The sequence below is a fragment of the Citromicrobium sp. JLT1363 genome, assembly GCF_000186705.1.
Classification (GTDB): Bacteria; Pseudomonadota; Alphaproteobacteria; order Sphingomonadales; family Sphingomonadaceae; genus Alteriqipengyuania.
The window spans coordinates 56,277-168,526 of sequence record NZ_AEUE01000004.1 but is presented as its reverse complement, the minus strand read 5'-3'; the positions used below and the strand labels follow the sequence as shown (position 1 = coordinate 168,526).

109 protein-coding genes and 3 tRNA genes (2 of these 112 cut by a window edge) are annotated in these 112,250 nt (G+C 65.6%); 41 read left to right on the top strand and 71 right to left on the bottom strand.

Annotation, left to right across the window (positions count from 1 at the left end):
- From pnp to ADAD_RS0107660, 4 genes are all read right to left on the bottom strand, one after another.
- Window positions 1-2,244: the 5' portion of a polyribonucleotide nucleotidyltransferase gene (pnp, locus tag ADAD_RS0107675; protein WP_010412040.1), read on the bottom strand. 81 nt of this gene lie to the left of the window's left edge; only the first 2,244 of its 2,325 coding nucleotides appear in the window; its start codon is at window positions 2,242-2,244; its stop codon lies off the left edge, out of view.
- Between the two features lie 178 nt (window positions 2,245-2,422).
- Window positions 2,423-2,692, bottom strand: coding sequence for a 30S ribosomal protein S15 (gene rpsO, locus ADAD_RS0107670; RefSeq protein WP_010412038.1), 270 nt, complete (start codon window positions 2,690-2,692; stop codon window positions 2,423-2,425).
- Between the two features lie 5 nt (window positions 2,693-2,697).
- On the bottom strand, window positions 2,698-3,777 hold the full coding sequence (truB, locus tag ADAD_RS0107665; protein WP_010412035.1) for a tRNA pseudouridine(55) synthase TruB: 1,080 nt from the start codon (window positions 3,775-3,777) through the stop codon (window positions 2,698-2,700).
- The gene (locus ADAD_RS0107660) at window positions 3,774-4,352 is read right to left on the bottom strand and encodes a thymidine kinase (RefSeq protein WP_010412030.1); all 579 of its coding nucleotides are present in this window, start codon (window positions 4,350-4,352) and stop codon (window positions 3,774-3,776) included. Before ADAD_RS0107660 ends, truB begins: the two co-directional genes overlap by 4 nt.
- A 112-nt stretch (window positions 4,353-4,464) precedes the next feature.
- On the opposite strand from ADAD_RS0107660, the gene ADAD_RS0107655 reads away from it, so the two are divergent.
- Window positions 4,465-6,114, top strand: coding sequence for an AbgT family transporter (locus ADAD_RS0107655; RefSeq protein WP_010412027.1), 1,650 nt, complete (start codon window positions 4,465-4,467; stop codon window positions 6,112-6,114).
- Between the two features lie 17 nt (window positions 6,115-6,131).
- On the opposite strand, the gene rbfA is transcribed toward ADAD_RS0107655, so the two are convergent.
- The 7 genes from rbfA to rmuC all read right to left on the bottom strand — a co-directional run bounded on the left by rbfA (window position 6,132) and on the right by rmuC (window position 14,584).
- Window positions 6,132-6,536 carry a 30S ribosome-binding factor RbfA gene (gene rbfA, locus ADAD_RS0107650; RefSeq protein WP_010412025.1) on the bottom strand — a complete coding sequence of 135 codons (405 nt, stop codon included), beginning with the start codon at window positions 6,534-6,536 and terminating at the stop codon, window positions 6,132-6,134.
- 70 nt (window positions 6,537-6,606) lie between these two features.
- Window positions 6,607-7,017 carry a PaaI family thioesterase gene (locus ADAD_RS0107645; protein ID WP_010412022.1) on the bottom strand — a complete coding sequence of 137 codons (411 nt, stop codon included), beginning with the start codon at window positions 7,015-7,017 and terminating at the stop codon, window positions 6,607-6,609.
- 196 nt (window positions 7,018-7,213) lie between these two features.
- Complete coding sequence (infB, locus tag ADAD_RS0107640) at window positions 7,214-9,784, bottom strand: translation initiation factor IF-2 (RefSeq protein ID WP_010412020.1); 2,571 nt, start codon at window positions 9,782-9,784, stop codon at window positions 7,214-7,216.
- Window positions 9,785-9,835: 51 nt separating this feature from the next.
- Window positions 9,836-10,546 carry a DUF448 domain-containing protein gene (locus ADAD_RS0107635; RefSeq protein WP_010412016.1) on the bottom strand — a complete coding sequence of 237 codons (711 nt, stop codon included), beginning with the start codon at window positions 10,544-10,546 and terminating at the stop codon, window positions 9,836-9,838.
- Complete coding sequence (gene nusA, locus ADAD_RS0107630) at window positions 10,527-12,194, bottom strand: transcription termination factor NusA (protein WP_010412013.1); 1,668 nt, start codon at window positions 12,192-12,194, stop codon at window positions 10,527-10,529. The genes ADAD_RS0107635 and nusA overlap by 20 nt, the downstream gene beginning before the upstream one ends.
- Window positions 12,194-12,772 carry a ribosome maturation protein RimP gene (rimP, locus tag ADAD_RS0107625; RefSeq protein WP_010412012.1) on the bottom strand — a complete coding sequence of 193 codons (579 nt, stop codon included), beginning with the start codon at window positions 12,770-12,772 and terminating at the stop codon, window positions 12,194-12,196. Before rimP ends, nusA begins: the two co-directional genes overlap by 1 nt.
- Window positions 12,773-13,117: 345 nt before the next feature.
- A complete protein-coding gene (gene rmuC, locus ADAD_RS0107620) occupies window positions 13,118-14,584 on the bottom strand; it encodes a DNA recombination protein RmuC (RefSeq protein ID WP_010412008.1) in 1,467 nt (488 codons plus the stop codon).
- Between the two features lie 94 nt (window positions 14,585-14,678).
- Here rmuC and ADAD_RS0107615 point away from each other — a divergent pair, with 94 nt between their 5' ends.
- Complete coding sequence (locus ADAD_RS0107615) at window positions 14,679-15,077, top strand: four-helix bundle copper-binding protein (protein WP_010412005.1); 399 nt, start codon at window positions 14,679-14,681, stop codon at window positions 15,075-15,077.
- 121 nt (window positions 15,078-15,198) lie between these two features.
- Here ADAD_RS0107615 and def read toward each other — a convergent pair whose 3' ends face one another.
- Both def and recR read right to left on the bottom strand, forming a co-directional pair.
- Entirely contained in the window at window positions 15,199-15,771 is a 573-nt protein-coding gene (def, locus tag ADAD_RS0107610) for a peptide deformylase (RefSeq protein WP_010412002.1), read from the bottom strand.
- Between the two features lie 332 nt (window positions 15,772-16,103).
- Window positions 16,104-16,700, bottom strand: a complete 597-nt coding sequence (gene recR, locus ADAD_RS0107600) for a recombination mediator RecR (protein WP_010411996.1) — start codon at window positions 16,698-16,700, stop codon at window positions 16,104-16,106.
- 127 nt (window positions 16,701-16,827) lie between these two features.
- Here recR and fmt point away from each other — a divergent pair, with 127 nt between their 5' ends.
- From fmt to ADAD_RS0107575, 5 genes are all read left to right on the top strand, one after another.
- Entirely contained in the window at window positions 16,828-17,733 is a 906-nt protein-coding gene (gene fmt / locus ADAD_RS0107595) for a methionyl-tRNA formyltransferase (RefSeq protein ID WP_010411993.1), read from the top strand.
- A 113-nt stretch (window positions 17,734-17,846) separates the two neighbouring features.
- A complete protein-coding gene (locus ADAD_RS0107590; RefSeq protein WP_139020388.1) occupies window positions 17,847-18,344 on the top strand; it encodes a hypothetical protein in 498 nt (165 codons plus the stop codon).
- Between the two features lie 55 nt (window positions 18,345-18,399).
- A complete protein-coding gene (gene truA / locus ADAD_RS0107585; RefSeq protein WP_010411987.1) occupies window positions 18,400-19,164 on the top strand; it encodes a tRNA pseudouridine(38-40) synthase TruA in 765 nt (254 codons plus the stop codon).
- Entirely contained in the window at window positions 19,164-19,595 is a 432-nt protein-coding gene (locus ADAD_RS0107580) for a hypothetical protein (protein ID WP_029139989.1), read from the top strand. The genes truA and ADAD_RS0107580 overlap by 1 nt, the downstream gene beginning before the upstream one ends.
- Window positions 19,592-20,704, top strand: a complete 1,113-nt coding sequence (locus tag ADAD_RS0107575) for a zinc-binding dehydrogenase (protein ID WP_010411981.1) — start codon at window positions 19,592-19,594, stop codon at window positions 20,702-20,704. The genes ADAD_RS0107580 and ADAD_RS0107575 overlap by 4 nt, the downstream gene beginning before the upstream one ends.
- A 40-nt stretch (window positions 20,705-20,744) precedes the next feature.
- Here the strand turns inward: ADAD_RS0107575 and ADAD_RS0107570 are convergent, their stop codons facing one another.
- Window positions 20,745-21,734 (bottom strand): asparaginase, encoded by a 990-nt coding sequence (locus ADAD_RS0107570; protein ID WP_010411977.1) that lies wholly within the window; start codon window positions 21,732-21,734, stop codon window positions 20,745-20,747.
- A gap of 99 nt (window positions 21,735-21,833) precedes the next feature.
- On the opposite strand from ADAD_RS0107570, the gene ADAD_RS0107565 reads away from it, so the two are divergent.
- Window positions 21,834-21,909, top strand: a tRNA-Val gene (locus tag ADAD_RS0107565).
- Between the two features lie 55 nt (window positions 21,910-21,964).
- Complete coding sequence (locus tag ADAD_RS0107560; protein ID WP_010411973.1) at window positions 21,965-23,191, top strand: FAD-dependent oxidoreductase; 1,227 nt, start codon at window positions 21,965-21,967, stop codon at window positions 23,189-23,191.
- Between the two features lies 1 nt (window position 23,192).
- Here the strand turns inward: ADAD_RS0107560 and ADAD_RS0107555 are convergent, their stop codons facing one another.
- Window positions 23,193-23,777 (bottom strand): TlpA family protein disulfide reductase, encoded by a 585-nt coding sequence (locus ADAD_RS0107555; protein WP_010411970.1) that lies wholly within the window; start codon window positions 23,775-23,777, stop codon window positions 23,193-23,195.
- Window positions 23,778-23,808: 31 nt separating this feature from the next.
- Here ADAD_RS0107555 and argH point away from each other — a divergent pair, with 31 nt between their 5' ends.
- From argH to ADAD_RS0107535, 4 genes are all read left to right on the top strand, one after another.
- Window positions 23,809-25,185: an argininosuccinate lyase gene (argH, locus tag ADAD_RS0107550; RefSeq protein WP_033193259.1), complete on the top strand. Its 1,377-nt coding sequence runs from the start codon at window positions 23,809-23,811 to the stop codon at window positions 25,183-25,185.
- Complete coding sequence (locus ADAD_RS0107545; protein WP_010411965.1) at window positions 25,185-25,454, top strand: hypothetical protein; 270 nt, start codon at window positions 25,185-25,187, stop codon at window positions 25,452-25,454. Before argH ends, ADAD_RS0107545 begins: the two co-directional genes overlap by 1 nt.
- 63 nt (window positions 25,455-25,517) lie before the next feature.
- A complete protein-coding gene (gene lysA, locus ADAD_RS0107540) occupies window positions 25,518-26,777 on the top strand; it encodes a diaminopimelate decarboxylase (protein ID WP_010411963.1) in 1,260 nt (419 codons plus the stop codon).
- Entirely contained in the window at window positions 26,746-27,564 is an 819-nt protein-coding gene (locus tag ADAD_RS0107535; protein ID WP_010411960.1) for a precorrin-2 dehydrogenase/sirohydrochlorin ferrochelatase family protein, read from the top strand. The genes lysA and ADAD_RS0107535 overlap by 32 nt, the downstream gene beginning before the upstream one ends.
- Here the strand turns inward: ADAD_RS0107535 and ADAD_RS15720 are convergent.
- On the bottom strand, window positions 27,561-28,547 hold the full coding sequence (locus tag ADAD_RS15720; RefSeq protein WP_010411955.1) for a winged helix DNA-binding protein: 987 nt from the start codon (window positions 28,545-28,547) through the stop codon (window positions 27,561-27,563). The genes ADAD_RS0107535 and ADAD_RS15720 overlap by 4 nt on opposite strands.
- Before the next feature lie 95 nt (window positions 28,548-28,642).
- Entirely contained in the window at window positions 28,643-29,932 is a 1,290-nt protein-coding gene (locus tag ADAD_RS0107525; protein ID WP_010411952.1) for an adenylosuccinate synthase, read from the bottom strand.
- A gap of 213 nt (window positions 29,933-30,145) precedes the next feature.
- Here ADAD_RS0107525 and ADAD_RS0107520 point away from each other — a divergent pair, with 213 nt between their 5' ends.
- Window positions 30,146-30,967, top strand: coding sequence for an aldo/keto reductase (locus ADAD_RS0107520; protein ID WP_010411949.1), 822 nt, complete (start codon window positions 30,146-30,148; stop codon window positions 30,965-30,967).
- 15 nt (window positions 30,968-30,982) lie between these two features.
- Here ADAD_RS0107520 and ADAD_RS0107515 read toward each other — a convergent pair whose 3' ends face one another.
- The 3 genes from ADAD_RS0107515 to ADAD_RS0107505 all read right to left on the bottom strand — a co-directional run bounded on the left by ADAD_RS0107515 (window position 30,983) and on the right by ADAD_RS0107505 (window position 35,030).
- The gene (locus ADAD_RS0107515) at window positions 30,983-32,083 is read right to left on the bottom strand and encodes an ATP phosphoribosyltransferase regulatory subunit (RefSeq protein ID WP_010411945.1); all 1,101 of its coding nucleotides are present in this window, start codon (window positions 32,081-32,083) and stop codon (window positions 30,983-30,985) included.
- A gap of 72 nt (window positions 32,084-32,155) precedes the next feature.
- On the bottom strand, window positions 32,156-33,742 hold the full coding sequence (gene serA, locus ADAD_RS0107510) for a phosphoglycerate dehydrogenase (protein ID WP_010411943.1): 1,587 nt from the start codon (window positions 33,740-33,742) through the stop codon (window positions 32,156-32,158).
- A gap of 133 nt (window positions 33,743-33,875) precedes the next feature.
- Window positions 33,876-35,030: a phosphoserine transaminase gene (locus ADAD_RS0107505; protein WP_010411940.1), complete on the bottom strand. Its 1,155-nt coding sequence runs from the start codon at window positions 35,028-35,030 to the stop codon at window positions 33,876-33,878.
- A 219-nt stretch (window positions 35,031-35,249) separates the two neighbouring features.
- On the opposite strand from ADAD_RS0107505, the gene ADAD_RS0107500 reads away from it, so the two are divergent.
- Window positions 35,250-36,404 (top strand): glycosyltransferase family 4 protein, encoded by a 1,155-nt coding sequence (locus ADAD_RS0107500; protein WP_029139985.1) that lies wholly within the window; start codon window positions 35,250-35,252, stop codon window positions 36,402-36,404.
- A 6-nt stretch (window positions 36,405-36,410) separates the two neighbouring features.
- Here ADAD_RS0107500 and ADAD_RS0107495 read toward each other — a convergent pair whose 3' ends face one another.
- Window positions 36,411-36,854 (bottom strand): hypothetical protein, encoded by a 444-nt coding sequence (locus tag ADAD_RS0107495; RefSeq protein WP_010411933.1) that lies wholly within the window; start codon window positions 36,852-36,854, stop codon window positions 36,411-36,413.
- Window positions 36,855-36,959: 105 nt separating this feature from the next.
- Between ADAD_RS0107495 and ADAD_RS0107490 the strand changes: the two genes are divergently transcribed.
- The gene (locus ADAD_RS0107490) at window positions 36,960-38,282 is read left to right on the top strand and encodes a replication-associated recombination protein A (RefSeq protein ID WP_010411931.1); all 1,323 of its coding nucleotides are present in this window, start codon (window positions 36,960-36,962) and stop codon (window positions 38,280-38,282) included.
- 114 nt (window positions 38,283-38,396) lie between these two features.
- Window positions 38,397-39,278 (top strand): hypothetical protein, encoded by an 882-nt coding sequence (locus tag ADAD_RS0107485; protein WP_010411928.1) that lies wholly within the window; start codon window positions 38,397-38,399, stop codon window positions 39,276-39,278.
- Between the two features lie 3 nt (window positions 39,279-39,281).
- Here the strand turns inward: ADAD_RS0107485 and ADAD_RS0107480 are convergent, their stop codons facing one another.
- Window positions 39,282-39,584, bottom strand: coding sequence for a TM2 domain-containing protein (locus tag ADAD_RS0107480; RefSeq protein WP_050803729.1), 303 nt, complete (start codon window positions 39,582-39,584; stop codon window positions 39,282-39,284).
- A gap of 150 nt (window positions 39,585-39,734) precedes the next feature.
- Here ADAD_RS0107480 and ADAD_RS0107475 point away from each other — a divergent pair.
- Window positions 39,735-39,810, top strand: a tRNA-Thr gene (locus ADAD_RS0107475).
- A 68-nt stretch (window positions 39,811-39,878) separates the two neighbouring features.
- Here ADAD_RS0107475 and ADAD_RS0107470 read toward each other — a convergent pair.
- Complete coding sequence (locus ADAD_RS0107470) at window positions 39,879-40,967, bottom strand: hypothetical protein (RefSeq protein WP_139020386.1); 1,089 nt, start codon at window positions 40,965-40,967, stop codon at window positions 39,879-39,881.
- A gap of 163 nt (window positions 40,968-41,130) precedes the next feature.
- On the bottom strand, window positions 41,131-41,610 hold the full coding sequence (gene queF, locus ADAD_RS0107465; RefSeq protein WP_010411920.1) for a preQ(1) synthase: 480 nt from the start codon (window positions 41,608-41,610) through the stop codon (window positions 41,131-41,133).
- Window positions 41,611-41,734: 124 nt separating this feature from the next.
- Here queF and ADAD_RS0107460 point away from each other — a divergent pair, with 124 nt between their 5' ends.
- The 10 genes from ADAD_RS0107460 (at window position 41,735) to ADAD_RS0107415 (ending at window position 51,241) form a co-directional block, all read left to right on the top strand.
- Window positions 41,735-43,024: a hypothetical protein gene (locus ADAD_RS0107460; RefSeq protein WP_010411917.1), complete on the top strand. Its 1,290-nt coding sequence runs from the start codon at window positions 41,735-41,737 to the stop codon at window positions 43,022-43,024.
- A 54-nt stretch (window positions 43,025-43,078) separates the two neighbouring features.
- Window positions 43,079-43,927: a sulfurtransferase gene (locus ADAD_RS0107455; RefSeq protein WP_010411914.1), complete on the top strand. Its 849-nt coding sequence runs from the start codon at window positions 43,079-43,081 to the stop codon at window positions 43,925-43,927.
- A complete protein-coding gene (gene metC, locus ADAD_RS0107450; RefSeq protein WP_083825581.1) occupies window positions 43,879-45,132 on the top strand; it encodes a cystathionine beta-lyase in 1,254 nt (417 codons plus the stop codon). Before ADAD_RS0107455 ends, metC begins: the two co-directional genes overlap by 49 nt.
- Complete coding sequence (locus tag ADAD_RS0107445; RefSeq protein ID WP_010411908.1) at window positions 45,132-46,301, top strand: mechanosensitive ion channel family protein; 1,170 nt, start codon at window positions 45,132-45,134, stop codon at window positions 46,299-46,301. The genes metC and ADAD_RS0107445 overlap by 1 nt, the downstream gene beginning before the upstream one ends.
- 93 nt (window positions 46,302-46,394) lie before the next feature.
- Window positions 46,395-47,270, top strand: a complete 876-nt coding sequence (locus ADAD_RS15715; RefSeq protein ID WP_139020385.1) for an RICIN domain-containing protein — start codon at window positions 46,395-46,397, stop codon at window positions 47,268-47,270.
- A 113-nt stretch (window positions 47,271-47,383) separates the two neighbouring features.
- Window positions 47,384-48,142, top strand: a complete 759-nt coding sequence (cobA, locus tag ADAD_RS0107435) for a uroporphyrinogen-III C-methyltransferase (RefSeq protein WP_010411902.1) — start codon at window positions 47,384-47,386, stop codon at window positions 48,140-48,142.
- Window positions 48,139-48,438, top strand: a complete 300-nt coding sequence (locus ADAD_RS0107430) for a DUF2849 domain-containing protein (protein WP_010411899.1) — start codon at window positions 48,139-48,141, stop codon at window positions 48,436-48,438. Before cobA ends, ADAD_RS0107430 begins: the two co-directional genes overlap by 4 nt.
- Window positions 48,438-50,066, top strand: a complete 1,629-nt coding sequence (locus ADAD_RS0107425) for a nitrite/sulfite reductase (RefSeq protein ID WP_010411896.1) — start codon at window positions 48,438-48,440, stop codon at window positions 50,064-50,066. The genes ADAD_RS0107430 and ADAD_RS0107425 overlap by 1 nt, the downstream gene beginning before the upstream one ends.
- Window positions 50,059-50,490: a DUF934 domain-containing protein gene (locus tag ADAD_RS0107420; RefSeq protein WP_010411894.1), complete on the top strand. Its 432-nt coding sequence runs from the start codon at window positions 50,059-50,061 to the stop codon at window positions 50,488-50,490. The genes ADAD_RS0107425 and ADAD_RS0107420 overlap by 8 nt, the downstream gene beginning before the upstream one ends.
- A gap of 1 nt (window position 50,491) precedes the next feature.
- Window positions 50,492-51,241 carry a phosphoadenylyl-sulfate reductase gene (locus ADAD_RS0107415; RefSeq protein WP_010411890.1) on the top strand — a complete coding sequence of 250 codons (750 nt, stop codon included), beginning with the start codon at window positions 50,492-50,494 and terminating at the stop codon, window positions 51,239-51,241.
- 27 nt (window positions 51,242-51,268) lie between these two features.
- On the opposite strand, the gene ADAD_RS0107410 is transcribed toward ADAD_RS0107415, so the two are convergent.
- The 28 genes from ADAD_RS0107410 to ADAD_RS0107275 all read right to left on the bottom strand — a co-directional run bounded on the left by ADAD_RS0107410 (window position 51,269) and on the right by ADAD_RS0107275 (window position 80,174).
- Window positions 51,269-52,183, bottom strand: coding sequence for an NAD-dependent epimerase/dehydratase family protein (locus ADAD_RS0107410; protein ID WP_010411885.1), 915 nt, complete (start codon window positions 52,181-52,183; stop codon window positions 51,269-51,271).
- A gap of 25 nt (window positions 52,184-52,208) precedes the next feature.
- Window positions 52,209-53,288: a GTPase ObgE gene (gene obgE, locus ADAD_RS0107405; protein WP_010411878.1), complete on the bottom strand. Its 1,080-nt coding sequence runs from the start codon at window positions 53,286-53,288 to the stop codon at window positions 52,209-52,211.
- A 130-nt stretch (window positions 53,289-53,418) separates the two neighbouring features.
- Window positions 53,419-53,494 (bottom strand) — tRNA-Ala (locus ADAD_RS0107400).
- A gap of 113 nt (window positions 53,495-53,607) precedes the next feature.
- A complete protein-coding gene (locus ADAD_RS0107395) occupies window positions 53,608-54,582 on the bottom strand; it encodes a hypothetical protein (protein ID WP_010411874.1) in 975 nt (324 codons plus the stop codon).
- A 166-nt stretch (window positions 54,583-54,748) separates the two neighbouring features.
- Window positions 54,749-55,489 (bottom strand): Bax inhibitor-1/YccA family protein, encoded by a 741-nt coding sequence (locus ADAD_RS0107390; RefSeq protein ID WP_029139982.1) that lies wholly within the window; start codon window positions 55,487-55,489, stop codon window positions 54,749-54,751.
- A gap of 145 nt (window positions 55,490-55,634) precedes the next feature.
- Window positions 55,635-56,141 carry a YbjN domain-containing protein gene (locus tag ADAD_RS0107385; RefSeq protein ID WP_010411869.1) on the bottom strand — a complete coding sequence of 169 codons (507 nt, stop codon included), beginning with the start codon at window positions 56,139-56,141 and terminating at the stop codon, window positions 55,635-55,637.
- 158 nt (window positions 56,142-56,299) lie between these two features.
- Window positions 56,300-57,901, bottom strand: a complete 1,602-nt coding sequence (locus ADAD_RS0107380) for an SPOR domain-containing protein (RefSeq protein ID WP_237700794.1) — start codon at window positions 57,899-57,901, stop codon at window positions 56,300-56,302.
- A gap of 140 nt (window positions 57,902-58,041) precedes the next feature.
- Window positions 58,042-59,766: a cell division protein FtsZ gene (gene ftsZ / locus ADAD_RS0107375; RefSeq protein ID WP_010411864.1), complete on the bottom strand. Its 1,725-nt coding sequence runs from the start codon at window positions 59,764-59,766 to the stop codon at window positions 58,042-58,044.
- A gap of 134 nt (window positions 59,767-59,900) precedes the next feature.
- Window positions 59,901-61,151, bottom strand: a complete 1,251-nt coding sequence (gene ftsA, locus ADAD_RS0107370; RefSeq protein ID WP_010411861.1) for a cell division protein FtsA — start codon at window positions 61,149-61,151, stop codon at window positions 59,901-59,903.
- On the bottom strand, window positions 61,151-62,062 hold the full coding sequence (locus ADAD_RS0107365; RefSeq protein ID WP_010411858.1) for a cell division protein FtsQ/DivIB: 912 nt from the start codon (window positions 62,060-62,062) through the stop codon (window positions 61,151-61,153). The genes ftsA and ADAD_RS0107365 overlap by 1 nt, the downstream gene beginning before the upstream one ends.
- The gene (locus tag ADAD_RS0107360; protein ID WP_010411854.1) at window positions 62,040-63,005 is read right to left on the bottom strand and encodes a D-alanine--D-alanine ligase; all 966 of its coding nucleotides are present in this window, start codon (window positions 63,003-63,005) and stop codon (window positions 62,040-62,042) included. Before ADAD_RS0107360 ends, ADAD_RS0107365 begins: the two co-directional genes overlap by 23 nt.
- Entirely contained in the window at window positions 63,002-63,496 is a 495-nt protein-coding gene (locus ADAD_RS0107355) for a DUF4262 domain-containing protein (protein ID WP_010411851.1), read from the bottom strand. The genes ADAD_RS0107360 and ADAD_RS0107355 overlap by 4 nt, the downstream gene beginning before the upstream one ends.
- Entirely contained in the window at window positions 63,493-64,404 is a 912-nt protein-coding gene (gene murB, locus ADAD_RS0107350; RefSeq protein ID WP_010411848.1) for a UDP-N-acetylmuramate dehydrogenase, read from the bottom strand. The genes ADAD_RS0107355 and murB overlap by 4 nt, the downstream gene beginning before the upstream one ends.
- Window positions 64,401-65,846: a UDP-N-acetylmuramate--L-alanine ligase gene (murC, locus tag ADAD_RS0107345; protein ID WP_010411845.1), complete on the bottom strand. Its 1,446-nt coding sequence runs from the start codon at window positions 65,844-65,846 to the stop codon at window positions 64,401-64,403. The genes murB and murC overlap by 4 nt, the downstream gene beginning before the upstream one ends.
- Complete coding sequence (murG, locus tag ADAD_RS0107340) at window positions 65,843-67,051, bottom strand: undecaprenyldiphospho-muramoylpentapeptide beta-N-acetylglucosaminyltransferase (protein ID WP_010411842.1); 1,209 nt, start codon at window positions 67,049-67,051, stop codon at window positions 65,843-65,845. Before murG ends, murC begins: the two co-directional genes overlap by 4 nt.
- Complete coding sequence (locus ADAD_RS0107335) at window positions 67,048-68,289, bottom strand: FtsW/RodA/SpoVE family cell cycle protein (protein WP_010411837.1); 1,242 nt, start codon at window positions 68,287-68,289, stop codon at window positions 67,048-67,050. Before ADAD_RS0107335 ends, murG begins: the two co-directional genes overlap by 4 nt.
- On the bottom strand, window positions 68,286-69,599 hold the full coding sequence (gene murD, locus ADAD_RS0107330) for a UDP-N-acetylmuramoyl-L-alanine--D-glutamate ligase (RefSeq protein WP_010411834.1): 1,314 nt from the start codon (window positions 69,597-69,599) through the stop codon (window positions 68,286-68,288). The genes ADAD_RS0107335 and murD overlap by 4 nt, the downstream gene beginning before the upstream one ends.
- A complete protein-coding gene (mraY, locus tag ADAD_RS0107325) occupies window positions 69,596-70,666 on the bottom strand; it encodes a phospho-N-acetylmuramoyl-pentapeptide-transferase (RefSeq protein ID WP_029139980.1) in 1,071 nt (356 codons plus the stop codon). The genes murD and mraY overlap by 4 nt, the downstream gene beginning before the upstream one ends.
- Window positions 70,667-70,690: 24 nt before the next feature.
- A complete protein-coding gene (locus ADAD_RS0107320) occupies window positions 70,691-72,160 on the bottom strand; it encodes a UDP-N-acetylmuramoyl-tripeptide--D-alanyl-D-alanine ligase (protein WP_029139979.1) in 1,470 nt (489 codons plus the stop codon).
- Between the two features lie 2 nt (window positions 72,161-72,162).
- A complete protein-coding gene (locus ADAD_RS0107315) occupies window positions 72,163-73,641 on the bottom strand; it encodes a UDP-N-acetylmuramoyl-L-alanyl-D-glutamate--2,6-diaminopimelate ligase (RefSeq protein ID WP_010411827.1) in 1,479 nt (492 codons plus the stop codon).
- Complete coding sequence (locus tag ADAD_RS0107310) at window positions 73,638-75,392, bottom strand: peptidoglycan D,D-transpeptidase FtsI family protein (protein ID WP_010411824.1); 1,755 nt, start codon at window positions 75,390-75,392, stop codon at window positions 73,638-73,640. The genes ADAD_RS0107315 and ADAD_RS0107310 overlap by 4 nt, the downstream gene beginning before the upstream one ends.
- Window positions 75,392-75,868 (bottom strand): hypothetical protein, encoded by a 477-nt coding sequence (locus tag ADAD_RS0107305; protein WP_010411820.1) that lies wholly within the window; start codon window positions 75,866-75,868, stop codon window positions 75,392-75,394. The genes ADAD_RS0107310 and ADAD_RS0107305 overlap by 1 nt, the downstream gene beginning before the upstream one ends.
- The gene (rsmH, locus tag ADAD_RS0107300; RefSeq protein ID WP_029139978.1) at window positions 75,861-76,820 is read right to left on the bottom strand and encodes a 16S rRNA (cytosine(1402)-N(4))-methyltransferase RsmH; all 960 of its coding nucleotides are present in this window, start codon (window positions 76,818-76,820) and stop codon (window positions 75,861-75,863) included. Before rsmH ends, ADAD_RS0107305 begins: the two co-directional genes overlap by 8 nt.
- Complete coding sequence (locus tag ADAD_RS0107295) at window positions 76,817-77,314, bottom strand: division/cell wall cluster transcriptional repressor MraZ (protein WP_010411817.1); 498 nt, start codon at window positions 77,312-77,314, stop codon at window positions 76,817-76,819. Before ADAD_RS0107295 ends, rsmH begins: the two co-directional genes overlap by 4 nt.
- A 318-nt stretch (window positions 77,315-77,632) precedes the next feature.
- Window positions 77,633-78,400, bottom strand: a complete 768-nt coding sequence (locus ADAD_RS15710; protein WP_010411812.1) for a DUF4350 domain-containing protein — start codon at window positions 78,398-78,400, stop codon at window positions 77,633-77,635.
- Between the two features lies 1 nt (window position 78,401).
- A complete protein-coding gene (locus tag ADAD_RS0107285; RefSeq protein ID WP_010411810.1) occupies window positions 78,402-78,743 on the bottom strand; it encodes a hypothetical protein in 342 nt (113 codons plus the stop codon).
- A 32-nt stretch (window positions 78,744-78,775) separates the two neighbouring features.
- A complete protein-coding gene (locus ADAD_RS0107280) occupies window positions 78,776-79,801 on the bottom strand; it encodes a cysteine synthase A (protein WP_010411807.1) in 1,026 nt (341 codons plus the stop codon).
- Between the two features lie 55 nt (window positions 79,802-79,856).
- Window positions 79,857-80,174 (bottom strand): 2Fe-2S iron-sulfur cluster-binding protein, encoded by a 318-nt coding sequence (locus ADAD_RS0107275; protein WP_010411806.1) that lies wholly within the window; start codon window positions 80,172-80,174, stop codon window positions 79,857-79,859.
- 97 nt (window positions 80,175-80,271) lie between these two features.
- Here ADAD_RS0107275 and ADAD_RS0107270 point away from each other — a divergent pair, with 97 nt between their 5' ends.
- The 3 genes from ADAD_RS0107270 (at window position 80,272) to ADAD_RS0107260 (ending at window position 83,871) form a co-directional block, all read left to right on the top strand.
- Entirely contained in the window at window positions 80,272-80,889 is a 618-nt protein-coding gene (locus ADAD_RS0107270; protein ID WP_010411804.1) for a DNA-3-methyladenine glycosylase family protein, read from the top strand.
- A gap of 94 nt (window positions 80,890-80,983) precedes the next feature.
- The gene (locus ADAD_RS0107265; RefSeq protein WP_010411802.1) at window positions 80,984-83,062 is read left to right on the top strand and encodes a S9 family peptidase; all 2,079 of its coding nucleotides are present in this window, start codon (window positions 80,984-80,986) and stop codon (window positions 83,060-83,062) included.
- A complete protein-coding gene (locus ADAD_RS0107260) occupies window positions 83,059-83,871 on the top strand; it encodes an SDR family oxidoreductase (RefSeq protein ID WP_010411800.1) in 813 nt (270 codons plus the stop codon). Before ADAD_RS0107265 ends, ADAD_RS0107260 begins: the two co-directional genes overlap by 4 nt.
- Window positions 83,872-83,881: 10 nt before the next feature.
- Here the strand turns inward: ADAD_RS0107260 and ADAD_RS0107255 are convergent, their stop codons facing one another.
- Window positions 83,882-84,169, bottom strand: coding sequence for a 4a-hydroxytetrahydrobiopterin dehydratase (locus ADAD_RS0107255; RefSeq protein ID WP_010411798.1), 288 nt, complete (start codon window positions 84,167-84,169; stop codon window positions 83,882-83,884).
- A 64-nt stretch (window positions 84,170-84,233) separates the two neighbouring features.
- On the opposite strand from ADAD_RS0107255, the gene ccmA reads away from it, so the two are divergent.
- Together ccmA and ADAD_RS0107245 are read left to right on the top strand one after the other, a co-directional pair.
- Window positions 84,234-84,812, top strand: a complete 579-nt coding sequence (ccmA, locus tag ADAD_RS0107250; protein ID WP_010411795.1) for a heme ABC exporter ATP-binding protein CcmA — start codon at window positions 84,234-84,236, stop codon at window positions 84,810-84,812.
- Window positions 84,809-85,465 carry a heme exporter protein CcmB gene (locus ADAD_RS0107245; RefSeq protein ID WP_010411791.1) on the top strand — a complete coding sequence of 219 codons (657 nt, stop codon included), beginning with the start codon at window positions 84,809-84,811 and terminating at the stop codon, window positions 85,463-85,465. Before ccmA ends, ADAD_RS0107245 begins: the two co-directional genes overlap by 4 nt.
- A 35-nt stretch (window positions 85,466-85,500) precedes the next feature.
- Here ADAD_RS0107245 and map read toward each other — a convergent pair whose 3' ends face one another.
- Both map and ADAD_RS0107235 read right to left on the bottom strand, forming a co-directional pair.
- Complete coding sequence (gene map, locus ADAD_RS0107240) at window positions 85,501-86,328, bottom strand: type I methionyl aminopeptidase (protein WP_010411788.1); 828 nt, start codon at window positions 86,326-86,328, stop codon at window positions 85,501-85,503.
- 38 nt (window positions 86,329-86,366) lie between these two features.
- On the bottom strand, window positions 86,367-87,173 hold the full coding sequence (locus ADAD_RS0107235; protein WP_237700793.1) for a DUF4163 domain-containing protein: 807 nt from the start codon (window positions 87,171-87,173) through the stop codon (window positions 86,367-86,369).
- A 95-nt stretch (window positions 87,174-87,268) separates the two neighbouring features.
- Here ADAD_RS0107235 and ADAD_RS0107230 point away from each other — a divergent pair, with 95 nt between their 5' ends.
- The 5 genes from ADAD_RS0107230 to glnA all read left to right on the top strand — a co-directional run bounded on the left by ADAD_RS0107230 (window position 87,269) and on the right by glnA (window position 91,988).
- The gene (locus tag ADAD_RS0107230; RefSeq protein ID WP_010411783.1) at window positions 87,269-88,678 is read left to right on the top strand and encodes a leucyl aminopeptidase family protein; all 1,410 of its coding nucleotides are present in this window, start codon (window positions 87,269-87,271) and stop codon (window positions 88,676-88,678) included.
- 98 nt (window positions 88,679-88,776) lie between these two features.
- Window positions 88,777-89,115, top strand: a complete 339-nt coding sequence (locus ADAD_RS0107225; protein ID WP_010411782.1) for a hypothetical protein — start codon at window positions 88,777-88,779, stop codon at window positions 89,113-89,115.
- Between the two features lie 13 nt (window positions 89,116-89,128).
- On the top strand, window positions 89,129-90,070 hold the full coding sequence (gene argC / locus ADAD_RS0107220) for an N-acetyl-gamma-glutamyl-phosphate reductase (RefSeq protein ID WP_010411780.1): 942 nt from the start codon (window positions 89,129-89,131) through the stop codon (window positions 90,068-90,070).
- 124 nt (window positions 90,071-90,194) lie between these two features.
- Window positions 90,195-90,533, top strand: coding sequence for a P-II family nitrogen regulator (locus ADAD_RS0107215; RefSeq protein WP_010411777.1), 339 nt, complete (start codon window positions 90,195-90,197; stop codon window positions 90,531-90,533).
- A gap of 45 nt (window positions 90,534-90,578) precedes the next feature.
- On the top strand, window positions 90,579-91,988 hold the full coding sequence (gene glnA, locus ADAD_RS0107210; RefSeq protein ID WP_010411774.1) for a type I glutamate--ammonia ligase: 1,410 nt from the start codon (window positions 90,579-90,581) through the stop codon (window positions 91,986-91,988).
- A 78-nt stretch (window positions 91,989-92,066) separates the two neighbouring features.
- Here the strand turns inward: glnA and ADAD_RS0107205 are convergent, their stop codons facing one another.
- The 8 genes from ADAD_RS0107205 to ADAD_RS0107170 all read right to left on the bottom strand — a co-directional run bounded on the left by ADAD_RS0107205 (window position 92,067) and on the right by ADAD_RS0107170 (window position 103,780).
- Window positions 92,067-92,726, bottom strand: a complete 660-nt coding sequence (locus ADAD_RS0107205; protein WP_010411771.1) for a hypothetical protein — start codon at window positions 92,724-92,726, stop codon at window positions 92,067-92,069.
- Window positions 92,723-92,929 carry a helix-turn-helix transcriptional regulator gene (locus ADAD_RS0107200; RefSeq protein WP_010411768.1) on the bottom strand — a complete coding sequence of 69 codons (207 nt, stop codon included), beginning with the start codon at window positions 92,927-92,929 and terminating at the stop codon, window positions 92,723-92,725. The genes ADAD_RS0107205 and ADAD_RS0107200 overlap by 4 nt, the downstream gene beginning before the upstream one ends.
- Before the next feature lie 93 nt (window positions 92,930-93,022).
- The gene (locus tag ADAD_RS16355) at window positions 93,023-93,787 is read right to left on the bottom strand and encodes a hypothetical protein (protein ID WP_050803721.1); all 765 of its coding nucleotides are present in this window, start codon (window positions 93,785-93,787) and stop codon (window positions 93,023-93,025) included.
- Window positions 93,788-93,798: 11 nt separating this feature from the next.
- Complete coding sequence (locus ADAD_RS0107190; protein WP_010411762.1) at window positions 93,799-95,052, bottom strand: glycosyltransferase; 1,254 nt, start codon at window positions 95,050-95,052, stop codon at window positions 93,799-93,801.
- A gap of 139 nt (window positions 95,053-95,191) precedes the next feature.
- Window positions 95,192-99,370, bottom strand: a complete 4,179-nt coding sequence (locus ADAD_RS0107185) for a translocation/assembly module TamB domain-containing protein (protein WP_010411759.1) — start codon at window positions 99,368-99,370, stop codon at window positions 95,192-95,194.
- Entirely contained in the window at window positions 99,370-101,604 is a 2,235-nt protein-coding gene (locus ADAD_RS0107180) for an autotransporter assembly complex protein TamA (protein WP_010411756.1), read from the bottom strand. Before ADAD_RS0107180 ends, ADAD_RS0107185 begins: the two co-directional genes overlap by 1 nt.
- Window positions 101,549-102,376 carry an arginyltransferase gene (locus ADAD_RS0107175; protein ID WP_029139976.1) on the bottom strand — a complete coding sequence of 276 codons (828 nt, stop codon included), beginning with the start codon at window positions 102,374-102,376 and terminating at the stop codon, window positions 101,549-101,551. Before ADAD_RS0107175 ends, ADAD_RS0107180 begins: the two co-directional genes overlap by 56 nt.
- Window positions 102,377-102,541: 165 nt before the next feature.
- Window positions 102,542-103,780, bottom strand: a complete 1,239-nt coding sequence (locus tag ADAD_RS0107170) for a threonine ammonia-lyase (protein ID WP_010411750.1) — start codon at window positions 103,778-103,780, stop codon at window positions 102,542-102,544.
- 148 nt (window positions 103,781-103,928) lie between these two features.
- Between ADAD_RS0107170 and ADAD_RS0107165 the strand changes: the two genes are divergently transcribed.
- The 3 genes from ADAD_RS0107165 to ADAD_RS0107155 all read left to right on the top strand — a co-directional run bounded on the left by ADAD_RS0107165 (window position 103,929) and on the right by ADAD_RS0107155 (window position 106,609).
- Window positions 103,929-105,596 carry an amidohydrolase gene (locus tag ADAD_RS0107165; protein ID WP_010411747.1) on the top strand — a complete coding sequence of 556 codons (1,668 nt, stop codon included), beginning with the start codon at window positions 103,929-103,931 and terminating at the stop codon, window positions 105,594-105,596.
- A 244-nt stretch (window positions 105,597-105,840) separates the two neighbouring features.
- Window positions 105,841-106,137, top strand: a complete 297-nt coding sequence (locus ADAD_RS0107160; RefSeq protein ID WP_237700792.1) for a hypothetical protein — start codon at window positions 105,841-105,843, stop codon at window positions 106,135-106,137.
- Window positions 106,138-106,393: 256 nt separating this feature from the next.
- Window positions 106,394-106,609 (top strand): hypothetical protein, encoded by a 216-nt coding sequence (locus ADAD_RS0107155; protein WP_029139975.1) that lies wholly within the window; start codon window positions 106,394-106,396, stop codon window positions 106,607-106,609.
- A 125-nt stretch (window positions 106,610-106,734) separates the two neighbouring features.
- Here ADAD_RS0107155 and tatC read toward each other — a convergent pair whose 3' ends face one another.
- The 8 genes from tatC to argS form a co-directional block, all read right to left on the bottom strand.
- Window positions 106,735-107,529 (bottom strand): twin-arginine translocase subunit TatC, encoded by a 795-nt coding sequence (tatC, locus tag ADAD_RS0107150; protein ID WP_033193257.1) that lies wholly within the window; start codon window positions 107,527-107,529, stop codon window positions 106,735-106,737.
- 2 nt (window positions 107,530-107,531) lie between these two features.
- Window positions 107,532-108,035 (bottom strand): Sec-independent protein translocase protein TatB, encoded by a 504-nt coding sequence (tatB, locus tag ADAD_RS16350; RefSeq protein ID WP_010411735.1) that lies wholly within the window; start codon window positions 108,033-108,035, stop codon window positions 107,532-107,534.
- A gap of 21 nt (window positions 108,036-108,056) precedes the next feature.
- Entirely contained in the window at window positions 108,057-108,317 is a 261-nt protein-coding gene (gene tatA, locus ADAD_RS0107140; RefSeq protein WP_010411733.1) for a twin-arginine translocase TatA/TatE family subunit, read from the bottom strand.
- Between the two features lie 98 nt (window positions 108,318-108,415).
- Window positions 108,416-109,015, bottom strand: a complete 600-nt coding sequence (scpB, locus tag ADAD_RS0107135; protein ID WP_029139973.1) for an SMC-Scp complex subunit ScpB — start codon at window positions 109,013-109,015, stop codon at window positions 108,416-108,418.
- Complete coding sequence (locus tag ADAD_RS0107130) at window positions 109,012-109,839, bottom strand: segregation/condensation protein A (protein ID WP_010411727.1); 828 nt, start codon at window positions 109,837-109,839, stop codon at window positions 109,012-109,014. The genes scpB and ADAD_RS0107130 overlap by 4 nt, the downstream gene beginning before the upstream one ends.
- The gene (gene nagZ / locus ADAD_RS0107125) at window positions 109,836-110,858 is read right to left on the bottom strand and encodes a beta-N-acetylhexosaminidase (RefSeq protein ID WP_010411725.1); all 1,023 of its coding nucleotides are present in this window, start codon (window positions 110,856-110,858) and stop codon (window positions 109,836-109,838) included. The genes ADAD_RS0107130 and nagZ overlap by 4 nt, the downstream gene beginning before the upstream one ends.
- A 127-nt stretch (window positions 110,859-110,985) precedes the next feature.
- Window positions 110,986-111,888 (bottom strand): SPOR domain-containing protein, encoded by a 903-nt coding sequence (locus ADAD_RS0107120; RefSeq protein WP_010411724.1) that lies wholly within the window; start codon window positions 111,886-111,888, stop codon window positions 110,986-110,988.
- A 2-nt stretch (window positions 111,889-111,890) separates the two neighbouring features.
- Window positions 111,891-112,250 carry the 3' portion of an arginine--tRNA ligase gene (argS, locus tag ADAD_RS0107115; protein WP_010411721.1) on the bottom strand. 1,401 nt of this gene lie beyond the right edge of the window, so the window shows 360 of its 1,761 coding nt (coding positions 1,402-1,761); the start codon falls outside the window, past its right edge; its stop codon occupies window positions 111,891-111,893.

Genomic DNA, 112,250 nt, shown 5'->3' with positions numbered 1-112,250 from the left:
GCCGCCACGGTCATCACCGCCACGGCCACGGCCGCCACCGCCACGCGGGCCACGACCGCCGCGACGATCGCCGCCGCCGCGCGGGCCACGGTCACCGCCGCCTTCGCGCTTTTCACGCGGCGGGCGGGTGTCTTCCAGCTCTTCGCCGGTTTCCTGATCCACGACGCGCATCGACAGGCGGACCTTGCCGCGCTGGTCGATCTCGAGGACCTTGACCTTAACTTCCTGGCCTTCGGAAACGACGTCGGTCGGCTTTTCGACCCGCTCGTTCTTCATTTCGGAGACGTGGACGAGGCCGTCCTTGCCACCCATGAAGTTCACGAACGCACCGAAGTCGACGATGTTGACGACCTTGCCGGTGTAGATCTTGCCGACTTCGGCTTCCTCGACGATGCCTTCGATCCACTTGCGCGCGGCCTCGATCTCGTCGGCATTGCTCGACGAAATCTTGATCACGCCTTCGTCGTCGATGTCGACCTTCGCGCCGGTTTCGGCAACGATCTCGCGGATCACCTTGCCGCCCGTGCCAATCACGTCGCGGATCTTCGACTTGTCGATCTGCATGGTCTCGATGCGCGGAGCGTGCTTGGAGACGCCCGAACGCGCCGAGCCCAGCGCCTTGGTCATTTCACCCAGGATGTGCGCACGGCCGGCCTTCGCCTGCTCCAGCGCGGTCTTCATGATTTCCTGCGTGATGCCGGCAACCTTGATGTCCATCTGCAGCGAGGTGATGCCGTTTTCCGAACCGGCGACCTTGAAGTCCATGTCGCCCAGGTGATCTTCGTCACCCAGAATATCGGACAGGACGGCGAACTCGTCGCCTTCCAGGATCAGGCCCATCGCGATGCCCGACACCGGGCGCTCGATCGGAACGCCGGCATCCATCATCGACAGACAGCCACCGCACACGGTCGCCATCGAGGACGAGCCGTTGGACTCGGTGATGTCCGACAGGATGCGGATGGTGTACGGGAAGTCCTCATGGCTCGGCAGCACGGGGTGCAGCGCGCGCCATGCCAGCTTGCCGTGGCCGGTTTCGCGACGGCTGGTGAAGCCGAAGCGGCCCACTTCGCCGACCGAATAGGGCGGGAAGTTATAGTGCAGCATGAAGTGGTTGTACGAAAGACCTTCCAGCCCGTCGATCATCTGCTCGGCATCCTTGGTGCCAAGCGTGGTGGTGCAGATCGCCTGCGTCTCACCGCGCGTGAACAGCGCCGAACCATGCGTGCGGGGCAGCAGGCCGACCATTGCTTCGATCGGGCGAACCTGGTCGAGCTTGCGGCCGTCGATGCGCTGGCCGTCCTTGAGGATGGCACCGCGCACGATCTCGCTCTCGATCTTCTTGACCAGCTTGATCGCGGTCATCTTCTGCTGACCGTCGAACTCTTCGCCCGAATAATGCTCCTTCACCCGCTCGCGCGCGGTGTTGAGCGCATCGGAACGCTGCGACTTGTCGGTCAGCTTGTAGGCCTTGGCGATATCCTCGCCGACCATGTCCTTGATGTAGGCCTTCATGTCCGCGTTGTCGTCGCTCGAAGCGAGTTCCCACGGCTCCTTGGCGGCCTGTTCGGCCAGGTCGATGATCGCACCGATGACCTTGCGGCTTTCCTCGTGCGCGAACATCACGGCGCCGAGCATTTCCTCTTCGGTCAGTTCCTTGGCTTCGGATTCGACCATCATCACCGCGTCCTGCGTCGCGGCGACGACCAGGTCGAGGCGACCTTCTTCGTCCAGCGCGGTCTGCAGGCTCGGATTGAGTTCGTATTCGCCATTGCGGAAGCCGACGCGCGCGGCGCCGATCGGACCCATGAAGGGCACGCCCGAAATGGTCAGCGCTGCCGAAGCGGCGATCATCGCGACGATATCGGGCTCGGTCTCGCCGTCATAGGACAGGACCTGGCAGATCACGTTGATTTCGTTGTAGAAACCTTCGGGAAACAGCGGCCGCACGGGGCGGTCGATCAGGCGCGAGGTCAGCGTTTCCTTCTCCGTCGCGCGGCCTTCGCGCTTGAAGAAGCCGCCCGGGATACGGCCCGCAGCGGAGAATTTTTCCTGATAGTGAACGGTCAGCGGGAAGAAGTCCTGCCCTTCCTTGACGCTCTTGGCGGCGGTCACGGCGCACAGCACCACGGTTTCGCCATAGGTGGCCAGCACGGCGCCGTCTGCCTGACGGGCGATCTGGCCTGTTTCGAGGGTGAGGGTCTTTCCGCCCCACTCGATCGATACGGTTTTCTTGTCGAACATGTATTATCCTAAATGACCCGCCACGCCTGATTGCGCTGGCGGGGCCTACTGCCGGGGATACCGTCCCGGTCCGGTGCGGGGCGTCTTTTCTGCCCCAATGCCCGCCCCCACGCCGAATTGCGTGAAAGCCGGATGGACGAAGGGGCGACCCTTGCGAGCCGCCCCTCCGAGAAAACTCTTACTTGCGAAGACCCAGCTTCTGGATCAGCGCGTTGTACCGCTCCACATCCTTCTTCTTCAGATAGGCGAGCAGATTGCGGCGCTTGTTGACCATCATCAGCAGGCCACGACGCGAGTGGTTATCCTTGTGATGATCCTTGAAGTGTTCGGTCAGGTTCTTGATGCGCTCGGTCAGGATGGCGACCTGCACTTCCGGACTGCCCGTGTCGTTATTGCCCTGGGCGTTGTCCTTGATGATTTCCTGCTTCTTATCGGCAGCAACCGACATATCATTCACTCCGCGACATCGGGAAAATTGAAGCCCCGCACGATTCGCATCGTGCCGCCTTCGATCTCCACCAGCGCCACCGGAACATTGCCCGACTTCGCAAAATAGAGCCCGTTAGCCTGGGGCAGATCCGACAATACCCGGCCCTGGCGGACCGCCTGCGCGCTGTCGGGATCGAGGGAAAGGGCCGGGATGTCGTCCAGCCCCGCCTCTAGCGGCAGGAGGAGGTTTCGAAGGCTCGCGCCCTTAGAGATTTCGCCCAGTTTGTCCAGCGAAATCGCCTGTTCTTCGGTGAACGGCCCAGCCTTCGTCCGTCTGAGATAGGTAACGTGCCCGCGCGTTCCAAGGGCCAGCGCGATATCGCGCGCAAGAGAGCGGATGTAGGTACCCTTGCTGACGATCGCTTCCAGCGTGACGCTTTCGGCGAGTTCCAGCGGCGCGGAAGGGTCGTAGGGGTCCGGGCGGCCGGTGGTGGTCTGGAAGGCGGATTCCAGTTCCTGATCGTCACCCCGAACTTGTTTCGGGGTCCAGACCTCATCCTGCTCTGCCGCATCGGTTGGCAGGCTGGATGCTGAAACGAGTTCAGCATGACGGTAGAGGCCAAGCGAGTGCACCGTCACCTTGCGCGCCTGCAGCTCCACATCCTCACCAGCCCGCGCGCGGTCGTAGGCGCGCTTGCCGTCCACCTTCAGCGCGGAATACGCTGGCGGGACCTGCTCGATCGGTCCGGTGAAGTGGTCGAGCACGCCTGCGATCGCAGCCAGCGGCGGGAAGCGGTCGCTGCGTGCCACCACCTCACCCTCGGTGTCGAGCGTGTCGGTCTCTTCGCCGAACTGGATCGTGAACACGTAGGTCTTGGTCGCATCGAGCATGCGGCCGGCCAGCTTGGTCGCCTCGCCCAGTGCGATGGGCAGAACGCCTTCCGCCAGCGGGTCGAGCGTGCCGCCATGACCGATCTTGGTCTTGGGATATCCGCCTTCCCGCAGCACGCGCTTTACCGCGGCGACGCCCTGGGTCGAACCCATGCCGCGCGGCTTGTCGAGCACGATCCAGCCGTTGGGCGCGCGCTTGTCTTCCACGCTCATTCGTCCGGCCTCACGAAATGGCGGCGGCACACGGCAACATAGCGCTCGTTGCCGCCGATCTCGGTCTGGGCGCCTTCGCTCACCGGCCTGCCCTGCGCATCGACGCGCTGATTCATGGTCGCCTTGCTGCCGCAATGGCAGACGGCCTTCATCTCGATCAGCTTGTCTGCCAGCCCCAGCAAGGCCGCCGATCCGGGAAAGAGGTCGCCGCGAAAATCGGTCCGCAGGCCATAGCAGATCACCGGGATATCATGCCGGTCGGTCAACCGGGCGAGCTGCCAGACCTGCTCTGGAGAGAGAAACTGGGCCTCATCCACCAGCACGCAGGCGAGCGGGCCGTCCTCCTGCTGCATGGCAAGGACCTGCCCCGCCATGTCGGTCTGCGCATCGAAGACGTGCGCTTCGCTGCGAAGCCCGATGCGGCTGTCGATCCCGCTTTGCATGCCGCGTTTGTCCACCTCGGCGGTCCACAAGGACACTTCCATGCCCCGCTCGCGGTAGTTGAACGCGCTCTGCAGCAGCAGCGCGCTCTTGCCCGCATTCATGCTCGCAAAATAGAAATAGAGCTTCGCCATCGGGGCGCCTTACCCATGCGGCCGTAGCGCTGTCCAAGAATTAAGGACCGCGACAGGTTGAAATCGCGATGCTAGCCATTCGACAAGGTTCAGTTTGTGAGGGGACAGAGCAATGGCAAGCGCCGCAGGAACAGCGCAGCAGAAGGGCTTTCTGGGTTGGGTCGAGAGGACCGGCAATCGCCTGCCCGATCCGGTCTTCATTTTCTTCTACCTGATCATCGCTCTGGTGATCGTTTCCATCGTCTGCGCGATGACGGGCGTGTCCGCCATTCACCCGACAGCGGTGGACGAGGCGACCGGCCAGTCCAGCATCATCCAGGCGGTCAGCCTGCTGAGTGCGGAGAACATCCAGCGCCTGTGGGTCGAAATGCCCGCGACGTTCACGCACTTCCATCCGCTCGGCTACGTGCTGGTGGTGATGCTGGGCGCGGGCGTGGCGGAGCGGTCAGGCTTTTTCGCCGCCGGCATGTCCAAGGCGGTAAAGGCCGCGCCCAAGGCGCTGCTGACGCCCGTGGTGGCGCTGGTCGCCATGCTGGGCAATCATGCGGCGGATGCGGGCTACGTGGTGCTGATCCCGCTCGCGGGCATCCTGTTTGCCGCGGCCGGGCGCCATCCGCTGGCGGGTATCGCCGCCGCATTCGCCGGGGTTTCGGGCGGTTTCTCCGCCAATATCTCACCCGGCCAGCTCGATGCGCTGCTTTTCGGGATTACCGAGGAAGCGGTCGGCGCGAGCATGCTCGACCCGGACTGGACCGCCAACATCGCGGGCAACTGGTACTTCATCAGCGCGATGACCTTCATCTTCCTGCCGATCATCTGGTTCGTCACCGACAAGATCATCGAGCCGCGCCTGGGTCCCTGGCGCGGCGGAGCGACCGCCGGTGCTGCGGATGATGACGGCACGAGCCCGGACCCGAGCGAGCACGAGGGCGCGCTGGCATCGAAGGGCCTTCGCCATGCCGGTATTGCCGCGCTGCTCGTCATCGGCCTGTGGATGCTGATGGTCTTCGCGCCGGGCACCCCCTTGATCAACGAAGCCGCCTGCGTCGCTGAGGATGGCACCCGAATTGCGGACTGCTCGATCCACACCGAGCTGGCGCCGCTCTACAGTTCGCTGGTCGCCGCGTTCTTCGTCCTATTCCTGGCAACCGGCTGGGCCTATGGCCGCGCGGCGGGGACGATCGAGAACCACCGCGATCTGGTGAACATGATGGCCGAATCCATGAAGGACATGGGCTATTATCTGGTCCTCGCCTTCGCCGCCGCCCATTTCGTCGCGATGTTCAACTGGTCCAATCTCGGGCTGATTTCCGCCGTGCACGGCGCGGGCGCGATCGAGTCCACCGGCCTGCCACTGCCTGCGGTGATCGGGCTGATGGTGCTGTTCACCGGCCTGCTGAACCTGTTCGTGGGCTCTGCCAGCGCCAAGTGGGCGCTGCTTGCGCCGATCCTGGTGCCGATGCTGATGCTGCTCGGGATCAGCCCGGAAGGCGCGACTGCAGCCTACCGCGTGGGCGACAGCGCGACCAACATCATCACGCCGCTGATGGTGTACTTCCCGCTGATCCTGGTGTTCGCCCAGCGCTGGCAGCCCGATTTCGGCCTCGGCAGCCTGACCGCGATGATGCTGCCCTATTCGATCTGGCTGCTGATCTTCGGCACCGCGCTGATCGTGGGCTGGTTCTACCTCGGCATCCCGCTAGGGCCCGATGCTCCGGTGACCTATGTCATGCCGGAGATGGCAGCGCCTGCGGGGAACTGACGAGCGGCTGACTCTCGTCAGCCCTCTTCGCCCTCCTCGAGGTCACGCGCGACCTTGGGGTCGTTGAGGAGGCGCTCGATCCGGTCCGCCTCGTCGAAGCTTTCGTCGGGGCGGAACTGCAGCTTGGGCGCGAATTTGAGGCCCAGCCGCTTGGCGACCTCGCGCTGGAAGAAGGCGGTGTTGGTGCGCAGCGCCTTGACCACCGCCTCTTCCTCGCTGCCCAGCAGGGGCTTCACGTAGACGCTGGCGTGCTTGAGATCGGGCGTCATCTTCACTTCGGTAACGCTGACCGAATGCGCGGACAGCGTTTCGTCATGCACCTCGCCCCGGGTGAGCAGTTCGGACAGGATGTGCCGCACCCGCTCGCCCACCTTGAGGACGCGGACCGAATGCTGTTCGGCGGAAAATTGCTGTTTGGCCATGGTTGCCCAGAGATAGGGGCGTGGTGCGGTCCGCTCAATCCCCCGGCGCGCGACAATACCGTTTGCGGTGCTAGCTGTCCGTCGGCGGCGGTGTCGGGATCGCGGTGGAGGTGGCTCGGGCGAGCAGGCGGCCTTCGGAATCGAACAGCTCGCCTTCGAGGAAGGCGACCTTGCGCCCCGCCTTCACCACGCGGCCCTTGGCGGTGATCGTTTCGAGCGGGACCATCCGCACGAAGCTGAGGTTCATATCGAGATTGAGCGGCAGCGCCTGGTCGTCGCTATGCGCGAGCAGCGCCGCGCCCATCACCTCGTCCAGAAACCCCGCGATCAGCCCGCCCTGCACCGCCCCTCTGGGAGAGGCGAAGCTGGGCGGCGGATCATAGGTGAAGGTGACTTCGCCCGTCTCCGCGTCCCACGACTGGAACTGAGACCCCATCAGCTCCGCCGAGGGCGAGCGCTGGGTTTTGAAGAGTTCGGTCATAGTAACACCGTCGCCAATGGGAGCGCGAAGGCTATTCCCACAAGAGGCAAGCAACCGTGAGTTACGCCGCTATCGACGTAACGCCAGTTGCGCCCCCACCAAGTTTCCTTCTTCGTACGCTTTTCAGGCTTACGCTTACGCACCCGGCTCTTTGGCATAAGACCTCCTCGTCGAAAGTATCACTTTCGACGAAACGCTACAGCGTCCGTTCACGCTCCTCGACTTCGAAGACTTCGAGCTGGTCGCCCGGCTTGATGTCGTTCGTGTCTTCCAGCACCACGCCGCATTCGAGGCCGGCGCGCACTTCGTCGACGTCGTCCTTGAAGCGCCGCAGCGAGGCGATGGTGGTCGAGGACACGATAACATCGTCGCGGGTGAGGCGGGCGTGGAGACCCTTGCGGATCGAGCCCTCCTCCACCAGCAGACCGGCCGCCTTGTCCTTCTTGCCGGACTTGAAGACTTCCTTGACTGCTGCGCGACCGACGACGTTCTCGATCCGCTCCGGACCCAGCTCGCCCGCCATCTCCTTCGCGATCTCCTCGGTCAGGTGATAGATGACATCGTAGTACATCAGGCGCACCTTCTCGCGCTCGATCTGCTGGCGCGCCTTGGCATTGGGGCGCACGTTGAAGCCGATGATCGGCGCATTGCCGGCAGCCGCCAGCGTCACGTCGTTCTCCGTGATAGCGCCGACGCCCGAGTGCAGGATGCGCACCTTGATGTCGTCGTTCGAAAGATTGGTGAGCGCGGTCTTGATCGCCTCGACCGAACCCTGAACGTCGGCACGAACCAGCAGCGGGAATTCGATCGCCTTGTTGGCAAGGCCGGCGAACATCGCGTCGAAATTGGTCGGAGCCAGCGCGGTGCGCTTCTCGTTCGCCTTGTCCCGGCGATATTCGGCGACCTCGCGGGCGCGCTGTTCGTTCTCGACAACCGTCAGCTGCTCGCCTGCGCCCGGAACACCGCCGAGGCCAAGGACCTCGACCGGCATCGAAGGCCCGGCTTCCTTGATCTGCTTGCCCTGGTCGTCGACGATCGCACGCACGCGGCCGCTTTCCGTCCCGGCGACGAAGCTGTCGCCCTTCTTCAGCGTACCGCGCGTGACCAGCACGGATGCGACCGGGCCGCGGCCCTTGTCCAGCTGCGCCTCGATCACGGTTGCCTCGGCAGCGCGATCGGGATTGGCCTTCAGTTCCATCAGTTCGGCCTGCAGCGCGATCTTGTCGAGCAGTTCGTCCAGCCCGGTGCCCTTGAGCGCCGAGATTTCGACGTCCTGCACGTCGCCCGACATTGCCTCGACGATGACTTCCTGTTCCAGCAGGCGCTCGCGCACCTTCTGGGGATTGGCGTCTTCCTTATCCATCTTGTTGATGGCGACAATGATCGGCGTGCCCGCCGCCTTGGCGTGGCTGATCGCCTCGATCGTCTGCGGCATGATGCCATCGTCGGCAGCAACCACCAGCACCACGATATCGGTGACGTTGGCACCGCGCGCACGCATTTCGGTGAAGGCGGCGTGACCCGGCGTATCGAGGAAGGTGATCTTGTCGCCGTTCTTCGTTTCCACCTGGTAGCTGCCGATATGCTGCGTGATGCCGCCCGCTTCGCCCTTGGTCACGCTGGTACCGCGCAACGCATCGAGCAGGCTGGTCTTGCCGTGATCGACATGGCCCATGATGGTCACGACCGGCGGACGCGGCTTCAGGCTTTCTTCGGGATCGACATCCTCTTCGGCCTTGATGTCGATATCGGCTTCGGAAACCTTCTGGATGTTGTGGCCGAACTGTTCGACCAGCAGTTCCGCGGTGTCCTGATCGATCGTCTGGTTGACGGTGACGGCCATGCCCAGGCTGAACAGTTCCTTCACCAGGTCCGCGCCCTTTTCGGCCATGCGGTTGGCGAGTTCCTGCACGGTGATCGCCTCGGGGACGATCACGTCGCGGGTCTGCTTCTCGCGCGGCTTGGAGGAGCCACCGCCCTGCGAACGGCGCTCCTTCTCACGCGCCCGCTTGAGCGCGGCGAGGCTGCGCGCACGGCGGCCTTCGTCCTCGTTGAGCGCCTTGGTGACGGTCAGCTTGCCCGAACGCCGCTTGTCGGGGCGTTCGGCACCGCGTGCAGGCTTGTCTTCCTTCTTGGGCTTCTTTTCCGGCTTCTTGGGCTCTGGCCGCTGAACGGGCGTGAACTTGCGCGCGGCAGGGCGCGCGGTCTTGCCGCTGCCAGCGTCTTCGGCCGGAGCCGCCTCTTGCTCCGCAGCCTCGGCAGCGGGCGCTTCGGCAGCGGGAGCTTCAGCGGGGGCCTTGGCCTCTTCCTCGGCCCGCTTGGCCGCTTCTTCCTTGGCCTTGGCGTTTTCCTCGGCGCGCCGCTTCTCTTCCTCGGCGGCCTGCCTGGCTTTCTCCTCGTCGCGCTTGCGCGCTTCCTCGGCCTGCCGCAGGCGATCTTCCTCCGCCTCGCGCTGCAGACGCGCGACGCGTTCCTGCGGGGTCTCCCCGGCGGGCGCGGCCTTCTTGGGTGCAGGCTTCTTCGCCGCCGGCTTGGGGGCGGGAGCAGGCGCAGGCTCGGGAGCCGGAGCGGGCGCAGGTGCCTTCGCTTCCTCGGCCGGAGCGGGAGCGGATTCGCCGGGCTTGAGGATCTTGCGACGACGCTTCACCTCGACCGCCACCTTGTTGGTACGGCCGTGGCTGAAGGTCTGCTTGACCTCGCCCGATTCCACGCTCCGCTTGAGGCCAAGCGGTTTACGGGTCCGGGTCTCGTTCTTGTCGTCGCTCATAAAACTCGTTTCTTCCTTCGATCACATCGTCGCGAAATGGCAGGCCACCGTCTAGACGGCCCCCGTTTCGCGCGCGTCCTGAGACGCATCCCGGTAATTCTGCAGGCGCGCGAGGGCCTGTTCGACCCGCTCGGCAGCCGACCGATCGGCCCCGCGCCCCATGATCACGCCCAGATGGACGACATTGTCGCGGCCCAATGCCACAGACAGCGCCGCGCGGTCCAGTGGCAAGCGCGTTCCGCCCTCGCCCGAACCTTCGCGATCCATTCCCACGCGCCACGCCTGGTCAAGCTTGGCGGCGCCGCCTTCGCTCGCATCGCTGGCGTGGTACAGCGCGGCCAGCGCGCCGCCGCGTGCGTGTTCGGCAATACGTTCGGACCCCAAGATAAGGTTTCCGCCGCGCATTTCGAGCCCCAGCCGGTCGGTAAGCGTTCGCACAAGCCCGGCCTCGATCTGTGCGGGCAGGTCTTCGGGCACCAGTGGCGGCGCGGATTTGAACGCGCGGGCCAGCGCCCCCTTCAGCTTGCCCTTCTCGATAGCGGCTTCAAGCTCGGCGCGCGAAACGCCCAGCCATGCACCGCGACCCGGCGCACGCGCACGCGGATCGGGCAGCACCTGACCGTCCGGCGAGATCGCCAGACGGATCAGATCCTCCCGCTCGCCATGGCGGCCGGTGAGGATGCACTTGCGCTCCGGCGATTTCTCGCCGGGGCGCGTGCTACGGGTTGTCGGCGTCAGGCGCTCATTGTGTGGAGTCCGCATCGGCGGCCTCCTGATCTGCACCCTCGGATGCGGTTTCCTGGGCCGGTTCGTCTTCGAACCAGTGCGCGCGGGCAGCCATGATGATCTCGTTGCCCTGTTCTTCGGTGAGGCCGTATTCGCCCAGCACGCCGCCCTTGTCCTGCTCGCGCTGCGGACGGTCGCGCCGCATCGGCGGGCCGTCGGCATTGGCGTTGTTGCGGCGACGCGGCGCCTCGCGCTTCTTGGCGATCAGCTCGTCCGTGGCCAGATCGGCCAGATCGTCGCGCGTCTTGATCCCGGCCTTGCCCAGCGTGACCAGCATCGCCTCGGTCAGCACCGGCAGTTCGGCCAGATCGTCTTCCACGCCCAGTTCGCGGCGGGTCTCGCGGTGCGCGGCTTCCTGCCGGTCGAGCGCTTCCTGCGCCCGGCTCTGCAGTTCTTCCGCCAGTTCCTCGTCGAAGCCTTCGATCATCGCCAACTCGTCCAGCTGGACGTAGGCGACTTCTTCCAGTTCGGCGAAGCCTTCGGCGACGAGCAGCTGCGAGAGCGTTTCGTCGACGTCGAGCTCTTCCTCGAACATCTTGGAGCGAGCGGCGAATTCCTTGCTCTGCTTTTCCGAGGCTTCTTCCTCGGTCATGATGTCGATCTGGTTGCCGGTCAGCTGGCTGGCGAGGCGCACGTTCTGGCCACGACGGCCGATCGCGAGCGAAAGCTGGTCATCGGGCACGACGACCTCGATCCGGCTTTCCTCTTCGTCCAGCACCACGCGGCTGACGGTGGCGGGCTGGAGCGCGTTGACGATGAAGGTCGCCTGATCCTCGCTCCAGGGAATGATGTCGATCTTCTCGCCCTGCAGTTCCTGCACGACGGCCTGCACGCGGCTGCCCTTCATGCCGACGCAGGCGCCGACGGGATCGATGCTGGAATCATGCGAGATGACGCCGATCTTGGCACGGCTGCCCGGATCGCGGGCAGCGGCCTTGATCTCGATGATGCCGTCGTAGATTTCGGGCACTTCCTGCGCGAACAGCTTGCGCATGAAATCGGGGTGCGCGCGGGTCAGGAAGATCTGCGGACCGCGATTGTTGCGCTCCACCTTGCTGATCAGCGCGCGGATCCGCTCGCCCACACGCACTGCTTCGCGCGGGATCTGCTGGTCGCGGCGGATCACGCCTTCGGCGCGGCCCAGATTGACGATCACGTGGCCGAATTCGACCGACTTGATGACACCAGTGATGATCTCGCCCGCGCGGTCCTTGAACTCTTCATACTGACGCTCACGCTCGGCATCGCGGACCTTCTGGAAGATCACCTGCTTGGCGGACTGCGCATCGATGCGGCCCAGATCGACCGGGGGCAGCGGATCGACGATGAAGTCGCCGATGGCCGCGCCATCCTGCAGCTTCTGCGCCTGTTCCAGGTTCACCTGCTTGAAGTAGTCCTCGACCTCTTCGACCACTTCCACGACGCGCCACAGGCGCAGGTCGCCGGTCTGCGGATCGAGCTTGGCGCGAATGTCGTTTTCCGCGCCGTAGCGGTTGCGGGCGGATTTCTGGATCGCCTCTTCCATCGCTTCGATCACGATCGACTTGTCGATCATCTTTTCCGAAGCGACCGAGTTGGCGATCGCGAGGAGCTCCGCGCGGTTGGCGGAAATGGCAGTGGCCATCAGTCGTCAGCCTTTTCTTGTTGGTCTTCTTGTACTTCCTCGGCACCCGTGGTGTCGAGCGGTCTGGTCGCGGCGATCAGTTCGTCGGTCAGGACGAGCTTCGCCGAATGAATTTCTTCCAACGGAAGGAAATGAGTGGTGCCCTTGGCATCTTTGATGTGGACGAAGTTGATGCCGCGGTCCGGATGCAGGCCTTCAAGCGTGCCTTTGAACGTACGCTGGCCCTCATAGCCCTTGGCCATGGAAATCTTGGCCTGGTGCCCTGCCCAGTCGGAAAAGTCCTTCGCACGGGTCAGCGGGCGGTCGATCCCGGGCGAGCTGACTTCGAGGTGGTAGGCACCGTCGATCAGCACGTCGCCCTGCTCTTCCAGAGCATCGATCTTCGCGGAGACAGCGCGGCTCAGCGCGGCGCATTGTTCGATCACCAGCTGGCCCGTCGCGGGGTCTTCCGCCATGATCTGCAGCGCCTGCGTGCCGTCGCCTGCTTCGGAGGGCATCATCTTCACGCGCACGAGTTCGAATCCCAGGGCCTTTGCCTCGGGTTCGATAATCTGTGTCAGTCGCGCGATGTCCGCCATAAATCTCCGTTCCTTATCCCGAATGCCATGGCCGTGCAGCTTGGCGCCGGTGCCTTGCGGCCCGGCCCAACATGGTGCCAGCAATGTCGGGATGACGGCTAGTTAGGCGCAGTCTTCCAGAAATGCAACGCGCGAGACGCGAAAATGCGGATGCCCTAACCTCTACGCCTGAACCGGCGTTCGTGCGTGGCCCGGTTTCAAGTTTGCCCACAATACCTGCACGGCCGGAATGCGCCCTGTCCGCTCTTTCTGTCCGCTCGTTGAAGGAGCGCTCGGAACGACGTCCTGGGCGAAGTGACACGATCTCCCGGCGCCATCGCAGGCCCCGGCCTGCCTCGCCCGGGCCTATTCCGCAGCGTTGCGCGCGTCTTCCAGACTGCCGGGCGCCCCGCTCTCGTCCATGGCAGAAACATCGTCGGAAGTGTAAGTCGGAGTCTCCGCGATCTGCGGGATTTCCTCGATCTCGCGCTTGCCGATCTCGATCCCCTTCTCGGCCAGACGGCGCCCCGAAGACAGCACATTGCGCTCGAAGCTGCCGACGAACTTGTTGTAATTCTTGACCGCGCTTTCCAGCCCGCCGCCAACACGCTTCATATGCTCGGCAGCAATGGCGAGCCGGTCGTAAAGCTCGGCCCCGGCCTTGCCGATCTCCATCGCTTCCTTGGCGATCGTGTCCTGCCGCCAGACCTGCGCCACCGTCCGCGCGATCGCCACGAGGTTTGTAGGTGTGGCGAGCAAAACCTTGTTGCGGAAGGCGAAATCCCACAGCTCGGGATCGGCGTCGAGCGCGGCGGCGACGAAATGCTCACCCGGCACGAACATCACGACATAGTCCGGCGCATCGTCGAACTGGCTCTGGTAGCTTTTCGAACCCAATGTCTGGACATGGCCGCGCATGGACTTGGCGTGCAGGTCCAGATGCCGCTTGCGCTCCCCCTCGTCCTCCGCCTCGAACGCGGCCTGGTAGGCGTTCAATGAGACCTTGGCGTCGATCACCAGCTTCTTCGAGCCGGGCACATTCACGATCGCGTCAGGCCGCAGCCGACCCTCGTCGGTCTCCAGCGACTGTTCGAGGATGAAGTCCGTGTGTTCTGACAACCCGCACTGCTCCAGCACGTTCTGCAACGCCCGCTCGCCCCAGCGGCCGCGCGCCTTCGGAGCATTGGTGAGCGAGTTGCCCAGCCGCTGCGCCTCGCGCCGGACCTCTTCCTGCCCCAGCCGCATCTGCTCGATCTGCGCGGCGAGCGAGGAGAACGCATTGGTGCGTTTCTCCTCAAGGTCCGAAACCTGCTTTTCGTATTTCGCCAGACGCTCGCCCACCGGGGCGAGCAGCGCGCGGATCTTCTCCTCGGAGGATTTCTCGGAATGGCCGAACCGTTCGCTCGCGCGCTCGAGGAAGGATTCCTGCGCCTTGGACAGCACCGCCGATCCGGTGTTCTGGAATTCCTTGAGCAATTCCTCGCGCGCTTCGACCAGCAGGCGTTTCTGCTCGTCGAAATTGGCGGTCTTTTCCTTGAGCGTCGCCAGCTCGGAGGAAAGCGCACCATTGGCCCGCCGCGCCTCTTCCAGCGCAGCCTCGTGCCGCGCGCGGGTTTCCTTCAGCTCTGCGTCCAGCGCATCGACCCGAGCGCCCTTTTCGCGCGCCGCCTCGAGCTCGGCATAGGCGCGCAGGTACTTGGCGTCGGTCTCCTTCGCCTCCCGCTCGCTCTCGGCCAGCCGCGCCTTCAGCTCGGCCGCGGGCCTGCCGCCGAGATACCACCCGACGCCCAGCCCGATCAGCAGCGCCACGACACCCAGAATCGCATATTCCATGGCCAGAACATAGCTGGAACGACGCCGCAGGCCAAGCCGCCGCGGGAACTATCCCCCGCCCGTTCCGCTCCCTTATCACAGAAGGAGAAAACGCATGTCGATCAAGGAAATGATCAAGGAACACCCGCAAGTGGGTGCCGATTACAACGACCAGCTGGGCGAGGCGATCAAGCACGCGATGTATTGCGCAGCGATCTGCAATTCCTGCGCCGATGCCTGCAATGCCGAGGATGGCGACATGAGCGCGTGCATCCGCAAGTGCTCGGATTGCGCGGATATCTGTCAGGCGGTCAGCACGGTCGCCGCGCGGCGTACGCATGGCAACACGGCGGTGATCAAGTCGCTGCTCGAAGCCTGCATCCTCGCCTGCAAGGTCTGCGCGGAAGAATGCGCGAAGCACGACGATCCGCATTGCAAGCGCTGCGAAAAGATGTGCCGCGAGTGCATGGAAGACTGCGTGAAGGCGCTGCAGGGCATGGTGGCCGCGGCCTGAGGCCTGCCTGATCAAATACTCGTCGCCCCGGCCTGCGAGCCGGGGCCGGGCTTTTTCAAACCGCGTCGCAGGAAGGCAGCCTTGCCCCTGGTCAAGTCCGGGGCGACCTCCAAGGTTGTGGTTAGGCCGCGACCCTCAGCTTCTTGAGCTTCTTCAGTGCCATGTTGCGCTTGAGGCGGCTCAAGTGATCGATGAACAGGATGCCTTCGAGGTGATCCATCTCGTGCTGGATGCAGGTCGCCATCATGCCTTCCAGCGCCTCGGTATGCTCGTTCCCGTCGAGATCCTGCCAGCGCACCGTGCAGGTCGCCGGACGATCAACGTCGGCATAGATTTCCGGCACCGAGAGGCAGCCTTCCTGATAGGTCGAAAGCTCTTCCGCCGGGTCGAGGATCACGGGATTGATGAACACCCGCGGCTCTTTCTTCGTCGCCGGGTGCGTGTGGCTGTGCCCGTCATGATCGCACTCGACCGGCTCCGCATCCGGGTCTTCGGGCTGCAGGTCGATCACAAGGATGCGCTTGGGCACGCCCACCTGGATCGCCGCCAGGCCGATGCCGTGCGCAGCATACATCGTTTCGAACATGTCATCGATCAGCGTGCGCAGATCGTCGTTGAACTCGTCAGCTTCGACGGGTTGCGACACGGTTTTCAGCCGGGGGTCCGGCACTTCAAGGATTTCGCGGATAGCCATGGGGCGGATTTAGGGCCAGACTCAGTCGATTACAACTTCCCTGGCCGTGCCGCTTCATCTGCAAGAGATACGCTTGCGGTACAGCGCGTCGCTACCCTTGTTTTGCTCCAGCCTGATCAACCGGTGAAGCCAGCCGAGGAGCGCTGGCGTAACAACGAACAGAATTGCCCCGGGCAAGATTGCGAGCGTACCGCGAAAATCAGCAAGCAATCCGCCCAGGTAAGCGAGCCCGAAAAGGCCCGCCCAGAAAAAGGCTATCAATTCCCACTGCCATCTCGGAGCGCGCGATTGGTATCGTTCGTGCGCAAACCGCCAGAACGCGCTTCTCAGCCTCATCCCATCGGCCTCCGCGCCCTCAATGCCTGCGCCAAGGTCCCCTCGTCGAGATAGTCGAGCTCTCCACCCACCGGCAGGCCGTGGGCGAGTTGCGTGATGCGTACGGAGAAATCCTCCAGCCGCTCGGCAAGGTAGTGCGCGGTGGTCTGCCCCTCCAGCGTCGCATTCATTGCCAGCACGACCTCGTCCACGCCGCCCGCTTCGACGCGCGCAAGCAGGCCCGGAATCGCCAGATCTTCGGGCCGCACGCCGTCCAGCGCGGAAAGCCGCCCGCCGAGCACGTGATAGGTGCCCGAGAACAGCTTCGCGCGGTCGAGCGCCCACAGGTCCGCCACATCCTCCACCACGCAGATCGACTTCGCATCGCGCTTCGGGTCGGAGCAGATGCCGCAGGGGTCGCGCGTGTCGACATTGCCGCAGATGCGGCACTCCTCCAGCGTGTCCTGCACGGCGAGCAGCGCATCGAGCAACGCGGGCAGCGCGGTCTCGCGCTTCTTGACCAGATGCAGCACCGCGCGCCGGGCCGAACGGGGCCCCAGCCCTGGCAGGCGGGCGAGTGCGGAACTCAATGCTTCGATTTCTTGCGATGCCATTGCCACCACCTAATCGCTCACCCTGAGCTTGTCGAAGGGCCGTACTTTCTTCTAGCGCGGTTCCCAAAGGAAAAGCGGTCCTTCGACAGGCTCAGGACGAGCGGGGACCTACACGGGAAGCTGGCTTATGCGCATCGTCTTCATGGGAACGCCCGATTTCGCCGTGCCGACGCTCGAGGCGCTGGTGCACGCCGCGCATGATGTGGTGTGCGTCTACACCCAGCCGCCACGCAAGGCCGGGCGCGGCAAGAAGCTCCAGCCCACGCCCGTGCACGCGGCGGCGGATCGGCTGGGGATCGAGGTGCGCCATCCAGCCTCGCTGAAGCCGCAGGAAGAGAAGGACGCGTTCGCCGCACTGGAGGCCGATGTCGGCGTGGTCGCGGCCTATGGCCTGATCCTGCCGCAGGCAGTGCTCGACGCGCCGGAACATGGCTGCCTCAACGTGCATGCCAGCATCCTGCCCCGGTGGAGAGGCGCCGCGCCGATCCAGCGTGCGATCCTCGCTGGCGATACCGGCACCGGCGTGACCATCATGCAGATGGAGGCCGGGCTCGACACCGGCCCGATGCTGGCGACCGTGCGCACCCCCATCGACCGCAAGACGGCGGGCGAGTTGACAGACGAGCTGGCCCGCAAGGGCGCGCAACTGATGGTCGGCACGCTGCGCGACCTCGCGATCCATATCCCGCTCGCACAGGATGACGCCGAAGCGACCCATGCGCCCAAGATCGACAAGGCAGAAGCGCGGCTCGACTGGACGCAGGATGCAGAGCAGGTGGAGCGGCAGGTACGCGCCTTCACGCCGTGGCCGGGCGCGTTCTTCGAACATGAGGATACCAGGGTGAAGGTGCTGGCGGCCCAGATTGCCGAGGGCAGAGGCGATCCCGGCACCGTGCTCGACGATGAGCTGACCGTCGCCTGCGGATCGGGCGCGCTGCGCCTCACCCGCGTCCAGCGGGCGGGCAAGCCGGCCATGGATACGGCGGATTTCCAGCGCGGGCGAGCTATCGCCCAGGGTGCGCACCTCGATTGAGGCAGCGCAGACGCGCCCGATCATGACAATGTCCGTTAGGCCCAAGGCCCGCAATTGACTCCGCAGCCTCGGCGCGAAACGTCGTCCCCTGAGCAGACAACGGGGAAACGGACATGAAACGGATGATGGCAATCACGATCGCGGCGACCACGGCACTGGCCGCCTGCGGCGCGGCGGAGCCGGGCGAAGCGGCGGCGGACGAAGCGTCTGGCGACAGCTTGCCAGCCGTCACCTCCGCAGCTCCTGCGGATCTGTCCGACGGGCTGATCACCTGCGCGATGCCCGATTTCGACGGCAAGGTCGGCCTCACCACGACCGAGCGCTTCATCCTGATCGACGGGCAGCCGAAGCGCTATTCCGATTTCCAGAATCAGGCCTTCGACCTGTGTCGGGCGGGGCAGGAAAACTGCGCGCTGAAAATCGAAAACGGCGTCATCCGGATGGACTGGACCAGCGCGAACGGCACGCGCTCACGATATGACGTCGATCTCGGCACGCTCGACATTGCCGCCTACCGGACCGATCCGGGCACGGCAGAGCGGTCGGTCGCGTTCAGGGACGGTGCCAAATGCGTGCGCGAACCGCTGCCCGAAGGCCTTGAGATTATGTAAGGGGCAGATCACGCGACGGGTTGCTTCGCGGCGATCTGTCCCTAGCAGGGGCGGCATGGCCCTCACCCGCTATGCCCTCACGCTGGAATTCGATGGCACGCCCTTCTTCGGCCTGCAGCGGCAGAAGGACGGGCCCAGCGTGCAGCAGGCGGTCGAGGAAGCCGTGCACGGCGTAACCGGAGAAGAAGTCACGCTGCACAGCGCGGGGCGCACCGATACCGGTGTCCATGCGCTCGCCATGCGCAGCCATTTCGATGTCGAGAGCAAGCTGACGCCGTTTCGCATGGGCGAGGCGATCAATGCGCACCTGCGCCCTGCCCCGATCGCCGTGACGCATTGCGAGGCGGTGCCCGAGGACTGGCACGCGCGCTTCAGCTGCATCGGGCGACGCTATCTCTACCGCATCCTCAACCGCCGCGCGCCGCTGACGCTGGAGAAGAACCGCGCGTGGCTGTTGTCGCCCGAATGCGATGCGGAGGCGATGCACCGCGCGGCGCAGAGCCTGGTCGGCCATCACGACTTCACCACCTTCCGCTCGGTCCACTGCCAGGCGGCGAGCCCGGTCAAGACGCTCGACCGGCTGGACATCAAACGCTCCGGAGACGAAATTCGCATAGAGGTCGCCGCGCGCAGCTTCCTGCACCATCAGGTCCGCTCGATGGTCGGCTGCCTTGCGCTGGTCGGCATGGGCCGCTGGAACGAAGACCGGATAGCGCAGGTTCTGGAAGCGAAGGACCGGCAGGAACTGGGCTTGAACGCCCCCGCCCACGGGCTCTACTTCGTCGAGGCGATCTATCCCGAACCGGAGGGGGGCATCTGATGGCAAAATGGTATCACTTCCCCACCACCTCGCGGTTGAGCGATGGCGAATACGAAGCGAATATCCAGGGCATCAACATCGTCTTCGGGGCGGTGCTGGGTTTCGTGCTGGCGGATGCCAGCGGCCTGCCGCCGCGCGATTTCGCCGTCCTTCTGTTCCTGAGTGCGAGCGCGGTCGTCTCGATCCTCTATCTCGCGCACAGCGAATACAAGCTGGCCTATGGCGCGCTAGCCGCCTTCGTGATTTTCATGATCCCGCACATCATGGACGATCCGCTACAACTCCCGCCGATCCCCCAGCTGCAACCCACGCTGACGGTATGGGCACTGATGATCGTTCTGGTCGAACTGATCCCGCGCGGAAGAGAGCGACCCGAACCTTCGAAAGACAAACCCGAACCTGAAAAAGACAAGAAAGAGAGGCAAGAATGAGCACCACCGGCAAGCAGATTTTCACCACGCTGGAAAGCGACGGCACGCTGACCGTCGAAGTCGCGACCAGCGAGTTTCCCGACCCCAAGGGAAACCAGGTGCTCGTGAAAATGGAAGCCGCGCCGATCAACCCGAGCGACCTTGCGCTGCTGGTTGGCCAGGCGGACCTGGAAAATGCGGAGTATTCGGACGGCAAGATCGTCGCCAAAATGCCCGAACCGTTCAATTCGGGCGCCAAGGGTCGCCACGGCCAGCGTATGCCGGTCGGCAATGAAGGCGCAGGCGAAGTGATCGCCACTGGCGATTCAGATATGGCCAAGGCGCTGATGGGCAAGCGCGTGTCTTGCGTGCCCGGTACCGCATTCAGCGAATACGCAATCGCCGATGCCAGCATGTGCATTCCGCTGGGTGATATCTCGTCCAGGGACGGCGCCTCCGCCTTCGTCAATCCGATGACAGCGCTGGGCTTCGTCGAAACCGCGAAGATGGAAGGGTTCAAGGCAATCCTGCACACCGCCGCTGCCTCCAACCTCGGCCAGATGCTCGTCCGGATCTGCCAGGAAGACGACATGGAGCTGGTCAACATCGTCCGCCGTCAGGAACAGGTCGATGTGCTCAAAGACCTTGGCGCAAAGCACATCGTCAACTCGTCGGACGACGACTTCATGGCCCAGCTGCGCAAGGCAATCGACGAGACCGATGCGTTCATCGGCTTCGATCCGATCGGCGGCGGCAAGGCGGTCGATACCGCGTTCAAGGCGATGGAGCAGGTCGCGGTCGGCAAGATGACCGAATACAGCCGCTACGGTTCGAACCAGCCGAAGAAGATGTACATCTACGGGCGGCTCGACATCGGGCCGACGATCTTGACGCCGTCCTACGGCTTCGGCTGGACGCTGTCTGGCTGGCTGCTGTTCCCCTTCATGCAGAGCGCCGGCAAGGAAACCGTGGCCCGCATGCGCCAGCGCGTGCTCGACAACCTCACCACCACGTTCAAGAGCAACTACACTGCAGAGGTGACTCTGGAGGGCATGCTGGAGAAGGATGCGGTGCTGCAATATGCCAAGATGCGCACCGGCGAGAAGTATCTGGTGACGCCGCAGGGCTAGGTTGCAAGGCCTCCCTTCCCTCCCGGGAGGGGAGGCACGCTTACCGCTCGTCGAAGAAGCGCTGTGCCTCGGCCGGATCGGTGATCCCGTTCGCCAGCAGCAGCGCGGTCAGCATCCGCGCCTTGGGAACGCCCAGGGCGCGGGCCGCGACGAAACCGTTTTCGTCGTCCTCGGGCTCGCGGTCGACGAGGCCCTGATCGGTCCGGCTGGCCCGCACCACCAGGCACCCACGCCGCGCGTGCTGCACCAACACCTGGCGCACGGGGTCGGGCATGTTGCCCTCGCCCAGCCCCGAAACCACAATTCCGGGAGGATTATGCGCTAGCTGGTGCGATGCCGCCGCCGCGCTCATCCCGGCGTAGATCGCCAGGATCGGCACTTCGGGCAGTGGCAGGAACTTGAGGCGCGCGCCATCATCCACCCGCCATGGCGCACCGAACCAGTCGAGCCGCGAAGGCGTGACGATGGCCACGGATTCGCGGGGAAACCCGCGAAAGGCTTCGGTGGCGCGGGTCTCCGCCTTGCGGACGTCGCGCGCCGAATGGACCCTGTCTCCCATCACCACCAGCACACCGCGCCCGGCAGCGTCGGGATCGCCCGCCACGCGCACCGCATTGGCGAAATTGCGCATCCCGTCGTAGCCGACGGCATCGGTCGGGCGCATCGCGCCAACCAGCACGACAGGCTTGGTGCTCGGCAGCGTGAGGTCGAGCAGGAAGGCCGTTTCCTCGGCCGTGTCGGTCCCGTGGGTGACCACCACCGCGTCCAGCTCGTCGTCGCGCATGGCCAGCTCTATCTCGGCGTGGAGGCGCGACCAGATCGAGGCATCGATATCCTCCGATCCGATATTGGCGATCTGCCGTCCGGTGAATTGTGCCGCGACGCCCAACCCGCTTGCCTGCTCAAGATAGGCCTCGATCCCGACCTGCCCGGGGCGATAGTCGGCACGCATCGCATCGCCAGCCTGCCCGGCAATGGTGCCGCCGGTGGCGAGAACGAGGATGCGTGGTGGCTGGCTTGGCGCGCTCATGCCAGCCGCCCTAACGGCCCGCGACGCGCTTTCAATCCGAAATCTGGCAATTGATTTTGAAGTTTTGCACGCTAGATAGCGGCCCTCCCGGAACGGATCGGGCGATTAGCTCAGTTGGTAGAGCGCTTCGTTTACACCGAAGATGTCGGCAGTTCGAGCCTGTCATCGCCCACCATTCCCCTCCCCAACTCTCTTGCGGCACCGCCTTGGGCGGGGCAGTGCGTCGGGCCATGACCCGGTTCGACATTGCCATTGCCGGATGCGGACCGGCCGGCCTCGCCGCCGCGCTGCTGCTGCACCGGCAGGGGCACCGCGTTACGCTGTTCGAACGGTTCGAAGAGCCGCGGCCCGTCGGATCGGGCCTTATGATCCAGCCGAGCGGCATGGCGGTGCTCGATGCGCTGGGTCTGGCGCCGGATATCCTTGCGCACGGCGCCCCGATCCGCGCGCTGCACGGCCTCAATCATCAGGGCGATATCGCCCTCGATGCGCGCTACGCCGACCTTCGTGTGCCGGGCGCCTGCGGCATAGGCATCCACCGCGGCAGCCTGTTCGCAATCCTTTTCCGTGCAGCGGTGGACGAAGGAATTGCCATCGAAACGGGCTTCCCGGTCGCACGGTCCGACCTTGAAGGAAAAGGCAGGACGCTGACTTCGCAAGACGGGCAGAAGACGCAGGCGTTCGATCTGGTGGTCGATGCGCTGGGCACCTCCACGCCTCTGGCGGCTCCATGCGGCGAATGGCTGGCGTTCGGGGCCCTGTGGGCAACGCTCGACTGGCCTGCGGACAGCCCGTTCGACGCCGGACTGCTCGAACAGCGCTATACGCACGCAGCGCAGATGGCGGGGCTGCTGCCGACGGGGATGCGGGTGGATGGCGCAGGGCGCGAACTATCGTTCTTCTGGTCGCTCAAGGCGTCCGACTACGAAAGCTGGCAGGCTGCGGGGCTCGACGCATGGAAGGCGCAGGTCTGCGCGCTTTGGCCGGATTGCGAGGCGCTGCTGGGCCAGATCGAGCACGCCGAACAGCTGACCTTTGCACGCTACGCGCATCGCCGCGTGGCAGAACCCGCGGGCAAGGCGCTGATCCATATCGGCGATGCCTGGCATTCGGCGAGCCCGCAGCTCGGCCAGGGGGCGAATATGGCTCTGCTCGATGCCTTTGCGCTTGCGAGAGGCCTCGAAGGTGGCAGCACGCCGGACGAAGGGCTCGCCCTCGCGGCCCGCCTGCGCAGCCGCCACGTGAAGCTCTATCAGGCGCTGACCTGGGCAGCGACGCCGCTCTACCAGTCCGACAGCGTGTGGCACGCCCTGCGCGATCTGTTGCTCACCCCGTTGGGACGAATATGGCCAGGGCCGGGCATTCAGGCGCGGCTGGTCGCGGGTCTGGTGGGCGATCCCCTCGCCCCGCTCGGACTGGCCCTGCCCGATTACGAACGTCTGCTCGCCGGGCGCTGACCTAAGGGAGTGCGGGAGTTTCGACCACTTCTTCGATGGCCGCCCGCGCTTCTTCGCTCGACCAGTCGAAATCGCCGGTCACGCGCCAGACTTCCTGCCCGGTGCGGTCGTAGAGCACGGTCGTCGGCAGCGTTCCCGCCCCGATCGCTTCGGTCAGCGTCAGTTGCGGGTCGATCCAGCGCGGCAGGTTGGCCAGATCGTTCTCTTCGAAAAAGTCTGCGACCTTGGCCGGATCGCCCATATCCTGACTGATCGTCACGACATTCAGTTCCTCGCCGTAATCCGCCGCCAGATCGTCGAGCAGCGGCATCTCCTTCACGCAGGGCGCGCACCAGGTGGCCCACAGGTTCATCAGAACGGGTCTGCCCTGCAGGGCACCCAGATTGATCACCTCGTCCGCCGGGTCCACCAGATTGGCGGCGGGCATCAGGTCCCCCGCCCGGCTGCGGTCGATTTCGCCCGTCTGGGCGACCTCGCCCATGCCTGCGGTGCTTTCGCTCTCTTGCGGGCTTTCCTGCGGCTCCCTATCGCAGCCGCTCAGAACCAGAACGAGGGCAAGCGCGGGCAGAATGACGGAACGGGACATGCAATCCTCCGGTAACGGACAGGGCAACGCGATGTGGGGCGGCCGCTTCGCGGATGGGCCTAGTGCTATCATGCGCGAAATCAATGCCTCGATTCCGTTCGACAAAGCGCTCTGGCGACAGGACATAGCCGGCAGCCGCGCGCATGTGAGCATGCTGGCGGCGCAAGGCATTCTCACGGGCGAGGATGCGCAGACCATCGACGACGGCCTGCAAGCGATCGCTGCGGAGTACGAACGCGACGGCGTGCCAGAGGACTGGGACCTCGAAGACATCCACATGACCGTGGAATCGCGCCTCACCGAACTGGTCGGCCCCGTCGCGGGCCGCCTGCACACCGCGCGCAGCCGCAACGATCAGGTAGCGACCGATTTCAAGCTGTGGGTCCGCGAATCGATCGACCAGATCGACGCGGGGCTGCAGGCGGTCCAGCGTGCGCTCGTCACCCGCGCCGCAGAGCATGCGGACGACATCATGCCCGGCTTCACCCATCTGCAGGCCGCCCAGCCCGTCACGCTGGGCCACCACCTGATGGCCTATTACGAGATGCTGCGGCGCGACCGGATGCGGTTTGCGAGCGCGCGCGAACGGCTTGACGAATGTCCGCTGGGCGCCGCCGCGCTGGCCGGAACCGGGTTCGATCTCGACCGGGAAGCCACTGCGAAGGCGCTGGGCTTCTCCCAACCGACGTCCAACAGCCTCGACACGGTATCGGACCGGGATTTCGCGCTGGATTATCTCCACGCGGCAAGCCTCGTCAGCATTCACCTCTCGCGGCTGGCAGAGGAAATCATCATCTGGGCCAGCCAGCCCTTCGGCTTCATCCGCCTGCCGGATTCTCTGTCCACCGGCAGCTCGATCATGCCGCAGAAGAAGAACCCGGACGCGGCGGAACTGGTCCGTGGGCACGCGGGGCGGATCATCGGCGCGGCGACCGCGCTCAGCATCACGATGAAGGGCCTGCCGCTGGCCTATGCGAAGGACATGCAGGACGACAAGCCGCCCGTGTTCGAAGCGCACGGCCTGCTCACCCTCTCGCTGGCGAGCATGGAAGGCATGATCGCGGGCGCGGAGTTCAACACCGACCGGATGCTGTCGCTGGCGGGCAGCGGCCATGCCACCGCCACCGACCTCGCCGACTGGCTGGTGCGCGAGGCGGGCGTACCCTTCCGCGAAGCGCACCACATCACCGGCGCTGCCGTGGCGCGCGCCGATGAAAAGGGCTGCGCGCTGGCGGAGCTTACGCAGGAAGACCTTGCCGCCATCGACCCTCGGGTCACGCCCGATGCGCTCGCTCATCTGACGCTCGAAGGATCGGTCGCCTCGCGCCGGAGCTATGGTGGAACGGCGCCGGATCGGGTACGCGAACAGGTGAAGGCCGCGCGCGAAACGCTCGGCATGGATAGCTGATGCGAGAGACCCCGACACCCGCGATGCGCAGCCGCCTGATCCCGATTGCCTGCACGCTCTGCCTGGCGCTGGCCGCCTGCGGGCAGCAGGCCGATCTCGCCCCTCCGCAGGGCGCCAGCCTGCCCCCCGCACCTTACGGCAGCGAAGTGCCGCCCACGGCGAGCGAACTGCTCGAGCCCGACGTGATTGCGGTGCCCGAACGCGACACCGAACTGCGCACGCGCTCCGAAGAACGCGAGGACGATCCGTTCGATCTTCCGCCGGAATAGACCGGCATTCCGGACCGACAAACGCCGCTCCCCAACGCCACGACAAGACAAGCAGAGCCCACGATGGATCACTTCACCATGAAGAACGGCATCCTCCATGCCGAGGATGTGCCGCTTCCCGCCATCGCGGAGGCGGTGGGCACGCCCGTCTACGTCTATTCGCAGGCGACGCTCGAACGCCACGCCCGCGTCTTCCGCGAAGGGCTGGGCGCGCTCGACGATCCGCTGATCGTCTTTGCCGTCAAGGCAAACCCGAACCTTGCCGTCCTGCGCGTGCTGCAGCGCGAAGGCTTCGGCGCGGACGTTGTCTCGGGCGGGGAATTGCGCCGCGCACTGGCCGCCGGGATGACACCGGACAAGATCATCTTCTCCGGCGTCGGCAAGACGCGGGCGGAGCTGGAACTGGGCCTCGACACCGGCATCGCGCAGTTCAACATCGAATCGCGCGAAGAGGGCCGCGAGCTGGCAGAACTGGCGCATGCACGGGGCGAACGCGCGCGCTGTGCGCTGCGGATCAACCCCGATGTCGATGCGGGCACGCACGAGAAGATCAGCACCGGCAAGGCCGACAACAAGTTCGGCGTACCGCTGCACCGCGCGGCGGATGCCTTCGCAGAACTGGCCGCGCTCGATGGTCTCGCGCTGGAAGGTCTGGCGATCCATATCGGCAGCCAGCTGGCGGACCTCACACCGCTGGAAACCGCGTTCGAAAAGGTCGGGCGGCTGCTGGGCGATCTGCGCGCGAGTGGCCACACCATCACCCGGGTGGACCTGGGCGGCGGGATCGGCGTGCCCTACCGCGCGGGCGAGAGCTACCCCTCCCCCGCCGATTACGGTGCCATGGTGGCGCACGTCACGCGCGACTGGGGCGTGCAGCTGGCGTTTGAGCCGGGCCGCGTGATCGCGGGCAATGCCGGCGTTCTGCTGACGCGGGTGGTCCGGGTGAAGAGCGGGCTGTCCTCCCCCTTCCTGATCGTCGATGCCGCGATGAACGATCTGGCCCGGCCCGCACTGTACGGCGCGTGGCACGACTTCGAGCCGGTCGCGGCGACGGACCAGCGGATGACCGCGAACATCGTCGGCCCGATCTGCGAGACGGGCGACACCTTCGCCACCGACCGCGATTGCCCTGCGCTGGTGGCGGGCGATCTCGCGGTGTTCCGCACCGCGGGCGCCTATGGCGCGACCATGGCCTCTTCCTACAACTCGCGCGGCTTCGTGGCAGAGGTACTCGTCAGCGGCAGCGACTTCGCAGTGGTGGCCGACCGGATCGACGCGGGCGCGATCATGGATGCAGAGCGCGTGCCCGAATGGCTCGGCTGACGTGACCGGCCGGATCGCCTCGCTGCCGCTGTTCCACAAGGCGGCGGGCACGCGCATCGTGGTGGTCGGCGAAGGCCCCATGGCGGATGCCAAGCGGCGGCTGGTCGAACGCGCGGGCGCGATGGCCGTGAACGAGGCCGAGGCGCACCATGCCACGCTCGCCTTCGTGGCGCTGGAGGATCCGGGCGAGGCCGCTGCCGTGCGCCAGCGACTCAAGGCGAAGGGCCTGCTGGTCAATGTCGCGGACAAGCCCGATCTGTGCGATTTCACCACACCGAGCATCCTCGATCGCGACCCGCTTCTGATCGCTATCGGAACCGACGGAGCGTCCGCCGGGCTCGCGAAGCATGTCCGCTTGCGGCTGGAGGCGATCCTGCCGCAAACGCTGGGCGCGCTGGCACGCGCGCTGGCCGAGGGCCGCGACCGCTTGCGCGCCGCGCTGCCCGATGGCGATGCGCGGCGGCGCGCGGTGGATGCGGCGCTGCGGCGTGGCGGCATGCTGGACCCGCTGGAGGATGCGTCGGCAGAGCGCGTGACCGGCTGGCTCGCAAATCCCGCTGCCGACGCCCCGGCGCGGCTGGAGACCGTCACGCTCACCAGCGACGATCCCGAAGACCTTACCCTGCGCCAGGCACGCTGGCTGGGCGAGGCCGACGCGATCTACCACGACGCCGGCATTGCGCCGGCCATCCTCGCCCGCGCCCGGGCGGATGCACAGCGGCATCCGCTGGACGAAGCACCCGCAGCGCCGAGCGAGGGTTTCGGGCTGGTCCTCAGGCGCGGCTAGATCCCGGCACACTCGCAGCTGCCCGCGGCGTCGAAGTAGCGTGCCATTGCCTCCACCCCCGTATCGCTCAGCGCAATGAAGGCGCGCCGCCGGTCGATCCGGTCCTCCTCGCGCTGCAGCAGGCCCTGATCGACCATCTGCCCGATCCAGCGCAGCGCCGTGGTGGGTGGTACGCCGCTGGCGATGCACAGCGAGGTGACCGAAACCCGGCGGCCCTCTGCCCGCGCCGCGGTGAGATCGAGCAGGATGTCCCATGCCGGATCGGCAAACAGCGAGGGTTCGAAAAAGCGCATGCGCATCTGCCGCTTGCGGATCGCGGCGCGGACGCGGCGCGGGTCCGGCAGACCGGGAATGTTCGCAAGCGCTGCGCTGCCATCTTCGCCGGCGGCTGCACCCTGCCCGGTTCCGAAAGCAAAGGCGCTGCCACTTGCATCAACGCCCTCTCCTTCGCCCACCAGCCCGTCCAGCCGTTCCGCCAGCGTCGTCACCCGCTCCACCAGCCGCATGACGGCAACGCGATCATCATCGGACAATTCGCGCACGCGCCTTCCTGCCAGACCCGCCAGAGCTTCCCCGAAGGCAACCAGCCGTTCGGCCCTGCCCGGCTCGACCAGCAGCACAGGGTCGCCTTCGCGTGCCGCCAGCATCACGGGTTCGAGCGCGCCGATCGTGGTGGAGACAATCAGCTTCGCGCCCGAGCGTGCGATCCGCTGAGACACCCGTTCGAGCATGGCGAGGGTCGGCGCATCGGCGGCCGGAGCATCGACCGCCACGATATCGCCCAGCGCCCGCGCCGCGCCCTCTTCCAGCAGGCCGAGCCCATTGGCCTGCATGATACGAAACCCGGCAAGTTCCGCGTCATCGCGCATCGCCGCGCGCACCTGCGGGCGGTCGGCGAAGAGGGAGACTGCCATCGGCAGGCCAGCCGGATCGGATGGCCCTTCATAACTGGGCGCCTCGCCCACCAGTTCCGCCTGAAGCATGATTCGCATTCCCCGTTTGTTCCACTCACTTTGTGAGAACAAACGGGGTCCAAGTCAATCGCCTGCGCGATGGATGCGATCCTGTCAGTCTGCGATCAGTCCTCGAACGGATCGCGCACCAGGATCGTGTCTTCACGCTCCGGGCTGGTCGAAACCAGCGCCACGGGGCATTCGATAAGCTCCTGGATACGGCTGATATACTTGATCGCATTGGCGGGCAGATCGGCCCAGCTGCGCGCCCCCGCCGTGCTTTCGCTCCAGCCTTCCATCTCTTCGTAGATCGGCTCGCACCGCGCCTGGCTCGCCGCGTGGCTGGGGAAGTAGTCGAATATCCGCCCGTCGAGGCGGTAACCGGTGCAGATCTTCACCTTGTCCATCCCGTCGAGCACGTCGATCTTGGTCAGCGCGATGCCGGTCACGCCTGCGATCGCGCAGGTCTGGCGCACCAGCACCGCATCGAACCAGCCGACGCGCCGCTTGCGCCCGGTCACCACGCCGAATTCGTGCCCGCGCTCGCCCAGCCCCTGGCCGATCTCGTCTTCAAGCTCGGTCGGAAACGGGCCAGAGCCCACGCGCGTGGTGTAGGCCTTGGTGATGCCCAGCACGAAGCCGGTCGCATTGGGGCCGAGGCCCGAACCGCTCGCCGCCGTACCGCTGACCGTGTTGGAGCTGGTGACGAAGGGATAGGTGCCGTGGTCGACATCCAGCAGCACGCCCTGCGCGCCTTCGAACAGCACGCGCGCGCCCGCCTTGCGCACCTTCTTGAGCCGTTTCCACACCGGCTGCGCGAATTGCAGCACGAAGGGCGCGATTTCCTTCAGGTCCGCGACCAGCTGCTCGCGGTCGATCGGCGCTTCGTCGAACCCGGCGCGCAGCGCATCGTGGTGCGCGCACAGCCGGTCCAGCTGCGGCTCGATCTCGTCGAGATGCGCCAGATCGCATACGCGGATCGCACGGCGACCAACCTTGTCTTCGTAGGCCGGGCCGATCCCGCGGCCGGTGGTGCCGATCTTGCCGCTGCCCGCCGCGGTTTCGCGCAGGCCGTCCAGATCGCGGTGGAGCGGCAGGATCAGCGGGCAGTTGTCCGCCACGGCGAAGTTGTCCGGCGTGATCGTCACGCCCTGCCCTTCGAGCTTCTCGATCTCGGACTTGAGCGCCCACGGGTCGAGCACCACGCCATTGCCGATCAGCGACAGAGTACCGGTGACGATGCCCGACGGTACCAGCGAAATTTTGTAGGTCGTGCCGTCGACCACCAGCGTATGGCCCGCATTGTGCCCGCCCTGGAATCGCACGACGGCATCGGCGCGGCTGGCCAGCCAGTCGACGATCTTGCCCTTGCCTTCGTCCCCCCACTGGGCTCCGATCACGGTCACATTGGCCAAATTCGAACTCCTTCACATCACCGCGCACATCGGTGGCGGCGCCTGGCCTGACACACTTGACACAGTGTCCTGAGGCCGAAATCTCCCGAGCCGGAAACCGGCTGCGCACAAGCGCGGGCCTATGGCATGCACAGACGCGGTAGGAAACGGATTATCCGCAAATCGCGGGACATTTCGGCGGGCGTACGTGTTGGGACAGCAGAAGGAGATTTCATGCGCAAAGATTACCCCACCCTCACCCTCAACGATGGCCGCCAGATTCCGCAGCTGGGCTTCGGCACCTGGCAGATCGACGAAGACAAGGTTGCCGAACCCGTGCGCATCGCGCTGGAAACGGGATACTGGCTGGTCGACACCGCCGCGATCTACAAGAACGAGCGCGGCGTTGGCGAAGGCATCGGCGACTGGGCCGACATTTTCCTGCAGACCAAGATCTGGAACGAGAGCCAGGGTTACGACCGTACGCTGAAGGCGGCGGACAAGTGCCTCGAGCGGCTGGGCCGCGACCATGTCGACATGCTGCTGATCCACTGGCCGCAGCCAGAAAAGGACCTCTTCGTGGACACGTGGAAGGCGCTGATCGAGCTGCGCGACCAGGGCAAGGCGAAGAGCATCGGCGTGTCCAACTTCCGCGAACAGGACCTGAAGCGGATCGTGGACGAAACCGGCGTAACCCCGGCGGTCAACCAGATCGAACTGCACCCCACCTTCCAGCAGCGCGAGATGCGCAAGCTGCATGATGAGATGGGCATCGTGACGCAAAGCTGGTCGCCGCTGGGCCAGGGCAATGCGATGGGCAACGACACGATCGACGCCATCGCCGAAGAAGTGGGCCAGCCGACGTCTGCCGTGGTGATCCGCTGGCACATCCAGTGCGGGCTTTCGACCATCCCCAAGGCGTCCAGCCGCGATCACATCGAAGCCAACTTCAAGGCACTCGATTTCGAACTGACCGACGATCAGATGAAGAAGATCGACGATCTGGACGATCCGAACGGCCGGATGGGCCCGGAACCGGGCAAGTTCAACTCGTAAGGCTGGGCCGAAAACTCAGATGGGCTGTGGCGCACCGTCTTCGAGGCGGTGCGTGCATCCCAGCGCGCGCGGGTCTTCGTCTTCGGAAAGGGCCCGGAGCGTGCGCCAGCCTTCGGCGCGCAGGCGCGTGCCGGCATCGCGGTCGTGCCCCAGCGGCAGGTAAAGCATGTCGCGCTGCTCGTCCGTGTCGAGCAGCGGCAGTGCCTGGCCGAGATAGATCGAAAACCCGGTCGCGGGCTCGTCCGTGCCGCGGATCAGGTAGGTTCCGCCGCGCCCCAGCGCACCGCGCACGTTGGCAGCGTAGAGCGTGAAACCGAACCAGCTCTGGTATTCGAAGCCGTGGCGTTCGGTCGGGTCGAGCGTGATGCGCGCGCGGTCCCCGATGGCGGCGGCGATCTGCTCCAGCCCCTCGATCCGGGAGCCGAGCGCCCCGCCAGCATCCACCGCGCGCAGCTTCTCCAGCGCGTCGGGGAAGGGTCCGGCGGCGTGGATCAGCGGCAGGAACGCTTCCCCGCCGACGGCCTTCAGCCCGCCTGCATCCTTGGTGTCCAGTTCCCGCCGGACCTTATCGGCCTGTTCGGGAGAGAGCGGAAACGTGCTGCTGGCCAGCGTGGTGACGAGATCGGGCAGCGTGAAATCGACCGAAAGCGGCCCCAGCCCGACAGCATCCAGCGCCTCTATCGCGGTGAGCACCACTTCGGTGGCCGCAGCAACGCTGTCCGAGCCGATCAGCTCGGCACCGATCTGCAGGCGCTGGCGCACCGGATCGAGCTGGTCGGCGGCGATGCGCGCCACCTCGCCTGCGTAGCATAGCCGCAGGGGGCGGGCGCTATCGGCCATCGCGGTCGCAGCGATGCGCCCGATCTGCGGTGTAATGTCGCTGCGCAGCGCGAGCGTGCGCAGGCTGGCAGGATCGACGAAGCGGAACATGCTGCGCGTCTGCAGCCCGTCCATGCGCTGCCCCAGCGACTTCTCGAACTCGATCAGCGGCGGGCTGACCCGGTCGTACCCATGCGCATCCATTGCATCGAGCGCGAGGCGCATCGCCTGCGTCAGCACTGCGGATTGTTCGGGCAGATTGTCGGCCAGCCCCTCGGGCAGCAGGTCGTCGGTCATGGTGGCGCGAGCGCTAGCAGACCGGCAGGCGGCGGCAAGCCAAGATTGGCTCGCCCCGCCCGCCTGACCACATCAGAAACTGAGCGCCTTCACCGTGCGCACACCGTCCAGCTTCTCCGCCTCGGCAATCAGCGCATCGTCCAGCGGATGGTCGATGCTGAGCAGCAGCACGGCTTCGCCGCCCGCCTGCTTGCGCCCCAGGTTGAAGGTGCCGATGTTGATGCCCCGGTCGCCCAGCAGCGAACCGATCCGCCCGATGAAGCCGGGCGCATCGTCGTTGACGACGTAGAGCATGTGGCCATCCAGCTCGGCCTCGATCCCGATGCCGAAGATTTCCACCAGCCGCGGCGCTTCCTTGCCGAACAGCGTGCCCGCGACCGAACGTTCGCCGGAATCGGTTTCCACCGTCACGCGGATCAGCGTCTGGTAGGTACCCTCGCGGCTGTTGCGGATTTCGCGCACCTCGATGCCGCGGTCCTTCGCCAGATAGGGCGCGTTGACCATGTTCACGCTCTGCGAATAACGGCGCATGAGGCCCGCCAGCACGGCTGCGGTGATCGGTTTGGAGTTCAGCTCCGCCGCATCGCCTTCCAGCTCGATGGCGATCTTGGGCAGGCTGCCATGCGCCAGCTGCCCGACCAGCGAGCCGAGGCTTTCGGCGAGCTGCATGTAGGGCTTCAGACGCGGCGCTTCCTCCGCGCTGAGACTTGGCATGTTGAGCGCGTTGGTGACCGCGCCGGTCAGCAGGAAATCGCTGAGCTGCTCGGCCACCTGCAGCGCGACATTCTCCTGCGCCTCGCGGGTCGATGCGCCCAGGTGCGGGGTGCAGATGAAGCCGGGCTTGCCGAAAAGCGGGCTTTCCTTCGCCGGTTCGGTCACGAACACGTCCAGCGCGGCGCCAGCGACATGGCCGGAGTCGAGCATCTCGGCCAGAGCATCCTCGTCTACCAGCCCGCCGCGCGCGCAGTTGACGATCCGCACGCCCTTCTTCGTCTTGGCGAGGTTTTCGCGGCTCAGGATATTGCGCGTCTCGTCGGTCAGCGGGGTGTGCAGCGTGATGCAGTCCGCGCGGCCGAGCAGTTCGTCCAGCTCGACCTTCTCGACACCCAGATCCACCGCGCGTTCCTCCGTCAGGAAGGGATCGTAGGCGATGACCTTCATCTTGAGGCCCTGCGCGCGGGATGCGACGATGGAGCCGATATTGCCCGCGCCGATCAGGCCCAGCGTCTTGCCGGTCAGTTCCACGCCCATGAAGTCGCTCTTGGGCCACTCGCCGGCCTGCGTGCGCACATTGGCCTGCGGAATCTGCCGGGCGAGCGCCAGCAGCATGGCGATGGCGTGCTCCGCCGTGGTGATCGAATTGCCGAAGGGCGTGTTCATCACCACCACGCCGCGCTCACCGGCGGCGGCGATATCGACATTGTCGACGCCGATACCGGCGCGGCCGATGACCTTCAGGTTCGTCGCCGCCTCCAGAATCTCGGGCGTCACCTTGGTGGAAGACCGGATGGCAAGACCTTCATATTCGCCGATAATCGCCTTGAGCTCTTCGGGAGAAAGACCGGGCTTCACATCAACATCGCAGCCGCGCTCTTCGAAAATCTTCGCGGCTTCGGGGCTCATCTTGTCGGAAATCAGGACTTTGGGCTTCTGGGACATTTCATTTCCCTCAAATCGTCATGCTGAACTTGTTTCAGCATCCACCGAGCCTTCTCGAACGGAGGCTCGATGGTGGAGAACTGGACCCTGAAAGAAGTTCAGGGTGACGGGATAGCTAGGGGGTGGCGAAAGCCTACTTCTGCAGCTCGGCAAACGCCCACTCGATCCACGGCAGCAGGCGCGCGATATCCTCGGCCTCGACCGTGCCGCCGCACCAGATGCGCAGGGACGGCGGAGCGTCGCGGTAGCCGTTGAAGTCGTAACCGACGCCTTCGGCTTCCAGCATCTTGTAGATCTTGCCGGGAATCGCCGCCTGCTCGTCTTCGGAAAGACTGTCGAACCACTCGCCCTGGAAGACGAAGCACACGCCGGTATTGGTCCGCTTGGCCGGATCGTCGACCATGTTGCGCACGTAAGGCGTCGCCTCGATCCAGTCGGTCAGCACCTTGGCATTGGCGTTTGCGCGTTCGATCATCGCGGGCAGGCCGCCGATCGACTTCGCCCATTCGAGCGCGGCGATGTAATCCTCGGTCGCGAGCATCGAGGGCGTGTTGATCGTCGCGCCTTCGAAGATCGCGGTGTTGATCTTGCCGCCCTTCTTCAGGCGGAACAGCTTGGGCAGCGGCCATTCGGGATCGTAGCTTTCGATCCGCTCGACCGCCTTGGGGCTGAGGATCAGCATGCCGTGCTGCGCTTCGGAGCCCATCACCTTCTGCCAGGAATAGGTCGTCGCATCGAGCTTGGCCCAGTCCATCTCCTGCGCGAAGACGGCGCTGGTCGCGTCGTTGATGGCAAGGCCCTTGCGGCCCGGCTCAAGCCAGTCCGTGTTCGGGATCTTTGCGCCCGACGTGGTCCCGTTCCAGGTGAAAACGACGTCGTTTTCCTGCGGGATCGCGTTCAGGTCGGGAATTTCGCCATAAGGCGCGTCGAGCACCTGCAGGTCGGGCAGCTTGAGCTGCTTGACCGCATCCTGAATCCACACATTGCCGAAGCTTTCCCACGCGGCGACCGTGGCGGGGCCTGCGCCCAGCATCGTCCACATCGCGCATTCGAGCGCGCCGGTATCAGAGGCGGGCATGATCCCAACGAGGTAATCCTCGGGAATTCCGAGCAGCTCTTTCGACAGGTCGATCGCGTATTTCAGGCGCGCCTTGCCGACCGAAGAACGGTGCGAACGGCCCAGTGATTCGGTCTTGAGCTTGTCGAGGGACCAGCCGGGGAACTTGGCGGTGGGTCCGGACGAAAAGAAAGGGCGCTCCGGACGGAGCGTCGGCTTCGTAGCAGTCATGTATTCTCTCCTTGCAGAGAGCTCGCGCGGCGTTGGGACCGCGTGGCCCGTCGGCGGCAATAAAGTTGCGCGCGGGCAAGTCAATGCGAAATGGTGTGCTATCGACAGGCCGGGCACATGATCGGCTGGAACGTGCCCACTGCGGCGGGGGCTTCCCTCGCCCCGGCCCTTACCGTGGCCCCCTCGCCAATCGGCTCGCGCGCGACTAAGGCGGCGGCCATGGACGTTACCGATCTGCGCATCGCCCTCGTCAGCGGCAATTACAACATGGTCCGCGACGGGCCGACCCAGGCGCTCAACCGTCTGGTCGGCCATGTGCTGGAACTGGGCGGCGACGTCCGCATCTTCGCGCCAACCGTCGCAAACCCGCAGGTCGACGCGGTGGGAGAGATCGTATCCCTGCCTTCGATCGCGATCCCCGGCCGCTCCGAATACCGCGTTCCGCTGGGCCTCACCGGCAAAGCGAAGGAAAAGTTCGAGGCTTTCCGCCCGAACCTCGTCCACGTCGCCAGCCCGGATCGCGCCAGCCGTCAGGCGGTGGACTGGGCGCGCAAGCACGATGTGCCGGTGCTGGGATCGGTCCACACCCGGTTCGAGACCTATCCGCGCTATTACAAGCTCGGCTTCCTCGAACCTGCGGTCGAGGCGTGGCTGCGCTCCATGTATCGCAAGTGCGATGCGCTGGTCGCTCCGTCCGAAGGCATGGTCGATGTCCTGCGCGCGCAGGGCATGAACGAGGATATCGGCATCTGGACGCGCGGGATCGACCGCAGCATCTTCCATCCCGGTGCGCGCGACCTTGCGTGGCGCCGCGAACAGGGCATCGCAGATGAAGAGGTGGTGATCTCCTTCCTCGGGCGTCTGGTGATGGAGAAGGGCCTCGACGTCTTCACCGATTCGATCATCGAACTGCGCAAGCGGCAGGTGCCGCATCGGGTGATGGTGATCGGCGACGGGCCTGCGCGTGGATGGTTCGAGAAAGCGCTGCCCGGCGGTATCTTCGTGGGCCAGCAGGAGGGCACGGACCTGGGCCGCGCGGTCGCCAGCGCGGATGTGTTCTTCAACCCTTCCATCACCGAAACCTTCGGCAACGTGACGCTGGAACACATGGCCTGCGCGATCCCCGTGGTCGCCGCCAATGCCACCGGCAGTTCCAGCCTTGTCGTCGATGGCGAAACGGGTGCTCTCGTCACGCCCGGCGATGTCGAAGGCTTTGCCGATGCGCTTGCACCCTATTGCACGGATGCGGATCTGCGCGCGCGCCATGGCGCGGCAGGGCTGGAACGCAGCCAGCCCTATACGTGGGAGGCGATCAACGCATCGATGGTGGATACCTACCTGCGGCTCGCGAAAGCGAAACCGCAGGCAGCATAGGTCACGCTATCGCAGGACGCCCTTAGATTTCATGCTGATGGCGTAGATCAGCAGGAACGTCGCGACGCTCCACAACACATAGGGAAACCACGCGGGCTGGATTTCCGCGAGTTCCGGCGGAAGCTGCGTCAGCGTTTCGTAGTAGGTCGTCACCGCGATCCCCAGCAGGGACAGCGCGAAGACCGACACGGCAAGCCCGCTGCGCGCAATCAGCAATATAGAGCCGATGAACGCTCCCAGCGTGCCGACCGCCCATCCGGCGTGCGCCCATGCGGGAAAAGCTTCGAGATAGGCGATCCCGCTTTCGGGATATTGCATGGCCTCCAGCCACCAGTCCGCCTGCATGCTCGAGAAAACATAGTCCGCCGCGCCGATGCTGTTCCACAGCAGCGAAACAATGCCCACCACCCACAGGTGCCACGGCGTTTTGCGGTCGAGATAATCGTCCATTTTCCCGTCCCTCCCATTGTTCTTGTTATGCGCGACCCGTCGGTGTGCAGCTTATGCTTCGCCTCCCGATTGGCAAGAGCCGCCTGATGTCCCTATCTCGGCCCGATGGCAGACCTGTTCGGCGACGATCCCCCGCCCCCCACTTCATCCGAGACACCGCGAGAAGACGCTCCGCTGGCCGACCGCCTGCGCCCGCGCAGCCTGGAGGAAGTCGTCGGGCAAGAGCATCTGACCGGGCCCGAGGGCACGATCGGGCGGATGGTTACGGCAGGCAAACTCTCCAGCATGATCCTGTGGGGGCCGCCGGGGACGGGCAAGACCACGATCGCGCGCCTGCTGGCCGACAGCGTCGGCATGCGCTTTGCCGCCGTCAGCGCGGTGTTCAGCGGCGTCGCAGACCTCAAGAAGGTCTTCGCCGAGGCGGACAAGGCCGCGCAGGCCGGACAGAAGACGCTGCTGTTCGTGGACGAGATCCACCGCTTCAATCGCGCGCAGCAGGACGGCTTCCTCCCTTTCGTCGAACGCGGCACGGTGACGCTGGTCGGCGCGACGACCGAGAACCCCAGCTTCGCATTGAACGCCGCTCTGCTCAGCCGCGCGCAGGTGCTGATCCTCGAGCGATTGGGGCACGAGGCGCTGGGCGAACTGCTGACCCGCGCCGAAGAGCTGGAGCGCCCCCTCCCCCTCACCGACGATGCGCGCGCCGCGCTGATCGCGAGCGCCGATGGCGATGGGCGCTTCCTGCTCAACCAGGCAGAAACGCTGTATAATGCGGGGCTGACCGAGCCGCTCGATCCCGCAGGGCTCGGCAGCTTCCTGCAACGCCGTGTGGCGGTGTACGACAAGGATCGCGACGGGCACTACAACCTCATCTCCGCGCTGCATAAGGCGGTGCGCGGGAGCGATCCGGACGCCGCGCTCTACTACCTCGCGCGGATGCTGACCGCGGGTGAGGAGCCGCGCTATCTCGCGCGGCGGCTGGTGCGCATGGCGGTGGAGGATATCGGCATGGCCGATCCCGCCGCGCTGACCCAGTGCATCGCCGCACGCGACGCCTACGAATTCCTCGGCAGCCCCGAAGGCGAGCTGGCTCTGGTGCAGGCCTGCATCTACCTCGCCACCGCGCCCAAATCGAACGCGGCCTACATGGCGCAGAAGGCCGCGTGGCGCAGTGCGAAGGAGACCGGCAGTCTCACTCCCCCGAAGAACATCCTCAACGCGCCCACCAAGCTGATGAAGAATATCGGCTATGGCGAGGGCTATTCCTACGACCATTCGGCTGAGGACGCGTTCTCGGGCGATAATTACTGGCCCGACGAGATGGAGCCGCAAAGCTTCTACGAACCCACCGGGCGCGGCTTCGAGAAGCGCGTGGCGGAGCGCATGAACTATTGGAACGGGCTACGGCGTGAGCGGCGCGAAACCTGAACCCGTCAAGCCCGGTCCGCTCGTGCTGAGCCTGTCGAAGCATTCTCTTCTTCCTCAAGAAAGCGCTCTTCGAGTTCGCCTCGCACAGGGCGAGCGGTGTTCGGGCCGTTTCCCGTGAACCGGTTCTCCCACTTCCTCGCCATCGACTGGTCGGGCGCAAAAGGCGCGCGGCACAAGGGCATTGCCCTGGCCATCGCGGACGCGAAGGGTGGGCCGCCGCGCCTGATCGATCGGGACAGGGCATGGAGCCGCGAAGACGTGCTCGCCTTCCTGCGCCACGATCTGCCACCCGACACGCTGGCGGGGATGGACCTGGGCATGTCCCTTCCCTTCACCGATTGCGGGGCATTCTTTCCCGGGTGGAAGCGCTCGCCGCCGGACCTGAAATCGCTCTGGTCGCTGATCGACACGCTCTGCGCGGGGGACCCACACCTCGAAGCGGGCAGCGCGCTAAGGCACCCTGAGGTCGCGCGCTATTTCAGGCATGGGCGCGGCGAAGAGGGTGACCTATTCCACGCGCCGGACGCCGCCAGCCGCGAAGGCCGTTTTCGCCTCGCGGAACACACCCAGCGCGCAATGGGGTGCCGCCCGGTCTCCAACTTCAATCTCGTCGGCGCGGCGCAGGTGGGCAAGTCGAGCCTCACCGGCATGCGTCTGCTGCACCGGCTCGATGGCGCGCTGCCCGTCTGGCCGGTCGACCCGCTGCCGCGCGCGGGATCGGTGCTGGTGGAAATCTATACCGCCCTCGCCTCGCTGGAGGCGCTGCCCGCGCATCGCGGCCGCAAGATCAGGGACTTCAGCCTGCTGGACGAGGCGCTGCGCGCGATCGGATCGGACCCGACCGGCAAGACCGGCACAGTCGACGATCACTCCTCCGACGCGCTGCTCACCGCAGCGTGGCTGCGCAATGTGGGCGAGGATGGGGCCCTGTGGACACCGCGCGGGCTGACAAGGCAGATTGCACGCACCGAGGGCTGGACCTTCGGGGCACGCTGACCTTCAGGCAGGTATCGCAGGCAGATCGCGGCCGAGCCGGTCCAGCATCTGGAGATTGCGCCTTTCGGCCTGCCCGGGGATCAGGAAGGCATCGACCAGCCACCACACGCCCAGCACGACCCAGCCGAGAAACAGCGGCAGCCAGCCGAGCAACAGCAGGCCGAGCTGCACCGCACCGCTCGTCATGTGACCCAGATAGAAGCGATGCGCCCCGAAGGAGCCCAGGAAGAGCCACAGGAGATAAGCCGCGGCAACCGACTTCTTTTGCGCGTCATACTGCAGCTGTGTGCGAAGATTCTGGTCCAACTTGAGTTCCTTGCTTCCTGCCCCCTTCATACCCGATTTGCGTGGATTTGCCAAAGCGGACCGGGAAATATCGGCCATCCGCCGACCATCTTCGACCAACGTCCGGGGGGCTGGACGCGGATGTGGTTTTGGCGCATTGCGCCGCGACGCGCCGGTTTAGCTCAGCTGGTAGAGCAGCGGTTTTGTAAACCGAAGGTCGGGGGTTCGAATCCCTCAACCGGCACCACTTTCCTTGTGTGACGGTAACCGCCGTTCCTCGACGATCCCGTCCAAATTGGTCGAGTAATCGTCACACTAGAACGCGACCGCAATGCTTGCAGAGGGCATGAAGTAGGCCCTCGAACTTTCGACTGTGGGTTCATTCGACCATTGGCGCTGGAACTGCCCCGCAATCACAAGCGAGACGTCGCCCCAATCTTCCATTGCTGCGCTGAGATCGACACCTGCTGTCAAACGAAGGCGCGTATCTTTTCGATCTTCACCACTCTGCGAGAGGGCTGATCGATAGATCGAATGATCGATCTGGCCGGCGCCGAAAAAGCGCATCCTGCGAAACAGAGGCGAGTAGCCCGTCAGCTTGGCTTGTGGAATGAATCTCTCTTTTTCAGGATTGGTCGACCATACGTTGGCAAGTTGTGCGCCAGCCTCCCAATAGAAGCCGGGCTCATCGCTGGCGGCACCAATCTCAACCGCGGTGCCGAGCATCTTTCGGGTCGACATAATCGTCCGGACATCACGAAGACGAAAGCCGACTGCAGCTTCATGGTCTTCGCGTGTTCTGGAATCGAGCAGCCCCTCATGCTTGCTGGAATACTGGTAGTAAGCGTAGGGTCGGAACGCGTCGGTCACTCTAGAAGCTTTCACGGACCGGTCGTTCTCCAGCGTCAATTCCTTAAAAGGAATGTAAGCGTCGCCAAGCGTTACTCGACCGAAGAAGGAACTTTCCGGATCGACCTCCGCAACCAGTCCGGGACTATCCGTCACCCCGAACTTGAACTCTAACGGAACCAATCCGTTCGCGGACTTTCGCTTGAAACTGACAGACGCCCCAAGTTCGCTTTCATCAATGAGGTCGGGATCCGCATCATCAGGCAGGTTCTCACCAATGCGAATCCCGAGTTCGAAATTCACTTTCGCGTCCCACCCTGTCACGGCCTGGCTATCCTGAGCTTTTGCCGCAGTCGAAAGCGACAATGCACCCAAAGCGAAAACTACCGAGCGAGCCATCATAGGAAAATTCCCTTCCCCGAAATTAGCGGAGACAAAGTACCGGGAATATTTCATTGGTAAAGATACTAAACGCGGCGGACAATATTTAGCATGGGTCATACGTATTTTTACATAAGTAAAAACAACCCATTGCTTCTTGAATAAAATCCGCACTTCGCCCTCGCCAAGAAGGCATCCGATCTCATCAAGCGCGCTACTCTGCGACGCCCCCCAATAGATCCTGTCACGCTACGCGAGTGATCCGGGACGCGCCAACCTCTATTGTCGCCCAAGCACCACATGCTCCGCGCATGACCTCGGGGGCCGGGTATTGGCGCTAACCTCGCCCGCGGTAGTTCTGTACGCCCTGATCGGGCACCCAGAGGCCATCGGGCACGGGGCCGCTCTGCCAGAATACGTCGATCGGAATGCCGCCGCGCGGGTACCAGTAGCCGCCGATGCGCAGCCATTTGGGGGCCATCTCGTCGAACAGGCGCTGGCCTATGCCGACCGTCACGTCCTCGTGAAAACCGCAATGATTGCGGAAGCTTCCCAGAAACAGCTTGAGGCTTTTCGATTCCACGATGGTCTCGCCCGGCGCATAGTCGATCACCAGATGCGCGAAGTCGGGCTGACCGGTAACGGGGCACAAGGATGTGAACTCGGGCGCGGAAAAGCGCACGCAATACAGCCCGCCCTTGCGCGGATTGGGCACGTAATCCAGCTCTGCTTCTTCAGGCGAGGCGGGCAGCGGGCTTGCCTGGCCCAGGAAACGCGGGGCCTCGGCGCCCGGACTCTCACGGGGTGTGTCGCTCATGCCGCGTCCTTGCCCTTATCGCACGCCACGCACAAGCAGCCCTTTGCACGCGCACGATTCACACACTATTCAGCGCCGTTCTGCCCGGTGTTCGGGCACGTATCCTCCTGTACCAAGTCTGCCCATGCGATCGCTTTTCCTTTCTGCTGCGCTGCTGATATTCGGCGCTGCCGCTGCCACCGCCCAGCCGGTCAGCGATTTCCAGCTGCCGCCCGATCCCGACGCGACGCCGACATCGCGCCCGCAGGCGCAGGGGCCGACCGACCTCGAGGGCGAGACACGCAGCGCGCCCCGCGTCATCGGCACGGCCACGCCGGAACCCACGGCAACCGCGCGACCGGACCGTTCGACGCCCTCGCCAGCGCCCAGCCCCACGGGCCCTGCGCCCGCCACCCCCAGCCCCCGTCAGACCGAAACCGGGCAGCGGGACCGCGCCCTGCCGCGAAGCGAAGGCGCGATCTCGACGCGCGACGTGCTTGCCGATCGCGCCCCGCAAGCCGATCCGGTCGAGCCTGCCTCCCCTGCCGCAGCGAACGACGAGGCAGCGCCGCAACCCGAAACCGGCACGGCGACGGGCCTGCCCACGACCGCCGAACAAGCCGTCGGACGGGCCGATATCGAGGCGGACATGCGGGCCGATCCGGAGAATCTCCGGGGGGCCGATACCGGCGCATCTCCAGAACCCTTCCAGGAGCCCGCTCCGGCATCCGTCATTCCCGCGTGGATCTGGCCCGCCTTGCTCGGCCTGGCCGTGCTGGTGCTCGGCGCGATCATCTTCGCGCTGGCCCGCCGCCGGATCGCACGGCGGCGTGAGGCGGCGGCAGCTGCGGCGGTTCCCGCCGAGCCGCTGCGTCCGGTCGAATCGCCCCGGCCCCGGCCGGCCGGCCGGCCCGCAAGCTCCCCCACCCCAACCTCCGCGCCTGCGCGCGCGCCGGGACCGGGCTCGCTGGAGGTGGAGGCGTTTGCGGTCACGCTCAATCGCAGCGTCATGAACGCCACGATCTCGTACCGGGTGACCCTGACCAATCGCGGCCCCAGGCCGATCACGCAGATCCGCGTCCACGGCGATGTGACAACCGCGCATGGCCGCATTCCGGCGGACCAGCAGCTTGCCGATACGCGGCAGGAATTCCCCGAACTGCACGAACATGCGCGGCTGAAGGCCGGCCAGCGCACCACGATGCAGGGGCAGTTGCGGATCCCGCTGCAGGAGGTTCGCGCGCTGCATCAGGGCAACGTGCCGGTCTTCGTGCCGCTGCTGCGCCTCGCGGTGCGCGCTGCCGAGCTTGAGCCGCGCGCCTATACCTACGTCATCGGCACGAGGGAGAGCGGCAAGGGTGCACGGCCCACGCCATTCCGGCTCGACGAAGGCCCGCGCAACTACGCCCAGCTCTCCACCCGCGCGCTCGCCTAGATTGCGCCCGCTCGGCTCGACAAGCCGCTGTCATCGCGGCTAGGCGGGCGGTCGATGGATATGCTCGTTTCGACCGACTGGCTCGTCGCAGAGCTGGATGCGCCCGATCTGGCGGTGCTCGACGCATCGCTCCACCTGCCCGCGGCCCAGCGCGATGCGCGCGCGGAGTTCGAGGACGGGCATATTCCCGGCGCGCATTTCATGGACCTTGCCGGGCTGCACGATCCCGCTTCGGCAATGCCGGGCAAAGTGCCCGACGGGGCGCGGATCGCCCGCTGGCTGGGCGATCGCGGGATCGGGCCGCAGACGCGGATCGTGCTGTACGACGATTCCATGCTGCGCAGTGCGGCGCGGGCCTGGGTGCTGCTCGATCTGGCAGGGATCGCGAACGTCGCCGTGCTCGATGGTGGTCTGGCGAAGTGGAAAGAGCAGGATCGCCCGCTCGATAGCGGAATGCCCTCGCCCTCCCCGGCGGACCGTCCCCCTACCGCGATCCGCCTGACCGACATCCGCGACAAGGCGGCGATGCTCGCCAATGTGCAAAGCGGCGCCGAACAGGTCGTCGATGCGCGCGACGCGGCGCGCTTCACCGGTTCGGAAGAAGACAGCGTGCACGATCTGCCGGGCGGGCACATCCCCGCCGCACGCCACCTGTTCTTCCGCGACCTGCTGCGCGAGGATGGCACCTTCCGCGATACGGACGCCCTTCGCGCCCTCTTCGCACAGGCCCAAATCGATATTGAACAGCCCGTCGTCACCACCTGCGGCAGCGGCATCACCGCGTCCGTGCTGCTGTTCGGCCTGCGGCTGGTGGGCGCACCGCGCACGGCGCTGTACGACGGCAGCTGGTCCGAATGGGGCGCCGACCCCGATACACCCAAGGAAACTGGAGACCCACGCTGAGCAAGACCGACAAGCCGATCGGAACCCGCACGCGTGCCGTGCTCGCCGGTCGCCGCGAGGAATGGACCGGCAGGGTCGTCAATCCGCCGATCTGGCGCGGCAGCACGCATCTCTACGAGAGCGAGGCCGAGCGGGTGGAATGCCTCAAGTATAACGAGGATGGGCGCTTCCACTACGGACGCCGCGGTTCGCCCACCCAGTGGGCGCTGGCCGAGGCGCTGACCGAGCTGGAGCCGGGTGCCGATGGCACGATGCTCTATCCCAGCGGCACCGCCGCGCTGGCGGGTGCAATGATGAGCGTGCTGGAACCGGGCGACGTGCTGCTGGTGCAGGACAATGTCTACGAGCCCACCCGCTCCATCGCCTCCGGTCTGCTGAAGCGCTGGGGCGTCGAAGCGCGTTTCTTCGATCCCTCCGATCACGACGCCTACGCAGCCGCCTTCGATGATCGGACCGCGGCCGTCATGCTCGAAACGCCCGGCAGTTTGACGATGGAGGTGCCCGACATCCCGCGTCTCGCCGCCATCGCGCAGGACAAGGGCGCGAGCGTGCTGGTCGACAATACCTGGGCCACGGGCGTCGGCTTCCCGGCGCTGGAGCATGGCTGCGACATCACGATCACCGCGCTGACCAAGCATGCCGGCGGCCATTCGGACGTCATGATGGGTGCGGCAAGCGCGGGCAGGAAATACTACGCCAGGCTGCGCCACACTGCGCAGAGCCTGGGCCAGTGCGTCTCACCGGACGACGCCGCGCTGGTATCCCGCGGCCTGCGGACCATGCCGCTGCGCCTCGGGCAGACCACCGCCAGTGCGCTGACAATCGCAACGTGGCTGCAATCCCGGCCCGAGGTCGCGCATGTGCTGTGCCCCATGCTCGAAGGATCGCCCGGCCACGAATACTGGGCGCGCGACTTCACCGGGGGCTGCGGCCTGTTCAGCTTCGTTCTCGCCGGCCACACCGATACGCAGCGCAGCGCCTTTGTCGACACGCTGGAGCTGTTCGGCATCGGCTATAGCTGGGGCGGGTTCGAAAGCCTTGCCCTGCCCTTCGATGCCGCGCGCATCCGCAGCGCGAGCGCATGGCCGAAGGCAGGCTGGCGCGAGGAGGACCGGCTGGGCATCCGCCTCGCCATCGGGCTCGAAAATGCGGAAGACCTGATCGCCGACCTTGACCGCGCCTTCTCCGCAATCAAGCATAGGTAATGTCCAGCTCGATCAGTCCCAATGCCGCCACTGACGCAGTCCTCAACCCGCAAGGCGAGGAGACGCCGTCCCCCGAGGCGAGCGGAGAGGCGCTGCAGGCGGGAGAGCAGGTAATCCTGCAACCGGTGCCGGGCGAAGGGGATGGCAGCGGCGCAGTCGCCACGCCGGCACCAACCGCCGAACCGACCGATTCCGTCAAGGCGGCGGACGAGCTGGCCCAGGCGGTGGGAGAGCAGAGCCAGACCATCGGCGACGTCATCCAGTCGATGGACTCGATGGCGATCAATGTCGGCTCGATGCACATTTCGGTATGGGACGGCATCGTGTTCCTTGCCGTCGTGGCAGGCGTTTTCGCCTTCGCCTTCTTCGGCAGCAAGCTGGCGCACATCGGCCTGGCCCGCGTCACGCGTCTCGACCAGACGCGCCGCCTGCTGGCGGAGAAGATCGTCACCATCGTCGTGTGGGGCATGGCCTTCTTCATCGGGATCGACCTGCTGGGGATCGACCTGACCGCGCTGGCGGTGTTCTCCGGCGCGTTCGGCCTCGCCATCGGTTTCGGCCTGCAGAAGACCTTCGGCAACCTGATCGCCGGGATCATCCTGCTGATGGACAAGTCGATCAAGCCGGGCGACGTGATCGCGATTGCCGATCAGGCGGGCGTTTCCACCTTCGGGCAGATCCGCAAGATCGGCATCCGCGCGGTGTCGATCACCACGCGCGACCAGAAGGAATACCTGATCCCGAACGAGAACCTGATGATCAATCAGGTGGAAAACTGGTCCTATTCCAGCCGCAACGTGCGCATGCAGGTGCCCGTGGGCGTCAGCTACAACGCCGACATCGACCGCGCGGAAGAGCTGATGCTGGAGGCCGCGCTGTCGTGCGACAGGGTGCTCAAATCGCCACCGCCCACCGTATGGCTGGACGGCTACGGCGAGAGCAGCGTCGATTTCATCATCCACGTCTGGATCACCGATCCCGAAGCGGGGATCGGCAACGTGAAAAGCGCGGTGCTGAAGAAGCTGTGGCACCTGTTCAAGGAACACGAGGTCGAGATCCCCTTCCCGCAGCGCGACATCAACCTGCGCAGCAACAAGGGGCTCGACCAGCTGATCGCCGCGCTGGAACAGCGGCGCGACCCGCGAAGCGACGTGGCGGAGAGCGACTAGCCAGCCCCGCCCCTAGCAGAGCTGCTAGTTGCGGCCCTCGGCCCGGAGGACAATACATGCACGGTCGATGCGTAGGGGGGCAGGCCGATGCGAATGCGCTTTTTATTGATCCTGGCGGCGGGCACGGCGGCGCTGCTTGCCTGTTCCGATAGCGGCAATGCCGGGCCCACGGAACCGGCCGCGCCGCAACAGGCAGCTGGTCCCGACCCCGCTGCGGACGATAGCGAGGGGGTCCCCCAGAAACGTCTGGTCGACTGCGAGCTGACGGTCGAGGGCACCACCTATATCGACGAAATCTGCGAGTTCTCTCCCCATGGCGAGGAGGGTGAATTCCAGATCAGCAGCGTGGAGTATTTCGCGCAGGTCTCCATCTTCGGGGACGGGTCGGCCTGGGGCACCTGGAATGGCACGCCCAACGCGACTCATGCGCAGACGCCGCTGGGCGATCTGACCCAGGATGGCGCCTGCTGGGTTGGCAAGAGAGCCCGGGTCTGCGCCCGCGCGCTCTCGCCCGAGGCCGAGAAGCAGGCCCGCGCCGCATGGCCGACTGCCGGATGGCTGCGTCCCGATGCGCCGTTCTACTGGCAGCAATGCCTGGGGGCGGACGGCCCGCTGGAGGCGGGCGCGCCCATCGTGCTGAGGCCATGCAAGAACAAACGGGACCGCATTTTCGAGCTCGGCGAAGATGGCACCCTGACCATCGCCGACCGGCCCGACCTGTGCCTCGATCTGGAAGCTCCGGGCATGCAGAAGCCGCCGATCCTCATCGTGAACACGTGCGGCGCCGGGCCTGCGCGCTTCGTCCACGCGGGCGGAGCCGGGCGCTCCGGCGCCATCAGGGCGCCCGGCGGACTGTGTTCGACGATCCCCGAGACCGAAGAAGAAGACGGCGCCGCCCCCTACTCGGTCGTGATGGAGCCTTGCGAGGATTCATCGGCGGGCGTGATGGCCTTCGATTTCACCAACTAGCGGTGGCGGGAAGCTTCGCCGAAGCGCGGCCTGATGCCCGCTAAAGAATAGCTAGGCGCACGCGAACCCATTCTCGTTCGCGCCCGTCACGCACCCGCGCCATGTAATCGCCCATGGCAAATACCGGCACCATCTACCTCGTGGGCGCAGGCCCCGGCGATCCAGACCTGCTGACGCTGCGCGCCGCGCGGCTGATCGAGGGGGCGCAACTGATCGTCCACGACGGTCTGGTCGATCCCGCCATCCTCGATCTGGCAAGCGCGGACGCAACGCTGATCTCCGTCGCCAAGCGCCGTTCCAAGCACACGCTGCCGCAGGAAGATATCTGCGCGCTGCTGGTGCGCGAGGCGCTTGCCGGGCGTGATGTGATCCGTCTGAAAGGGGGCGATCCGCTGATCTTTGGGCGCGGGGGCGAGGAAGCCGAAGCTGCTCGTGCTGCGGGTGTGCCTGTCGAAATCGTGCCCGGCATAAGCGCCGCCAATGGCGCAGCGGCGGCGGCGCAGATCGCACTCACCCACCGCGACGCGGCCAGCATCGTCAGTTTCGTCGCGGGCCAGTGCAAGGGCCTGTCGGATCAGGACTGGGCAGGCCTTGCGGGCAAGGGCCGCACCCTGGTGATCTACATGGGCGTGAAGACCGCCGGGCAGATCGCCGACAAGCTGATGGCGGACGGCCTTTCGCCCGACATGCCCGTGGCCGTGATCGAGAACGGCGCACGCCCTGAAATGCGCGTGCTTCGCGGGCTCCTCGCGGGCCTGCCGGACCTTGTGGAACACGAAGGCGTCGTTTCCCCGGCACTGATCGTGATTGGGGAGGTCACCGCGCGCATCGATGCGCATGTCGCCGCGACCGCCATGGAGGCAGCGCAATGAAGCTTATTACCGGCAACGATCTGAAGACCGGCGCGGTTACCTGGTGGACCGGCGATGACTGGTCGATCCACATCGAGGACGCAGCCGACGCAGGCGACGAAGCGGAAGCCATCGCCACCCGCGAAGAAGCCGCGCGCCGCGTCAATGTGCCCTACGTGATAGAGGCCGAAGCCGGCCCCGACGGTGCCCCACGCCCCGCCCATATCAAGGAACGCGTGCGCGCGCTGGGCCCCACGGTCCGCGTGGACCTGACGCTCAAGCCCGACGATCCAACCGCCGCACAGAAGGTAATCTGATGTACGCCTACGACCAATACGACCAGGCGATGGTCGATGCGCGCGTCGCCGAATTTCGCGACCAGTGCGAGCGGCGACTGGCAGGCAAGCTGACCGAGGACCAGTTCAAGCCGCTGCGGCTGATGAACGGGCTCTACCTGCAGCTGCACGCCTACATGCTGCGCGTCGCCATCCCCTACGGCACGCTGAACGGCGGCCAGATGCGCGTGCTGGCCGACATCGCCGAGAAGTACGATCGCGGCTACGGCCACTTCACCACGCGGCAGAACATCCAGTACAACTGGATCAAGCTGGAGGACGCGGGCGACATCCTCGCCGATCTCGCGAAGGTCGAGATGCATGCGATCCAGACCAGCGGCAACTGCATCCGCAACATCAGTTCGGACCATTTCGCGGGCGCCGCGGCGGACGAGGTGGCGGACCCGCGCCCCTATGCGGAGCTGCTGCGCCAGTGGTCCAGCTTCCACCCCGAATTTTCGTACCTGCCGCGCAAGTTCAAGATTTGCGTAATAGCGAGCGAGAACGACCGTGCAGCAATGCGCCTGCACGATATCGGCATCCGTATCGTCGAGAGAGACGGCGAACTGGGTGCGCAGTTCTATGTCGGCGGCGGCATGGGCCGCACCCCGATGATCGCCCCGCTGATCCGCGACTTCGTGCCGCTCGACCAGCTGGTGACCTATTCGGAAGCCTGTCTTCGCGTGTACAACCGCTACGGTCGGCGCGACAACAAGTACAAGGCGCGGATCAAGATCCTCGTCCACGAGCTGGGCGCGGAGGAATATACGCGCCAGGTGGAGGAAGAGTTCGCCCACCTGCTGGATCAGGGCGTCGAACCGCCGCTGGCCGAGCTGGAGCGGATCAAGGGCTTCTTCCCCGATCCCGCCTTCGACGCGGCAGACGCGGAGCCTGACCGCTCCGACCCCGATTTCGCGGTCTGGCTCGATCACAACACCCACGCGCACAAGATGCCGGGCCATGTCTCCGCCATCGTCAGCCTGAAGCCCGTCGGCGGAATTCCCGGCGATGCGACCGATGCGCAGATGCGCGTGCTGGCCGATCTGGCGGAGAAGTACTCGTTCGACGAGCTGCGCATCATGCACACGCAGAACGTCGTCCTGCCGCATGTCAGCAAGGCGGATCTCTACGCGCTGTGGCAGGCGCTGAACGAGGCGGGCATGGGTACGCCCAATGCGGACCTGATGGGCGACATCATCGCCTGCCCCGGCCTCGACTATTGCAGCCTCGCCAATGCCCGCTCGATCCCCATCGCGCAGCGCATTTCGGAGCGTTTCGCGGCCAAGGGGAAGGAAGCCGCGCTGGGCGAGCTGAAGCTCAAGATTTCCGGCTGCATCAATGCCTGCGGGCACCACCATGCAGGGCACATCGGCATCCTCGGCGTGGACCGGAAAGGCACCGAGAACTACCAGCTTCTGCTGGGCGGATCGGAGGCGGAGGACACCAGCCTCGCCAAGATCACCGGCCCCGGCTTCGACGAGCATGGCATCGTCGATGCGGTGGAGACCGCGGCCGACGTCTACCTGCGCGAACGTACCGAGGGAGAGCGCTTCCTCGACACCTATCGCCGGATCGGCATGGCCCCCTTCAAGGAGGCGCTTTATGACTGAGCAAGCCCCCCTGCGCCTGCGCGAAGACGAAGCCTGCATGGAACCTGCAGTGACGCTGGAAGCGTTCGCCGGGCAGACCAATGCGGTCGCCGTGCGGATCGAGCCGGGCGAGGATACGCGCGAGCTTCTGCCGCATCTCGACAGGCTGCGCCGGATCGACATCGCCTTCCCCGCCTTCACCGACGGGCGCGGCTATTCGGCCGCGCGCATCCTGCGCGAAGCAGGCTTTGCGGGCGAGCTGCGGGCGGTCGGTGACGTCCTCGTCGACCAGATCGCCTACATGCGCCGCTGCGGCTTCGATGCGTTCGATCCCGATGCACCGCTCGACCCGAAAGACGTCGAGGCGGCACTGAACCGCTTCCCGCAGGTGTACCAGTCCGCCGCCGACGCCAGCACCCCGATCTGGAGCCTGCGCCATCAATGACATGCGCGCCATAGACCGGCTCGACCCGAGCCCCCGCTTCACCGAAAGCGGCGCGATCGATCTCAATCGCCAGTACCGCGCGATGGAGACCGAGGAAATGCTGCAGGCCTTGCTGGAAGACGGCAAGGCCGGGCGCATCGCGCTCGTCTCCAGCTTCGGGGCAGAAAGCGCAGTGCTGCTGCACCTGGTCGCGCAGGTCGATCCGGGCTTTCCGGTGCTGTTTCTCGAAACGGGCAAGCACTTTCCCGAAACGCTCGCCTACCGCGATCTGCTGATAGAGCGGCTGGGCCTCACCAACCTGGTCAACCTGCATCCCGACCCGGAAGAGATCGCCGCGCGCGACGAGACCGGCCTGCGCTGGTCCTACGACCCCGATGGCTGCTGCGAGCTGCGCAAGGTGCGCCCGCTGGCCCGCGCACTGGCCGGTTTCGACGCCACGCTGACGGGCCGCAAGGCCTTCCAGAGCGCTACCCGCGCCAATCTGCCACGCTTCGAAATCGACAGTTCGGACGCAGCGGGCCGGCTCAAGATCAATCCGCTGATCGACTGGGATGCAGAGCGTATCCAGGCCTATTTCGAGCAGCACGAGCTGCCGCGCCATCCGCTGGTCGAACGCGGCTTCCCCTCGATCGGATGCGAGCCGTGCACCCACAAGGTCGCGCCGGGCGAAGACCCGCGTTCGGGCCGGTGGAAGGGCTGGGACAAGGTCGAATGCGGCATCCACAAGCCGGGTGAGGAGCCGTTCCTGTAAGGTCCGGCACCAGACCGCCGCGCGCGCCTATTTCTGAAGCATGCCCGCTTCGCGGTACCACTTCGCTGTTTCGTGCAACCCTTCGCGGGTGAGGATTTCGGGCTTCCAGATTGCACCCGGCACCGCGCGCTCGGGCGCGACGACCCAGTCCTTGTGCGCGAGGTAGCTCGCCCGATCGCGGGTCAGCCGGGCATTGCGCCCGCGAATCTTCTCGTCCGCATAGGCCGCCGCCTTCAGTGCGAAATCGGGCAGCGGGACCACGTACACCTTCCTGCCCACCGCCGTACCGATGCTGCGTGCCAGATCGGGGTGCGACCAGCCATGGGCGCGGCCATCGTCAGGCTCGAAAATCTCGTGGCTGATCCCCTCCCCGCCCTCGCGCAGGGCGAGCAGCAGGCGGGCCAGATCGCGGACATGGATCATCGAGCTGCGCCCACCCGCAGGCACGGGCAGCACGCCCTTGGTCGCCGCGCGGAACATCTCCAGATAATCGGTGTCGCGCGGGCCGTACACGCCCGGCGGGCGCACGATCGTCCAGTCCAGTCCGCTGGCTGCAACGATGGTTTCGGCGCGCCGCTTTGAGAGGCCATAGGCCGAAAGATCGGGTTCGCGCGCCGCCAGCGATGATACGAAGATCAGCCGCTTGGCGCCCGCGCGCTTGGCCGCCTCGACCACGTTCAGCGTGCCGGTGACGTTGACGATCTCGAAATGGTCGAGATTGGTCGCGCGGGTCAGCCCGGCAATGTGGATCACGCATTCGGCATCGGCCACCAGGTGCGCCAGCTTGAAGGGTTCGTTCAGGCTGCCATCGACCCAGCGCAGGCCCCGCCGGTTCTCCGGCACTGTGCGCGCGAGCACGCGCACCCGCTCGCCCGAGCCTTCCAGCAGATCGAGCAGAGCCTGGCCGACGAATCCGGTACCGCCCGTCAACGCGAGCGTCATGCCGGGAAGCCTGCCGTGAACGATGTCAGATCGGCGACCAAGTCGCGTCCCCTTCGTCTTCCCCCTCGTCATCGGCGTCTTCGGACACCCCGCCGCTGCTATCGTTTTCGAGCGCGGTGACTTCAGGCAGATAGCCGAGCACCGCGTCGAGCAGCGCCTCGACCCCTGCCCCGGTCGCCGCCGACACGGGATAGACCGCGTCCGCACCCGCTGCCTTCAGCTCGTCTCCGAAGGCTTCGGCCAGTTCGGCATCGGCCAGGTCCAGCTTGTTGAGCGCCACGATGCGCGGCTTCTCTTCCAGGCCTTCGCCATAGGCCTCCAGTTCGGCCTCGACCGTGCGCATCGCCTCGGTCGGATCGTCGCCCGCGATGTCGATCAGGTGGATCAGCACGCGGCACCGTTCGATATGGCCAAGGAAGCGGTCGCCAATCCCCGCGCCGTCCGCCGCGCCTTCGATCAGGCCGGGAATGTCGGCCAGCACGAAGTCGCGGCCCTTGTGGCGCACGACGCCCAGCTTGGGCACCAGCGTGGTGAACGCATAATCGCCCACCTTGGCGCGCGCATTGGTCACCTGGTTGATGAAGGTGGACTTGCCCGCATTGGGCAGGCCGACCAGCCCCACGTCCGCGAGCAGCTTCAGCCGCAGCCAGACCCACATTTCCTCGCCCGGCTCACCGGGCTGGTGCTGGCGCGGTGCGCGGTTGGTGCTGGTCTTGTAGCTGGCGTTGCCACGACCGCCCATGCCGCCTTCCAGCAGCGTTATCCGCTGGCCGACCTTGGTGAAATCGGCGAGGATCTCTTCCTTGTCTTCCGAGAGGACCTGCGTACCCACGGGCACCTTCACCACCATGTCGGGGGCGCCCTTGCCGGTCCGGTCGCGGCCCATGCCATGGCCGCCGCGCGATGCCTTGAAATGCTGGGCGTAGCGGAAGTCGATCAGCGTGTTGAGCCCGGCGACGGCTTCGAACACGATGTCTCCCCCGCGCCCGCCATTGCCGCCGTCGGGTCCGCCGTATTCGATGTACTTCTCACGCCGGAAGCTGACGGCCCCAGGGCCGCCCGCGCCGGACTTCAGGAATATCTTGGCTTGATCGAGAAAATGCATTGGCCGGCAGGTAAGCTGAAACGGAGGGGATTGCTAGGCATAGGCCTCAAGGCGATCCGAACCACGCCCCCCGGGGAGGCCGCGTCGGATATCGAAACCCATGGCGCTGAAGAACCTGAACCGGAACACCTGGTGGAGCCGAGCGGGATCGAACCGCTGACCTCGTCATTGCGAACGACGCGCTCTCCCAACTGAGCTACGGCCCCGTTCAGGCGTTATTTTGCAGGACAACGCGGTGCGTCCCTGCACAGGAGCGCGGGCTAATACCGAACCCGCTGCAAACCGCAAGACCCTTTCGGCTATAGTGCCGACGCAAGCCCTACGGATTGGAGGCGAGCGGCCCCTGTTCCTTATCCAGAGAAGTCGTCGCAACCGCTTCGGGCAGCACGATCACCGGCTCTTCTGCGATGGCAGGCTCGGCCGCGCCAGGCGCCGTCTCGACCGCGGGGGCTTCCGCAGTCTGGGTTCCCGCGTCCTGCGGCCCGCCCCGGCTGCCGAGATTGACCGCGCCCGAGCTACCCTCGCCCGGCTGGGCAATCGGCGCATCGAGCATCCGCACGCCGTTGCCGGTCTCCACGGTGTCATTCTCCGCGACCTGGGTGGCCGGGCGCGTCGCGGGGTACAGCCCCGCGGGCGTGCCATAGAGCCTGTCCCATGTCGCAACATTGGTTTCGTAGCGTTCGAACGCGCGGAAGAAATCTTCGAACACGCCCTCGAAACGGGTCAGCGCGCGGGCGGAAAAACTTCCCAGATCGGCCGGAGCAACCAAGACCGATTCGTTGCTCATCTCCAGCGCCGCATCGCAGAACGCTTCCTTGGCGGGCGGCAGGGTGAAGTAGTTGTAGACCTTGGTCATGTAGTTATCGAGCTCGGCCCGGCCGGTGCGACGGTCGCCGTATTTCTCGCGGAATTCGGCCTCGACCTTATCCTGCGCTTCGTCCAGCCGGCCATCGAAATTCTCGAGGAAGAGCTTGTAGTTGGGCAGGATGTTCGCGTGTTCGGGCGACAGGCAGTTGAGCGCCGCCACGTTCAGCGCGGAGCGCACGTTCCAGGTCGTCTGCGCGTCCGTGATGTAGGCATTGATCGTCTGGCGCACGCCATCGGCTGCGACCTGCGGGACGACCATCAGGGTACTGGCGCCCATCGGCGGCATGGGCCGCGCGGGGATCGGCGGCGGCGGCGGAGGCGGCGGAGGCGGCGGGGGCGGCGGCACGGGCGTCGCACAGGCGGCAAGCAGGCTCAGCGCGCCAGTGACAAAGGCGATGCGCAGCGGCGACTTCAAGTCGGCGGACATATTCGAAAAGCTCCCATCCCGGACCGGATCACGCGCCTACGGTTAAGCACGGCGGCCCTCATTCGCTCCTACTCACCATAACGCATGAATTCTGAATAGAAAATGCCCGAGACGGGTTGTTCCGTCCCGGGCATCGCATTTCAGGTTCGCCCTGCCGGATTTCGCGCTATTCGCGCGCGACACCCATAAAGCGCAGCAGGAACAGGAACATGTTGATGAAGTCGAGGTAGAGGCTCAGCGCCCCCAGAATGATCGACTTGCCTTCCCAGCTGGTGCCACGCAGGCGCTGGTAATCGCTCTTCAGACGCTGCGTGTCATACGCAGTCAGGCCTGCGAAGATCAGCACGCCGAGGATGCTCACCGCCAGTTCCAGCGCAGCGGACTGCAGGAAGATGTTGATGACCATCGCGATCAGGATGCCGATCACGCCCATGATCAGGAAGCTGCCCCAGCCGGACAGGTCCTTCTTGGTGGTGTAGCCGAACAGGCTGAGGCCTGCGAAGGCGCCGGCGGTGGCGAAGAACGTCGCCGCGATCGAACCGCCGGTATAGACGAGGAAGATCGTCGACAGCGACAGCCCCATCAGGAACGCGAAGCCCCAGAACATGAGCTGAAGCGTACCCCGGCTAAACTTTTCCGCGCCAAAGCTCATCGCAAAAACAATGCCCAACGGCGCGAGCGCCACGATCCACATCAGCGGGGAACCGGCGAAACTCGCCGCGAGGCCCGACTGTGCGGTCAGCAGCGCGACGATACCCGTCAGCAGCACGCCCGAGGTCATGTAGTTGTAGATCGAGAGCATGTACTTGCGCAGACCCGCGTCGTAGGTCGTGCGCGAGGCGACATCGCCCCCGGCGCGCGGCACAGAGCCGAAACCCTGCCGTGTGCGGTCGTCCCATTTAGCCATTTTCAAGCCACTCCGTTTGCCGGCTGCGATATGCGCCGGTTCATCGGAGAATATCGCGTCAAATCGCCGAAAATTCAAGGGCTGCGGGTCGATTTTAGGCTTAACAGGCGTTCAGGTTCACCCACGCATTTCTGCGGTTTTTCGCTCAGGCCTCGCCCGCAGCGTCGATCATCGCGGCCTCCAGCGCATCCGCCGGGCTCTTGTTGCCCCACAGGGCAAACTGGAACGCGGGATAGAACCGGTCGCATTCGTCCACCGCGCTCTCGATCAGGGCCTGCGCCTGCCCCACGCTGAGCATGCCGTCGTCCGGCAGCAGCGCACCATGCCGATAGACGAGCACGCGCCCATGGCTCCAGATATCGAAATGGCCGAGCCATACCTGCTCGTTTACCAGGCCCAGCAATTCGTATGCACACGGCAGCCGGTCCTTGCCCACGCGAATATCGGGCAGGCAGATCAGCTGCAGCACGCCATCTTCGGGCCGCAGCACAGCGCGAACCTGGTACTTGACCCAGGCGCCCTGGATTTCGCCGCCCAGTTCCTCATCGGCATGCGTGTCCAGCGCCCAGCCCCGCGCATCGAACAGCGCGGCCAGCACGTCCATCGGGGCACCATAATCGTTGCCGAGTTTGTCTTTCAAAGCGGTTGCCATCTGCGATCCCTAAACGCTCGTTTACCAAGTCGATGCCTTGTGACGCATCGCCGGGGCGGCGCGCAAACGGGCCCGGTAACGCTTCGGGGTATAAGCCAACGGGCTTGTTCACGCCTTGTGGGAAAGCGGTTTTCCGGTCGATCAGGTGGCCTGCCGAGTCAGCGCAGATCCTCGATTTCCTGCCCTTCGGCACTGGTCCAGACGAAGGAATCGATCTCTTCGCTGGCCAGCGCGTTCAGCGCCTCGCGCGCGGCCGACTGACTGTCGAACGGGCCGGCCAGCAGGCGGTTGGTCTGGCCCCATGGCGTCACATAGGGGCCCTTGCCCTTCAACACGTCGAACTTGCGATATTTCAGGCGCCAGTCGCTGCGCAGCAGGCTGCGATTCTGGCCGATACCCAGCTGCAGCCATATCCGGCGCGGCGCGGGTGGCGGCTCGGGCGCGGCTTCGACTTCGCGGACCGGCTCGATGGCGCTGATGTCGACCACATCCTCGCCAGCCACCTTCACCACCGTCGGCTGGGAGAAATCGGCGAAGGCATCGGCCAGATCCATCTGGCCGGTGGCGCTGCCCGCGCTCGCCGCCTGCGCGGTGGTGGAGACCGCAGCCGGGTCCGCGCTCGATCCTGCCTGTGGCGCCTGCGCAAGGTCGAAGCTTGCCGCGTTCGACCGGCGCGATTCGGGCTGACCCGGATCGACGGTGGTCACAGCCACCCGCGCTGGCGCGCTGTTTTCAGACGTCGAAGCGGTTGAAGGCTCCGTGGCCGCGGCGATTGCCGCCGGGGCTTGCGCTGCCGCCTGCCGGGTGGCCGGCACCTGTGCGGTGGCGGGCCCGGTCGCAGCGGGACGGCTGCCGGACGCCTGCCTGGCTGGCGCTGGCGTCTGCACCGCCACCTGCTGGGGCGTCTGCGCCGAAACCGGCACCGCAGCATCCCCCGCGGTGGCGCTTCCCAGCGGCTCGCCTCGTGGTTCGAGCGTGCCATCCGAAGTGGGGCGCGGTCCGATCACCCCCGCGGCATCGGCGATGCGCGGATCGTCACGGCCAATACGCGAGGCGGAAGGATATATCCCGAGGTTCGCAGCAGCCGCCTGCTGCGAGCGGGTGAGACGCGGCATGAAGCGCAGGTAGGGCTCCATCCGCCCCGCCAGATCGCGCGGCATGACCGCGCGCGCGATCTCGATCGCTTCGTCCGCATCGTCGAGAATCGCGAGCCCGAAGGCACGCGTGCGGTAGGCAGCAAAATCGCGCGCATCGAGCAGCGGCTTCAGCGTATCCTCGAACGCACCGCGCTCCCCCGCAATCGCATAGCTCAGCGCCATGCGCTGGCGCACCGCGCTATCGTCCTTCAGCGAAAGCGCCCGGCGATAGGCGGACTGCGCCGCCTCGTTCTGCCCGACGAGATCATGGGCAAGCCCGCGATCGGCCCACATCGAGCCGCTCGCGATACCCGCCTTTTCCGCTTCCTCGAACAGTTTGAGCGCCTCGACCGGGCGACCGCCCCGAACGTAGGCAGCCGCCATGCCTTCGGCGATGCGCGGGTTCTCGGGCGACAATTCCTTCGCGCGGCCGAAAAAGCCGATCGCCGCCGCGGCATCGTCCAGCTCCAGCGAAGCGAGCCCTGCGGTGATGAGCGCATCGACATCGCGCCGGTCCCGCGCAAGGCGCAACAGGGCCCCATTGAGATCGTCCGCCGCCGCCGGCGGCAGCGGCTGGACGACCGCGCGCGATACCGTCTCGCCCGATTGCCCGAGCGCCGGCATCCCCACGCCCATCGACCCGGCGAGCAGCGCCGGAAGCGCCAGACTGCGAAACTTTGACCGACCCATCATCATGCCGGTTTTAGTGTGGCGGTTGGCGCCTGAACAGCCCCTGTGATGGCTCGTTCAGGCGTTCGTCCCGCTTACTGGTTGTTCTGTCGCCCCAGGAAACGCGGGATATTCAACGAGGAACCATCATCGTCGTCATCATCGTCCTCGTCATCGGGCGCACCACTGCGGGACAGTTTCGCCATCCTTTCGAACAGCGTGCCACCGCCCTGCGGAAGAGGCGGGGCAGGCTTCTTGCCACCGCCCTCCGCACCGGAAACGAGACCGCGACGACGACCCGATTGCGGCGCCGACTGCTCCTCTGGTTCCTGCGGTGCGGGCTCAGGGGCGGAAGAGGGCGCTTCATCGCCGAGAAGCAGTTCGTCCTCCGCATCATCACCCTGCGCCTGGGGCACGGAGCCCAGGTCCAGCGTGTCGTCATCGTCGGACCCGTCCCATTCGCTCTGCGGCGCACCTTCGGTCTCGCCCCTGTCCGCCTTGGGCCGCGAGAACGGACCCTCGGAGCGGCCCTCGGGCGCGCGTGGCGGGGCGGATTCGGCCCCGTCGTCCTCTTCGGGATTACGAAGGCCTGCCAGCGGATCGACGATGTCGTCGACATCTTCGCCGTCTTCCTCGTCCTCGCCATACGCCATGTTCTGGCCCGCGTCCTCCGCAGCCTCGTCGTCGAAGGATCGCGGAACGGTGGGCATGTCGCGCATGGAGCCGGAAGTCTCGGCCTGCTCGCCCTGCTCCTCGTCGGGGCGGGAGAAGCCGATCGGCTGGCGCTTCGACTCTTCCCGAGGCTCGGGCGCAGAGGCAGGCTTCGCGCGCGGTATCGCCCCCGGCGCGTCCGCATTCTCGTCGATCCCGGTGGCGACGACCGAAACACGGATTTTACCTTCGAGGTTCGGGTTGAAGGCAGAGCCCCAGATGATGTTCGCGTTCTCGTCCACCAGTTCGCGGATATGGGTCGCGGCTTCGTCCACCTCGACCAGCTTCATGTCCTCGCCACCGATGATCGAGATGATGACGCCCTTGGCCCCCGCCATCGACACGCCTTCGAGCAGCGGGTTGGCGATCGCCTGTTCGGCGGCCTCGCGGGCGCGGCTTTCGCCCTCGGCCTCGCCGGTGCCCATCATAGCCTTGCCCATTTCCTCCATCACGGACTTCACGTCGGCAAAGTCCAGGTTGATGAGGCCCGGCATGGTCATGAGGTCCGTGATCGAACGCACGCCCTGCTGCAGCACCTCATCCGCCAGGCGGAAGGCTTCCTTGAAGGTCGTGTCGCGGTTGGCGATCAGGAAGAGGTTCTGGTTCGGAATGACGATCAGCGTATCGACGTGCTGGTGCAGTTCCTCGATCCCGGCTTCGGCCGCACGCATGCGGCGCGTGCCTTCGAACAGGAACGGCTTGGTCACGACACCCACGGTCAGCACGCCCTTGCGCCGCGCCGCTTCCGCGATCACGGGCGCGGCGCCGGTGCCGGTGCCCCCGCCCATCCCGGCGGCGATGAAACACATGTTCACGCCTTCGAGCGCTTCCTCGATCGCCTCGACCGTTTCCTCGGCCGCAGCCTTGCCCAGTTCGGGCCGCGCGCCCGCGCCCAGTCCGCCGGTGCTTTCCGGGCCGAGCTGGATGCGATTTTCCGCAGGCGATGTGCTGAGCGACTGCGCATCGGTGTTGGCGACGATGAAATCGACGCCCTCGATATTGGCTTCCATCATGTTGGCGATGGCATTCCCGCCGGCACCGCCGACCCCGATTACCGTAATACGGGGGCGCAGTTCGTCGGAAGGATCGGGGCCGATATTGATACTCATAAACTCTTCACTCCGTGAAATCGGTTCAGCACCGATTTCTCAAGCAATCAGTGTGGCAGAAAAGGCACCCTTGTTTAATCGAAGAGCGCGCCCTTTTCCACATAACTCGCCGCAGCGCCGGGCGTTGCATGGGCTCAGAAATACTCTCGCCCTGCGCGCCATACCCGGTTGATGAGGCCCAGGCCGCTCAGCCGGGTCTGCGACTGATACTTGGCCTTTACGGTACGAATGTCGACCGGGTCTTTCGCGGCGTAGAGGCACAGGCCCACCAGCGTCGAGAAACCGGGCGTGGCATGAGCCGGAGGCAGCCCGCGCAATGGTTGCGGCTTGCCGATCCGCACCGGTCGACCAAGCGCGTTCTGCACGAACTCCGCGCTGCCCGCCAGTTCCGCGCCGCCGCCGGTCAGGACCGCTGGGCCACCCTTTGCGCCGGAGAAATCCATCGCCTTGAGCGAACGACCGACCTCGTTGGTGAGGCGGCCCAGCTGTTCGGTCACGACCGCCACCAGATCGGCCCGGTTGATCGATCCGGCGCGCGGATCGCCGTCCGGATCGACGGGCACCTGCTCGCGGTGGTCCGACGGGCTGGCCAGCGCCGAGCCGGAGACGCACTTGAGCCGCTGGGCGTGCTGGCGACGAATGCCGAAGGTGCTGGCGATGGCATCGGTGATGTCGCCCGACCCCAGCGGGATCGCGCGCATCGCCTGGACCATGCCGTTGCGCAGCACCGCCACGTTGGTCACATCGCCGCCAATCTCGATCAGAGCCGTGCCCAGTTCGCGTTCCTCGGGCGTCAGCGCTGCCTGGGCCGAGGCGATCGGCGCGGCGACCACGCCTTCCACGGTCAGGTGCGCGCTCTGCACGGCGGTGATGATGTTCCGGATCGGCGCGCCGTCGGCGAGCAGGACGTGTACGTCCACGCCCAGCTGCTCGGCATAGAGGCCCACCGGGTTGGCGACGCCATGCGGCCCGTCGACCGAATAATGCGCGGGCTGCGCATGGAGCACCATGCGGCCGTCGGAATCGAGCGTATCGCGCGCGGTCACCAGCAGGTGGTCGACGTCTTCCTCTTCGATCCGCCGGCCGTTGATCGGGATTTCGACGCGCGAGATGCGGCTGGCAAGCCCTGCCCCCGCGCATCCGACCCACACGCTCTCGATGCCGGTGCCCGCATCCTTCTCCGCCCGCTCGATCGCCTCGCGGATCGCATGTGTGGCGGCCTGGCTATCGGTGACGTAGCCGCGACGCAGCCCCGCACTGGCGCGGTGGGAGGAACCGAGCACGATCAGCTCGCCCCCTTCGGTGAGGCCCATGATCATGGCCGAAACCCGGAAGGACCCCAGATTGACCGCGCCGAAAACGCGCGAGATGCGTGCCGCCCCCATTATTCCGCACTTTCCTGATTGCCCACGAAACGGTTCGCCCTGCCCGGTTCGCGCAGCACGTAACGGTCGGGCACGCGCAGATCGATCACCGTCGCCTTGCCGCCGAGCAGGCGATAGAGCCCGTCCATCCGCGCAAAGTCGATGAAGGCTTCGGACGCCTCCTCCTCGCCCTGCGGCAGCGCGAGGATCTGGCCGGTCTTGAACACGATGTTCCACCGCCGCTCGCCAATCCGGTGTGCGCTCTTGATCTGCGGCTGCAGTGCAGGCGCGGCGGCGAGTACGCGGTCGAGCGAGTCGATCGAATCCGCCGCCCCCGCGCCTGAAATGCGCAACATGCCCTGAGCATCGTCCTCCGCAATCGGATCGAGTTCGATGCCGTTGCGATCGATCAGGACCAGCCGATCCGGCTTGACCAGCACGGCATGGGGCGTGCGTTCCTCGATATCGATCACCAGCTTGTCCGGCAGCTGGCGGGACACGCGCGCTTCCGCCACCCAGGGCATCCGGTTCAGGTCCGCGCGAATGGCTGCGAGGTCGAGCAGCGGCATCGGCGTGCCGCGATACTCCATGACTTCCTCGTAGATCTTGAGCCGGTTCATCCGTTCGACCCCGGTCAGGTCGATGGTGCGCATCTGGAAACCGGCGGAGCCCGCCGTTGCAGCCAGCTGCTGATGTAGCAGCGCGGGTACGCCCGCCGCGCTTGCCACCCACCAGGCCAGCGCGGCCGCCCCCGCGAGGATCAGGGCCAGGAAGCCGCCCTGCAACTGCTTCTGACTGATCGGCAGTGCGGAAAGCGCGGTGTTCACCACGCCCTTGCTCTGCCGCTGCGCGGCGCGCGCCTTCGAGGCACGGCTGCGCGAATTGGCCGCGCGACGGACCCCTTGCGCCTTACGCTTGACCTTGCGCGCCATCGTCTCCTCCCTCGATGCCGAGCGCATCTGCAATGATCGTCTCGACCAGATCCTCGTAACTCATGCCCACATGCTTCGCCTGTTCGGGCACCAGGCTGAGCGGGGTCATGCCGGGCTGGGTGTTGGTTTCCAGCACGAACAGCCCGTCGATGCCCTGTTCGTCATCCCAGCGGAAATCGGTGCGGCTGGTGCCCTTGCAACCCAGGATGCGATGCGCTTCCAGCGCGAACTTCTTGCACGCATCGGCGATTTCCTGCGGAATTTCGGCGGGGCAGACATGGCGCGTGCGACCGTCGGTATACTTGTTTTCGAAATCGTAGAACCCGCTCTCCACGATCAGTTCGGTAACGCCCAGCGCCTTCCCGCCAACCACCGCCGTGGTCAGCTCGCGCCCCCGGATATAGGGTTCGGCCAGAAGCTCAGGGAATTCCTGCCACGGGCCCTTGGCATGGCGCCCAATAGGGTTGCCGTAGTTGCTCTCGTCGGTGACGATGGCGACGCCCACGGACGATCCTTCGTTGACGGGTTTGAGCACATAGGGGCGCGGCAGCGGGTCGCTCGCGTAAAGGTCTTCGGACTTGACGATCCGCCCGCCCGGCATCGGAATACCGCGGGGTACCAGCGCCTGCTTGGTCAATTCCTTGTCGATGGCGATCACCGAGGTCGCGAGCCCGCTATGCGTATAGGGCACGCCCATCAGATCGAGCATGCCCTGCACGGTGCCATCCTCGCCCGGCACGCCGTGGAGCGCGTTGAACACGATGTCCGGCTTCGCCTCGGCAATCCGCGCAGCAACCTGCCGGTCCATATCGATCCGCGTGACCTTGTGGCCACGGGCCTCGAGCGCCTTGGCAACGCCCTCCCCGCTCATCAGCGAGACGGGCCGCTCATTCGCCCAACCGCCCATCAGGACCGCGACGTGGAGTTTCTTGGAGAGGATCAATGGACTGTCCAACCTTCATAAAGCGCGGGTTGCGCATCGATCACTTCTTGGGAGACGCCCTCGTCCCAAGGGTACAGGCCATTCACGGCGCCCGGCCAGACGATCTGATAAAACTGTTGGACATCTTTTCCGCGCTGCGAACGATGATACCAAAGAGCCCAGCCAAGGTGTTCTTCGATCGCCGCGCGGTCATTGCAGAATTTGAGAACGCAATCGTACCCGTCGATGAGATTCTCAACTTTCAGGCCATCTGACATCTGGAGGCCTGCCGCGCACTGGCGATACAGTTCGTTTATCATCGATTGCATCAGGTCCAACTTGAGCCCGTACACCAGTACTTCAGGCTGCCCCACACCAACGGGAAAACCGACTGAATAAGCAAACTTCGGCTGATCCCCGTCGGCGTCGAAGACCTTGAGGATATGGCAGCCGTGTTCGGCAATATCATCAATGCACTTCTGTTCACCCGGATTGAGGACTTGCTGGTTCACGGCCGCCCCACCCGCTGAATTTCCCATTCCAGTTCGATGCCCGAACCTGCCTTCACCTTCGCGCGGACATCTTCGCCCAGCTGCTCGATATCCGCGCTGGTCGCGGTGCCGGTGTTGATGAGGAAGTTGGTGTGCTTCTCGCTCACCTGCGCGTGCCCACGCATCATTCCGCGACAGCCTGCCGCGTCGACCAGCTGCCATGCCTTCTCGCCCGGAGGATTCTTGAAGGTGGAGCCGCCGGTCTTGGTGCGCACGGGCTGAGAATCCTCGCGCGCCTGCGCGATCCGCTCCATCTCCGCACCGATTTCGGCGGGGTCGCCCGGCTCGCCTTTCAGTCGCGCCCCGACCACCACCGCACCCTGGGGCAATTCAGAGTGGCGATAGGTATAGCCAAGGTCCGCGACCGGCAGCGTCTTGAGCGAACCATCGCGCAGCACCACGTCGCATTCGACCAGCACATCCGCCGTCTCGCGCCCGTAGGCGCCGCCATTCATGCGCACGAATCCGCCCAGCGTGCCGGGGATACCGCGCAGGAATTCGAGGCCGGCAATGCCGTTGTCGCGCGCGGTAGAGGCGATCAGCACGCCGTGCGCACCAGCACCACAGCGCAAGGTGTGGTCGTCTTCTGCCTCGATCCTGGCGAAGGATTTGCCGAGGCGAATGGTCACGCCCGGCACCCCGCCATCGCGCACGATCAGGTTGGAGCCGAGGCCCAGCGGCATGATCGGAACGGACGGGTCGAGATCGCGCATGAAGGCGCGCAGATCGTCCACATCGGCAGGCTCGAACAGCCAGTCCGCCGCACCGCCCGCCTTGAACCAGACGAGCTTGGCCAGCGGCGCATCCTGCGTGAGCTTGCCGCGCACATCCGGCAGCTTTTCCGGGGGGAGAGCCAGCGCCTCGCTCATGCGTTCACCTGCTCGCGCGCCGCCTGCAATTCGTCGGGCAGCCTGGCCGCCCACTTGGTGATGTCGCCCGCGCCCAGGCACAGCACCAGATCGCCGGGCGCGAGTTCGGGAGCGAGCGTGCGCACCAGCTGATCGCGGTCCTCGATCGTCTGCGCGTGACGGTGGCCGAGCGACTTGATGCCCGCTACCAGCGCTTCGGCGTCCACGCCTTCGACCGGGTCTTCGCCCGCGGCGTAGACCGGTGCGACATAGACCTGATCCGCCTCGTTGAAGCAGCCCTGGAAGTCGGCCATCAGCTCGCCCAGGCGCGAATAGCGGTGCGGCTGCATCACCGCGATCACGCGGCCCGCCTTCGCATCGGCATCGGCGCTTTCGCGCGCGGCGGCCAGCACCGCGCGGATTTCCACCGGGTGGTGCGCGTAATCGTCGATCACGGTCGCATGGCCACCGTCGAGCGCCACGGTACCGACCTTCGTGAAGCGCCGACGCACGCCGCCGAAACGGGCAAAACCTTCGCGGATCGTCTCGTCCGAGCAGTTCATCTCGAGGCTGACGGCAATCGCAGCAAGCGCGTTCTGCACATTGTGCCTGCCGGGCATGGGCAGAAACACGTTCTCGATCCGGCGGTCTTCCTGACCGCGCTGGCGGACCATCACGTCGAAGCGGTTGCCGCCCGCCTCGGGCGTCACGTTGACCGCGCAGATATCGGACTGGAGAGAGAAACCATAGGTAATCACGCGCCGGTCGCGCACCTGCCCGATCACCGCCTGCACTTCGGGATGGTCGACGCACAAAATCGCCGCGCCATAGAACGGCACGTTGTGGATGAACTCCACGAAGGCGCGCTTCACGCCGTCGAAATCGCCGTAATGTTCGAGATGTTCGGGATCGATATTGGTGACCACCGCAATGGTCCCGTCGAGCCGCAGGAAGCTGCCGTCGCTCTCGTCCGCTTCGACCACCATCCAGTCGCTGTCGCCCAGGCGCGCGTTCGATCCGAACTGTTCGATGATCCCGCCATTGATGACCGTGGGGTCGATCTCCCCGCAATCGAGCAGCCCGGCGATCATGCTGGTGGTGGTCGTCTTGCCATGCGTGCCCGCGATGGCGATGGTGCTTTTCAGCCGCATCAGCTCGGCAAGCATTTCCGCGCGGCGCACCACGGGGATGCGGTTTTCGAGAGCGAATTCCACTTCCGGGTTGGTCCGCTTGACCGCGCTGGACGTCACGACGACCGCCACGCCATCCACGTTCTCGCGCGCATGGCCGATATGAATTTCGATGCCGCGCTTCTTCAGCCGCTCCACCGTGGGGCTTTCGGCAATGTCGGAGCCCTGCACGCTATAGCCGAGGTTGTGCATCACCTCTGCGATGCCGGACATGCCGATGCCGCCGATGCCGACGAAGTGGATGATCCCGATATCGGTTGCGACGCCCTTCAAGAGACCCGCTCCTCCGCCGCGTCGCGTGCCGCGCCCTGACCGACGGCAACACCCTGCGAGGCACCGCGTGCGTTGTTCTTGCCCACGCGGATCACATCCATCATCTCGGCCCCGCCGAAGCTTTCGACCAGATCGGCAAGGTCCTTCACCGCATCCGGGCGCCCGCAATTCCAAGCCTTGTGCGCCGCATTGCCGAGCGTGCCGGACCGCTGGCTGAGCACCTGGATCTGACGCGCCAGTTCCTTGGGCGTGAAAGAGCTCTGGCGGATCATCCGCGCGCCGCCGGCCTCCACGACCTCACGCGTGTTGGCGGCCTGGTGGTCATCGGTGGCAATGGGCAGCGGGACCAGGATCGCAGGACGACCTACGGCGGTCAGTTCGGCAATCGTGGAGGCACCTGCGCGCCCGATGAACAGGTGCGTGTCGGCCAGTCGCTCCGCCATGTTTTCGAAATAGGTCGCCAGTTCGGCGGGAATGTCGTGATTGCGATAGCGTTCGCGTACCGCGCCGACATCCTCGGGGCGGCACTGCTGCGTCACCTGCAGCCGCTGGCGCAGCGCGGGCGGCAGCATGGCAAGCCCGTCTGGCACGACCTGCGCCAGAATGCTCGCGCCCTGACTGCCGCCGGTGACGAGCACCTTGAGCAGGCTGTCCTCGCTGAAAGTCGGGAAGGGCTCGTCCCGCAGCGCAAGCACTTCGGCGCGCACCGGATTGCCGACGAGGTAAGTCTTGTCGAGCCACTTGGCCTTCATCCGCGCGACCTGCGGATAGGCCGTCCCGATGGCATTCACGCGCGGGGCGAGCAGGCGGTTCACCCGCCCCAGCACCGCGTTCTGTTCGTGAATAACGCTGGGCACCTTGGCGCTGCGCGCGGCAAGCAGCGCGGGCAGCGTGGGATAGCCGCCGAAGCCCACGACCGCGCTGGGTTCGAAATTCTCGAACAGGCGGAGCGCCATCTTGCGCCCCTCCATCACCTTGGCCGCGCCGCCCAGCCAGCGGATCGGGTTCTTCCCGAAGCGCCCGACCGGCATGATGTGCGCAGGAAGGAAATCGGGCTTGCCGGGGATGTTCGCACCCCGCTCGTCGGTAATCAGCGCGACATGATGCCCGCGCCGCTCCAGCTCGTTTGCCAGCGCGAAGGCGGGCAGCATGTGCCCGCCGGTGCCGCCTGCGGCCAGCACGTAATGTCTATTGGCGCCGCTCATCTGTCCCTCTCTTTGCCGAAGAGCCCCCTGTCCTTCTCGAACAGGGTTTTGCGAAGGCCTGCGGTCTCCCGCGTAAGGAACGGGTTCCGGCGCGTCAGCGCAAGCAGCAGGCCGAGGGACAGGCATACCGCGATCGTGGACGAGCCGCCATAGCTGACCAGCGGCAGCGTCATGCCTTTCGACGGGAAAAGCGACAGGTTGACGAGAATATTGATGAAGGCCTGCCCGCCGATCTGGGCCGTCAGCCCGGCGGCGGCGAGCAGCGCGAAGAAATTCTCCTCGCTCGACACCCGGCTGAGCACGCGCCACACGATGGCGAGGAACAGCAGCACGATCCCGCCACAGGCGAGCAGGCCGAATTCCTCGCCCACGACGGAGAAGATGTAGTCCGTCTGCGCTTCGGGCAGGCGCATCTTCTGCGTGCCGACCCAGAAGCCCACACCGTCCCAGCCGCCTGCCAGCAGCGTGCGCTGGGCAAGGTCGACCTGGTCGAAATCGGTCCCGCCAGAAAGCCAGGAATCGATCCGGTGGCGGGCATTGTCGTAAAAGGCATAGGCCAGGCTGAGGCCGAGGAAGCCCCCCACGATCAGCCCGGCGATATTGCGGAACGACACCCCGCCCAGCACCACAAGCACGAACCACACGCCGCTGAACAGGATCGCCGCACCCAGATTGGGCTGCACCATCAGCAGGACGATGACGAAACCCAGCGCCCCGGTGACGAGGCCGAAGACCGGCATCTGCGGGTCCTTCAGCCGCCAGCTCATGATCCACGCGAGCGTCACCGCGAAGCCGGGTTTAAGGAATTCGGACGGCTGGAAGGTGAAGCCGACATCGAGCCAGCGGCGCGCGCCGTTCACCTCGCTGCCGATGAAGGGCACCAGCAGCAGCGCGCCGACCATCGCCAGCGAAAGCAGGATGGCGAAGCGGCGTGCGGTCTCCCGGTTGAGCATCGACAGGCCGAGCATCACGGTGATGCCCAGCGCCAGCCAGCGCAGGTGCGCCCACAGGAAGAAGAGCGGATCGAGCGTGACGGTATCGCTCGACAGGCGATTGGCACCCGCGGGCGACGCCGCAGCAATCGCCGCGCAGCCCACCGCCATCAGCAGCACGATCAGGCCCAGCAGCACGTGGTCCAGCTCGCGCCACCAGATCTTCAGGCGCGCGCGGAGCGTCATCTTCTGGCTGCCTCGGCCCGGCAGTTCGGTAGCGATGGCGGTCGCCGGTGCGATATTCATGGCATGCCCCCCGTATCGGCAAGCGCGCGCACAAGCGTGCGGAACCTGTCGCCGCGCTCTTCGAAATCGCGGAACTGGTCGAAACTGGCGCAGGCCGGGCTGAGGAGGACCGTCTCGCCCGAGCGCGCCACCTGCGAAGCCAGTTCCACGGCCTTTTCCAGCGTGCCACAGCGGCTGACCGCGCAATGCGGCGCCAGCGCCTCGGCAAAGGCATCGCCCGCTTCGCCTATCGTGTAGGCGGCGGTGACCCGGTCCATGTGCGGCTCGCACTCGCCCAGCCCCGGCTCCTTGGCCCGCCCGCCGACGATCCAGTGGATCTTGTCGAACGCGGCGAGCGCGGGCGCGGCGGCGGCGGTGTTGGTCGCCTTGCTGTCGTTGACGTAGAGCACGCCGCGATGCTCCCCGACCCGCTCCATCCGGTGCGGGAGGCCGGGGAAGGTGCGCAAGGCCTCGCGGATTTGCTCGGTCGATAGCCCCAGAATGTCGCAAGCCTCGATGGCCGCCGCAGCATTTTCGAGGTTGTGCGGCCCCTGCAAGGATGGCCAGTTCGCCTGTTCGCTGGGCGCGATGCCCCGGTTGGCAAGGACGTCCTCAAGGATGCTCGCGATCGATCCTTCCGCGAACGGTCCCAGTGACCGCGCATCGGTGAACCGGGCAATGGAATTGTGACCGCGGGTCTGCATCGCGAACAGCCGCGACTTGCTCGCGGCGTAAGCGTCGAAATTGCCGTCGTACCGATCAAGATGATCGGGCGTAATGTTTAGCAACACCGCCACATCGCAATCGAGGCTCAACGTCAGGTCGATCTGGTAGCTCGACAGCTCAAGCACATACACGCCGCCATCGGGCAAGGGCTCCTGCTCGAGGATTGGCAGGCCGATATTGCCGCCCATCGTGGTCGGCACGCCCGCCTCTTTCAGGATATGATGCACCAGCGCGGTGGTGGTCGACTTGCCGTTGGTGCCGGTAATGCCGACGACCTTGTGCGGCGGCAGATCGCCGCGCGCCTGCGCGAACAGCTCTATGTCGCCGATTACCGGCACGCCGTACCTGTCCGCATGCGGCTTGATCGGATGCGTGTTCAGCGGGACGCCGGGCGAGACGACCACGCCGTCGAAACCCGTCAGGTCGATCTCAAGCGGATCGCGCAGGTCGCAGCGTCCCTCGAAAGGCGCGCGTGCCTCGCTCTTTTCGTCCCAGGCCGTAACCTGTGCGCCCGCCGCCAGCAGTGCAACGACCGTCGCCCGCCCAGACCTGGCGAGGCCGAGGACCGCATATTTGCGGCCCTTCCAGGCGGGGCTCGTGATCACCGCAGCTTCAACGTGGAAAGCCCGATGATGGCGAGCACGATGGCAATGATCCAGAAGCGGATCACGACCTTCGTCTCGCTCCAGCCGAGCTGTTCGAAATGGTGGTGGACGGGCGCCATGCGGAAGATGCGCTTGCCCGTGCGCTTGAACCAGAAGACCTGGATGATCACGGACAACGCCTCGAACACGAACAGACCGCCCACAATGGCGAGCACGATTTCGTGGTGGCTGGCCACGGCGATGGCACCCAGCGCCCCGCCCAGTGCCAGCGAGCCGGTATCGCCCATGAAGACATTGGCGGGCGGCGCGTTGAACCACAGGAAGGCTAGGCCCGCCCCCATGATGCAGGCACAGAAGATCGCCAGCTCGCCTGCGCCCTCCACGTAGGGAATGCCCAGATATTCCGAGAAGTCGGCGCGGCCCGCCAGATAGGCGATCAGCGCAAAGGTGCCCGCCGCAATGATGACCGGCATGATCGCCAGGCCGTCCAGCCCGTCGGTCAGGTTCACGGCGTTGCCCGCACCCACGATCACGATGGCCGCGAAGACGTAGTAGAACGGCCCCAGCGGGATTGCCTGGTTGGACACGAAGGGCACGTAGAGCCAGGTGTTGATCTGGCTGACGATGATATAGGCCGCGATCCCTGCGACCACGAATTCCATCAGCAGGCGGACCTTGCCCGAGACGCCCTTGTGGCTGTTCTTCGTGACCTTGTCGTAATCGTCCATGAAGCCGATCGCGCCGAACCCGATGGTCACGGCAAGACAGGCCCAGACGAAGGGGCTGGAGAGGTCCATCCACAAAAGCAGGCTGATGACGAGCGCGATGAGGATCATCAGGCCGCCCATCGTCGGCGTGCCCACCTTGGCGAGGTGGGTCTGCGGCCCGTCCTCACGGATCGGCTGCCCCTTGCCCTGCCGCACGCGCAGCAAGGAAATCAGCCTCGGCCCGATCAGCAGGCCGATGAAAAGAGCGGTCAGGATCGCGGCGCCCGCGCGAAAGGTCTGATAGCGAAAGAGATTGAAAATCCCTTCGAATTCAAACATTTCCGCTAGAAGATAAAACATTGTTCGCCGTTCCCGATCCCTTGGTTAGCCCCGGCTGACGAAGTGATCGACAAGGCGTCCAAGCCCCACCGCGTTGGATCCTTTGACAAGGATCGCATCGCTGGCGACCAGGCCGAATTCCTCAAGCGCTGCAATCGCTTCGGCAGGCCCTGCGCAATGGGCGAAGGCAATCGGCTTGCCAAGTATGTTGCCGCCAGCGTTCCCCAACCGGGTCACCAGCGGGCCCATTTCCTCACCCACCAGCACCGCGAAGTCGACGTCCGCCTGGGCCAGCGGTTCTGCCAGCTGTTCGTGGAAGGCAGGGCCGAACTCGCCCAGCTCGCGCATGGCGCCCAGCACGGCCACCCGGCGGTGGGCAGGCGTCTGGCCAAGCTGCGCCAGCGTGGCGCGCATGGAGGCGGGATTGGCGTTGTAGCTTTCGTCGATCAGCGTCGCCCGGCCACCGGCGGCCAGGATCGAATGACGCGCACCGCGCCCCTTGAGGCCGCCCATCTCACCCAGCGCGATGCCTGCCGCGCCCAGATCGGCGCCCAGCGCGTAGATGGTGGCCATCACCGCGAGCGAATTGGCAATCCAGTGTTCGCCGGGCTCCGCAACCGAATAGCACAGCCGCGTATCGTCGATCTGCGCGGTGACAAGCGAGGCACCGCCATTGGCAGCGGGGATCGCGTCGAGCAGGCGCACGCGGGCATGATCGGCCCGCCCGAAGGAAAACACTTCCGCACCAGCTGCCTCGGCATGCCTGCGAAGACGTTCGAAATGCTCGCTATCTGCAGGGATGATCGCGGCGCCGCCCGGTTTCAGGCCCTTGAATATCTCGGCCTTCTCGTCCGCGATGGCCTCCATCGTGCCGAGGTTCTCGATATGCGCGGGCGCGATGGTCGTGATCACCGCGACATCGGGGCGGACATGATCGGCCAGCGGAGCGATTTCGCCCGCGTGGTTCATGCCCATCTCGAACACGCCGTACTTCGCCCGGGCGCCCATTCGCGCCAGGCTGAGCGGCACGCCGACATGGTTGTTATAGCTGCGGACAGAGCGGTGCGCCTGGCCCCTGCTCGACCGGTCGAGCGCGGCGAAGATCGCTTCCTTCACCCCGGTCTTGCCGACAGAACCCGTCACGCCGATCCGCTTGGCATCGGCCCGCGTACGGGCGGCAGCGGCAAGTGCGTGAAGCGCGGCGGTAGTATCCTCCACCAGCACATGCGGCCAGTCGATCGGGCGGTCGACGATGGCAGCGGCAGCTCCGGCGGCGAAGGCATTGTCGATGAAACGGTGACCGTCCATCTCCTCGCCCTTCAGCGCGATGAAGAGATCGCCCGGGCGCACGTCCCGACTGTCCATCTCCACTCCGGCGCACTGGAACTCGCCCGAGGCGACACCGCCCGTTGCATCGGCAATTTCCTGCGCGCTCCACAGGGCAAGCTGCAGCCGGTCGCGCCGGGCAGTCGGCCACGCGCGAACGCGCGGATCGGCAAAAGCATGGGCATTCATGCTCATGCGCCTGCCACCGCCGCAGCGCATTCGCGCGCCACGGTCACATCGTCGAAGGGATGTACCCGCATGGTCTCTCCTGAACCGATAATCTGGCCCTGTTCGTGGCCCTTGCCCGCGACGAGCACGATGTCGCCGCCCCCGGCCTGGCCGATGGCCGTTGCAATACCTTCGCGCCGGTCGCCGATTTCCAGCGCCTCGCCCTCTATCCCCGAGAGGATGGCGGCCCGGATGGCCGCAGGGTCCTCGCCGCGCGGATTGTCGTCCGTCACCACGACGAGATCCGCCGCCTCGCTGGCGACCTTGCCCATCGCGGCACGCTTGCCGGTGTCGCGATCCCCGCCTGCGCCGAACACGACGATCAGCCGCCCGTCCGACGCCTCGACATGCGGACGCAGAGCGGCAATCGCGGCAACCAGCGCGTCGGGCGTGTGGGCGTAATCGACATAGACCGGCGCACCTGCGGGCGTGATGACCGCGCGCTCCAGACGGCCGCGAACCGGCTGCAGACGTCCCACGGCATCCCACACCCGCGCTTCGTCCGCCCCGGTCGCAAGCGCGAGCGCTGCGGCGGTGAGCGCGTTGGATGCCTGGTAGGCGCCGATCAGCGGCAGGCGGATCGTACGCCGTTCGCCGTCGCGCGCGATCTCCAGCCCCTGCCCGAGTTGCGTGGGCTCCTGCGCGACAAGCTTCAGATCGTCGCCTTCGGGGCCGACCGCGAAGATGGTGAGGCCGCGCGCTTCGGCGCGCGCCCGGGCCTTGGCGGCCCACTCGCTGCCGTCGGACCAGATCACCGCCGTGCCGTTTTCGTCGACGATCTCGTCGAACAGGCGCATCTTGGCCTCGAAATAGGCCTCCATGCTCTCGTGATAGTCGAGGTGGTCGCGGCTGAAATTGGTGAAGGCCCCGGCGATCACCCGTGCGCCCGCATTGCGATACTGGTCCAGCCCGTGGCTCGAAGCTTCGAATGCGACATGCGTCACGCCTTCGCGCGCCAGACCGGCGAGGTTGGCGTGGAAGGTCACGATATCGGGCGTGGTGAGGCCCGTCGAAACGCTCTCGTCGGGCGTGGTCACGCCCAGCGTGCCGATGCTGGCCGCACGCTCCCCCAGCATGCGCCAGATCTGGCGGGTCATCTCGGCCGTGGAGGTCTTGCCGTTGGTGCCCGTCACCGCAACGATGGTTTCGGGCGTGGGCGTGAAGAAGCGCGAGGCGATCTGGGCAAAGGCGCGGCGCGGCTCTTCATCCGCGATATGCAAGGCGCCCTCGACCCTGGCACCGGGTCGCGCGACCACCGCGATGGCACCCGCAGCAATCGCCGCCTCGATGAAGTCCTCTCCGTTGACGACCGCACCCTGGAACGCGCCGAAGATGGTCCCCGGCGCGACCTTGCGGTGATCGATCGCAAAGCCCGTCACCACGGCGCCGTTGTCATCGCGCTCGGGCCGTCCTGCGGCATCGAGAAGGGAATTCAGCCTCATTCGATGTCGCTCCGGATCAGCGGGCGAAGGTCCGAAATGTCGATATCGCGGCTCAGATCCGGGCGCACGTCGAGCAGCGGGCCGATGCGCGGGATCAGCTTGCCGACGATGGGCGCGGCGTTCCATGCGGCGGTGCGCTGGAAGGAACTGGCGGTCGTACCCTTGGGCTCGTCCAGCATGGCGACCACGACATAACGCGGATCATCCATCGGGAAGGCGGCGGCGAAGGTGGAGACGAGCAGCTTCTCACGATAGCCACCTTTCGATGGCTTTTCGGCGGAGCCGGTCTTGCCACCCACGCGATAGCCGGGCGCGTTGGCGCTCTTGCCGGTGCCGTAGACCGTGATCATCCGCAGCAGCTGGCGCATGCGCGCGCTGGTATCTTCCTTGAACACCCGGCGGCCCTGCACCTCGGTACCCGGTTCCACCTTCGTCAGCGTGGCGGGTCGCCAGATGCCGCCATTGACCATGGCGGCGTAGGCGGATGCGAGATGCAGCGGAGTGACCGAGATGCCGTGACCATAGGCGACCGTCATGGTGGTGATCCGCGACCACTTCTCTCCCGGCCAGATCGGCGCGCCGCGTGCAGGCAGTTCGATATAGGGCCGCTCCGCCAGACCGAGATCGCGCATCGTGTCGCGCAGCGCATCGCCGCCCAGCTTGTCGGCAATACGCGCGGTCACGGTGTTGGAGGAGTGAATCAGCGCTTCGGGCACATTGAGCGTATCTCCGAGCGAGTGGCTGTCCGAAAGGGTGCGCCCCGCAACTTTCACCGGCTTTGCATCATAGCGCAGCCCAAGATCGCGCACGATGCCCGCATCGATCGCCGCCGCGACGGTGAGCGGCTTGAAGGTCGAGCCCAGTTCGTACACCTGATAGGTGACGCTGTTGTAGGAATTGGACGGTTCGTCGCGCCGCTTCTGCTCGGCGGTGCCGACCAGATCGCTCGCCTTGACGTCGTTGGGATCGAACGCGGGAAGCGATGCCAGCGCGACCACTTCGCCCGTGTCGACATCCAGCACCACGCCTGCCGCACCACGTGCGTTGACCGACAGCATGCCCTTGCGCAGTTCGTCCTCCAGCGCGCCCTGCACCCGCAGGTCCAGCGCGATGGCAGTGGGCTCCCCGCGCGAGGCAGCATCGGTCAGCTCCTTGTCGAGCACCGATTCCATGCCGAGCTGGCCCTTGCCATCCTTGACGTAGCCGAGGACATGCGCCGCCATCGATCCTTGCGGGTAGAAGCGGTCTTTCTCGGCAGGCAGCTCCAGCGCGGGTTCACCAATGTCGAACACGCGGTTTGCCTCTTCGGGCAGCAGACGGCGACGCAGATACTGCGCCTTGCCACTCGCCAGCCGGGCGGCGACATCCTTGCGGTCGATGTCGGGGAAGACTTCACCCAGCGCCGCCGCGACCTCTTCGGGAGAGCGGACCAGCGGGCTGCCGCCGTCCTTCATCGCCTTGGGATTGTACCACAGCGCGAAGGCATCGTAGTTGCGCGCCAGCGGCAGGCCGTTGCGATCGGTGATCTCGCCGCGGGGCGGCAGCAGACGCTGTTCCATCGACATGGGCGTGTCCGGCGCACCCAGCAGGCCGAAAGATGCGATCCGCGCGAGCGCGAGCAGCGCCACCAGTCCGAAGGCGGGCATGAGAAGAAGCGCACGCATGCGCGCCGTCAGCAGCGACTCGAGACGCTTGTTGGCCACCCGCATGGGGCCGGCCGCCACCATGGAATCGATGGCGATGCTGGCCATCAGTCGAGTCTCGCCAGCGCCAGATGCGCTTCGGACTGAGGCTGCGCGGTATCGCCTTCGGCCTCGTCGCCATTATCCGAAGCGTCTTCCTCGTGCGACGACAGCGGAGAAACCAGCGCGGGATAATCGCTCGCTTCCATCTCGCGCGCGAACCGGATCGGCTCAGGCGATCCGGGCGCACGCGGCGCGCTGAAGCTCGCCAGCTGACGCTCGCTTTCCAGGAACTGGTCCGCACGCGGCGGGGCGTAGCCGAACTCGATCGCGTTCCAGTCCGCCAGCTGCTGCTGGTTGGCGCGCGTTTCGAACTCGGTTTCCAGCGCCAGCTTCTCGCGCTCCATGTCCACGATCAGGCGTTCTGCACGTACGACCTCGCTCTTCACCGCGTTGACCCGGAAGGTGAGCAGCATGAAGCCGGCAAAGACGACCCCGATGGAGATCGCCCAGCCGATCTGCCGCAGACGACTGCCTCTAACCATGGGTCACTTCCTTTCTGGCCGGCTCGCCGGTCCGGGTGGCTGCGCGAAGGATCGCGGAGCGCGCGCGGGGGTTGCGCGCAAGCTCCGCCTCGCCCGCACGCACGGCGCGGGACGGTTTGTCGAACGTGGTCGGCGGCAGTTCCCTGAGGGGAAGATGGCGGGAGCCGCCGCCGACCTGACCGGAAGCGTCGCGCAAGAAACGCTTCACGATGCGATCTTCGAGGGAATGGAACGATACGACCACCAGCCGGCCGCCCTCGGCGAGCAGCCGCTCCGCAGCGATCAGCGCCTCACGCAACTGGTCCAGCTCGCCATTGATGTGGATGCGGATCGCCTGGAAGGTCCGGGTGGCGGGATCCTTCTTGTCGTGTGGCTTGTAACCCGTCGCCTTGCGCACAAGGCGGGCAAGCTGCCCGGTCGTCTCCAGCGGACGCGCCGCGACGATGGCCCGCGCAATCCGGCGCGACTGGCGTTCCTCGCCATACTGGTAGATCACGTCGGCGATCTCGGCCTCGTCTGCGGAGTTGAGGAATTCCGCTGCGCTGGGCAGGTCCGGGTCCATTCGCATGTCGAGCGGTCCGTCGGCGGCGAAGGAGAAGCCGCGCTCCGCCTGGTCGAGCTGCATCGAGGATACCCCGATGTCGAGCACGATGCCCTGCACCTGCGTTACGCCCACCTCGGCCAGAGCATCCGCCATTTCCGCAAAGGGGCGGCGATGGAGGACGAGGCGCGGCGGATTTTCAGTCAGCTCGGGCCAGCCTTGCGCGTTGTCGAGCGCTCTCGGATCGCGGTCGAAGGCATGCACGCTCGCGCCCGCATCCAGCAGCGCACGGGTGTAGCCCCCTGCGCCGAAGGTGCCGTCGACGACAAGCTCGCCCGGCGCAGGCTCCAGCGCCGCGATCACCTCGTCCAGCAGGACGGGGACATGTGGGGACGGGGCGGAAGCGCTCACTTCTTCCTGCCCTTCTCGCGCGCTTCCTTCTCAAGCGCGCGGCAGGCGGCCTTGGGCATCGCCATTTCGGGGCCCATCTCGTACAGCCGGGCGGGATTCCAGACGGTGAAGAACGGCCCAACGCCCTGGAAGAACAGGGCATCATCGATTTCGCCCAGCCCGCGCAGGAACTCGGGCATGATGAAACGCCCACTGTCGTCGAACGGCATGGTCTCGAAGCTGTTGAGCTGCATCGCGCGCGTATCGCGGTCGAAATCGCGCCCGAACTTGTATGCCGATTCCTCTTCCCGATCGAGGATCGCATCGAATTCCTTGACCCGTTCGGTGCCGAACCCGACGAGGCAATTCCACTTGTCGTGCAGAGTGAGGCACAGCCGGCGATCTTCGGTCGACAGCTTCACCGCGTTGCGGAAGGCGGGAGGCAGCGTGAACCGGCCCTTTTCGCTGCGAAGCGAAAAGGCCTGACCGCTATATCCCTGAAACGCCTCCGACACGCTGTGCTCTTCCCCTGTGAGCGCCCCAATCGATGGACAAAGCCTCCCCGTGCCGCGGCGCGCACTGCACACCCCGGGTCGCGTGGCATCCCACGCGCGGGCCGACTCCTGTCCGATACGGTTAACGTCTTATCGCGGGACGATTGGGGATTAAAGGGGAAATTTAGGAATCTCTGTGGAGATTCCATTAACTTTACCGTTTTTGCCGAGCTTTTCCGTTCTAATCCCTGGAGATTCAGCAGGCAAGCGCGGACTGTCCGTCGCCAAAACGGACACTGTAACCCACTTATTATTAACGATTTTCAGGAGTATCGCGGCTTAGCCGTGCGGGGCGTCCCGCATCATCCCCAGCAAAGCCCAGAATGCAGCCGCACCATCCGAAGGCTTGTCGAACCGTTCGAACAGGGTCGCATCGGCCAGCACCACGGCCCGCCCGGCCCCAATGCTGCAAACCGCCAACAGTCCTTCGTGAGAAAGCGCGCAATCCGCCGGTTCTCCGCCAGCTGGCGGCTGCAGCGCAAAGCGGCCACCCAGAACGACGGGCAGGTCCTCATCCCCGATCCGGACCTTGCGTTCCGCACCGTCCCCATCCGTCCCCGATTGTTCCGCGGGCTGGAGGGTGAGGCCCCAGCGCGCCTGGATCGGCCCGGTGACGGCGATGGCCTGGGGATTTCGCGGATCGCCCAGCGCGAAGCCTGGCTCGCTGGTCAGCATGGGATCGGCCACCAGCAGCACCTGCCCGCCCGCGCGCACCCAGTCGTCCAAGGCGACGTTTTCTGCCGGGGTGAGCGCGCGCGGCTGGATCAGCAGCAGGGTATCGACCGCCTGAAGACTTGCCGGATCGAGCAGGTCGATCGGCTCCAGGCTGTTGCCGCGCTCGATCGCATCGCGCAGCCAGTGCCGGTCCGCCTCCTGGGCGGAGAGTGCATCGGCCACGCTTCCCTGCGGCGCGCGGTAGATGGGCAGCGAGGTCAGCAGGCCGAAGCGCTGATCCTGCGGCGCTTCCTCTTCCTGCGACGGCGCAAGGACCATCGTCCCCAGCAATCCCGCAGCCAGAAGTCCGCCCAGGCCCGCGGCTGGCAGCATCCTATTCAATCGGGGCGCCCTCGCCCTTTTCCGGCAGGACAGGGCCTTCGGGGATCGGCTCGTCTTCGGGCTGCGCGGGAAGATCGGGGACGACCCCCGCATCGCTCAGCGGGTCGCTACTGCCCTGGGTCGCGCTCGGCTCCACGGTGGGCGCCGCCTCGGGCACGGCGGTTTCCTCGTTCTGCAGGGCCCGCGACATGAGCACCTGCGCGACCCCTACTGCCAGGACGACCGCCAGTATGCCGCCGATCCCCGTGCGCAAGCGCTGCGCGATCTCGGAATTGAGAGCATCGCTCTGCTTTTCCGGCGCTTCCTTGGGTTGATTGTCGGGCAAAAGGGCCATGCGCAGGGAATCTAGCCGCCGTGGCGGCGGCGTCAATCGGCCAGCCAGTCGAACACCGGCAGCGACTTCTCGCGCAGCCAGTCTGCGTTGAAGATCGTCGAGAGATAGCGGAAGCCGCTGTCGCACAGGATCGTGGCCACGCGCGGGGCTTCGCGGCCCTCCGCGACCAGCTGCCGGCCAAGCGCAACCGCCCCCGCCACGTTGATGCCCGAGGACAGGCCGAGGCACAGGCCTTCTTCGCGCAGCAGGCGCGCGACCCAGTGGAGCCCTTCCTCATCGGATATGCGGAATTGCGTATCGACCGGTGCGCCGTCCAGATTGGCGGTAATCCGGCCCTGCCCGATCCCCTCCGCTACCGAGGACCCTTCGGCCTCCAGTTCGCCGTGGGCGTAGTAATTATATAGCGCGGCGCCATGCGGATCGGTCAGCGCGATGCGGACATTCTCGTCCCTTTCCTTCAGGCCCAGCCCCACCCCGGCAATCGTGCCGCCGGTGCCCGCCGCGCAGGTGAAGCCGTCGATCCGGCCATCGAGCTGGCTCCACAATTCGGGCGCGGTGCTGTCGATATGCGCCTTGCGGTTGGCGATGTTGTCGAACTGGTTGGCCCAGACCGCGCCTTCGGTCTCCTCGGCGAGGCGGCGCGAGGTGTGGACGAAATGGCCCGGATTGGCGAACTTGGTGGGCGGCACCAGCACCAGTTCGGCCCCCAGCGCGCGCAGCGTGTCCATCTTCTCGCGCGACTGGTTGTCGGGCATGACGATCACCGTCTTGTAGCCCAGTGCATTGGCGACCAGCGCGATCCCGATCCCGGTATTTCCCGCCGTACCTTCCACCACCGTGCCGCCGGGCTTCAACACGCCGCGCGCCTCGGCATCGCGGATGATCCACAGCGCCGCGCGATCCTTCACCGACCCGCCCGGGTTGGCGAATTCGCACTTGCCATAGATGTCGCAGCCCGCCGCCGCGCTCGGCCCTTCGAGCCGCACGAGCGGGGTGTTGCCGATCAGGTCGAGCGCCCTGGTCAACGGGGCAGGCGGAAGCGGTGCGGTGGCAGTCATACGAAACGCTTAGCGCTGCCGCGCCGCACGCGGCAAGCCGCGAAAGTCGAGCGGCTCAGTCTTCTTCCGCGATGCGGACCTTCAGGCCGTCGAGATCGTCGGTAAAGTCGATCTGGCACGACAGGCGCGATGCCGCGTCGCGGTTGTCGCTGCTTTCGAGCAGATCGTCCTCGTCCTCGCTCATCGCAGGCAGCTTGTCGGCGAAGGCGGGGTCGACATGCACGTGACAGGTCGCACAGGAACAGCATCCGCCGCACAGCGCCAGCAGTTCGTCGAAGCCGTTGTCGCGGATCGCTTCCATTACGGTCAGGCCATTCCCGACCTCGATCGTGCGTTCGGTTCCACTACGGTCGACCACGGTAAGCTTGGGCATCGGCTGTCCTTTTTCATCCACGGGGCGGCGCGCGCTCCCCCGCCATTGACGGGGCTGCTAAAAGCTGCGTTTCCCCTTTGCAAGAGAGGTGGCCTGAATGGGACTGAGTGCGAGGCAGATCAGGGACGGGCTCGACACGGTGGCAGCCCGCGAACCCGGCGTTGCCCGGGCGCTGGAGATCGCGGGCTATCCCGAGCCGCGGATCCGGCCGACCGGGTACAAGACGCTGCTGCGCACCATTGTCGGCCAGCAGGTCAGCGTCGCCTCGGCCGACAGCGTGTGGCGCAAGCTTGAGGCCGAACTGGGCGAGGATTTCGGCCCCGCCTGCCTGCTGGAACGCGATTTCGATACGCTGCGCGCCTGCGGGCTGTCGCGCCAGAAACAGGGCTATGCCCGCTCCCTATCCGAACTGGTGAGCGCGGGCGAGCTGGAGCTCGAGAAGCTGCCCGCGGATAACGAGGAAGCGATCGCGCAACTCACCCGGATCAAGGGGATCGGGCGCTGGTCTGCCGAGATTTACCTGCTGTTCGCGGAAGGGCGCCCGGACATCTGGCCCGCCGGCGATCTGGCGGTGATGGCGGGGATCGGCAAGATCCTGGGACTGGAAGAACGCCCGGACGAGAAGGCCACCCGAAGGCTCGCCGAAGGCTGGCGGCCGCACCGCGGCGCAATCGCCATCTTCACCTGGCACTGCTATGACAATCCCGCGCTTTAAGCAGACAGAGCGGAGGTCGATAGTCAAAGTCCCTTTACTCTGTGACAAGCGTCATTTACCTAGGCATTCATTCGTCACTATCAGAGAGGTGCCCATGTTCGATCGTCAGAAGCTCTCCCTCGCCCTTGGTTGCGCAACCGCCGCGCTCGCGCTAGCCGCCGTGCCTTCCATCGCACAAACGCCCACGGCAACGGACACCAGCATGACCGCGACCAGCCCCGCCACTTCCGCCCCGCTGATCCCGCGCGAGGCCCTGTTCGGCAACCCCAGCCGCGCCAGCGCCCAGATCAGCCCGGACGGCGAATGGCTTTCCTGGCTGGCACCGTCGAACGGCGTGCTCAACGTGTGGATGGCGCCCGCCTCCAACCCGGATGACGCCAAGGTGATGACCAGCGCGACCGAGCGGCCGATCCGCGAGTATTTCTGGGCGCCCGACAGTGCCAGCCTGCTTTACGTGCAGGACAAGGGCGGGGATGAGAATTTCCTGCTCTACGGGATCAATATCGAGACCGGAAAAGAGACCACGCTTACCCCGTTCGAGAACACGCGCGTGCAACTGGTCGGGGCGTCCGACACCATCAAGGACAAGGTGCTGGTCGGCCTGAACAACCGCGATCCGCGCTTCCACGATGTCCATCTGCTCGACCTCAACACGGGCGAGCTGACCCAGCTGATCGAAAACAACGGCTATGCCGGGTTCGTCGCTGACGACAATCTCGATGTCCGGCTGGCGCTGCGGCCCAATGCTGCTGGGGGCATGGATTTCTTCCGCGTGGAAGACAATGTCGTGGCGGAAGAGGCGTTCTCCTCCACCGATCTCGAAGATGCGCTGACCACCAGCCCGGCGGGCTTCACCCGCGACGGGGAAACGCTCTACTGGCTCGACAGCCGCGGGCGTGACACCGCAGCGCTGGTAGCCATGGACTGGGACACCGCTGAGACCCGCGTCATCGCGGAAAACGACAAGGCGGATATCGGCGGCACCATCCGCGACAACGAAACCGGCGAAGTGGAAGCCTACTCGGTCTATTACCTGAAGCGCGAATGGACCGCGACCGACCCTGAGATCGAGGCCGCCCTCACCTTCCTCGAGAACAATCTGGAAGGCGAATTCGGGATCGGTTCGCGCACCGACGACGATCGCAAGTGGATCGTGGGCAACGACCCTGTCACCGGCCCCAGCGCCAGCTATCTGTTCGATCGTGATGCGGGCACGCTGACCAAGCTCTACGTCACCCGCCCCGAACTCGAAGGCGCGCCGCTGCAGCCGATGCATCCGGTGGAAATCGCCAGCCGCGACGGGCTGACCCTGCCCAGCTACCTGACCCTGCCGCCCGGCAGCGACAGCGATGCGGACGGCGTGCCCGATGCTCCGGTGCCGATGGTACTGCTGGTGCACGGCGGCCCCTGGGCGCGCGATGGCTACGGCTACAATTCCTATCACCAATGGCTCGCCAATCGCGGCTATGCGGTGCTCTCCACCAATTTCCGCGGTTCGACCGGTTTCGGGAAGAATTTCATCTCGGCAGGCAACCTCGAATGGGGTCGCAAGATGCACGACGACCTGATCGACGCGGTGAACTGGGCTGTCGAGCGCGGTGTGACCAGCCAGGACAGCGTTGCGATCATGGGCGGGTCCTACGGCGGCTATGCCACGCTGGCGGGCCTCGCCTTCACGCCGGAGGAATTCGCCTGCGGTGTGGACATCGTCGGCCCGTCGAACCTCGAAACGCTGCTTTCCACGATCCCGCCCTATTGGGAGCCGGTGGTGGCGCAGTTCCACGAGCGGATGGGCAACCCCAACACCGAGGAAGGCCTGGCCCTGCTCAAGGAACGCAGCCCGCTCTATTCGGCGGACAAGATCACCAAGCCGCTGCTGATCGGCCAGGGGGCGAACGATCCGCGCGTCAACCAGGCGGAAAGCGACCAGATCGTCGCCGCGATGAAGCAGAACGAGATCCCGGTGACCTACGTGTTGTTCCCCGATGAGGGCCACGGCTTCGCCCGTCCGGTCAACAACATCGCCTTCAATGCCATTACCGAGAACTTCCTCGCCACCTGTCTCGACGGGCGCGCGGAGCCCATGGGCGATACGGTAGAGGCATCGACGGCCGAGATCGTCGAGGGAGCGGATTTCGTGCAGGGTCTGGCCGAGGCGGTGTCCGCAGAATGACCGAAACACGTAAGGCGATCTTCATCACGGGTGGCGCGTCCGGCATCGGACGCGCCATCGCGCAGCGTTTCGCCAAAGGCGGCTGGTTCGTGGGGATCGGCGATGTCGAGGAAAACGGCATGGCCGAAACCCAGCGCCTGATCGGCTCCGGCTTCAGCTACACCCAGCGCATGGATGTGCGCCATCCCGAAACGTGGGAGAGCGCGCTCAACGGATTCTCGATGGCCGCGGGCGGCCGGATCGACGTGGTCGCCAACAACGCGGGCATTCCGCTGGGCGGGACGCTGGAACAGTACACCGTTGAAGAGATCGAGCGGTGTCTCGATATCAACCTCAAGGGTGTGATCTTCGGCGCGCAGGCCGCGCTGCCGCACCTTCGCAAGACCGCCCCTGGTTCCTGCCTGCTGAACACCGCCAGCGCGGCGGGCATCTACGGCACCAGCGGGGCGAGCGTCTATTCGGCGACCAAGTTCGGCGTGCGGGCGCTGACCGAAAGCCTCGACGGGGAATGGGCTGCCGAGGGGATCAAGGTCCGCTCCATCATGCCCAGCTTCATCGACACGCCGCTGCTCGACATGCTGCCCAATGCCCAGAGCAACGAAGCGGTGCGCGACAAGGTGAAGGCTGCCGGGCTGGAGATTACCCCCGTTACCGATGTCGCCGAAGCGGCATGGGATGCGGTGCATGGGGACCGGCTGCATACCGTGGTGGGCAAGACGGCCAAGCGCGCCGCCTTCGCCTCGCGCTGGATGCCGGGCAAGATGCGCAAGATGGCCCGCGCCCGCGCCGACGCGCTGACCACGGATTGATCCGGGACGGCTAGAGCGCGTTGATGGCCTTCGCCATCTTCACATCGCGCAGAGAAAGGCCGTCCGCATCATGCGTGGTCAGCGCAATCTCGACCGTGTTGTATACGTTCGACCATTCGGGATGATGGTCGCTGCTCTCCGCGATCAGCGCGACGCGGCTCATGAAGGCCCATGCCTCGCTGAAATCCTTGAACTTGAAGGTCCGCTCGATCGCGTCGCGATCCGCCGCCATCTCCCACCCGTCGAGCGCGTCCAGCCAGCTCTTGCGTTCTTCGTCGCTCAGTTTCTCGACCGCCATGGAATGTCCTTTCGGGTTCGCGTGATATTGCCGTCAGGCGACCCCTCGCCTAACCCACGCAGCCATGCAAGCCCGCCTTCTCGCCACGAATATTGCCTGCCTCCGCGGCGAGCGGCTGCTGTTCCGCAAGCTCGGCCTCGATCTGGGCCCGGGCGATTTGCTTCAGCTGCGTGGCCCCAACGGGATCGGGAAGTCCAGCCTGCTGCGCATTCTCGCCGGGCTCGCACGCCCCTCTGCCGGGACGATCGAACGCGGCGGAGAGATTGGTCTGATGGATGGCAGGCACGCGCTCGATAGCGACCGCACCCTAGGCGATGCGCTGGCCTTCTGGGCGCGGCTGGATGGCTGTGCGGACACCGCAAAGCCGATGGCGCGGCTCGGGATCGACACCCTGGCCGACATTCCGACAGCCTACCTCTCGACCGGGCAGAAGCAGCGCGCGGTGATCGCCCGCCTGCTGTTTCGCGCGCGACCGATCTGGTTGCTGGACGAGCCCTTCGCGGGTCTCGACTCCGCATCGCAAACCCTGCTGGCTGAGCTTGTGGCCGAACATTGCGGCGCAGGCGGACTGTGCGTTTTCGTCTCCCACCAGCCGGCAGACCTGCCCGCGCGGACGCTCGATCTGGCGGACCACACGGCGTGAGAGCTTTCGCCACCCTCCTGCGCCGCGACCTCGCGATTCTGCTGCCGGGCGGGTCGCGCGGGTCGGCTTTCCTGCCGCTGATCTTCTTCCTGCTGGTGGCGGTGCTGTTTCCCTTCGCGGTGGGGCCGGAACCCGGCCTGCTCGCGCGCACTGGCGGCGGCGTATTGTGGGTCGCGGCACTGCTCGCCAGCATCCTCCCGCTCGACCGGCTGGTCGCAGCCGACCGCGAGGCGGGCGTGTTCGACCAGCTTCGCCTGCGCGGTGTGAGCGAGGAAGTGGCGATGACCGCGCGGCTGCTGGCGCACTGGCTCAGCTTCGGCCCGCTGATCCTGATCGCCACCCTGCCCGCTGCGGCGCTGCTGTCATTGACCGGCGACACCTTCTGGCGGCTGTTCGTCAGCCTGCTGGCGGGCACGCCGGGCCTCGCAGCGATCGGCCTGATTACCTCCGCGCTGCTGGCTTCGCTAAGGGGAGGCACCGCGCTGGCCGGCCTTATGCTGGCGCCTGTCGCGGTGCCGCTGGTGATCTTCGGCGCCGGCCACCTGGCACGCGACGACATTTCCGGCGCGCTGTTCGCCGCCGCTTTCAGCCTCGTGCTGTGTGCTATCGCACCCTTCGCGGCCGCCGCAGCGATCCGGGCAGCGAGGGATTAAGTCTCACCGTCGCCCCGACGATTGATGAAAACGTTTCAATACGGCGGCTTGTGCCGCTCCTTCGCGCTGAGCGTGAAGATTTCCACCCCATCCTCGGTGATGCCGAGCGAGTGCTCGAACTGTGCGGACAGCGATTTGTCGCGGCTCACCGCGGTCCAGCCGTCGCCCAGCACCTTGGCCCAGGGCTTGCCTGCATTCAGCATGGGCTCGATCGTGAAGAACATGCCCGGTTTCAGTTCGGGGCCGGTGCCCGCAACACCGACATGGACCACCTCGGGCGCGTCGTGGAACAGCCGCCCCAGCCCGTGCCCGCAGAATTCGCGCACCACGCCATAGCGGTGCTGTTTGGCATGCGCCTCGATCGCGGCACCTATATCGCCGAGCCGCGCGCCGGGTTTCCCGGCAGCCTCGATCCCGATCATCAGCGCCTCGTGCGTCGCCTCGACCAGCTTCTTCGCCTTCAAGGGCGGATCGCCCGCGAAGAACATGCGGCTGGTGTCACCGTGCCAGCCGTCGAGCAGCGGCGTCACATCGATATTGACGATGTCGCCGTCCTTCAGCGTCTTCTCGCTCGGGATGCCGTGACAGATGACATGGTTGACCGAGATGCAGCTCGAATGCGTGTAGCCGCGATAGCCGAGCGTTGCGGGCACCGCGCCTGCATCCAGCATCATGCCACGGATCGCGTCGTCGATGCTTTGCGTGGTGACGCCCGGCTGCACCAGTTCGGGCATCTGGTCGAGGATGTCGGCGGCAAGTCGCCCCGCCTTGCGCATGCCCTCGAACCCTTCGGGGCCGTGCAACTTGATGGTGCCGTCGCGGTAGACGTCGGAATCGGCGGTGATGGTCTGATATTCGGTCATGCAGGCCCAGATATGGTCAAAGCCTGCAAAAAGCGAGGTCAGGACACGAAATCGTCGCGATAACGCGCCTTGACCGCCTGCCGGATCGCATCGTCTACGCTCAGTTCCACCTCGTAATCGCCCTCTGCATAGGGGCCTGCGACGTAGGGCGCGGCGTAGAGCATCACGCGATCGAACTTCTCGCCGTTCGACAGCAGCACCAGTTCCAGTTCTTCCAGCGCCGGGCAGCGGCCGAACATGTCGTCCTCCTCGGTCACCTCCCCGCCGCGCCGCGCCATGCGCTGCGCGTCGAGCGCGTCGCAGAACCGCGTGCCCAGCGCGTCGGCCAGCGCCTCCTGCGATTCGAACAGCATGATCGGTTCCAGCAGGCGCTGCGCGTCCACGTTCCACAACACGCTGCTGAGGCCGTAATTGCCGTGGGCACCGCCGAAATAGGTCGATCCGTTTTCCACCAGGCTCAGCCAGTCGGTGGTCTGCCCCGCCAGCCGCCATTCGATGGTGACCATGAAGCGGTTATAGGGAAAGCCTTCCTCGCGCGCCTCGCGGCTGGCATCGCGCGCTGCGCGCTGCAGATCGGCTTCCTCGCGGTTGGCCTGCTCGTCCAGCCGGTCCCTCAGCGCGGGGATGGCGCCGAGCGTTTCCGGGTAGGAGAAGGAAAAGGCGTAGAGGTCGGTCTCCTCGGAGATGGCACGCTCCAGCGTGGCGCTCCCGGAAAGGCCGTCACCCGATGTTCCTTCACCATTTGCCTCGCCGCCGCGTGCGGCATCCTCGCCTTCGACCCCTGTCTTCTGCTCGAGCTCTTCGGGTGAGGTACAGGCAGCGATAGCAAGGCAGGTTGCCAGCACGAGCCTTGCAAAACTTCCTGGCATTTCCATTCAAATCCTCTGCAGCCGCGCGAATCCGGTTGAGCCGGAGCGCCAACGTCGCCATGCACGATATAATGACCGAGACCGCTTTGATACAGCCCGATAAGGGCCAGAACGCAATCACCCTCCACCTCGTCAACGAAGCCGGCTTCCCCGGCTGGGCGAAGACGCTTAGCGACGGCCAGCGCGCCATGCTGGAAGCGCAGGGATTCACCGGCAAGGGCTACCAGACGGCGATCGTCCCGGCGACGCCGGGCAACGGGTCCGCCTGGTTCGCAGCGGGCGGCGTGGCCGATCCCGACTCGCTTTCCAGCTGGTGCCTCGCCAAGCTTGCAGAAGTGCTGCCCGAAGGCACCTATCGGCTGGAAGGGCGCGAACCCGGCCCCGCCCTGCACGGCTGGCAGACCGCGCAATACCGGAACCTCTCCTATCGCAGCGATCCCGATGTAACGGGCCCGCGCGTCCTGCTGACCAGCAATGTCAACGCGATAGAGCCTGCCATTGCGGAGGCGCAGGCGGTCAATCTGGTGCGCAGACTGGTCGATACGCCGCCCGAAGACATGGGCCCCGCCGGCCTGGAGGCCGAGATCGAGGCGCTGGCCAAGGCGCATGATGCGAAGCTGGAGGTGACTCGCGGCGATCAGCTGGAACAGAACTACCCGCTGGTCCACGCGGTGGGCCGGGCGGCGGCGCGCCATCATGCGCCGCGCATCATGCATCTTGCGTGGGGCAAGGCGGATGCGCCCGTGCTGGCGATCGTCGGCAAGGGTGTAACCTTCGATTCCGGCGGGCTCGACATCAAGTCGAGCACCGGGATGGCGCTGATGAAGAAGGACATGGGCGGCGCGGCGCACGCCATCGCGCTGGCCAAGCTGGTAATGAGCCAGAACCTGCCGGTGCGCCTGCACCTGCTGGTGCCCGCAGTGGAAAACGCGATCTCGGGCAATGCACTGCGTCCCGGCGATATCGTGAAGAGCCGCAAGGGCCTGACGGTGGAGATTACGAACACCGATGCGGAAGGCCGCCTGATCCTGGCCGACGCGCTCGACCGGGCAAGCGAGGAGAACCCGTCCCTGCTGATCGACTTCGCCACTTTGACGGGCGCCGCACGTGTCGCACTGGGCCCCGATTTCCCCGCGCTGATGACGCGGCGCGACGAGACGGCCGATGCGCTGATCGCGGCAGGCAAGGCACATGACGACCAGCCATGGCGCCTGCCCCTGCCCGATATCTATGCCGAATGGCTGGAATCCCCGCTCGCCGATTGCATCAATGCGCCCAAGAACGGTTTCGCAGGTGCAAGCGTGGCCGGGCTGTTCCTCGACAAGTTCGTGGGCACGGGCAAGGATGGCGAGCCGATCGACTGGGCGCATTTCGATACCTATGGCTGGCGCCCCACGGCCAAGCCGGGGCGGCCCAAGGGCGGCGAGGCCTACGGCCTGCGCGCCAGCTGGCACATGCTGCGCGCGCGTTTCGGGGCATAAGCAACCGTGGCTGCCCGCCGGAAACCGTGTTTAGGTTGTCTGGCGGGCGGGCACGGGCTAAGCGCGCCCTTCAAAAGGACGATAATCGACTTTCTCGCGTGACCGACCCCGCAAACCTTTCCAACAATGAAGCCCCGCTGGCACTGACCGGTCCGGTCGAATGGCCGGAGAAAGGCACGCTGCCGCTGCGCCGCGACCTGGCGCATATCGCGCTGGCGCCGCGCTTCCTGGTAGCGAACTATGCAGAACCTTCCGCGATGCGGATTGGCGATGCTGCGGCCCCGCTGGTCCGGTCGACCAAGGATGAAAGCGACGTGATCCTGACCCTGGAGAGCGGCGCCGAGTTTCAGGCGCTGGATGTGACCGCGAGCTGGGTTTGGGGCTGCATCGGACCAGAAGGGCCGACCGGCTATGTCAGAAGGGATGCATTCGCCTGATGGCTGAAGGGTCGTGACAACGCAGGTCTTCGTTGACGGGGCGGCGGGTACGACCGGCCTCGAGATCGTCACGCGGCTGGCGGCGCACCCCGAGTTCGAGCCGCTGGTGCTCGACGAGGCACGCCGCAAGGACCCCGAAGCACGCCGGCAAGCGCTGAACGATACGCCCTTCGCGGTGCTCTGCCTGCCGGACGATGCCGCGCGCGACGCGGTGGCGATGGTCGATCAGGAAAGCGCAACGCGCATCGTCGATGCCTCTTCGGCGCACCGGGTGGCGGATGGCTGGACCTATGGGTTTCCCGAAATCGTCGGGCGCGATGCGATCGCTTCGGCGGACCGCGTCAGCAATCCGGGCTGCTATCCAACGGGCTTCCTTGCGCTTGTCGCACCATTGGTGCGCGCAGGCCTGCTGCCCGCAGACTGGCCCTACACGGTTAACGCGGTCAGCGGCTTTTCGGGCGGCGGCAAGGCGCTGATCGAACGCTTCGAGGCAGAGCCCGACATCGCCTTTCGCGCCTACGGCCTGTCGCTGGACCACAAGCACCGGCCAGAGATGAAACTGCACGCAGGCCTCAAGCATGGCGTGCTCTTTGCCCCGTCGGTCGTCCCGGCGTTTCGCGGCATGCTGGTCGAAGTGCCGCTCCACTTGGGCGCAATGGAACCGGCCCCTTCCGCGGACGATCTGCGCAGCGCGCTGGCAGATTTCTATCGCGGCTCGCCGGTGGTTACGGTGATGCCCGCCGGAGACCCCGGAGAGCTTCTGCTGCACCGGGATGCAAGCCCTGACGACGGTGTGGAGCTGTCTGTTTTCGGCAACGAAGGCGGATGGAACGCGCGTTTGATCGCAGTGCTCGACAATCTCGGCAAGGGTGCCAGCGGTGCGGCGATCCAGAACCTCAACCTGATGGCGGGCTTGCCTGAAACTACTTCGCTGCAGCTGCACCCGTCACATTAGGCGCGTGGAGCGGCAATTTTACGCAAGAAACTTGCCCCTTTATCGCAGTGCAACATTACAGTAGGCTTTCTGCCACAACACGCCGACTCGCACCGGCCAATGCCTTCGGAGGATCGACCCCGCGGTGAAAAAGATCGAAGCGATCATCAAGCCCTTCAAGCTCGACGAAGTGAAGGAGGCGCTGCACGAAGTCGGCGTATCCGGGATCACGGTGACCGAAGCGAAAGGCTTCGGCCGGCAGAAGGGCCACACCGAATTGTATCGGGGCGCCGAGTATGTCGTCGATTTCCTGCCCAAGGTGAAGCTGGAAGTCGTGGTGCCGGATGCCCTGGCCGAACGCGTGGTGGAAGCCATTGCCGGTGCCACGCAGACCGGCCGCATCGGCGACGGCAAGATTTTCGTCTCCACGATTGACGCCGCCCTGCGCATCCGCACCGGCGAACGCGACGACGACGCCCTCTGAATTTTCCAGGCACCGACTGCCCAATAACCATCCGAAAGGAGCATCATGTCAACTGCCAGCGACATTCTGAAACAGATCAAGGAACAGGACATCGAGTGGGTCGACCTGCGATTCACCGACCCCAAGGGCAAATGGCAGCACCTGACCATGGTGGCCGGCATCCTGGGCGAAGATGAGCTGGAAGACGGCCTGATGTTCGACGGTTCGTCGATCGCCGGCTGGAAGGTGATCAACGAAAGCGACATGATCCTGCGCCCGGACCTGTCGCGGACCTATATCGATCCCTTCGCCGCGACCCCCACCATGATCGTGTTCTGCGACATCGTGGAGCCCGCGACCGGCGAATGGTACGCACGCGACCCGCGCTCCACCGCCAAGCGTGCAGAGAACTATCTCAAGTCGACCGGCATCGGCGACACCATCTATGTCGGCCCGGAAGCCGAGTTCTTCATGTTCGACGACGTGCGGTTCGAAGATGGCTATGCCGGATCGGGCTATGCGATCGACGATATCGAGCTGCCGACCAATTCGGGCAAGGAATACGAGGCGGGCAACATGGCCCACCGTCCGCGCGCCAAGGGCGGCTACTTCCCCGTCGCCCCCGTCGACAGCGCAGTCGACATTCGCGGCGAGATGGTTTCGACCATGATCGAGATGGGCCTCAACTGCGACAAGCACCACCACGAGGTGGCCGCGGCGCAGCACGAACTCGGCCTCACCTTCTCGACCCTGACCGAGACGGCCGACCAGATGCAGATCTACAAGTACGTCGTCCACCAGGTGGCGCATGCCTACGGCAAGACGGCGACATTCATGCCCAAGCCGATCAAGGACGATAACGGGTCGGGCATGCACACCCACATGTCGATCTGGAAGGACGGCAACCCGACCTTCGCTGGCACCGGCTATGCGGGCCTGTCCGACAACTGCCTCTATTTCATCGGCGGCGTCATCAAGCACGCCAAGGCGCTGAACGCCTTCACCAACCCGACCACCAACAGCTACAAGCGACTGGTGCCGGGCTTCGAGGCGCCCGTGCTGCTGGCCTATTCGGCGCGCAACCGGTCGGCTTCCTGCCGCATCCCCTACGGTTCGGGCGAAAAGGCCAAGCGCGTGGAATTCCGCTTCCCCGACGCGATGGCCAACCCCTATCTCGCCTATTCGGCGCTGCTGATGGCCGGCCTCGACGGGATCACCAACAAGATCCATCCGGGCGAGGCGATGGACAAGAACCTGTACGATCTGCCGCCCGCCGAGCTGGCCGATGTGCCGACCGTTTGCGGGTCCCTGCGTGAAGCGCTGATCGCGCTGGAAGAAGATCACAACTTCCTGCTGCAGGGCGATGTCTTCACCAAGGATCAGATCGACGCCTACTGCGAACTGAAGTGGGAAGAAGTCGTGCGGCTCGAAACCACGCCTTCCGCGGTCGAGTTCGACATGTACTATTCCGCCTGAACGCGGATCGCAGACCTAACGAAGAGGGCCGCCGGAGCATATCCGGCGGCCCTTTTTCATTGCCGTGGCCGTTGCGGTTCAACTGCGACGGATCAATCCGCGCTGAATGGTGATCACGAAGCAGCCCAGCAGCATCAGGCTTGCGAACATCGTCAGCCAGTCGAGCGGCTCGGGACCGGCGAGATAGCCGAGATGGGCCAGCAGAGCCCAGCCTCCACCAACCACGACGGTCAGGTAGAAGGCCGCGCTCGTACCTTCCACCGAAACCGCCCGCATCAGTTCATCGGTGTGCGCACGTTGGCGATGGCCGGTGTAGCAAGCCAACACGAACAGGATGGCCACCAGAGCCAGAGCGACGGGGGCCCCGATCGGCCCGGCAGGGGCGGCGAAGGCAGCAATGAACAGGATGGCCGCAATGGAAGCGGTTCCCAGCACGCTCCAGCGCAGCATCGGGCGCATCTCGCGCAGTTCATCGGCATCCTCGACGTTGAGCAGGCGCGATCCCGCGTCCGGAGAGACCAGGCCGAAACCTACGACAGCTGCCGTCATCAGGTAGAGCATACCCACCAGGGCAGCGATCTCGCGCGAAGTGTCGAGCGCGCCCAGCGCCCCGCTGTCGATCAGTTCCATCAGCCCTATCGCACCCAGTGCGCCCGCCACGGCGCCGATCCCGGTCTTGATAGCAAGAGAGCGCCAGTTGGTGCGCTCTACCGCGGGGTGGTCTTCCAGGCTCGTCATTCGCTCGGCTCCCAATCGTCGATAAACAGGTCCGGCACGTTCACGGCGAACAGCCTCGCCATGCGTAGTGCCAGCGGGAGAGAGGGATCGTACTTGTCGGTTTCTACCGCGTTGATCGTCTGGCGAGAGACGCCCAGCCGCCGGGCAAGCTCGCCCTGGCTCCAGCCCGCCTCTTCGCGGTAGTGCTTCAAGCGGTTCTTCACCGGCCCATTACTCCCGGCAACGCCCCATGTGGGCGCTGACAAGAGCTCTTTACAGTCAAGAACTCTTGTCAGTCAAGAGCTCTTGTCAGGCTTCTAGGCAAATTTCCATGCGCGAAGGTCAATGTTCGCCATGGTATCGCGAAGGGCAGGATAGTCGCGCGCGATGGCCTTGCTCGCCCTGCGGAAATCACGCTGGAGATAGGGCTTGAGTTGCACCTCGATGGCATCGGCGTCGTGCGCGTTCAGATGCGCTGCCAGGGCGGTGGCGGTCACCAGCGCCTGCTCGGACAGATAGCGGGAGGCGGAGGAGCGCCAGCCCTGCCAGGCCCCGTCGGTCCACTGCTCGAAGTGCCGCGCCGAATTGGCGAGAAACACCCCGAAGCCGAGATACGCTGCGCAGCAATCCGTCGCGTGCTCAACAAGATCCGGCCCGCCGGGAGGCGCCCCCCTCCCCTCCAGCAGATAGTGGCTCAGTTCGTGGGCGAAGGTGGCGACAAGATTATCCGGCTTGCGCAGAAGCGAAGCGCTGTAGCGGATTACGTAACCCTCGCCTTCCCCCTCATAGGAGAACGTGCCGAGCGGTCTGGAATCGAGCTGCACTTCGGCCGGGTCGGAGCGCGACTGCTCGTCTTCTATTCGCTCCAGGTGACACGGCCAGTCCGCCATCTCGCATTGCTGCTGCACAAGCGCGAAGAGTTCTGACGCCGTCGTCGCTTCGGCCAGAGCAGGATCGCCCGGCAGGACGGCCTCGATTTTCCTGCCTTCATCATCGAGTACCCGCCGCAACCAGGCAAAGCAGGCGACAAGCCAGTCCAGCTCGTCCCTGGAAACTGGTGGCGCAACCTTGAAAAGCCCCACCCGCGCGCGCCTCAGGCCGTGCCGTTCAGAAACTTGTGCACCGGCCTGAAGCCCAGCGGACCGCGCCGTACCCGCGCTTCCGCGGCTTCCAGCGCCTTGGGATAGATCGCGCCGAACAGGTGGTCGAAGGTTCCATCCCAGCTATATTCGCGTTCCACCAGGGCGCGCGCCTCGCGGCCCATGGGGGCGGCCTTTTCGGGCCAGATTTCCTGCACCGCATCCGCCATCGCCTGCGTATCTTCCACGGGCACCAGCACGCCGTTCGCGGGCGCAACGCGGCTCGGCATGGCGCCGGCGTCGACGCCGATGACGGGCAGTCCGCAGGCCTGCGCCTCGATCACGGAAATGCCGAAGGTCTCGCTCGCCATCGCCGAAACATAAATATCGGACGAAGCCAGTGCCCGCGCCAGCTCCTCGCGATCGTCGAGAAATCCGGGGAACACCACGTTCATCCCTTCGGCCGCTTCCTTGAGCTCTTCGGTCAGCTTGCCATCGCCCATCATGACCAGGGCCGCGTCGAGTTCGCGCGGCAACTTGCGAAACATCTCGATCAGCTGATCGGCGCCCTTTTCGTAGTCGATACGGCCGGCGTAGATCAGCAGCGGGCCCGAGGTATGGGCCAACCCCATCTCAGCGCGAAAGGCGGGATCTGCCTTGGCAGGATGGAAGATATCGCTGTGCACGCCCAGCGTCAGCATATCGACGTCATGCACCTTCATCCGGGTGAGCGTGGGCAGGCTCACATCGCTCAGCGCATAGACCTCGTCGAATTCGCGATAGGTGATCTCGCCGTAACAGCACGCCTGCCAGCGCCAGAAGCGAGCGAGCTGAGGGCCGAACAGCTTCACGGCGACGCGGTGGACCTGCGCTTCGGGGAAATCGGTGTGATAGCCGGCAACCAGCGCGGTGCCGGGATGACGGCGGCGATGGTTGATCGCGGTCCACGGCAAGATCCACGGGCATGGCGATTCGATGATGTCGGGCAGGTAGCGCTCCAGCACTTCGCGAACCGGAGCGGTTTTGGTGATGAAGCGATAGTTCGGGCTGTTCTCGATCCCCTCGGCGGCGATCTCGCACCAGATCGCGCGGCCGTTCTCGACCACCTTGGTCTCCGGGCCGGGTACGATCTGCAGCAGCCGATGGCCGGTGTTTTCCAGCACGTACCTGCGCTTTTCCTTCAGGTAGGTGCTGATCCCTCCGCCGCCCCGTGGGGAATAGCTCTGGGTCAGGTCACAGATCAGCAATTGGTCGCTTGTCGAAGCCATTATCCGTCATAACCATAATTGACATCGCAGGGGAGCCAGATGGTCCCTGCCCCCTGCGACGTCCACCGATATGCACCGATCATCCGCCGACGGCGACCGACATGTGGCCCGCAGGCAACGCCACAGTTACCGCCCGGCATCAGTAATCGCGGCTCGCCTCGATCGAAACGCCGTTGCGACCGACGGTCGATACGGTGGCGAGCAGCGATAGCCAGCTGGTGATGCGGAATTCCGCGTCGGTCGCGCTGTAGCCCTGTCCGTCGGTGATCAGTTCGACATAGAAGCGACGCCCGATATTCTTGCCCAGCGCGATGGCCGTGCCCCGGTCGAGCACGGGATCCGCAGACACGATCCGCAAGCGGTCCAGCCCGATCGCACTGCGCAACTGGTTGATCGGATCGAGCCCGCCACCGCCGCGCAGCGACGCGACCGCCGCGCCCAGTTGGAGCGCATCCGTTGCGGAAAGACTGGTGATCGATCCGCCGAACAGCAGCCGCGCCAGAATCTCCTCGTCGGGCAGTGCAGGCGTAGAGCTGAAGGTGATCTCCGGCTCCATGGCGTTGCCCCCAATGTTCACCGTTACCGAGATGCCGTTGCTGTCGGTCTCCGCCTCGATGTCGAGACGCGGATCGATCGCCCGCGACTGATCGAATTCGATCCGCCCCCGGGTGACTTCGAAGCGCGCGCCCGCGAAGGTGTAGTCGCCCCGGATCAGGTTCGCCTCCCCGCCGATGCGCATCTCTTCCGTCGTGCCGCGTACCCGCACATCGGCGCTCCATTCGCTGTCGAGACCAAGGCCGTCCACGTCGACCCGGCTGGGCGCGCGCGCATCGATCAGGAAGCGCCAAGGTGCGCCGCTCGCGGTCGGCACGTAGCGATCGCGGGGGAAGTTGACCTCGCGGGTCGGTATGTTGGGAATCTCGGCCGTCTCCGCACCGTTGCCGAGCCGCCAGCTCGCCCGCTGGACCAGCAGGCGACCGGCAATCGTGCCGCCCGATCCGTTGGACACGATGCGCAGCGGGCCGGTTACGGTGGCATTGAGCCCGCGCGCATTCACCAGCTGCGCGTTCTGCGCGGCGGCGCGCAGGTCTATCTCGGGCCCGCGCCCTGCCCCCAGATTGGCAAGATCGACCACGCCGCTGCCGCTGAGCGTGCCGCCATTGGGGGCGGTGCCACGGAAGCTGTTGATGCGCAGTCGCGAGCCCGCGAAATCGCCGCTGACAGTCGCGTTGCGGATGTCGGTGCCCGAAATCGAACTCTGAATTCGCAAGTCTTCGCTGGATAGCGATCCGCGAACCCGCGGATCGGCCAGAGAGCCGCGTACGTCGGCGGCAATGGCCACGGGGCCGGAGAAATCCAGCAGGTCGATAGCGGCGAGCCGCCAGAGAGACTGTGCCGGACCACGGTAACGAAGTTGCGCAAACAGGTCTCCCGCCTGCAAGCGTTCCACCAGGCTGCCACTGGCCGGCAATTCGGAAATCAGCGCCTGAATGCGCCCGCCCTGCGTGCCATTGTCGGCCATGATCGCGCGAGCTTGCAGCCTGTCGGCATCGAGGCGTGCGACAAGGGAAAGATCGACCGGACGCGAGGCGAGGATCAGACCCGAACGGGTAAAGCCATCTACCTTCACGTGTGCTTCGCCCGAGGGCGGCGAACCGCCGACATTGCTATAGGTGATGCTGCCTGAGAGCGTCCCGCCAAGCCCCGCATCGCCCAGAGCGATATCTGCCAGCGAGAGGGGAATTTCCCGCATGTCCAGATCGAGGCTGGTCGAATCGCCCAGCTGCCCCTCGGCAATCAGATAGCCATCCCCGTAGCTGATCTGCGAGCGCTGCAGGCTCCAGCCGTTCCCGGTATCGGTCAGCACCGCACGGCGGGGCATGGTAAGTTCGCGTCCGGCCAGGTTGCCACGCGCCGCCACGGCGATACGCTCGGGCGCAACATCTGCCGAAAGCTGGAGCGCGAACCCCCTGCCCCGCCGCCCGGCAACGGCTGCGTTTACTTCGCCGCTTCCGTTCACGAGTTCGGCATCGGCGGTCATCCGCCCGATAAACAGCGATCCGTAACGTATGCCCTGCGCGTCCGCCTCGCCCCGGATGGTGGTATTGCCCTCCGCTATCAGGCCGCTCGCGTCGATGTCGGCTATGGCGATCTGCAGGCCGGTCGCCCCGCTGAAGGTGGCATTGCGAGCCGCGATATCGACGTCGAAGCCCTGCCCTCCGTCACGCGGAGCAAGGCTGATCGTGCCGTCGAGGCCGCCGCCGGTCAGCGCCAGTTCGCCGCTGGCGCCACCTTCCACCAGGGTGATGTCGCCGGTCAATTCGGTGTCGGAGACGCTCAGCGTCTCGACCGAGACTCGCGTCGGCCCGCCTGCGGGGGAGAACAGCCCCAGTGTGCCATCGAAGCGACCGAGCATCGAATCGCCCTCGGTCTCGATCCGGAAGCCCTCGTCTATCGGGCTGACAGCCACTCGCACATCGCGCAGCCCGGCAGCGGGCAGCGGTCTTGCGAAGACCAGCACCGCCTCGGGCCCCCGGTCGGTCAGCGAAGCCTCGACCGTGAATGGGCCGTAATCGGCCTGCCGCCCGCGACCGGCAACCCGCGTGGTGCCAGGGGCCACCTGCCCGTCGATCACCAGGTTCAGCTTGCGCGAATCGAGCCGCACCTGGCGGAAATCGATCGGCGCGTTCTGCGCCAGCGAGACACCGCCCGAAAAGTCGATCAGAGGCCCGGCAAGATTGGCGAGCGTATCATTGGTGACGCGCGGAACCTGCCCGCGCAGATCGGCGGTCAGTCGCCATGCGCCATCGTAGACGAAATCGATAGTGCCGCCCGCGTTGACCCGGCCCACCTGTTCGAACATCAGGCCGTTGACCGCCGCAGGACCGCGCACTTCCCAGCGGTTGGCACCTATATCGCCGCGAATGGCGAGCTGGGCGCTGGCATCGGGGAAGGTGATACGCAGCGAGTCCGAAATCAGTTCGCGCCCGGTGAAGACCAGCCGGCCATCGATGGACCCGTTGACCAGACGCGGATCGGCAAGGTCGTTGCCCGTCGCAATCCGGGCGATCTCGGCATCGACCGGGATGATCCAGCGGCTGCCATCGTAGGTCGCAGTGCCTTCCTGCGCGATCCCGGTGATCGTGGTTGTCCCGGCGGAGAACCGGTCGGCCACCAGGCGGAAGGGGATAGCCAGATCGCGGAAGCTACCGTCGATCGTGCCCGATGCCTGCGCCCCTTCGAAGCGCAGGTCGGGTCCGAACAGCTCGGGATCGCGCAAGGTGGCTACGAATTGCACCGCGTCGGCGCGATTATCGGCAAGGTCCGCCGCGCCTTCAGCCACCAGGCCCAGCCCCTGGCCGATCAGTTCGATCCGCCCATCGATCACCCTGTCGGCAAAGGTGCCGGAGGCCTCGACACGGGTATCGGGCCCCAGCGCGCGCTGCGGAATGCCGGTGAGGAAGGGGGTTGTATCGGCCTGGCCGACGATCCCGTACGTTCCGTCCTCTGCGCTCAGCCGAAAACGGCCCAGCGCCTCGTCATCGCGGTCGATGGCCAGTTCGCCGTCCCAGCGCGTCCAGGTGCCGTCGCCGTCCAGGCTTGCGGTATATCCGCCCTCCAGGTTGGCGAGGCTGGTGAGAACGCCGCCCTCTGGTGCCTCAATCTGCAGGTCTGCGTCGAACATGTCTCCGTCGGGTTCGGCGATCAGGTCCACCACCAGGCGGTCGCCTTCTCCGAAGCGTCCGTCGGCCTTGATCACCGCGCGCCCGTCGCGAATTCGGGCGCGGCCCACCAGATCGACGCTGCGCCGCTCATCTCCGGCAATCCCGGGGGCGAGCGTCCAGTCGACCAGTTCGAGATTGCCCACCGCAATGTCGAAACCGGGCAGCATCGGCGCGTCCGGGTCGCCCGGCTTGAGTTCGGGCAAGCGCAGCAATTCGCCACGCTCCGCCCGAAGCGAGCGAATATCCAGCCCCCTGCTGAGCCAGGCGAAGGGCCGCCATTTCAATTCGGCACGCGGCACGGTGAGGAACACGCCCTGCGGGTCCGACAGGGCCAGATCGTTGATGACCGCCTCGTCGTAGATATTGCCTTCGATGCTGCCGACCGAAATGCGCAAGCCGCTCTGCGGTTCGAGCGCGTTGACCTGATCGACAACGAAGTCCTTGCCTACCGGCGTGTTCAGCCCGAAGACGAATGCTGCAGCCAGCAGTACCAGCACCCCGATCGCGCCGACGACCCAGTTGGCGATGCGTCCGGCCACGCTCTTGCGGCGCGGTTTTTCCTCCCGCTCTTCGCTGACGGCATCCTGTGTCATCAGAAGGCCTGCCCCAGCGAAACATAGACGGCGACGAAGCTGTCCGTCGGCCGCGGGTTGATCGGGAACGCGACATCCAGCCGCAGCGGGCCGAACCCGGTCAGGTAGCGTGCACCGATCCCTGCACCGATCCGGATATCCTCGAAATCGGGGTATTCGTCGGTGCCGACCGAACCTGCGTCCACAAAGGGCACAACCTGCACCGCTCCATTGAACAGCGGCGTGGGAATGCGCGCTTCTGCCGAAAGCTCGATCAGGGAGCGCCCGCCGATGGGATCGCCGGAGGGATCGCGCGGTCCGATTTCGCGGTAACCATAGCCGCGCACCGAGCCGCCACCCCCGGCGAAGAAGCGCCGCGACGGCGCGATGTTGCTCAGGGGGGCCCCGGCGATCGAGCCGAGCCTGATGCGTCCTGCCAGGATCGGTCCGTCCTCGCCTATCTGGCGGTAGTAGGAGGCATCCGCCTGGTTGCGGATGTAGAAGCTTTCCATACCCTGCGTCTCCGAAATCTCGGGAGACGCACGGACCGAAACGCGGAAGCCTTCCGTCGGGTTGAGCAGGTCGTCACTGGTATCGATCTGCGCGAAGCCGGGCAGCGCGGCGACGAAATAGGTCTGGCGCGGCGGCGGGGACGGATCGGTGAGATCGCTGTTGTCGAGATCGAACGCCAGCCGCTCGTCCGAAGCGAGCAGCTCGAGCCCGACGCTCCAGCTGAATGGCTTCTGGAACAGAATGTTCGACAGCCGCTCGTAAGTGCCGATGAACCCGGCCGTATTCGCGGCGAAGGCGGCGTTGTCCAGCGAGCTGGCAAAAGCATCGAGTGTGAGCACACGGTCGCGCCCGCCGAAATTGTTCTTCCGGAAAGTCACGCCGACCAGCTGTTCCTGCGTCCCCGCAACCCCGCGCACCCGCAACGCGCCTTCGGGCGGGAAAAGATTGCGGTGTTCCCAGCTTGCCGCGATGCGGAAGCCTTCTTCGGTTCCGTAGCCGATTGCACCTGCAATGGTCCGCAACTCGGCCTGGGTCAGCCCCACCTGCATCTCGACCGTGCCGGGCTCCCCGTCAGCGGGGGCTTCGGTTTCGACCGGGGTTATGGTGACCGAGGAGACAAGCCCGGTGGCAATGATGGCGCGGCGCAGGTCCTGCTCCAGATCGCGCTCGTACAGGTCGCCCGGCTCGAAGCGGGCGATGGTGGCAAGATGCTTGCCGGACAGGAATTTCGGCATGTCCGACACGACATTGCCGAATACGTATTGCCCGTTGGGGCGCACCGGCATGGTGAGGTCGCCTTCGGTCCGCGCATAATCGACCAGAAGTTCGGGGCCGTCGATTTCCGCGAAGGGGAACCCGGTATTGCCGAGCGCTGTGTCGAGATCGGCACGTTCGCGCAGGATATCGTAGCTGTCCACGAAATCGCCGGGATAGATATCGAACGCGCGGCGCAGGGTTTGCGAATCCGGCGCCTGATCGAGTTCTCCGAGGTCGATTTCGCCGAAGCGGTAACGCTCGCCCGGCAGGATGTTGAAGCGGACCTGCGGGCGCTCGTCCGACCCGTCGATCAGGTTGGGCCCGACTTCGCGGATGATTTCGCCATTATAGTAGCCATAAGCGCGCAGGAGCTGGTTGAGTATCTCCTGGTCCTCGCGCGCCCTCGCGCCGAGCTGGCCGACATTGGTTTCGGTATCGCCATACGCCTCGATCGAGGACAGCATTTCGAACTGGTTCACGAATTCTTCGCGCTGCGGGAAGGCCCGGGGTTCGGACGGAAAGGCGAGCGCGAGCTGCTCGGTCATCTGGACCACCAGGGGATCGATCAGCAACGGTCCCGCTTCGAGGGGGTTCTCCTCGGCGAACTGCGCGGTGCCATCGTCTTCGACCTGTTCGACATCCTCCAGCTCGAGCGGATCGGGCCACTCTATGGTCAGGCCCGGCAATTCGGCCAGCGGACTGTCGGGCCCCAGTTCGATCGACTGGCCTTCGAACGGGTCGGGCCCGTCGATCGGGGAAGGTTCTTCGGGCGGAACACCATCGGCCGCCCAGGCATCGGGGTTATCCAGTGCCTCGTCCGGGATCAGCGCTTCGAGTTCGGCGGATGCGTTGCGATCCTGCGCCAGGGCCACCCCCGAATGGCCGGCCAGCACCAGCGCAACGGCGGACAGGCAGGCGCTGCGCGCGGGCCTAGCGACCGACAGCGAGAGCCTTGTCGCCCGAGCCAGCGGCGCCGGACGGGGCATCGGAGCGCACGGCATCGCGGATGAGCCGGCTCTGCTCTTCTGCGGAAAGGCGACGCCATCCGCGCGGTCCAAGGCGTTCGAGTGGACGATATCGGATCTTGTACTGCATCCGCGCCGATCCTTCGACCCAGTAGCCGAGGTAGACATATGGCAGGCCTTCTTCGGCGGCGCGCCGGATGTGATCGAGAATGATGTAGTTGCCAAGACCGGACCGTACCTCGTTATCCGGGTCGTAAAAGCTGTAGATCATCGACAGCCCGTCACCCTGCCGGTCGGTAAGGCATGCCCCGACCAAGCGTCCAACAGAGCCATCGCTGGTTGGTTCCCGATATTCAAGGACATAAGTGGATACCGGTGTGTGTTCGACCATATCGGCATAGTCGACCTCGTCCATCCGGGTCATTCCGCCCTCGGGATGCCGCTTGGCGAGGTAATCGCGCAACAGCTCGAACTGCTCGCTGGTCGCCCACGGGCGGCATTCGGTCACCACAAGATCGCTGTTGCGCTTGAGGATCCGCTTCTGCGCCTTCGATGGCGCAAACTCGTCGGCCACCACACGCACCGATACGCAGGCCTGGCAATCGACGCAGCTGGGGCGATAGGCCACCGTCTGGCTGCGGCGGAAACCGATCCGGCCCAGCGCTTCGTTCAGCTGATCGGAATGCGGGCCCTTCAGCTCGGTAAACACCTTCCGTTCCGTCTTGCCAGCAAGATACGGACACGGCGCGGGGCTCGTCACGAAAAAGCGCGGAAAGCGAACGGGGGCAGTCACGGCTAGGCCTGGCGCTCCTGTCGAACGGAAAGGAATCTCTGGTCGGCGGCTGAGGAGGGTATGCCTGAGCCAGCCTCATCCCAAAAGGGGCTTAACCACGAAGTAGGGTTAACAGGAGCTTATTTTGCACATCTGTGCCGCGCAGGCGCTTTTTCGTCTAGCCGGTCAGGCGAGTTCCACCGGGTGAACATCGTAGCCCGCGCCCCGCATGTCGGCGATCAGCGCGTCGACCTGGCTCTTGTTGCGCGCCTCGCATTCGATGTCGGTGATCAGACCCTTGGCGGGCAGCTTCGTGAACACGCGCTGGTGATAGACCTCGATGATGTTGACGTTGTGCCGTTCGAACAGGCTGACGACCTTGTGCAGCGCGCCCGGCTGGTCCTTCAGCGCGATCCGCAAACGGGCCAGCCGCCCTTCCCGCGCAAGGTTGCGCAGCAGCACGGTGGCCAGCAAGCGCGAGTCGATATTGCCCCCGCACAGCGGTAGCCCCACCTTCTTGCCGGCGAACTTGCTCTTGTTGGCAAGCACCGCGGCCAGTCCCGCCGCGCCCGCACCTTCGACGACAGTCTTTTCGATCTGGAGCAACAGCGCGACCGCCGATTCGAGCTCTGGCTCCCCCACCAGCAGGATCTCGTCGACCCGTTTCTCGATAATCGCGCGGGTGAACTTGCCCGGCTCCTTCACCGCGATCCCTTCGGCCAGCGTATCGCCGCCCTCGGGCATCGGCTCCCCGGTGAGCGCATGGTGCATCGAGGGAAACAGCGCCGCCTCGACACCGACCACGCTCATGTCGGGATTGAGCGCGCGCGCCACGGTGGACATGCCGCTCATCAGGCCGCCACCGCCGATCGGCACGACAAGACAATCGAGATCGGGCTTCTCTTCCAGCATTTCGAGCGCGACCGTGCCCGCCCCTGCCGCCACGTCCGGATCGTCGAACGGATGGACGAAGGTCAGCCCGCGCTCCTGCTCCAGCGCGCGCGCGTGCGCGTAGGCTTCATCGAAGGTCTGCCCTTCCAGCACCACATTGCCGCCCACGCTTTCTGTCTGCATCACCTTCACCGCGGGGGTCGTCTTCGGCATCACGATGGTAACCGGAACGCCCAGCCGGGTCCCGTGGTAGGACAGGCCCTGGCTGTGGTTGCCCGCCGACGCCGCGATCACGCCGCGCGCGCGGCGTTCCTCGCTCAGCAGCAGCAGCGCGTTGAGTGCGCCACGTTCCTTGTAGGCGGCAGTGAACTGCAGGTTCTCGAACTTGAGCCAGATTTCCGCCCCCGCAATATCCGAGAGGGTCTGCGATTTCAGCATCGGCGTACGGACCACCGCGCCTTCGATCCGCGCCTGGGCGGCGCGCACATCATCGATGGTCAACTGGTCGAGCGGATCGGGAACCTGGCTAGTCATGCGCGGGGGCCTATCCTCGCTTGCCGCGACCCGCAATATAATGCGTGGTCTTGTGCGAAAAGTTGCGCATCGGGCCCCATTGGCACGCAGGCGCGTTGGCACTAGGCCCGCTGCCGCCCCTCTACGACAACAAGAAGACGCCCGCTTCATGACGTTTCGCTCCCTGATCGCCGCTGCAATCGCGCCGCTCTTCGCGGCCCTGCTGGCAGGCCCCGCCCATGCAGACGTACTGATAGAGAATGTGGATGGCATCCGGATCGACGAGGATGGCGATCTCGACCGCTTTACCGCGCTTTGGGTGGATGACGACGGCACGATCATCGAAGTGCTGGACAAGGGCGACAAGCGCCCCGAACGCCCGACCTACCTTTCCGACATGGAAGGCCGCGTGATCGTGCCGGGCATGATCGATGCGCATCTGCACGTGATGGGTATCGGCTTCGGCGCGCTGACCCTCGACCTGTCGCAGACCAGTTCGCTCGAAGAGGCGCTCGCCCTGATTGCCGAGTTCGCGCAGGCGAACCCCGGGCGGCCCTGGATTCTGGGCCGCGGCTGGAATCAGGAGAAATGGGGGCTGGGACGCTTCCCTACCGCAGAGGAGCTGGACAGCGCCGTCAGCGACCGCCCGGCGTTCCTGGAACGCGTGGACGGTCATGCGGGATGGGCCAATTCGCGCGCCATCGAAATGGCCGAGATTACCGGCAAGACCAAGAATCCCGCTGGCGGCAGGATCGAACGCGACGCCAGCGGGGCACCCAGCGGGGTGTTCGTCGACGCCGCGGCCGAGCTGGTCCAGAAGGTCGTTCCCGCCCCGCGGCCGGTGGACCGGGACGCAGCCCTGTACGAGGCGCAGAACATTCTGTTGTCGCAGGGAATAACCGCCGTCGCCGATATGGGGACGACGCTGCTCGACTGGCAGACCTATCGCCGTGCGGGCGATTCGGGCCGCCTGCGCATGCGGATCATGTCCTATGCCGCCGGGATCGAGGATATGGAGGTGATCGGCGGGACCGGGCCGACCCCGTGGCTTTACGAGGATCGTCTGCGACTGAACGGGGTGAAGCTCTATCTCGACGGCGCGCTGGGATCGCGCGGTGCCTGGCTCAAGGCGCCCTACACGGACGATGCGGACAATACCGGCCTCCCCCTGCTGACCGACACCCAGCTGCGCAACAAGATGAGCCGTGCCGCGATGGAGAATTATCAGGTTGCGGTCCACGCAATCGGCGATGCCGCCAATGCCGAGGCTCTGGCCGCTATCGAGGAATTGTCGGAAAGCTATCGCGGTGACCGGCGCTGGCGAATCGAGCATGCGCAGATCGTCGACCCGGCGGACATCGAACGCTTCGGGAAGTACGGCATCATCGCCTCTGTCCAGCCTGTCCACCAGACATCCGACAGGCTGATGGCCGAAGCGCGGCTGGGGCCGGAGCGTCTGCCGGGCGCCTATCCCTGGGCAAGCCTGAAGGATGCTGGCGCCCGACTGGCCCTGGGGTCGGACGCTCCTGTCGAGCGCGCCGCCCCCTTCGTGGGCATGGCGGTCGCCATGACCCGGATCGATGGCGATGGCATGCCGCCCGGCGGCTGGATGGCTCGGGAACGCCTCTCGCGCATGGCTGCCTGGCGTGGCTTTACCGCCGATGCGGCTTTTGCCGGCTTTGCGGAGGGGCGCTTCGGCAGGCTGGTCGAGGGCGAACGCGCCGATTTCGTGGTGATCGACCGGGATATTGCGCGCGCCAGCCCGCAGGCGATTCGCGAAACCCGTGTGCTGGAGACCTGGATCGCGGGGAAGCAGGTCTACCGGCGGGGCGATTGACCGCGACCCCCACACCGCCTGTCGCCCCAACCCCTTGCAGGTAATCAAATTTTCATAGAGGGTTTCTATCCGCAGGGCCGGATTTGGAAAGTTCCGCAAGCGGTTTCCGGGGAACCCCTCGGCCACCGGGAAGTTGGCCATTGGATAGCAGGTTCCAGAGGCCGCTTTTTGAGGCGTTGCCGATAGGCAACATGATGGAAACTGAGAGCATTTTTTTGGAATTGTGGGTTGCAAATCCCGGCAAATGAAACCATTAGCAGCCCAAGCCGTATACAAGTTACTCGAACAAAAAACGCCGAAATCCCGCAAGGAGACGTTAATTATGAAGATTCGCACTCTGGCCGTTGCTGCCGCAGCCATGTCGCTTGCTTCGGCCCCGGCGGTCGCAGAAATCAGCCTTGATCGCTCGGCTGCTCCCGTCGAAGACGAAAGCGAAATCGGCGCGGCGGCTGGCGTTCTCGGCGCCCTCGCTCTGGCGGGTGTCGTGTACGCGATCGTCGAAGCGACGGACGACGAAGACACGAGCGACGTCAGCTTGTAAGTTTTCGTTCCGAGCGAACGGAATTTGGAAAGGCCCCCGGTTTCGGGGGCCTTTTTCATTTGGGTCAGGATGGCGCATTTGCGCAGCCAGCTTTCGGCCCACCCTGACTGAGGCTCTAACCAACTGATTTCGAGTAGTTTCTCCCTCAGCGCCCGGAACATCCGGGCAGATGAATGAATTGGACAAGTGACGGATCAGAAAATCCGTGCGCCGCAGCCGGTGGCTGCGGGCCAAACATTTCCGAAGGGGCCGTTTTATGAAACTACGCAATCTTGCCATTGGCGCAGCTGCAATGTCGCTCGCTGCCGCTCCCGCAATCGCCGAAATCGACCTCGACCGCGCAACTGCACCTGTAGAAGGTGAAAGCGAAGTCGGTGAAGCTGTCTATGGTGTCGCAGGCCTGGCCGCCTTGGCCACGGTACTCGTACTCGTCACCACCGACGACGACGAGCAGGAGGATGTCAGCCTCTAACGGCTGCACCTTTACCTGGAAATCTCGGAGGGCCCCCTGTTCGGGGGCCTTTCTCGTTTGGGCGCGGATCTACCCTGCCGAGGCAGATCCAGTCTCGGCGTGACGGCTGCCAGCCCACGGCAGGATCAGACCGTTTCGGACGCCTCTCCGCTTTCTTCGGTCTGATCCTGCCGTCGCCGATTGAGGATCAGCATGACCAGCAGCGATCCCTCGAACAGGATATAGAGCGGTCCGGCAAGGATCAGCTGGGACCCCGGATCGGGCGGCGTCACGATCGCAGCTACCGCCACCACCCCCACAATCACATAGCGCCGCATCTTCACCAGGGAGGCGCGCGTAATCAGCCCCGCGCGTTCCAGCAGCAGCAGCAGGACCGGCAGCAGGAAGCATATCCCGAAGGCCAGGATGAACTGCATCACCAGGCTGAGATAGTCCCCTGCGCTGGGCAGCGCCTCGATCGGGATGCCACCCGCATCGCCGCGAAAGCCCAGAAACCAGCGGAAGGCAGTGGGCATGACCACGAAATAGGCCAGGCTCGCCCCCGCAATGAACAGGATCGGCGTGGCGACAAGGAACGGCAGAAAAGCCCGCTTCTCGCGCGCGTAAAGCCCCGGAGCCACGAAGGCCCACATCTGGTTGGCGATGATCGGGAAGCTGACGCAGAAAGCCGCGAACAGCGCGACCTTCAGCTCCACGAAGAACACCTCGGGCAGCTTGGTGTAGATCAGCCGCGCCTCGCCCTCGCCAAATGCGTCCTGCAACGGCTGGGCGAGGAATGCGAGAATATCGTTAGCGAAATAGAAGCAGACGCCGAAACTGACCGCGAGCACGAATACAGAGCGCAGCAGGCGCCCGCGCAGCTCGATCAGGTGGTCCATCAGGGGGGCCTGCGTCTCGTCGAGGTCGCGCAACACTCCCATGGTCAGGCGCCCTCGTCCCTTGCGGTGCCGCGGCCATCCGCCTTGGGGTCACGTTCGCTCCTGCCCAGCGGCAATTGCGGCTCGTCGGCCTCGTCGGCCTCGCCGGATGGCGTATCGGGCGCCGCCATGCGCGCTTCTGCGGAGGCCGCGTACGGTCCACTGGTGTCGGGTGCGGGATCGTCCGCATCGGGATCGTGGACGCCCGGCCCTGCGGCGGCCTCCCGCTCATCCTCGCCCGGAGCTTTCGGCGGAAGCGGCGTCATTTCATCGCCCGGATGCGCGCGCATGATTTCAGCGTTACGCTCCTTCCACTTCTTCTCCATTTCGTCCATTTCCGCCTCGCGGACCATCGCATCGATCCCGGCGCGGAAATGGCCGGACACGCGGCGAATCTGTCCGATCCAGCGCCCTGCGGTGCGCAGCGCCAGCGGCATGTCCTTGGGCCCGATCACGAGGATCGCGACCACTGCAATCACGAGCAGTTCGGCGGCGCCGATATCGAACATGGGGTCAGGCGCCTTGCCGGATCAGGATGGGCGGTCGCCGGTCTCGGCCGGTTTGCTCTCGCTCACGCTCTCGTCGGCGGGCTTGGCTTCATGGGCCGGCCCTTCGATGCGCGGGGCGGGCTTGTCCGCTTCCTTTCCGTCGTCGTCGTTGAGGCCTTTCTTGAAGCTGCTGACGCCCTTGCCGAAATCGCCCATCATCTCCGAAATACGCCCGCGCCCGAAGAGCACGAGCACGACGAGTGCAACGATGAGAATCTGCCAGATACCGATTTGACCGAACATAAGTGCCTCTGTGTGACGTTACCAATGCCTATAGGGATTGCGCGGCGCGACTTCCAGCCGCCACCGCATGATGCCGCAATTCGACGGGCGAGAGCCGATCAGGCTTCGTCGGGGCGTTCCTGATCAGCTTCGTCCGCCATTTCCGCCGCGAACGCCTCTTCCACGGGATCGAGCATGCCGGTGGCGCGCAATTCGTCGATACCCGGCAGATCGCGCCGCGATTCGAGGCCGAAATGGCGCAGGAACTCAGGTGTGGTGGCATAGATCACCGGGCGGCCGGGCACTTCGCGGCGGCCAGCGGGTTTCACCCAACCCGCCTCCATGAGCACATCGAGCGTGCCGCCGGAGGTCTGCACACCGCGAATCGATTCGATCTCGGCCCGGCTGACGGGTTCGTGATAGGCGACAATCGCCAGCACCTCGGTCGCCGCGCGGCTGAGCTTGCGTAGCGATTCGCGCTCCTTGCGCAAAAGGTGTGCACAATCGGGCGCAGTCTGGAAATGCCAGCGCTTGCCCCGCTCCACCAGGTTGATGCCGCGCGGCGCGTAGAACTGCGCAAGCCGGGCCAGAGCATCGCGCACGGCGCCCTTGTCCACATCGCCCAGATGGCTGGCCAGCTGGTCGATGGTCAGCGCATCCTCTGCCGCGAACAGCGCCGCTTCCAACGCTCGGTCGAGGCTTTCCGGCTCACCGCTCATGCCGGAGCCTGCTGGCGCCGCCGCCGCAACCGCAGCGGGCCGAAAATATCGTCCTGTGCAAGGTCGGCCCGGCCGGTCCGCGCCAGTTCGAGCGCGGCGACGAAGCTGCTGGCCATGGCGGACTTGCGCAGGCGCGGGTCGGCGGTAGCGGGCAGGAAATCTTCCAGCACCATCCAGTCCAGCGTAACGCCCAGCATGGAGGAAACGCGGTCCAGCGCGCTCTCCAGCGTCATCACCTGCCTGTCGCGCACGGTGTGGAGCGCGGGCGCGTTGCGCGCCTTTACCTGCCCGTAGGCCCGGACCAGATCGTACCAGTCCGCCTGCCAGGCAATCGTGCGATGCGTGCGCAGGCCTTCCGGGCTGCCGCGCAGGAAGACATCCCGGCCCAGCCGGTCGCGCCCCATCAGCCGCCCCGCGGCCTCCCGCATGGCGCCCAGCCGCTGCAGCCGCAGGTGCAGGCGCAGCGCAAGCTCTTCCGGGCTCGGGTCTTCCTGCTCGTCCTTGGGCAGCAATAGGCTCGACTTGAGATAGGCGAGCCACGCGGCCATCACGAGGTAATCCGCCGCCACCTCCAGCTTGAGCTGCTCGGCCCCGTCGAGGAATTCGAGATACTGGTCCACCAGCGCGAGGATGGAAATCTCGCGCAGGTCCACCTTCTGCTTGCGCGCCAGCTCCAGCAGCAGATCGAGCGGGCCTTCCCATCCTTCCAGCGCCAGATGAAGCGCGCCGTCGTCTGGCGCACCCGGCGCCGCCACTCCGCCCCATTCGGCATCGTCGGACCCGTCGAAGCCGAGCACCGTTCCGCCTTCGGGCAGATCGATCACGGTTCCAGCCCGGCAGCGGTGAACAGCGCATCGCGCATGCCGCACAGCGCCCCGATATCCGCGCGTTCGGCGGGCACGGACACGCTGGCAAGCGCATTCTCCAGCCGGGCCGCGCTCAGTTCCCGAATAGGTCCGCACGCGTCGACGATGCCTGCCATATCGTCCATCTTGCCCCAGCAGTTGAGCACGATATCGCAGCCCGCCTCCAGCGAGCGGACAGCACGTTCAGGGATCGATCCGTCGAGCGCCTGCATGTCGATATCGTCGGTCAGCAGCAGGCCGGCAAAGCCGATCCGCTGGCGAATAATGTTCTCCACCACCCATGCGGACTGCGTTGCGGGCCGATCGGCATCCCATTCGGTGAAGACGATATGCGCAGTCATGCCGATGGTCGCGCGTTCCGCGAGACTGGCGAAGGGGGCAATGTCCGCCGCGAGCTCCGCATCCCCGGCATCGACGCGGGGCAGTTCCTTGTGCGAATCGCATGTGGCCCGCCCGTGGCCGGGCATGTGCTTGAGACAGCCCACGACGCCACCGGCCGCCATCCCATCGAGGATCGCGCGCCCCAGCGCGGCGACCTGCATCGGCTCTGCGCCCAGCGCGCGGTCTCCGATCACATCGTCGGTCTCGGGCCGGGCGACATCGCAGGGTGCGTGGAAATCGACCGTGACGCCCGCCCTCGCCAGCTCGGTGGCCATCGCCTCGCTGTTCAGCCGCATCGCCTCGATCGCCGAAGCGGGGGCGATCTCGTACAATGCGGCGAACCGCGCAGGCGCCGGCCACTTGCGCCATTCCGGCGGGCCGAGCCGGGCGACGCGGCCGCCTTCCTGATCGATCGAGACCAGCAGGTGCTCGCGCCCGTGAATCTCGCGCAGACTGTCGGTGAGGCGGCGCAGCTGCTCCGGCGTGTCGCAATTGCGCTTGAACAGGATGTAGCCCGCAGGATCGGCTTCGCGGAAGAATGCCCGCTCATCGGCGGTCAGTTCGGGGCCGGAACAGCCGAAGATTGCTGGGGTCATGATGGCTGCGAAGCTGGCAAGAAAGCGCGCCCGCCGCAAGCATGGGCCGGCGCGCCATGGTGGATACTCTCTCGCTAGCAGATGCGGGAGGGGACCGGACGAGCCCCTGCCCGCCCGGTCTTATCCATCAGCGCTTGATCTGCGCTGCGATTCCGTCCGCTTCCAGCGCGTCGGCAAGGCGACGCGCAGCCGCCATGTCGCCCGGCAGCGCCTGAAGGCGGTACACCGTGCCGATATCGGCCTGGCCCTGCACGATGCGGTACTCGACGCCGGACAGCGCGTCGGTCCGGCTGCGGATCTGGCGCCATCCCTCTTCGGCTGCTGCCTTGTCGAAATAGGCGCCGACCTGCACCGCTATCCTGTTGTCCTTCGCGGGAGGCGTGCTCTGCGTATCCTGCGTCGGTGCGGCGGCCTCTTCTTGCTTCGCGGGTTCGGAGGCGATGGGCTCCGGCGTGGCCGATCCTTCCGCCAGCCGTCCCTCGCGGCTTTCCCCCTCCCCAACGGCAGGGGCCATGTCGCCGGTGCCTTCGAAGGTCTTGCCACCCGGATCATCGGGCCGTTCCTTGTACGGGGTATCGGGCGCCTCGATCGTGCTGCCGTCCGCTTCCGGCGCGCCACTGCCATCGCGATTGGTGAAGTACCAGATTCCGCCGACCAGCAGGGCGAGCACCAGCAGGCCCAGCACTACGAAACCGGTCACGCGCCAAGCGTCGACGCTCTCGATATCGTCGTAATCGGAGGATTCGAGCCATGGGAGCGCGTCGTCATCGCTCACCAGGCCAAGATCGCCCGCGTCGTAGGCAGGATCTTCGCTCTCGGCCACATCCGCTTCGTCGTGAGGTTCGACCGTGCCGCCCTCGTCCGCGTCCCTGTCCAGCGCGAATGCCGGAGCAGCATCGCCGCTCTCGTCTTCGGCGGCTGCTTCGGCCTCACCAGCCTCGGCTATGTCGGCATCCGTGGTAGCGGAATCGTTGTCCGACGCCTCGACCGGAGAGTTTCCCCCATCCTCGCGATCGTCCCGATCGGTCATCCTTACATCTCCTCGACGGCCTCCACCCCGAGGAGACCCAGTCCATTGCGGATAACCTGACCTATTTGTGCGACCAAATAAAGTCTCGCACCGCTAAGCTTGGGGTCCTGTGTCAGGATGACCCTTTTTGCAGGATCATCGTTGCCGGCGTTCCAGAATGCGTGGAAGGCCGCCGCAAGATCATACAGATAGAAGGCGATACGATGCGGCTCGCGCGCCTGCGCCGCCGCTTCGACCACGCGCGGGTACTGCGCGGCGAGCTTGACCAGCGCCACATCCTCCGGCCCCAGCGCATCCAGCGCCTCGTCCGAGGGCGCGAGGTTTTCCTCCGCCGCCTTGCGCATCGTGGAGCGGATACGCGC

Bases quoted from the DNA above. Each gene is read 5' to 3' on its own strand.
- ADAD_RS0107635 (WP_010412016.1), bottom strand. From the start codon at position 10,546: ATGCGGACTCCACACAATGAGCGCCTGACGCCGACAACCCGTAGCACG.
- ADAD_RS0107380 (WP_237700794.1), bottom strand. From the start codon at position 57,901: ATGCCGGCGCTCGGGCAATCGGGCGAGACGGTATCGCGCGCGGTCGTC.
- ADAD_RS0107425 (WP_010411896.1), top strand. From the start codon at position 48,438: ATGTACGCCTACGACCAATACGACCAGGCGATGGTCGATGCGCGCGTC.
- ADAD_RS0107570 (WP_010411977.1), bottom strand. From the start codon at position 21,734: ATGAGCGCGCCAAGCCAGCCACCACGCATCCTCGTTCTCGCCACCGGC.
- rimP (WP_010412012.1), bottom strand. From the start codon at position 12,772: ATGGCGGACATCGCGCGACTGACACAGATTATCGAACCCGAGGCAAAG.
- ADAD_RS0107575 (WP_010411981.1), top strand. From the start codon at position 19,592: ATGAGCACCACCGGCAAGCAGATTTTCACCACGCTGGAAAGCGACGGC.
- tatA (WP_010411733.1), bottom strand. From the start codon at position 108,317: ATGTTCGGTCAAATCGGTATCTGGCAGATTCTCATCGTTGCACTCGTC.
- truA (WP_010411987.1), top strand. From the start codon at position 18,400: ATGGCCCTCACCCGCTATGCCCTCACGCTGGAATTCGATGGCACGCCC.
- ADAD_RS0107580 (WP_029139989.1), top strand. From the start codon at position 19,164: ATGGCAAAATGGTATCACTTCCCCACCACCTCGCGGTTGAGCGATGGC.
- ADAD_RS0107180 (WP_010411756.1), bottom strand. From the start codon at position 101,604: ATGCCCCGTCCGGCGCCGCTGGCTCGGGCGACAAGGCTCTCGCTGTCG.
- ADAD_RS0107365 (WP_010411858.1), bottom strand. From the start codon at position 62,062: ATGGCGCGCAAGGTCAAGCGTAAGGCGCAAGGGGTCCGTCGCGCGGCC.
- truB (WP_010412035.1), bottom strand. From the start codon at position 3,777: ATGAGCGTGGAAGACAAGCGCGCGCCCAACGGCTGGATCGTGCTCGAC.
- tatC (WP_033193257.1), bottom strand. From the start codon at position 107,529: ATGGGAGTGTTGCGCGACCTCGACGAGACGCAGGCCCCCCTGATGGAC.
- ADAD_RS0107645 (WP_010412022.1), bottom strand. From the start codon at position 7,017: ATGACCGAACTCTTCAAAACCCAGCGCTCGCCCTCGGCGGAGCTGATG.
- recR (WP_010411996.1), bottom strand. From the start codon at position 16,700: ATGGCATCGCAAGAAATCGAAGCATTGAGTTCCGCACTCGCCCGCCTG.
- ADAD_RS0107270 (WP_010411804.1), top strand. From the start codon at position 80,272: ATGGGACTGAGTGCGAGGCAGATCAGGGACGGGCTCGACACGGTGGCA.
- metC (WP_083825581.1), top strand. From the start codon at position 43,879: ATGGGGCGCCGACCCCGATACACCCAAGGAAACTGGAGACCCACGCTG.
- ADAD_RS0107160 (WP_237700792.1), top strand. From the start codon at position 105,841: ATGAAACCATTAGCAGCCCAAGCCGTATACAAGTTACTCGAACAAAAA.
- ADAD_RS0107190 (WP_010411762.1), bottom strand. From the start codon at position 95,052: ATGGCTTCGACAAGCGACCAATTGCTGATCTGTGACCTGACCCAGAGC.
- ADAD_RS0107505 (WP_010411940.1), bottom strand. From the start codon at position 35,030: ATGACTGCTACGAAGCCGACGCTCCGTCCGGAGCGCCCTTTCTTTTCG.
- ADAD_RS0107390 (WP_029139982.1), bottom strand. From the start codon at position 55,489: ATGGCTAAATGGGACGACCGCACACGGCAGGGTTTCGGCTCTGTGCCG.
- ADAD_RS0107310 (WP_010411824.1), bottom strand. From the start codon at position 75,392: ATGGCCAGCATCGCCATCGATTCCATGGTGGCGGCCGGCCCCATGCGG.
- ADAD_RS0107430 (WP_010411899.1), top strand. From the start codon at position 48,139: ATGAAGCTTATTACCGGCAACGATCTGAAGACCGGCGCGGTTACCTGG.
- ftsZ (WP_010411864.1), bottom strand. From the start codon at position 59,766: ATGAGTATCAATATCGGCCCCGATCCTTCCGACGAACTGCGCCCCCGT.
- ADAD_RS0107660 (WP_010412030.1), bottom strand. From the start codon at position 4,352: ATGGCGAAGCTCTATTTCTATTTTGCGAGCATGAATGCGGGCAAGAGC.
- ADAD_RS0107395 (WP_010411874.1), bottom strand. From the start codon at position 54,582: ATGTCCGCCGACTTGAAGTCGCCGCTGCGCATCGCCTTTGTCACTGGC.
- ADAD_RS0107120 (WP_010411724.1), bottom strand. From the start codon at position 111,888: ATGACCGATCGGGACGATCGCGAGGATGGGGGAAACTCTCCGGTCGAG.
- glnA (WP_010411774.1), top strand. From the start codon at position 90,579: ATGTCAACTGCCAGCGACATTCTGAAACAGATCAAGGAACAGGACATC.
- ADAD_RS0107615 (WP_010412005.1), top strand. From the start codon at position 14,679: ATGTCGATCAAGGAAATGATCAAGGAACACCCGCAAGTGGGTGCCGAT.
- ADAD_RS0107230 (WP_010411783.1), top strand. From the start codon at position 87,269: ATGACCGAGACCGCTTTGATACAGCCCGATAAGGGCCAGAACGCAATC.
- ADAD_RS0107265 (WP_010411802.1), top strand. From the start codon at position 80,984: ATGTTCGATCGTCAGAAGCTCTCCCTCGCCCTTGGTTGCGCAACCGCC.
- rmuC (WP_010412008.1), bottom strand. From the start codon at position 14,584: ATGGAATATGCGATTCTGGGTGTCGTGGCGCTGCTGATCGGGCTGGGC.
- ftsA (WP_010411861.1), bottom strand. From the start codon at position 61,151: ATGGGGGCGGCACGCATCTCGCGCGTTTTCGGCGCGGTCAATCTGGGG.
- ADAD_RS0107560 (WP_010411973.1), top strand. From the start codon at position 21,965: ATGACCCGGTTCGACATTGCCATTGCCGGATGCGGACCGGCCGGCCTC.
- ccmA (WP_010411795.1), top strand. From the start codon at position 84,234: ATGCAAGCCCGCCTTCTCGCCACGAATATTGCCTGCCTCCGCGGCGAG.
- ADAD_RS0107415 (WP_010411890.1), top strand. From the start codon at position 50,492: ATGCGCGCCATAGACCGGCTCGACCCGAGCCCCCGCTTCACCGAAAGC.
- rbfA (WP_010412025.1), bottom strand. From the start codon at position 6,536: ATGGCCAAACAGCAATTTTCCGCCGAACAGCATTCGGTCCGCGTCCTC.
- ADAD_RS0107555 (WP_010411970.1), bottom strand. From the start codon at position 23,777: ATGTCCCGTTCCGTCATTCTGCCCGCGCTTGCCCTCGTTCTGGTTCTG.
- ADAD_RS0107315 (WP_010411827.1), bottom strand. From the start codon at position 73,641: ATGAGGCTGAATTCCCTTCTCGATGCCGCAGGACGGCCCGAGCGCGAT.
- ADAD_RS0107385 (WP_010411869.1), bottom strand. From the start codon at position 56,141: ATGGCAACCGCTTTGAAAGACAAACTCGGCAACGATTATGGTGCCCCG.
- mraY (WP_029139980.1), bottom strand. From the start codon at position 70,666: ATGTTTTATCTTCTAGCGGAAATGTTTGAATTCGAAGGGATTTTCAAT.
- fmt (WP_010411993.1), top strand. From the start codon at position 16,828: ATGCGCATCGTCTTCATGGGAACGCCCGATTTCGCCGTGCCGACGCTC.
- ADAD_RS0107155 (WP_029139975.1), top strand. From the start codon at position 106,394: ATGAAACTACGCAATCTTGCCATTGGCGCAGCTGCAATGTCGCTCGCT.
- scpB (WP_029139973.1), bottom strand. From the start codon at position 109,015: ATGAGCGGTGAGCCGGAAAGCCTCGACCGAGCGTTGGAAGCGGCGCTG.
- queF (WP_010411920.1), bottom strand. From the start codon at position 41,610: ATGAGCGACACACCCCGTGAGAGTCCGGGCGCCGAGGCCCCGCGTTTC.
- ADAD_RS0107185 (WP_010411759.1), bottom strand. From the start codon at position 99,370: ATGACACAGGATGCCGTCAGCGAAGAGCGGGAGGAAAAACCGCGCCGC.
- infB (WP_010412020.1), bottom strand. From the start codon at position 9,784: ATGAGCGACGACAAGAACGAGACCCGGACCCGTAAACCGCTTGGCCTC.
- tatB (WP_010411735.1), bottom strand. From the start codon at position 108,035: ATGTTCGATATCGGCGCCGCCGAACTGCTCGTGATTGCAGTGGTCGCG.
- ADAD_RS0107420 (WP_010411894.1), top strand. From the start codon at position 50,059: ATGACTGAGCAAGCCCCCCTGCGCCTGCGCGAAGACGAAGCCTGCATG.
- murG (WP_010411842.1), bottom strand. From the start codon at position 67,051: ATGAGCGGCGCCAATAGACATTACGTGCTGGCCGCAGGCGGCACCGGC.
- ADAD_RS0107305 (WP_010411820.1), bottom strand. From the start codon at position 75,868: ATGGTTAGAGGCAGTCGTCTGCGGCAGATCGGCTGGGCGATCTCCATC.
- ADAD_RS0107165 (WP_010411747.1), top strand. From the start codon at position 103,929: ATGACGTTTCGCTCCCTGATCGCCGCTGCAATCGCGCCGCTCTTCGCG.
- ADAD_RS0107285 (WP_010411810.1), bottom strand. From the start codon at position 78,743: ATGGCCCTTTTGCCCGACAATCAACCCAAGGAAGCGCCGGAAAAGCAG.
- ADAD_RS0107535 (WP_010411960.1), top strand. From the start codon at position 26,746: ATGCAGAGCGCGTGCCCGAATGGCTCGGCTGACGTGACCGGCCGGATC.
- ADAD_RS0107445 (WP_010411908.1), top strand. From the start codon at position 45,132: ATGTCCAGCTCGATCAGTCCCAATGCCGCCACTGACGCAGTCCTCAAC.
- ADAD_RS0107495 (WP_010411933.1), bottom strand. From the start codon at position 36,854: ATGGACGATTATCTCGACCGCAAAACGCCGTGGCACCTGTGGGTGGTG.
- ADAD_RS0107500 (WP_029139985.1), top strand. From the start codon at position 35,250: ATGGACGTTACCGATCTGCGCATCGCCCTCGTCAGCGGCAATTACAAC.
- ADAD_RS0107590 (WP_139020388.1), top strand. From the start codon at position 17,847: ATGAAACGGATGATGGCAATCACGATCGCGGCGACCACGGCACTGGCC.
- def (WP_010412002.1), bottom strand. From the start codon at position 15,771: ATGGCTATCCGCGAAATCCTTGAAGTGCCGGACCCCCGGCTGAAAACC.
- ADAD_RS0107275 (WP_010411806.1), bottom strand. From the start codon at position 80,174: ATGCCCAAGCTTACCGTGGTCGACCGTAGTGGAACCGAACGCACGATC.
- ADAD_RS15720 (WP_010411955.1), bottom strand. From the start codon at position 28,547: ATGCTTCAGGCGGAACTGGTGGGCGAGGCGCCCAGTTATGAAGGGCCA.
- rpsO (WP_010412038.1), bottom strand. From the start codon at position 2,692: ATGTCGGTTGCTGCCGATAAGAAGCAGGAAATCATCAAGGACAACGCC.
- nagZ (WP_010411725.1), bottom strand. From the start codon at position 110,858: ATGACCCCAGCAATCTTCGGCTGTTCCGGCCCCGAACTGACCGCCGAT.
- map (WP_010411788.1), bottom strand. From the start codon at position 86,328: ATGACCGAATATCAGACCATCACCGCCGATTCCGACGTCTACCGCGAC.
- argH (WP_033193259.1), top strand. From the start codon at position 23,809: ATGTGGGGCGGCCGCTTCGCGGATGGGCCTAGTGCTATCATGCGCGAA.
- ADAD_RS0107410 (WP_010411885.1), bottom strand. From the start codon at position 52,183: ATGACGCTCGCGTTGACGGGCGGTACCGGATTCGTCGGCCAGGCTCTG.
- ADAD_RS0107655 (WP_010412027.1), top strand. From the start codon at position 4,465: ATGGCAAGCGCCGCAGGAACAGCGCAGCAGAAGGGCTTTCTGGGTTGG.
- obgE (WP_010411878.1), bottom strand. From the start codon at position 53,288: ATGCATTTTCTCGATCAAGCCAAGATATTCCTGAAGTCCGGCGCGGGC.
- ADAD_RS0107490 (WP_010411931.1), top strand. From the start codon at position 36,960: ATGGCAGACCTGTTCGGCGACGATCCCCCGCCCCCCACTTCATCCGAG.
- ADAD_RS0107255 (WP_010411798.1), bottom strand. From the start codon at position 84,169: ATGGCGGTCGAGAAACTGAGCGACGAAGAACGCAAGAGCTGGCTGGAC.
- ADAD_RS0107515 (WP_010411945.1), bottom strand. From the start codon at position 32,083: ATGACCGACGACCTGCTGCCCGAGGGGCTGGCCGACAATCTGCCCGAA.
- murB (WP_010411848.1), bottom strand. From the start codon at position 64,404: ATGAGCGAGGCGCTGGCTCTCCCCCCGGAAAAGCTGCCGGATGTGCGC.
- lysA (WP_010411963.1), top strand. From the start codon at position 25,518: ATGGATCACTTCACCATGAAGAACGGCATCCTCCATGCCGAGGATGTG.
- ADAD_RS15715 (WP_139020385.1), top strand. From the start codon at position 46,395: ATGCGCTTTTTATTGATCCTGGCGGCGGGCACGGCGGCGCTGCTTGCC.
- cobA (WP_010411902.1), top strand. From the start codon at position 47,384: ATGGCAAATACCGGCACCATCTACCTCGTGGGCGCAGGCCCCGGCGAT.
- ADAD_RS0107320 (WP_029139979.1), bottom strand. From the start codon at position 72,160: ATGAATGCCCATGCTTTTGCCGATCCGCGCGTTCGCGCGTGGCCGACT.
- ADAD_RS0107455 (WP_010411914.1), top strand. From the start codon at position 43,079: ATGGATATGCTCGTTTCGACCGACTGGCTCGTCGCAGAGCTGGATGCG.
- ADAD_RS0107170 (WP_010411750.1), bottom strand. From the start codon at position 103,780: ATGACTAGCCAGGTTCCCGATCCGCTCGACCAGTTGACCATCGATGAT.
- ADAD_RS0107260 (WP_010411800.1), top strand. From the start codon at position 83,059: ATGACCGAAACACGTAAGGCGATCTTCATCACGGGTGGCGCGTCCGGC.
- ADAD_RS0107280 (WP_010411807.1), bottom strand. From the start codon at position 79,801: ATGACTGCCACCGCACCGCTTCCGCCTGCCCCGTTGACCAGGGCGCTC.
- serA (WP_010411943.1), bottom strand. From the start codon at position 33,742: ATGTCCCAGAAGCCCAAAGTCCTGATTTCCGACAAGATGAGCCCCGAA.
- ADAD_RS0107545 (WP_010411965.1), top strand. From the start codon at position 25,185: ATGCGAGAGACCCCGACACCCGCGATGCGCAGCCGCCTGATCCCGATT.
- ADAD_RS15710 (WP_010411812.1), bottom strand. From the start codon at position 78,400: ATGCTGCCAGCCGCGGGCCTGGGCGGACTTCTGGCTGCGGGATTGCTG.
- ADAD_RS0107205 (WP_010411771.1), bottom strand. From the start codon at position 92,726: ATGACGAGCCTGGAAGACCACCCCGCGGTAGAGCGCACCAACTGGCGC.
- nusA (WP_010412013.1), bottom strand. From the start codon at position 12,194: ATGGCCACTGCCATTTCCGCCAACCGCGCGGAGCTCCTCGCGATCGCC.
- ADAD_RS0107520 (WP_010411949.1), top strand. From the start codon at position 30,146: ATGCGCAAAGATTACCCCACCCTCACCCTCAACGATGGCCGCCAGATT.
- ADAD_RS0107335 (WP_010411837.1), bottom strand. From the start codon at position 68,289: ATGAATATCGCACCGGCGACCGCCATCGCTACCGAACTGCCGGGCCGA.
- ADAD_RS0107460 (WP_010411917.1), top strand. From the start codon at position 41,735: ATGCGATCGCTTTTCCTTTCTGCTGCGCTGCTGATATTCGGCGCTGCC.